This window comes from Pseudoflavonifractor capillosus (assembly GCF_016899775.1).
Classification (GTDB): Bacteria; Bacillota; Clostridia; order Oscillospirales; family Oscillospiraceae; genus Lawsonibacter.
Map to the genome: position 1 here is coordinate 1 of NZ_JACJJE010000008.1, position 85,303 is coordinate 85,303.

Genomic DNA, 85,303 nt, shown 5'->3' on the forward strand with positions numbered 1-85,303 from the left:
AAGGTGAAGGCCCTGAAAATCCAGCGGAAGCTGTTCCGGGACGACCGGCGGGAGCTGACCCGGGAGGAGTACCAGCGCCTGCTGGACGCCGCCCACGGTCTGGGCCGGGAGCGGTTAGCCTTGCTGCTGGAGACCATCTGCGCCACCGGCATCCGGGTAAGCGAGGTGAAGTATATCACCGTGGAGGCCGCCCACGCGGGGCGGGCGGAGATCTCCCTGAAAGGGAAGCTGCGCACCATTTTGCTGCCCGGCAAGCTGTGCCGGAAGCTGAAAAAGTACGCCAGGCAACAAAAAAACGCCTCCGGTGAGATTTTTCTCACCAGAAGCGGAAAAAGTTTGTCCAGACGGCAAATTTGGGCGGAGATGAAGCGGCTTTGCAATGCGGCCGGGGTGGCCCCCAGCAAGGTGTTCCCCCACAACCTGCGCCACCTGTTTGCCCGCACATTTTACCGGGTGTGCCGGGATGTGGTGAAGCTGGCCGACGTGCTGGGGCACAGCTCCATCGAAACCACCCGCATCTACCTCATCTCCACCGGTGCGGAGCACGCGGAAATTTTAAGGAAAATGCGTCTCATTCAGTAAGACAAAATAAGTGTTTTGACATAGTTTTTTATAGAAACACCAAAATGCTACATAGAAGTAAGAGCATTGTAGCACGGGAATTCCAAATTTTCAAGGGCCTCTTCCTGATTTTGGGTGCAAAAATTCAGCCCCATAGACCTGTGTTGTTTATGTGGCTGGATTTTTGCACCCTATTTGCTTCTTCATGGACTCCGGCGGTCGCCGGGCTCTCGGTTTTGCGGAGATCCCCTGCCCATGCTCGCCCCAGGTAAGTCCCAAACACTTATTTTGCATATGAGGGACAGGGGGGGGGGAGCTTGAACGGAATCAAGACGCATGCCGCCGGGCAGAAGCAGGTGGAGCTGACGCTGACGGAGGAGTGCATCGCCTCCTTCTTGGAGGAGCTGGCCCGGAAGGGGCGTACCCCCGGCACGCTGGACACCTATCAGCGAAATATCGGCTCCCTGTACGACGCCCTGCCCGAGGATAAGACCCTGCTGCCCGGGACTCTGGACCGGTGGCAGCAGGACATGCTGGAGGAGGGATATTCCCCCCGGACGGTCAACACCCGCCTGTCGGTGGCCAACCACCTGGTGGCCTTTCTGGGGCGGCGGGAACTGCAGACCCGGGGAACCCTGCAGATCGGGGAGGGCGGCACGCCGGAGCTGACCCGGGGGGAGTACCTGCGGCTGCTGTCCACCGCCCGGATTCTGGGCAAGGAGCGGATCTATCTGCTGGTCAAGCTGTTCGGCAGCACAGAGCTGCCGGTGGGGGACCTGAAGCTGCTGACGGTGGAGGCTTTACGCGGGGAGGCGGAGTGTCCGGTGCGCCTGCCGGAGTTCCTGCGCCGGGAGCTGCTGGACTACGCCGGGCGCAGCGGCGTGGTCCGGGGCCCGCTGTTCCAAACCAGAAGCGGGAGGCCGCTGGGCCGCACCGCCGTCACCGACAGCATGAAGCAGCTGTGCCGGGATGCGCAGGTTGCGGAGGAGAAGGCAAATCCCAGGTGCCTCAAGCACCTGTGGCAGACGACCCAGGACCGCTTCCGGGCCCAGCTGGACCGGATGGTGGAGCAGGCCTGCGACGGCCTGCTGGAGGCCGAACAGCTCTCCATCGGCTGGGATTCCAGGGAGGTGAGGGGCCCCTGAACGTGTGTTCTCCCTCCCGGCGGACGCCGGGAATCCGATCCTAGTATAAAGGAGGAAAACGAGAAATGAAAAAACGATTGTTGTCAGCACTGTTGACCTTCTGTATGGTGCTGACAATGCTGCCGGTGAGCGCGCTGGCGGCGCCAGGGGATGAAGAGACCACCGGCGGTGAAGAGATGACGGTCCAAAGGGCTGACAGCGGTTTGGCACCTGAGGATCGGTACTACACGTTTAGCGATGGCGAATTAGATGCCCCGCAGGACCCTGACATCACCCTGCACAAGCAGGCGACACTGAACGAGGACGGCACCTATAAAGTAGAGCTGTCTGCCACTGCAGAGCAGATTGTCACGGCCAAGCCTACAGAAGTGGTGTTCGTCATTGACGGCTCGAATTCTATGAACTGGTGTGACCAGAAGCCGGATGACGGTGACACCGGCTGGATCGGAAACGAGGGAGAGTGGGAATATAATCGTAAGCAAGATCGGTGGACTACGGATGGTCACTACCATGGTAATGGAGAATATGGGCGAGACGGCGTGTTCTGTACGTTAGTCGAGAAAGATCAAGCCGCCACCCGCTGGGACATTGCTCTTGGTGCCATCGAAACGATGCAAAACAACCTGGGGAATGAAGGCATCAGCTACAAATATGTAGTATATAGAGGAAATAACAGGGGCAATCCTGATGACTCACGGATTACTGCTTATGACACTTTCTCGGAACTTCAACAGAGTTCTCCGCTGGGCGGAACGCATTTGAGCGCCGGCGTTAACACGGCCCTGGGTCAGTTTTCTGATGATGACACCAACAAAGTCATGATCATTGTGGCGGACGGCGACAGTGACGACGGATACCCGGCAGACCACCAAAGAGGTCCTGGCCAGCGCCTTACAGACTTCGGCCAGTTTAAGGAAGACGGCGGCAAGGTCTACACCGTCGGCTTTACCTTCAGCAATTCCGACTTTGATGACATTTCCAGCGGCAATGGCTATTCCTTTACGGCAACGGATGCAGAACAGCTGGAACTTCGCATGGAGCAGATCAGCGAGAACATCAAGGGCCTGATCAGTGATCCGCTGGGCGAAGATGTCGAACTGGTAGATAGGAATGACATCCTGGTAGACGAAAGCGAAGACCAGGATGAAGGTACTCTTTGGGTGACTGGCGATACCATCAACTGGACCAGTGGTGAAGGTCTGAGCGGAACGGTGACCCTGACCTACGACGTCGCGCTGAAAGAGAGCGCGAAGGAGGCCGGCACCTATACCGTCCCGCTGAACGACGGAGCGACGCTGAACTACATCCATGATGACCGCTTCCACTCTATCCCCTTCCCGGAGCCGGAGGCCACGGTCCGCGCCGCGACGCTGGATGTAAAGTATAGGAACGATGATAGGGAGATTTCCTCTCTGGCTGACCACGAGTGGCTGAATCTGGACATCAATCAGGAGTTTACCACAGAGATTCCTGAAGTTGGCGACGAGATTAGCGTCGGCAACAAGACCTACTATGTCCAGTCGGTCAGTGAACTGCCGCCGTCTGACTTGGAGCCTGAAGCCTACACCGTTACCGTGACGCTGACGGACGAGGAACCCAACCCGGAGCCCGAGTACAACGGCACCGCCGTCACGGTCCAGGTATTTGTGGATGGTGAAGAGACTCCTGTCACGAACCCGTTGGATTATGTGTCCTTGGACCGAAACACCAAAGATACCACGCGAGATCTTTGGGAAGAAACGGTCGATCCAAACGGCACTATCACCTGCAAGTTCAATTATAATGCAGACAACGGCTACGACTGCGTGGACATCGACGTCGAAGTAACAGATGACGGCTATGTCCTCCAGGGTATCACCTACTTCCAGTCTTACGGAAGCGGCAGCCCCGAGGACGTCGATGATGAAACCAGCGGCACATATACTATTGACAATGTGACCGCCGTCGGTAATGCCAATGACCCCGACGTGAAGATCTACCTGCGGACCCCGTACTCTGTCAAGTACTTGGTGGACAATGGGGATTCCAGCGTGATGGACAGCAACGTCTACATCACCGGCGAGGACGTCAAGGACAGTGATGTCAACGACAACCAGACCCCTGACGCTGATGACAAATCCGCCTGGATGGACTGGAAGAACGATGACCTCCTGACGGAGATCACCGTGAAGGGCCTGCCGCAGGTTGGCGATGACAAGACCATCGAGGGCTGGTGGCTGAACGACAGTTCTTATGACGGAGATCCCACTTACGGACCGAGTAAGGACAATGAAACCGTCGACGTGGAAGCCGCTGTTCCGAACGATGAAACCAAGGTCATCAAGTTCTACGCAAAGACAGATGACGCAAAGGTACCCGGCCTCACCGTGGAGAAGGAGCTGGCCTCCGTGACCCGCGATGGCGCGACCCTATCCTCGTTTGACGCGGAGACTTACGTCGCGCAGGTGGGCGACACCCTGCACTACACGATCACGGTGACCAACACCGGCAACACCGAGCAGAGTGGCACCATCACCGATACGTTTACGGTCGGCGGTGGGAGCGCGACACTGGAGAAACTGACTGCGGAACCGGCAGGCAGTGTTGATTTTGACGAAACTCCGTGGACCTTCAGCGGACTTGCATCGAAGGGCACCATCACGATCACGGCGGACTACACCGTCCAGCCCGGCGACAAGTCCATCCGCAACAGCGTGGACGTGGACAGCAATGATCCGAACACCCCCGAAGATCCCAACAAGGATGACAACACAGTCGAGACCAAAGTGGCGTCCCTGACGGTGGAAAAGACGGCGGATCGGGAAACAGCCTTTGTGGGCGACACGATCACCTACACCGTCACCGTCACCAACACCGGTGATGTGGACATTACCGACGTGGTCCGTGTGAAAGACTCCATGTGGGGCGAGGGAAAGGTCGAGACCATCCGCGTTGAGGGAGTAGATTATGCTCTCAGCGTTGACGGCGGATACTGGAACGCTGTCATGCCGGATGGGCCATCTGGCTCCGTTGAGAGCCTGAAGCCTGGGGAGAGCTGGACCTGCACCTATACCTACACGGTGACAGCTGCGGACGCGGAAGCTGGCAAAGTCGCCAACGTGGTCACGGCGGATTCCGACCAGACGAAGGACCCCGATCCCGACGATCCTACCGATCCGGGCTCTGACTCCACCGAGACGGAGATCCTGCCCTCTGCGACAGAGGTGACGAAGTATGTAGTGACAAGCTCCGCCGGTATTCCGGGCGAGATCCTTGAGGAACTTGACGGGCTGGACATCACCTATCCTGCTCCCGCCTCCGGGGACGGGAATCCGCAGATCGTCGCCAGCGCGGGCGAGACGATCACCCTGCTGTATGAGATCAGCGTATACGGCGATGAGGGTGCCAGCTTCACAGTAACTGAAGAGTCTGGGGCGAACTTCATCGGCGCCGTCGGCGCGGAAGGCGAGGTTATAATGACCTTGAGCGAACCGCCGCAGTACGCCGGGCAGATTGGCGAAGGCGCTCGTTACGCGACTCTCTACTTCACCAAGACCTTTGAGATCGGGGAAACCACGACCACCTTGACCAACTCCATCACAGCGGTTGTGAACGGGGAAGAAGAGGATGTCACAGAGGAAGTCGATGTGGCCAAGCCCGGCCTGAATGTGGACAAGACGGTCAAGATCAATGGCGAACCTTACAAGGAAGGTATGGTCGCCAACGAGAACGACAAGCTGACCTACACCATCACTGTCAAGAATACCGGCGAGACGGCCATCACTGACACGGTCACTGTGACCGACGACATGTGGGTCAAAGGTAAGGTCACCCAGGTGAATCTGACATTGACGGAAGATGGGAAGACGATCACCCTTCCGGCCAATGTCAGCGAGGACGGTACTCTGACGGTCAACCCCGTGAGCAGCGTGGACACTGTGTTCGAGCCCGGTGAGACCTGGACCTGCACCTACACCTACACCGTGACGGGTGAGGATGTGATCGCCGGCAGTGTCTCCAACACTGTGACGGCCGAAAGCGGCAACGGCGACGAGAGCACGGACGAGGTCACGGTCCCGGCCGGCAGCATTACCATCACCCCGGCTGATATCACCATCTACACCGGCGGCGATGGATATAGTAATGTGCTGGACGAAAATGGAACGCCTATCGCCACTACGGCACAGGGATTCCCTGAGCCGGGCTATCATCTGACCCTTCCGGATGCGGTGAAGGAGTGGTTGCGCACTCACAATGTTGCAACCGATGATGTTGCGACGAATCTGGCTGGTATCTTGAGTTTCCGCTATTACGATGAAAACGGAAATATGATCCGCAATTGGGATCTGGAGGATCAGGGTGTTTACTCCAAAGAGGGAGATGTAATCACCGCTTATGTCTATAGCTTGAGCCCAAACACGACTGCAGCGGAAACTGGCATAAAGGTTCGGCTCCAGATCATCGACCCCGAGAATTCGGATAAAGTTATCACCACTGATGACATCGTGATGGGAGAGAACCTCGTGTCCGATACTTATGAGATGACCATCTACAGTGGTACATTGGACCAGAGCAAGATCCAGGCCGTGTTCTCCGTCAACGGCGAGACACTCACCTGCAACGTTGATATCGGTACCGGCCATCTCTTGATCAAGAGCGTTACGGACGAGAGTACCTCTACCAACGAGATCGTGGACAGCGCCGATACTGTGGACTTCAATCAGATCACTGCCGTTGACGGCGGCGACGTGACCTATTACGTCAACAACAGCGAAGTCGAGGTGGGCTCCGACCGCGTCCAGCTGCTGGTGGACAGCGTCTCCAACAGCACAGAGTTCAACCGGTCTATGGAGCAGGATGCCATCAATAAAGCGGACGCACAGGATGGCGTCTCCCTCTTCGACGCCCAGGCGGAGTCCTTCTATCTGGACCTTGTGGACACGGACAACGGCAACACCGTGGTGACCCTGGGCGACGACGACAAATTGACCATCTACTGGCCCATGCCCAGCGATGCCGATGAGAATGGCGAGTTCTATATCGTCCACTATGATGAGATGGATCGGACGCAAGTGTCGAGTTTGCAGAGTGATCCCGAGATCATCGAAGTCACTCGTGACGGCGATCACCTGGTGTTCCAGGTTGGCAGCTTCTCCCCCTTCGTGCTGGTATATGAGGAGGACGATGGCGGCAGCCACAGCGGCGGCGGTGGCGGCGGCTCCAGCAATGACGACGATGACGATGATAAGCCCGAGCTGAACAAGGAAGATCACATCGCCTATGTGTCCGGCTACCCCGACGGAACCGTGCAGCCCGAGGGCTACATCACCCGCGAGGAGGTTGCCACCATCTTCTTCCGTCTGCTCACCGATTCCTCCCGCGCCGACTTCATTACCGAGTACAACCCCTACCCCGATGTGGAGTATGGGCGCTGGTCCTACTACGCCATTACCACAATGACAAACGGCGACCTGATGCTGGGCCGGCCCGGCGGTGTCTTTGACCCCGGCACCAATATTACCCGCGCTGAGTTCGCTGTGGTGGCCTCGCTGTTCTCCAACGCACAGTACAGCGGACCGGATCAGTTTACCGACATCTCCGAGCACTGGGCCCGGGACTACATCAACCGCGCCGCAGCCGAGGGCTGGGTCGCCGGTTACCCCGACGGCACCTTCGGTCCCGACCGCTTCATCACCCGCGCCGAGGTTATGGCTCTGGTGAATGAGGTGCTGGAGCGGGCTCCCGATGCCGACTACATGCTGGAGGATATGACGGTGTGGCCCGATAACCCTGAGAGCGCCTGGTATTACGAGGACGTTCAGGAGGCCACGAACAGCCACGCTTACGTGTGGCGCAACTCCCAGCACACCAGCGAGGACTGGGAGGACTTCATCCCCATGCGCACCTTCGATGAGTTGGTTCGGGACGCCTTCCTGGCCTCCTGACCCCACTGAGCGAGGTACAAATTTCATACTAAGAGGCGGATGCCTCTGAAAAAACTGGACGGCCCGCCTCCCCACTTGGGGAGGCGGGCCGTCCAGTTTTTTCAGCTCATACAAGGAAACGCCCAGGATTTATAAAGAGACAATCATTACAGCGGCAATCAGAACAAACAGATAAGTTGACAAATCTTTAACCGCCTGCATAAGACTCTGTCCTGCTGCCGCACAGCCCGATGGGGATTGGAATTAGGTCAAGAATCAACACACTGGCCTCCGTTTTTATAAGGCACCCGATCGCAAACAAGATAACTAGTAGCGCAATAACGCAGACACGATAGTTCCCTGGGAATGGGACCACCTTTGCTGTGGGCGGAAATACCGGCAGCCGGGCGGGTCGGATTTTGCTAAAAGCCGTCAGTCATTTAGATAACTGGTGGGAGCAATGGTCCGGTATTCACTTGGCGAAACACCAAGTTGCTTTTTGAACAATTTGTAAAATGCACTGTAGTCCGCAAATCCGCACCGAATCGAAATATCTTTCATGGGATATCCCTGCGCAATCATAGACTGGGCGATTGCAATGCGATATTCAATCACATATTGGTAAAATGACTTTCCCAACTTTTGACGGAAAAGATTTTCCACTGTAGCAGGACTAACAAAAAAACACTCTGCTGTTTGGTCCAGTGAAATCCGATGACTGAAGTTTTCCCAAATATAAGCTATTATTTTTTCCAACAGAGGCCTTTGGTAGCCCATTCTGGCCGATACGATGCTGCTGTCTGAGACAGTACGATTTAACTCTACAAGAAAGTGGGTGCAGAGGCTATGCAAACTTGCGCTGACGCACAGATTTTCCTGTTGTATCTCATACCACATAGAAAGCAGGCAGTGTTCCAACCGCTCTGCGTGGGCCGGTGAGGAGCAGCGGATCAGGAATTCATTGATCTTTCGGCAAAGCTGAATTGCATGCAGAATGTCGGGATCCTCTAAGACCCGTTTTTCCATAAACTCCTGGGAAATGGAGAGTACATAGCGCTTATATTGACCTGCTGTATCAGAAAAAATCGGGTGGTGCATGACGCCTGGAGGAATGATCAAAATATCGCCGTGCTTTAATTTGTAACTGCGGGAACCCACCACGTAAGTTTCCAGATCTCCCTCACAAAAGTAGAAGAATTCATAAAAAGTATGCATGTGAAGTTCCACTACGGGCGGTTTCTCATCAAACACATACCGCAAGTCTAAATCAGGGCGCTTCATTTCCATTTTAGGGTTGTACTGAGACGGCGATAGTCGAGTGCTCACGGTAGTTCCCGCCTTTCCGATGTGTATATTTTAAACTGAAAACGAAACAAAAATTCGGAATATATTATTCATATCATACCACAAAATTATAAGATTTGCAAACAAGAATGTTGTTTTTGAAATTGTAGTTTGCAAATATAAGAGTTAGAATAAGCACAACAAGAAAAGAGATCTATTCTTACAAGATAAGCGTCTTATAAGGCAGTTTTTGATCTTCCGACAGGCCAAAAGCAAGTTTATATGAAAGGAATCTGATTTTATGAGTGAAAAAATACAGGAACAGAACACCCTGACCATAAAGAAGTTAAAATCACCTCAGGAGTTAGGAGACTGTTCTGCTGCAGATGTGGCGGATTGTCTGAAGCGGCTGCTGTGCTCTCAAGAGGAGGTGAATATGATTTTTGCAGCGGCGCCGTCTCAAAATGAATTCTTGGAAGCGCTGAGAAACATGCCGGACATTGAGTGGGAGCGAATCAACGCCTTCCACATGGACGAGTACATCGGCCTGCCCCAGGATGCGCCCCAGCGGTTTGGGACTTATCTGAGGGAGCATATTATGGGCTGCGTTCCGTTTCGGTCGGTACATTATCTGGACGGGTCTGCCCAAAATATCCAGGAGGAATGTCGGCGGTATGCCGCCCTGCTCCGCCGCTTTCCGGTGGACATCGTCTGTCTGGGAATTGGGGAAAATGGACACATCGCCTTTAACGATCCCCATACCGCCCTCTTTCAGGACCCAGAGGCTGTCAAACGTGTAACCTTGGATTTGACCTGCCGCAATCAGCAGGTGCACGACGGGTGCTTTTCCTCCCTGGAAGTGGTGCCGGAACAGGCAGTTACGCTCACTATCCCCAGCTTGTTCGCGGGCCGCTATCTGTTCTGCATGGTCCCCGGCGAGAAAAAGGCCGCGGCTGTGAAGAGAGCGGTGGAGGGAAAGATCGAGGAGGCATGCCCGGCCTCTATCCTCCGGCGGCACCCCAATGCCATCTTGTATGTGGACGAGGCCAGCGGCGCTCTGCTGGGAAAGGATCCTTAATATGAAACGAACCAAAATTGTAAATGGCCAGGTCATTACCCCCTATCGGATCTTGTCAGACGGAGTTGTGGAAATCCAGGAGGGGAAGATCGATTATGTGGGAGAGCGGGGCAGCGGCCTGCCTTGTGAAGAAGAGATCGACGCGCGGGGGAATTTTGTCTCCCCGGGATTTGTAGACATCCACACGCACGGCGGCGGCGGGCACGATTTTATGGACGGCACCCCGGAAGCCATTCTGGGGGCCGCCGAGCTGCACGCCAGATACGGGACCACGTCCATCGTCCCAACGACGCTCACCTGTCCCAATGAGGAATTGAAGGACCTGATGGCGGCGTTCCGGATTGCGAGGCAGACAAATCAGGCGGGTGCAAAATTACTGGGTCTGCACTTAGAGGGACCTTACTTTGCCCACAGACAGGCTGGTGGTCAAGATGTTCGCTATCTCCGGCAGCCTGACCGGGAAGAGTACCTGGAAATTTTAAGCTGGTCGGATGACATCCTGCGCTGGAGTATTGCTCCCGAGCTGGACGGGGCGCTGGAGCTGGGAGATGAGCTGGCCCGGCGGGGAATCCTGGCGGCGATGGGCCACAGCGATGCGGAATATGATACGGTTGTGGAGGCCTGCGAACACGGCTACCGCCATGTGACCCATTTGTATTCCGGAATGGACGGAGTCCACCGGCGCAATGCCTATCGCTTTTTGGGCATGGTTGAAAGTGCTTATTTGATTGACGCGTTGACCGTGGAGATCATTGCAGACGGATGCCATCTGCCGCCGGAGCTGATTCGCCTGATCTATAACATCAAGGGGCCGGGCAAAACGGCGCTGATTACCGATTCGCTGCGCGGAGCTGGAATGCCGGACGGACTGAGCATTTCCGGCAGCCTCAAACACGGCCAGACCGTCATCATCGAGGATGGGGTGGCAAAAATGCCGGACCGCACCGCGTTTGCAGGGAGTGTTGCCACAACGAACCGCCTTGTCTCCACAGTAGTCCACAAGGCGGGGATTCCGCTGCTGGATGCAGTACGGATGGCCTCCCTGACTCCAGCCCAGATTCTGAAACAGGATGGAGCGATCGGCAGCTTGACCCAGGGTAAACAGGCGGATATCCTGATTTTCGATGAAGCAATCCAGATCTTGATGACCATGATAGACGGCAGGATCATCTATCAGTCCGAGGAAGCAGTGCTCAAAAAAACAACCCAAAACGACGAGAAGAAGTAGGCAGAAAGGCACATACAACTATAATAAAAAGGAGAATGAGTATGAAACGGAAACTTGCAATTGCCCTGGCAATGGCCCTCTCCCTCTCTCTGGCCTGTACGGCGTGTTCCGGCTCCGGGGGAGGCAGCGCAGAATCCCAGCCCCAAGGCGGGACCACTTCTTCCACCGCAAAGAGCTTTAACCTGAAGCTGGCCGGCATCAAAACGGAGGACGATCCCGCTACCCTGGCGATGAACCGCTTTGCAGAAATTCTGGCCGAAGACCCGGATCTGAACATCAGTGTGACCACCTATCCCAACAGCGTTCTGGGCAGCAGCAACGACATGCTCAGCGGAATGCCCACAGGATTGACAGATTTATTCTACAATACGCTCTCCTGCTACCCCTGGCTGGAGGGAGCCCAGAAATTTAACGCCGTGACCGCCCCCTTCCTGTGGGACTCCCAGGAGGAGTTCCAGGCTTTCCTGGACTCGGACACAGCCCAGCAGTGGTTTGAGGAGGCTGCGCAGACCACGGGGGTGCGCGTGTTGGCCGCGCGGGGAGAGCTTCCCCCCGGCAGCTGACAGCCAACGTCCCGGTGGAAAATGCCGATGACTTTGCGGGGCTGAAGATCCGCACGGCGGAGTCCGCTTTGGTCCAGGAGACCATGAAGCGTCTGGGCGCCACGCCTGTTGTGGTACCCCTGGGCGACCTGTATATGGCGCTGTCTCAGGGGACTGTGGATGCCCAGGAGAACAACTTTATCACGGTCCGCAACAGCAGCTTGTACGAGGTACAGGACTACTTCATGGAGACCGACTATATCCGCGATGTCAGCGCGATCTTTATCAGTGAAACTGTGTGGCAGCAGATGAGTTCTGAGCAGCAGGCGGCGGTGAAGGAAGCCGCGGAGCAGGCTGTGGAGTATGAGGCGGAGCAGGTGGCTCAGCAGATGGACGAGACGATGGACTTCCTCAATGAACATATGACCTATGTGGAGATCGACGTCCAGTCCATCCAGGACAAGCTGGGAGAAGACTTCTATCAGGAACTGGACACGGCCGGCGACCTCTGGCCCACAGGGACCATGGATGAGATCATGGCCTTTAAGGACAGCTATACACCGGAATGAGAAGGAAAGTCCGCCGGATCTGCAGACAATGCAACGCCGGATTTCCGGTATAAGCGCGGTGTTGAGACCGTTCCGGTAACAGCCCGGGGACGGCCGGCCGGGATCGGCCGGCCTCTCCGGGCAGGCGATACGAAAGGATTCTGTTATGGCGATTGTTATCATTTTTCTGGTGATGTTTCTTCTCATGTTCCTGGGAATGCCCGTTTTCGTCTCCATGGCGGTTTCCGGGGTATGCTATTTGCTGGGAACTGGGAATGGACCCTTGTCCATGATTTCCAACAGCATGGTCAACGGTCTGTCGGATATCTCCCTCATGGCGATTCCATTTTTTATTTTAGTGGGCGAACTGATGAATATCTCCGGGATGACTGAGAGGATGCTGGATTTCTCCATGTATTTTATCGGAAAATTCCGGGGCGGACTGGCCCACGCGTGTATTGTGGTGAACGTGATCTTCTCTCTGGTGTCCGGCTCAGGACCGGCGGACGCGGCGGCCATCTCCCCGGTTTTGCTGCCCAGAATGAAAAAGGAGGGGTATCCGGAGGAGTTTTCCGCCGCGCTGAATGCGGCGGCGGCTGTACTGGGCCCCATCATCCCCCCGGGAATTCCTATGGTGTTTCTGGCCTTGATTACGAACCTGTCCATTGGCCGCCTGTTTTTTGGCGCCTTGATTCCGGGGCTGATCATGGCTGGCTCTATGCACATTATCGTTCTGTTTGCGACCCGCAAGATGAATTTAAAAGTGGACGAGCCGCAGGAGGAGAACAGGGAGCGCTTTGGATCAGTGTTTAAGCGGTCCGTTCTGTCCCTGATTGCCCCTGTGATCATTATCGCAGGTGTGCTGACCGGAATGGCCACGGTGACGGAAATTGCCATTTTGGCCTGCGCCTATGTGTTGGTGATCGGAATATTTGTATACCGGACCATTACCCTGAAATCCATGTTTCAGGTCTTCTGTAAGATGGCTTTGTTCTCCTCCATCATTATGGCCCTGTTCACCGTGGCGGATATTTTCTCCTATATCATCGCAGTGGAGGGCCTGAGCGCTCAGCTGGTAGCGCTGGTGGAGCAGTACAACATCACTCCGGTCATGTTCCTGCTGGGAATCAACATCTTCTTTCTCTTTTTAGGCATGATCATGGATGCCACCCCGGCCATGCTGATTTTTGGTCCCGTGCTTCTACCCATTGCCAATCAGCTCGGCATTGACTCCATCCATTTCGGCATGGTCATGATCTGCAACCTGATGATCGGTCTGGTCACGCCTCCGGTGGGCGCGCTGCTCTTTATCGAGTCGAAGCTCTCCGGCGTCTCCTTTGAGCGGATCACAAAGGCATCGCTCCCCTTTATTGTGGCGCTTTTGGTCTGTCAGCTGATCATTACCTATGTTCCATGGACTGTGACCTGGCTGCCCAATCTGATTTTTGGAATAGGAGGGGGATAAATGATGTTCAAAAAATTGCTGGATGGCCTGGCCGCGATTCAAACCTATATTTCCGGAACACTTTTCCTGGTCATTTTCTCGATCAATACCATGGAGATCATCAGCCGCACGTTTTTCAATCACTCCTTCCTGTGGGTCACCGATATCAGCACGATCTGCATTGTGTGGATGATCATGCTGGGAATGGCGGTAGGAGTCTATCAGAAGGAGCACATTGTCCTGGATCTTCTTATCAGCCGCTTTCCCCATAGGCTTCGCCACGTGGTCACCGTCGTAATCACACTGCTGACCTTTGCGTTTTTTGTCATGCTGTTTGTCACCGGCGTGGAGATGGCGGGAACCAAGCGGATGCTGATTTTTCCCACCATCCGGTGGTCCATGATCTGGGCCTACTCCGCCCTTCCGGTGTTTTCCCTGTCCGCTGCGGTCTTTATGATCCCGGCTCTAATCGAGCTCTTCCGGGGCAAAGAGACCTTCAAGGAGTCGGAAGGAGGGGACGTTCGCTTCCTATGAGTCTTTACACCAAGGAGACGGATTCCCAGCGAGTCGTGTTTGATGAGTACCGATTCATCCCACTTCTGGATCAGGAAAACGGCTGTCAGGCCGGCTGCCGGTGCGGAATTTTGGAGTATACGCAGCTGGATTATCTCCAGGGCGGCACACATGAGGATCAAGAGGTGTTTTTTGTCCTAAGTGGAACCGGCCTCGCGGTAGTCGGCGACCAGGAGATCCCCCTCTCCCCTGGCGTCTGTTTTGTAGCCCCGCCCGGACGGTATCATTCCATTAAGAGGGATCAGACGGTTCCGTGTGTCCGGCTGTTTTTCTTCCATGCGGCCGTGTAACTACTGTTGAACGCCAATATGACAATGAAAGGAACGCGATCATATGAGTCAGGACATGAAATCTTACAAGCAGATCATCACAAGTTTACTGGAGGAAATCTGCGCCGATGAAATGGAATCCATCCAAAGAGCGGCACAGGTAATGGGCGATTCCATTATGCGGGGACAGGTGATTCATGTTATCGGCCCCGGCGGCCATTCCAATATGGCTGTGGAGGAGATGTTTTCCCGCGCAGGTGGATTGGCCTGTATCAACGCAATTTTAGATCCTGGAACTAATTTGAGTCACGGCGGTTTTCGCTCCATGAAAGTAGAGCGAGTTCCAGGCTATGCAAAAGCCGTTTTGGAGTCCTATGGTGTGGGAAAGACCCCTGGGGAGGTCCTTCTGATCATCAACGCATACGGAATCAACAGCATGACCTTTGATTGTGCTTTGGAAGCAAAGCGGCTTGGAGTCACCTCCATCGCCATTACCTCTAGTTCTTTTGCGGAGCGGGTACCCAAGGCCCATCCCTCCCGCCATCCGACCGGGGCAAACTTGTACCAAACTGTCGATATCTACTTAAATAACCACCTCCCCTACGGCGACGCCATTTTTGAAGTAGAGGGATGTGAGCAGAATATTGGCCCCACCTCCACCTTCTGCAACTGCTTCGTGGCAGACTGCCTGGTCCTGGAAACCTGCAAATATCTGGTGTCAAAGGGATATACCCCTCCCGTATTCCGAAGCGGGAACATGCCCGGCGGTGATGAGTATAATCAATCTCTTGTTAATCAGTATCATGGGAAATCCATCCTGCTCTTTTAAACGCAATTTCCTAATACTACATCGTAAGCATTGCTTTTCTCACCACACACATTATATGGAATATGGACAACACTTTGCTTTGAAAGATGGACTCCGGTTTTTACTGGAGTCCATCTTTCAAAGCAAAAACGCCGTTACTTTTCCACCGCTGCGCTCGCTGAACGCCTTGCCATGCAAGGCATTCAGGGCATCCGATTCCACTCGAGGCGGGCTGCCGCCCCCTCGAGTTCCCCCGCCCCAACTTGAGCGGATTCATCTCTACACAGGTTTTTTGACAAGCTGCGGGGACCCGCTTTCCTTCCGGAAAGCGGGTCCCCGTCAATTTGAAACCGTATGCTTCTCTTTGCGTGTCAGCGCCAGTTCTCGGTTCCGTTGGACTTGGTGTAGTCGTGGGCGTTGGTGGCCTCCATGATCTGGTAGTAGCCCCAATATGTCCGGTTCAGGTCGGTGAACTGAACCAGGTCGGCCTGGTGATCGATCACGTAGTCACGGTCCGCCGCGCGGCCCAGCATGTTGTTGACAATGGTGGTCACCTGGGCGCGGGTGATCCGGTCGTTGGGACCGAAGTTCCCGTTGGTGTAGCCGCCGATCCAGCCGTAGCTGGCCGCCTGAGCCACATAGGTGTAGAACCAGTCGCTGCGGGATACGTCGCTGAAGTAGCACACGGCGTTGTCAGGCTCATAGGCGAAGGCCAGAGCGATGACGCAGAACTCCGCCCGGGTGATGGGATCGTTGGGACGGTAGTTGCCGTTGGCGTCGCCGGAGACCATGCCCAGAGAAGCCAGGGTGTTCACCGCGGTGGCGTACCAGGCGTTGGCCGGCACGTCGGGGAAGGTCTTGGTGATGGTCACGTTCTTGTTGTTCAGCAGAGCGTAGAACATCTGAGCCACTTCCGCCCGGGTCATGGAGTTGTCGGGGCCGAAGGCTCCGCCGGGATATCCGGTGAGGTAGGCGATGTGGTCCGTCACGTTCAGCCAGCGGGACACGCCGGTGACGCTGGGATCAGCCAGGGGCACGGTGCGGGTGGCGGTGAACTCCGCCTCATTGGTGCCGGTGCGGATGATGCCCTCCTCGCCGTCGATGACGTAAGTGTAGCCGTCGGCGGTCTCAATGATGACCTCGTACCGGGTGCCCTCGGGCAGGTTGCGGATGACGATCTTGTCGCCGCCTTCCAGGGTGATCTCATCGCCGCTGCCAATGGTGCCGGTGTAGTCGCCGTTGTAGTAGAAGTTGTTCTTCAGGTCGTCCCCGTCCTCATCGGTGAAATAGACGGTGAAGGTGAACTCGTCGTCCCCGCCGTTCACGTCCAGTTCGATGGACAGGTTGCCGGTGGGATCGCTGTCGTTGTCATTGCCGCCGCCACCGGTGTAGTGGTCGTCGTCGTCCTTATCATCGTCGGGATCGGTACCCGGGTCGGTGCCGGGATCCTTCGTCTCATAGACCAGGGCGAAGGGGGAGAAGGAGTCGGTAGAGAATTTAATGTATTGCTGGCCTCCAGTAGTCACGACAGATACCTGCTTGTCGCCGTGTAGTACCTGAACACTATCCAGAGTAGGTAGATCACCTGTATCTACTGTGCTCTCACGGTCCATACCAACGTAATGGACCACCTTGAAGGTTCCTTCTGCGTCGGCATTTTCAGGCATGGGCCAATAGATGTCCATGCTGCCCCGGCCCAGTGTCACCACGGTGTTGCCGTTCTCGGTATCCACCAGGTCCAGATAGGCTGTCTCACAGGCTCCATCGGACATTCCCGCGTGCGTCAGGGACGCATTCTCCATATCCCGGTCGAACTCGTCGCTATCAGATACTTTGTCCACCAGCAGCTGGACGCGGTCCTTGTTATTCGTCACGTCAATGGATACTTCGGAGTCGTTGACTACGTAGGAGGCGTTGTTGCCCACTGCGGCGATCTCATTACCGGTAACACTGGACTCATTCGCCGCAATGACAGAGGTATTATCCTTCTTCTCCACCACGCTGCGGATAGTCAACTTGCCGGTACCGATGAACACATTCAGAGTCTTGCTCTCATCGCCTTTGGTGAGCTTAGCCTGAATCTTATTCTGATCCAGCTCACCGGGATTGATTGTCATGGTATACTCTTCGTGAGCTGCAGTGGCACTCATGTCGATCTTGTCGTCGTCAACAATCGTATCCCCGTCCTTGTACAGAATCCGAACAGGAATCTTCTTGCCGTTGCCATCATCGCTGGGCTCCAGCGTGTACACATACCGGAGCGGATTGCCGCTTGCGTCCCTTGCGTAGACGCCTTCGTACTTCATCACCCAATTACGGGTCCCAGCCGCAGTTCCTTCCTCAACATTATACTCAAAGTGCAGAATAGTGGCCAGGTTTTCAGCCGTGGTCCCATTGCCCAGCCAAGTCTGAATGTTGGCGGGCAGGTCAATGTGGTAGCCGGGCTGGGGCAGGCCGCTGGCTAGGGCTTCATCGCTAACAATATCCCCATCTTCGTTGGTGGTCACACCCAGATAACCCGTGCCGCCGGTGTAGATGGTGATGTCGGCGGGGGTGATGACGACCTCGTTGATATCGGCCACGCCGTCTTCGTCCTCGTCATAGCCCCACACGGCCCACACGGTCACAGGCTGATCTTCGATGGTTACCGTCTCTACGATTTCCGGAATGTCGGCGTCGTTATAGCGGTAAACCTGTTTGTTCTGCGGTTCCGTGGTCCAGCCGGCGAAGATAACTTTTTCACCCGTACTGCTATACACCAAGTCCTCGCTTCTGACATAGCTGCTTAACGTATGTTCACCGGCAACCAGATCCTCTTTGACATAAATTTCCTTACCATATGCCTCTTCGCTTCCAAAAAATCCGCCATTGGCGTTGAAGGTCAAATCATAGGAACCAACCACAGTCGGGTCGCAGGTGACCTCGATGGTGGTGATGTACTGGTCAGGATTGGGGGCGCTCCAATCCCCGTCAATCAGAACCAGGAGGATTTGCTGGGAATTGGAGTCCAAGATCATGTGCTGGGTGGAGTCGGTGTTGTTGATAAACTGCTTCAGATAGGGGATCGGGTCATTGACCTCAAAGTAGCAAGTCCAATCGCCATTTTCATCCTGCTGGAGCGGGCCGATCTTATAGGTCCCCTCCAGCACGGCGTACTCCTCATCCTCCATCTCGTGCTCCCGATTCTCGTTCATGCACTTCACCAGGACAGGCTTCGTGTACAGAACGTCCAGGATCTCGTCAATGGTGGGAAGTTCGGGAGTATCGCTGGCTCCGCACTTTACTTTAAAGGTAATTGAAGTGCCGGGAGCCACTGTCCAACTTCCTTTTCCGTCCTTCTCTGTATAGGAAAGGGTAACCTGCGCTGTGCCGCTGTCATCGGTTTCGTGTTTGTTTTCACCCGTGTAGCCGTTGTCTTCGTTATACTTATCTACGAACACACTGTTGTTCACGGTGAAGGTGTAAGTGCCATCAGCGTTCTTAACCGCATTCGTCACAACAACATCTTTAAAGTCGCTGAGGTTATATGTTGCATCTGCATGCGCCACCTTGGAATTGGTGCACTCCACAACGACCTGGATGTCCTGGGCCAGGAGGTCGTCCTTAGTGGGCGCTTCAGGCTCGGGGGTAGTGGACTCGTTGCAGCTCACCCGCACGACGATGGGCGCGGAGCTGACAGTCCATTCCTCTCCGTCCCAGGTCAAAACAACCAGCACATCGCCACCATACGGGTTGTGGGTATCCTTGCCCGTGTAATACTGGTCAGAGTTGTACTTGGCTGCATAGGCCTCGGCGTTCAAGGAGATGATATAGATTCCGTTTTCTAGGTCTGTGTCGTCATAGACGTTATAGCTGCCGTCCCAAACCCCATAGATCTTGGAGAGATGGCTGCTGTCACTGACACACTGTACTTTGATCTGGTCATCCAGCAAATTCTCCAAGTCTTCGGGCGGAGTCAGGGGCTCTTCGGGGGCTTCAGATTGGGTAAACCAGACCTCGATCTTGCAATCCTTCTCCACAGATTTGATGGTGTAGGTCCCATCATCAGGGATTTGGATCTCATAGCCGTCAAGGGTGGCCTTCTCATACTCGAAGCCCTGGTCGGGAGTAAAGGTGATGGTGATATCCTCACCCTTTCGTGCCAGGATATAGCCCTGGACCTCTGTTCCATTGAAGGTCGCGGTACCGTTGTAGACTTCAACCGCCACCTTACAAGTTTCCACCACCGGAGGCAGAGCCTCGAAGTGTGCCTGGATCACGTAAGTTTCTCCGGCCCTGTAAGTATACAGCTTTTCTCCGTCATCCTTCAAATCAGCGGCCAACGAAATGGGCACGTCATTGCACGTCCACTGGACAAACTCTGCTCCATCCTCCGCGGTGGCAACGCCGATCAGAGCAATGGGCTCGGTCACAGGAGCATGATTTTCGTCGACATCAAGAGTTTCGGTCTGGAGCTCAGGAGTCACTTTGCCGAGCACCGGAGCAGCGGATTCATACCGGATAAATACCTGCCGGTAGTCCGGTGTGCCGTCGCCGGTGTCGTTGCCGTCGTCACCGATGTTGCCCTTCTCGTCTTTAGCGTAGACAACGATGAGCGTCATGTCCTGGCTGACATTCTCAAAAGTGTAGGAGCCATCTGTGCCGATGACCTCAGAGACATCAACATCATCGACTACCGCATAGTCCAGAGCATAGCCGGAATTTGCACTAAGCTGGATTGTAGCGTCTTCTCCGCTATCAACCGGGAATGAAAGTTCTTGTTTGTCGTCTTGCTTGTCGTAAGAAACGGTACCGTTTGTGACTTTGACCGTGATGGTGTGGTCGGTCTCGCCGCCCTCGTTCTCACAGGTGACCTCAAATTCGACAGGAGCGCCGCTGTCTACCTTCCACTGATTGTCTACCAGTTTCAGGGTAATGGTTCTGGTCTGTTCCTCATCAGACAACGTGTGCCCAGGTGTAACGTCATTGTACTTTTTCACATACTCAGAGGGATCAATGTTAGTAACCTTCACATAATAAGCGCCAATTCCCCCTTCGTCGTTGGCCCAGTACACGTCCTCGTCCTTCGGTTCGGTATAGGTTTCAGACAGAAGACCGTAGGTCGCAGGAGCATGCCCAGAGTCCTTAGTGACGCATGTCACTGTGACAGCACCTTTTCCAAGAAGGCCGGTGTCGTTCGGAATATCCGGGTCACCAGTCAGGTCGTCGTCGGTGGGGGCGGAGGGAGGAACATTGATGTGAATCTCAAGATATTCAACTCCAACCTGAGAAATTTGGAAATCGCCCGGTTCCTCACCTCTCGAAATGTTAAGTGTTTCTTCGCTCCCGTTAATGTTCACATACACCGTCATGCTGGTAATCTGTTCATAGGGAACATGTCCTGCTGGCCCAGAATTATCAACATAATAGAAGCCATTTCTCCATCCGTTCAAGGAATATTCAGGATCCGTATTTTCCCCATCGTTACCATTGATCTGAACTCCTATAACAGCTGTTTCAATATTTATATCACTTGTAATCGTGCTGTCCGGATGTTTAGCATTATAGAGTTCAACAATCCGATTGGTCAGATGGTTATCATTGTTCATTACATGAATCTGTACACCACCGATATCAGATGTTGAAACCTTTCTAGCGTAAACTGCCACATCATCTGCAATTTTATCAGAAGACAGGAAGGGAGCACCACCCCGAGGATTATAGTCCCAGTTTGTGAAGACATACTCCGTCCCATTTCCATATATAGGATTTTCGGGCATGTTCTCTTTCCCAACGCTTGCATTCGTGTCTACAAGTTGGACATCATAAAGAGTGTATACTCCACCAGTATAACCATCCTCTTCATTATAGAATGCCACTACCTGCTGATTGGGATTTTTGGCCTCTACACTATATGTATTTGCCTTGATTTCATCAATATTGACATACCGCAACACACTGGCCGGGATGATTGCCGTGTGTTCTCCCGCATCATCTGTATAAACAATTTCTAACTGACGGATATTTCCAGGCTGAGCCTTATCTCCCGCAGCTCCAGTTACTGTCGTATACCAGTTTCTAATGTTATGGCCACCAGGAGCGTTATATCCCCAGTCCTGAGTCATTACGCCGGAATATTTCTCCACGAAGCGCATTTGCACTCCGGTATCAGAGACGTGAGTATCTTCGCTGATTTTTACTCCGACAGCATTAAGAAGTGCTAGTGCCTGGACTTCTGTAAACTGATAATGAATCGTTTCTGCTATACCGTAATCAATCTCTCCGCCCTCAATTTCAGGGGAAACAAACTGGTCGCAGAGTGTAACGGTAATCGTAATTGACGGATCTCCACTTACAGACAAAGGCGTAAATGACCATTTGTCCGCAGTTACTGTTTTAGCAGCACAATCTCCAGTGGAATTGCTTACAGAAATAGATACATCTAAAATATCATACTTTTCCTTTGCATTGGCACCGTCTAATAATTGAATTTCAATTTCATTGTAGCTGCGTGCGCCATTAGCAACATGGATTGTATCCACCACTTCTGAGTTATATTCTGCCTGGACAGTCATCTTCAAGTCTGCACTGCCATTCGTATATCCCATGGAGATAATGTGATTCTCTCCCACAGCCGAATCTGGTCCTTTTGCGCTCGCCGTCGGAATCATCCCGCAGAACAGGCTGAAGATCATGGCGACGGTCAGCAGCCAGCTCAGAGATTTCCGTAGCTTTCGTTTCATGTTTTCTCGCTCCTTTCAAATTCGCATGGGTCCCCCGGCCCGCCGCCGGGGAGGGGCTGCACACACACCTCAGGGGCCCCTCACCCCCCTGCTGGAATTCCAGCCGATGGAGAGCTGTTCGGCTCTCAGCAGACTGCAGCCGATCTGCTCCACCAGGCGATCCAATTGGGCCTGGAGGTCATCCCTCTTGACCTGCCACAGGCGTATAACACGCCGGGGATTGGCGCCCCGGCCCGCCCGACTTTTTCCAGCTGCAGTCTCCATGTGCTCACCACCCTTCGGTCTGCACTTATTTACGAAAAACAAATTTTGTCATAAATTTCTGCAGAACAACCAAACAGCTGCATATAGGTACTAGCATTGTAGCACGGGATATCCAAATTTTCAAGATCTATTTCCTGTATCTGGGTAAAATGTCTGTTTATTCAGTTATTCCGCATTTCCATGTTAATATTTCTCATTTTTCCATATATTATCTAACTTTTTCCATGAAATCACATAAATTTCATAAAACGTCACATCCCTCTTTCGCCATCTTGACGGAAATTTAAATTTCGTCTCTCTTGCTCTATACACCCGCTCCCGCGCTGATCTTTCCCACATACTCCCAGCCTCCAGGCCGTCCGCACGGCTCCGCTTCCGCCGCCTGTGCACGCCCTCCGGCGGCAAATACACGGAACGATACAAAAATTTCATCCATATTTTACAAACAGGCGGTGGCGCAGCACTCTCTTTTTACATTACTATTGTGGTACAGAACCCCGCGCCGGCCGCATTTTTTCCAGCGCGCCGATTTTGACCCGCAGCCGGCCTGCTCCCGGGGCTCAAGGGCGGGACTGCCGCAAAAAAGGATTTCTTTTCAACCGGAGAGAACATGTAAGTTTATTACAAGGCGAGAGGGATGTTGCTATGCGGCACGATATTCAGGTTTTGGACCGGATCCGAAAGACTTACGCGTCCCTGCGGCCATCGGAACAGCGGGTGGCCGACTATGTGCTGAACCATCCGGAGACCTGCACCCAGCAGACCATCTCGGAACTGGCGGACCAGGTCCAGGTGAGCCAGCCCACCGTGGTGCGCTTCGTCCAGGCCCTGGGGTTCGGCGGCTTCCGAAACTTCAAATACTGCCTGCTGCGGGACCGCAGCCAGGGGACGGAGCGGGAGGCCTACTTCGACCACCTGGGGGGCTTTGACTTAAAACCCTGGGATCAGCTGGAGGACCTGCCGCTGAAAGAGGTGCGGGTGTCCGGCGGCCTGTTGGAGGAGACGCTGAAGTCTCTCTCCCCCCAGGAGCTGGACCGGGCGGTGCGGATGCTCGCCACGGCCCGAACCATTGATATCTATGGCGTGGAGAACTCCTGCACCCCGGCCGGCGACCTCCTGACCAAGCTGACCTACCTGGGGCTCTGCTGCCGGATGAACACCGACGCCTACCTGCAGCAGATCGGGGCGGCCCACCTGGGGGTGGCGGATGTGGCGGTGGCGTTCTCCCACTCGGGCTGCTCCATGGATACGGTGAAGGCGCTCAAGCTGGCCCGGAAGGCGGGGGCGGGCACCATCGCCATCACCAGCCGGAAAAATCCCCTCCTGGCCCGGTACGCCGACGTGTGCCTCTGCACCGGGGGCGAGGAAGCGGTGATCTACGGCACCGCCATCTTCTCCCGCATCCCCGACCTGGCGGTGGTGGACCTGCTGTACATGGGGATCATTCAGAGCGACTACGAGCGCTTCTCCCGCAGTCTGGACAAGAGCGGCGCGGTCATCGCCGACCGGGGCTATCCGGAGGAGTGAGGGGCTCCGGCGGGGGCTTTTCTTGTAAGAAAATTACAAGAAAAGCCCCCGCTTTTTGATGCCTTTTTACGCTTCTCTAACGGAAACTTAAACCTTTTGCGCTTGTTTCCCGGGGCTGGAATTTGCTAGGATTACACCGTCGCCGGACGTGCGGCGGCTCCCACATAAACTTTTGAAACCGAGAAAGGAGCGGTTTTTCATGCTGGAACTGGAGCACCTTCAAAAGTCCTTTGACGGAGTGCCCGTACTCAAGGACATCTCCCTCCAGGTGGAGGACGGGGAGATCGTCTCCATCCTGGGCCCCTCTGGCTGCGGCAAGACCACGCTGCTGAACATGATCCTGGGGATCGTGGACGCCGACCAGGGCGCCATCCGCTACAACGGGGAGGACCTGACCCGCACCCCCATGGAGAAGCGGGGCTTCAACATCGTCTTTCAGGACTATGCCCTCTTCCCCAATTTAAACGTGCAGCAGAACATCACCTACGGCCTGCGGAACAAGCCGGGCATCTCCTCCCAGGAGGAGGTGGATGAGCTCATCGACCTGCTGGGCCTGCGGGAGCACCTGAACAAGCGCATCGACCAGCTCTCCGGCGGTCAGAAGCAGCGGGTGGCCCTGGCCCGCACCCTGGTGATGAAGCCCCGGATTCTCCTGCTGGACGAGCCCCTGTCCGCCCTGGACGGGGTCATCAAGGAGTCCATCAAGGACCGCATCAAGACCATCGCCCGGGAGTACCACCTGACCACCATCATCGTCACCCACGACCCGGAGGAGGCCCTCACCCTGTCCGACCGGGTGCTCATCATCGACCAGGGAACCATCTCCCAGTACGCCAAGCCGGACGAGATCATCCACCAGCCCAAGAACGACTTTGTGCGCAAGTTCATTCTCCGCCAGCTGGAGATCAAGCGGGGCAACATCTACGCCCTGTTCGGCGACCGCCCTCAGCTGGCCGGTGAGGCCGTGTGAGGAGAGGCGCCATGAGACGGAAAAATTGGGAGCTGAAGGGGATCTTCTGGATCATCACCCTTCTGTTCGTGGGCTTTCTGGCCGCCCCCATCCTCCTGCTGCTGGGCAAGTCCCTGCTGGGGGACGGGGGGCTCACCGGGGAGTTCTATGTCTCGGTGGTGACCCGGGACGGGTTTCTCACAGCCCTGGGGAACAGCTTCGCGGTGGCGGCCGCGTCGGCCGTGGCGGCCACGGTCATCGCCTTCCTGATGGCCTACGCGGTCCACTACACCGAGCTGCCCAAGTGGGCTAAGCGGCTCATCACCGCCATCGCCACCCTGCCCATGTTCCTGCCCACCATCACCTACGGCTTCGCCATCATCTACTCCTTCGGCCGCCAGGGATTGCTCACCCGCCTGCTGGGGCGGCAGTTCTTTGACATCTACGGCTTCGGCGGGCTGCTGGTGGGCTATGTGATCTACACCATCCCGGTGGCCTTCCTGCTGATCCACAACACCATGGGCTTTGTGGACAAAAAGACCATCATCGTCTCCAAGGTCATGGGGGACCGGGACCTGGCCACCTTCTGGATTGCCATTCTCCGCCCCCTGCTGGGCACTCTGGCGGGCGCCTTCATCCAGGCCTTCTTCCTGTGCTTCACCGACTTCGGCATCCCCGCCTCGGTGGGCGGGGGGTATGAGGTCATCGCCACCCTCCTCTACAACCAGATGCTGGGGGGCATCCCCGACTTCAACCGGGGGGCGGTCATCGCCATGATCATGCTCATCCCCTCCATCGGCAGCATCTGCATCCTCCAGCTGCTGGAGCGGTTCAACATCCGCTACACCCGCATCTCCCAGGCGGACCTGCGGAAGAACTCCCTGCGGGACACGGGCTGGGGCATCTCCAGCACAGTGATCTCGGTGGCCATCCTGTCCATCTTCGCGGTGATCTTTGTGGTCCCCCTGGTGGAGGAGTGGCCCTATCAGACCGGCTTCTCCCTGGAGCACTTTGCCGCCGTCTTTACAGACAATGAGCTGATCACCGTCTACTGGCACTCTCTGGTAATGGCCCTGCTCACCGCCTTCCTGGGCACCCTGGCGGCCTACGGTGCCGCCCTCATCACCGCCCGGAGCACCCTGTCCCCGCGGTACAAGCGGGTCATCGAGAGCATCGCCCTAGTGACCAACGCCATCCCCGGCATGGTGCTGGGCGTGGCCTACATGTTCCTCTTCTCCGGCACAGGGCTGCAGAACACCCTGCTGCTGATGATCCTGTGCAACATCGTCCACTACTTCTCCACTCCCTATCTGATGATGAAGAACTCCCTGTCCAAGATGAACGCCGGCTGGGAGACCACCGCCATGCTCATGGGGGACAGCTGGCTCCAGACCATCCTCCGGGTGGTCACCCCCAACGCCCTGTCCAGCCTCATCGAGGTGTTCAGCTACTACTTCATCAACTCCATGGTCACTATCAGCGCCCTCATCTTCATCGCCGGGGCCCGGACCATGGTCCTCACCACCATGATCAAGCAGCTGCAGTACGTGAACCGCTTCAACGAGGTGTTCGTCCTCTCCCTGCTGATCCTGGCCACCAACCTGATCGCCAAGGGGCTCTTCTCCTGCCTGGCCAGCTATAAGGCAACCCACCCGGTGAAAGAGCGCCGTCCCATCCAACTTTTTGCCAAAAGAAAGGAAGCTGTCCAATGAACATCCGTAAGTATCTCGCCCTGGGCACCGCCCTGACCCTGTCCCTGTCCCTCCTGGCCGGCTGCGGCGGCGGCTCCGGCTCCGGAGATGACCAGATCGTCATCTACTCCAACGCCGACGAGGAGGCCATCACCGCCATGGAGAACGCCCTGAACGCGGGCGGCTATGAGGGCAAGTATATCGTGCAGACCTACGGCACCTCCGAGCTGGGGGGCAAGCTGCTGGCCGAGGGCACCAACCTGGAGGCCGACCTGGTGACCATGAGCACCTTCTATCTCCAGAGCGCCCAGGAGCAGAACAATATGTTCCTGCCCCTGGACTTTGAGGTGAACACCCTGGAGGCGGTGCCCGACTACACCGCCCCCATCACCTCCCAGGAGGGGGCCATCATCCTGAACACCGAGCTGATGGCCACGGAGAATCTGCCCACCCCCACCTGCCTGAAGGACCTGGTCGATCCGGTGTACGCCGGACAGGTGGCCGTCACCGACATCCAGTCCTCCTCCACCGCCTGGCTACTGATCCAGGCTCTGGTGGACGCCTACGGTGAGGACGGGGCCGAGGAGACTCTGGCCGCCATCTATGACAACTGCGGCGCCCACATCGAGACCTCCGGCTCCGGCCCCCTGAAGCTGTGCCGGGCCGGCGAGGTGGCCATCGGCTTCGGCCTGCGCCACCAGGCGGTGGCCGACAAGGCCGACGGCCTGCCCATCGACTACGTGGACCCCACTGAGGGCAACTTCTCCCTCACCGAGTCGGTGGCCGTCCTGGACAAGGGGGAGGACACCAACCCCCTGGCCATGGAGATGGCCCAGTGCATCATTGAAAACGGCCGCGCCGAGCTGATCCAGACCTACCCCAACCCCCTCTATGAGGGCGAGACCGCCGACCCCGCCAACCAGTCCGCCTACCCCAGCGTCTTTGACGAGCCTCTGACCTTCGAGCTGTTCACCGCCCACCAGGAGCTGTCCGAGCGGGCCAAGGGCTGAACCGGCTGTCTGTGAGAAAAGGAGGAACCGACCATGAATACCTATAAACTGCTGACCCCCGGTCCCCTGACCACCACCGACACGGTGAAGGAGGAGATGCTGGTGGACCGGTGCACCTGGGATGACGACTACAAGGCCGTCACCCAGAAGATCCGCTGCCAGCTGCTCCAGCTGGGACACGTGTCCGAGGACGACTACACCGTTGTTCTGATGCAGGGCAGCGGCACCTTCGGGGTGGAGAGCGTCCTCTCCAGCGTGGTGGGGGACGAGGACAAGGTCCTCATCTGCTCCAACGGGGCCTACGGGGTGCGCATGACCCAGATCTGCGACCGCAACCGCATCCCCTATGTCCACTACGCGGAGCACTATGACCGCATCCCCGACCCCGCCCGCGTCGCCCAGCTGCTCGCCCAGGACCCGGCCATCACCCACGTGGCCATGGTCCACAGCGAGACCACCAGCGGCATCCTCAACGACATCCAGTCCGTGGGCAAGGTGGTCCGGGACGCTGGACGGACCTTTATCGTGGACGCCATGTCCTCCTTCGGCGGGGTGGACATCCCCGTCTCCGACTGGGGCATCGACTTCCTGGTGTCCAGCGCCAACAAGTGCATCCAGGGGGTGCCCGGCTTCTCCTTCATCCTGTGCCGCCGGGACAAGCTGCTGGAGAGCGAGGGCAAGGCCCGCTCCCTGTCCCTGGACCTGCTGGACCAGTGGAAGGGGATGGAGAAGGACGGCAAGTGGCGCTTCACCTCCCCCACCCACGTGGTGCTGGCCTTCTCCAAGGCCCTGGACGAGCTGGAGGAGGAGGGAGGGATCCCCGCCCGGCACCGCCGCTACGCCGAGAACAACCGCCTGCTCATTGAGAAGATGCGCGCCATGGGCTTCACCCCCTACATCGACGGGAGCCACCAGGGGCCTATCATCACCACCTTCTTCTACCCCGCCGGGGTGTCCTTCCAGTTCTCCCAGTTTTACACCTACATCAAGGAGCGGGGCTACGTCCTCTACCCGGGCAAGCTCACCGACGCGGACACCTTCCGGGTGGGCAACATCGGGGAGATCTACCCGGAGGACATGGAGAAGCTCACCGCCATCATCGCCGGCTTCCTGGCCGCCCATAAGGAGGAGATCGCATGATCCAGGCCGTCATCTTTGACTGGGCGGGCACCACCGTGGACTACGGCTGCTTCGCCCCCGTCCAGGCCTTTCAGGAGGCCTTCGCCCACCACGGCGTGCCGGTCACCCTGGAGGAGACCCGCAAGCCCATGGGCATGCTGAAGCGGGACCACATCCGCACCATGCTCCGGATGGAGCGCATCGCCCGGGCCTGGGAGGAGACCCACGGCCGCCCCGCCGGGGAGGAGGACGTGGAGGCGGTGTACGCCCAGTTTGAGCCCAAGCTCTTCTCCATCCTGGACCAGTTTTCCACACCCAAGCCGTTTGCGGTGGAGACGGCGGCCGCCCTGCGGGAGATGGGGCTGAAGATCGGCTCCACCACCGGCTATACCGACTCCATGATGCACATTGTTGTCCCCAAGGCCGCCCAGCTGGGCTACGCCCCCGACTTCTGGATCAGCCCCGACGGGGTGGGCGGCAAGGGCCGCCCCTATCCCTACATGATTTTTGAAAACCTGAAGGCGCTGGAGGTCTCCAGCGTGAAAAACGCCGTGAAGGTGGGGGACACCGTCTCCGACATCCAGGAGGGAGTCAGCGCCGGGGTGTGGTCGGTGGGGGTAGTCGAGGGCAGCTCCGTCCTGGGCCTGAGCCAGGGGGAGTATGAGGCCCTCCCCCCGGAGGAGCGCCGGGCCGCCTGCCGTCGGGCGGAGGAGACCTTCCGCGCTGCCGGTGCCCATTTTGTGCTGAACAACCTGTCCCAGCTGCCGGAGCTTCTCCATATGCTGGGATGACCGCCGCCCGCCGGACAGGCGCCGGTCCACTTTCCTAGGCAAAAAACGCTGGAATCCTCGGATTCCAGCGTTTTTGTTTTTCGAGCTCCTGTTTTCTGTGGCGCTAGAGCGCCTCGCCATTGGTCCGGATGACATTCTGAAACCAGAAAAAGGAGTCCTTCCGGTACCGCTTCCCGCTCCCGCTGCCGTCGTCATTCCGATCCACGTAGAGAAAGCCATACCGCTTTTTGAGCTCCCCTGTGGTGAAGGAGACCAGGTCGATGCACCCCCAGGGCGTATACCCCATCAGGTCCACCCCGTCCTCTTCCACCGCCTTTTTCATCTGGGCGATGTGCGATCTCAGATAGTCGATCCGGTAGGGGTCGTGGCATGTCCCGTCCGGCGACAGCTTGTCTATGGCCCCGAACCCATTTTCCACAATGAACAGGGGGACCTCGTACCGCTCATACAGGGTGACCAGGGCGTACCGCAGGCCCGTCGGATCGATCTGCCAGCCCCAGTCGCTCTTGTCCACATAGGGGTTGTCCACAGAATTGGGGAATCCGCCGTCCAAGCGGGCTGCGGAGCCCCCCTGCCCCTGGGCCCTGACCGTATTGGACATATAGTAGCTGAAGCCAAGGTAGTCGGCCCGCCCCTCCGCCAGGATTGTTTCATCCCCCGGTTCCATGGCGATCCGGCAGCCCTCCCGCTCCCACTGCCGCCGGGCAAAGGCCGGATAGTGCCCCCGGACTTGAACGTCCGAGAAATAAAACCGCTCGTGCATGCACTCCACGGCCGCCATCACATCGTCCGGATGACAGGAGTAGGGATACACGGGCACAAAGGCGCACATGCATCCGATTTGGAATTCCGGATTGATCTCATGGCCCGCCCTGACCGCGGCGGCGCCGGCCACAAACTGGTGGTGGACCGCCTGGTACATGGCCTCCCTGGGGCGCTCCAGCTGCGAAAAGCAGATTCCGGAGCAGGTCCAGCCGAACAGGTCCAGGCCGGTGTTACTCTGGTTGTTGATCTCATTGAAGGTCATCCAGTACCGGACCTTGTGCTTGTACCGCTCCATCACCGTGGTAGCATAGCGGACAAAGCACTCCAGCGTGTACCGGCTCAGCCAGCCGCCGTGGTTCCGGGCCAGGTGATAGGGCATCTCAAAGTGGGAGAGGGTGACCACCGGCTCAATGTGATATTTGAGCAGCTCGTCAAAGAGCGCGTCATAAAACCGCAGGCCCGCCTCATTGGGCTGGGGGTCGTCGCCGTTTGGAAAAATGCGGGTCCAGGCGATGGAGGTGCGGAAGCACTTGAGGCCGAGCTCCGCCAGAAGGGCAATGTCCTCCCGAAAGGTGTGGTAGAAATCGATCCCCTCGTGGTTGGGGTACCGCTCTCCCGGCAGCACGCCGTCTGTGATGCGGCGCAGCACGCCGGAACTGCCGCCGGTGAGGACGTCGGTCACGCTGACGCCCTTTCCGTCCTCATCCCAGGCCCCCTCCAGCTGTCCGGCGCTCACCGCGCCGCCCCATAAAAAATGTTCCGGAAAACTCATGTCGTCCCCTCCAAATCGCCGTCCTGTTCATTTCTCACCCGCAGAAGCGGCTCCCCCGCCTCCACAGAGCCGCCGCTTCTCCACAACTCGACCGCCGCAAACTCCTCGGCGTTGGTCACCAAAACCGGTGTGATGGGATCGTATTTCCGGCGGATCTCCTCCAGGTCGAACTCCACGAGCAGGTCGCCGGTCCGAATCCGGTCCCCCTCCTTGACCCTGGCGGTGTAGCCCGCCCCGCCCAGCTCCACCGTATCCAGCCCGATGTGGAGGAGCAGCTCCATCTGGTTGGGGCCCAGCAGGTGGATGGCGTGCCTGCTGTCCGCAATGCTGAGCACCGTACCGTCAAAGGGGGCGTACAGCTTCCCCTCTCTGGGCTGGACCGCGGCCCCCTCCCCCAGGATTCCCTGGGCAAAGGTGGGGTCCTTCACCTGGGACAGGGGAACCACCGTTCCGCTCAGGGGGGAGCACACCGTGACCTCCCCCGCCTCCTGTGGAGCAGGGGCGCGGGCCGGGCCGGAAGGCGCCGCGTCTGCCGCATCCCCGGAGCCCGGGCTCTCCCCGCAGCCCACGACCTGTACCAGCGCGATGGTGACCACGATGGTGGCCAGGGTCCCCAGCAGCATGCCGGGGAAGGACATGGGGTTCTGGGCGCTGATGGCGTTGACGGTGGTGAGAAGCCCGGGCAGACCGGCGTAGACGTAGTACATGGTATCAAACAGGCTCAGGACGATCGCACCCACCGCCCCTCCGACGCAGCCGCAGATAAACGGCTTTTTCAGCGGCAGCGTCACGCCGTATATGGCTGGCTCCGTGATGCCGAATATGCCGGTCAGGCCGGCGGAGAAGGCCACCCGCCTCATCTCGCGCCGTCTGGTCTTCAGCACCACGCCGAAGCAGGCGGCCGCCTGGGCCACCACGGCGCAGGTCTGAAAGGCCTGAAAGGTATCGCGGCCGTTGGCGTTGAAATTGGCGATGTTCATGGGCGTGACGCCCCAGTGGACCCCGAAGATGACGAAGATCTCCCAGATTCCTCCCACAAGGGCCCCGGCCACCATGGGAACGGTGCGGGCCAGCTGATTATACGCCACCGCGATGCCGTTCGCCGCGGCGTCGGAGAGGGGGCCGATCACCAAAATGGTGAGGGGGACCATAATGACGGCGCAGAGAAAGGGGGTCCCGATGGCCTTCACCACATCGGGCAGGCGCCGGTCCAGAAACCGCTCCAGATAGGACAGCACCAGCACCAGGAACAGCGGAGGCAGCACCGTGGAGGTATACGTGGTCTGCGCCATGGGAAAGACCAGGAATCGGATGGTCTCTCCGCCGGCGATCCGGGCCGCCAGCGCGCCCCAGTCGGCGTTGACCAGGGCCAGACAGCACCACATCGCAATGAAGGTGTTGCATTTGAAGTGCTTGGAGGCCGTCACCGCGATCATTGCGGGCAGGAAGGTGAAAGGGGTCCAGGAGATAAAGCTTAGCACGGCGTAGGTCCCGGTGTCCGGAAAGGTTGGAATCCACTGCGTCAGGAGGATCAGCGCCCCCTGCACCAGTCCGGCGGCCGCCAGAATATAGACAAAGGGGGCAAAGACCGCGGACATGGTGGCGATCACCCGGGCCAGGATTCCCTGCTTCTGCGCGAGCTGAGCCGACTCGTCCAGGCGCAGGAGTTTCACCAGCTCCTCATATACGTCTTTGGCGTGGACGCCGATGACGATTTGATACTGTCCCCCTCTCTCCAGCACCTGAATCACCGCGGGCAGTTCGGAGATGCGTTTGGTCACCTCGGCGGGGGGAGACTCCTTCAGAACCAGGCGGAGCCTGGTGGCGCAGTGGGCTGCGCTGACAATATTCTGTTCGCCCACCTGATCCCGGATCTCGGCGGCGAGCTTGGCGTAATCACGGATGTTGGCTGACATCCCATTCCCTCCCTTTGAGCCGCCCGCCGCAGGCGCGGCAGGCCTCCGCCCCGCCAGACGGCAGAGGCGGATATGAAATACCTCCGTAGTATTTCCCTGGAGGGCGCAAATTTTACAAAGCACGGAACAATTCCGCCGCGGGACCGGTATTTTTCAGCGGCAAGGCCGGCCTTGTTTGGCCCCTGGCGAAAAAAATCCGCTGGAATCGTCTGATTCCAGCGGATTTCTCCATGGTTTGGGATACAGCTTTTGTGCCTCCACCCGGGCGATGGAGCTATTCCGCCGGCCGGGCCAGGGCATACCCGTTTCCGGGGAGCTTTACATAGAGGGTTCCATCCGGCCCCTCCCACAGCATGCACCCGGCGTACTCCCGGCGGGTGGTGTACAGCTGGTCCTGGCTGTCCTCCCCCTCCAGGAAGAGCACGCCCAGCTGGCGGCTGCCCTCCGGCAGGGCGGAGGCCATCTCGCCGGTGAGGGTATACTCCCCCGCGGGGGTGCGCAGCACATCCTGGGCCGCGCCCCCCTCCTGTGAGGAGGCGCCGCCGGAGCTCTCGTCTCCAGCGGAGGGCTCCCCGGGCAGCGCCGCGCCGCTCCCCGAGCCGGAGCCGCTGTCCTGAGCGGTTCCGGCCGAATGATCTGTCTGGGATTCCTGGGCAGCGGACGAACTCCCCGCCGCGCCGGAGGTGGTGTTGTCTCCGCCGCCGCTCATGCCGAAGGGCAGATAGAGCACTGCGGCCAGCACCAGACAGGCTGCCAGCCCGCCGGCCAGGGGCCTCCAGTGGGTGAAGCGGTGTCTGCCCACGGGGAGACGGCAGTCCTCCGCCTCCTGGATCAGGTCGTCGTCCACCCGGCCGATGGCCTCCAGCAGTTCTTCCCGAGTCATACCGCCACCCCCTCCCGCAGCAGGACTTCCTTCAGACGCAGGCGGGTGCGGTGAAGCCTGGATTTGACCGTGTTCTCATTCATGGAAAACCGCTCCGCCAGGGCCGCGACGGAGTCCAGATACCAGTACCGCCGCAGAAACAGCACCCGGTCCAGCTGGGGCTGCTCCCGGAGGAACCGGGAGATGAGATCGGCGGTCTCCCGCTCCTCCAGGTGGTCCTCCGGCCGGCCGGGGGCGGGGAGACACTCCCCCAGTTCCTCCAGGGCCGTCTCCACCTGGGGGCCGCCCCGCTTGGCCGCCCGGTTGTACCGCCACCGGTCCAGGGACAGATTCCGGGTGAGCTTTCCAAAGAAGGCGGACAGAATGCCCGGCCGCTGGGGCGGCATGGCGTTCCAGGCCCGCAGCCAGGTGTCGTTGACGCACTCCTCCGCGTCCTGCTCCTGAGCCAGAATGTTCCGGGCGATGGAGAGGCAGAAGGCCCCGTACTTCGTCTCGCTCTCCCGGATGGCCTGCTCGGACCGGGCCCAGTACAGCTCGATGATCTGCTGATCCTCCATGGTACGCTCCCCCTCCGGCCGCCGGAGACGCTCCGGCGGCTCTTTTCTCTATTATAAAAGACGACGCACCCTGGGAAAAGTTGCACGAGGTGAGAAAATTTTTAAGTTTTCATTAAATTTGTGCAACCTGGGCCGTTTTGTTTCGTCTAAAAGTATGATAGGATACCAGTAGAAGACAGCCCGGACACACCAATGAAACGGAGGGATTATGATGAAACGCACCGCAACCCTGGTTCTGGCCGCCGCGCTGGCGGCCTCCCTGGTCCTGCCCGCCGCGGCGGCGGATGAGAGCACGCAGGACGCCCGCCTGGCCCAGGTCACCCAGGCGGTGAAGGACACCCTGGACCTGGACACCTCGGAGTACAGCTCCTTCTACGGGGAGTGCTACGACCAGACGCTGGTGAGCCAGTGGTCCCTGTACTGGGAGGGGAGTACCGGCACCCTGTCCATCGACGCCCTGGAGGACGGGACCATCACCGGGTACTACCTGTCCCAGGAGGAGGCGGGCTCCGCCGGCCTGCCCTCCTACCCCAGCGGCGACCCCGCCCAGGCCAAAGAGACCGCCCAGGCCTTTCTGGACAAAGTGCTCTCCCCCGGCCTGGAGTCCGTCCAGCTGGAGGAGCCCTCCGGCTCTGACCGACTGGGCCGGAACCAGTACCGCTTCTCCGGCAATATTCTCTTTCACGGCCTGCCCTCCCCCCTGAACTGCTCCATCACCGTGGACGGCGGGAGCGGCCAGGTGACCAATTTCCACCGGGATGTGTCCAACGGGACCTACCTGGGAACCGTGCCCAGTCCAGCTCCCGCCGTGACCGCCCAGGCGGCCGCCCAGAGCCTGAAAAGCTCCCTGTCCCTGAAGCTGGAGTACGTCCTGCCTGAGAACGGGGGCACCCAGGCGGTGCTGCGCTATGTGCCCGACAGCCGGGACGAGTACTACGTGGACGCCCAGACCGGCGCGCTGGTGAACCTGACCGAGCTGGAAGCAAGCATGGGCGGCATGGGCATGGGCGGCGGCAGCTCCAGCGGAGACAGCGCCGCCGGAACTCCTGAGAACGGCCTGTCCCAGGCCGAGCAGGAGGGCATCCAGAAGCTGGAGGGGGTTCTGTCCAAGGAGGCCCTGGACGGACAGCTCCGGGCGGTGTCCCAGTACGGCCTGGGGGACTACACCCTCTCCTCCGCCTCCTACCGTCTGATCGAGGCGGCCGAGGCCCGGGAGGAGCAGGTGCTGTGCACCCTGCGCTACCTGCTGCCCGGAGAAAATGGGACCGCCTCCCGCACCTTCACGGTGGACGCCAAGACCGGTCAGGTGGAGGACCTGTGGTCCTACCTCCCCTGGGATGAGGACCAGAAGCCCAGCCTGACCCAGGCGGAGGCCCAGGAGAAGACGTCCGCTTTCCTCCAGAGCTTCTGCCCCGACCGCTCCCCCAAGCTGGCCCTGTATCAGGGACCCCAGGGGGAGGTCCAAAGCACCTACTCCTTCACCTTCGCCCGGCAGGAGAACGGGTACTTCTTCCCGGATCACTTCTACGGGGTGGAGGTATCGGCGGAGGACGGCTCTATCTGCGGGCTCTCCTACTCCTATGACGACGGGGTGACCTTCGACAGCCCGGACGGCATCGTCTCGGCCCAGACCGCCCTGGACGCCTGGATGGGTACCTACACCGTGACCCTGGGCTATCTCCAGGTGCCGGAGAAGCTCTCCGCCGGCGACCCCGAGGCCGCCCCCTACCTCCAGCTGGGGCTGACCGCCTTCTACCGGCTGAAGCTGGGCTACGGCCTGGACCGGGAGGGCTCCTGCCTGGGGGTGGACGCCAAGACCGGCCAACCTGTCCAGCGGGAGACCGCCGCCGCATCCGGACTGACCTACTCCGACCTGTCCGGCCACTGGGCCCGGGGGGCCATTGAGGCCCTGGCCCGGTACAACGTGGGCTACGACGGCGGGACCTTTGCCCCCGGGCAGGCCATGACCCAGTGGGACATGGTGGCCCTGCTCTTCAGCGTGGAGAACTACCCCCTGGCCCCCGCCGCCGCCACCCGGCAGGAGCGGGACATGGCCTACGCCGCCGCCTACCGCACAGGGGCCCTCACCCGCGCCCAGCGCCAGGACGACGCCCCCCTCACCCGGAGCCAGGCGGTAAAGCTGCTCCTCAACGCCGAAGGCCTCACGGCCGCCGCCCAGCTGACGGGCATCTACACCTGCTCCTACACGGACAAGGCCGCCATCCCCTCGGAGGATCTGGGCTACGCCGCCCTGGCCCAGGGCATCGGCATGGTCCAGGGCGCCTGGGCGGGAGACCGGACCGCCACCCGGGCGGAGGGGGCCGTGATGCTCCACAAGCTGTTGGCGTGGTGAGCTGCCCGGCCCGCGCCCCGGAACTGAGATAGAATCGGCCATAATTCCGCTTTTCTCACAAGAAAAGCGGAATTTTTATGGAAAAATGCGGCGGATTTTTTCCGTTCTCCCCTGTTCAAACCGGATGGAATATGGTAAGATGGACGCTGTACGCATTCGCGTCGCTTTACTACTCTGTTTTTGGATTGAATTGAAAAAAGGAGTTTACCATGATCACGGTCACCGATCTGAGCTTGAACTACAGCGGCACCCCGCTCTTCTCCCACGTGGACCTGCAGTTTTTGCGGGGCAACTGCTACGGCATCATCGGCGCCAACGGCGCCGGCAAGTCCACCTTTCTGAAGATCCTCTCCGGGGAACTGGAGCCCAGCACCGGCGAGGTGTCCATCCTGCCCAACGTGCGCATGTCGGTTCTGAAGCAGGACCAGAACGCCTACGACGCCTACAACGTCATGGACACGGTCATCATGGGCAACCAGCGCCTGTATGACATCGGCAAGGAGAAGGAGGCCATCTACGCCAAGGAGGAGATGACCGACGAGGACGGCATGCGGGCCTGCGAGCTGGAGGAGGAGTACGCCGAGCTGGGCGGCTGGGAGGCCGAGAGCGACGCCAGCCGCATCCTCCAGGGCCTGGGCATCGGCACCGAGCTCCACTATAACGACATGGCCACCCTGGACGCCCGGCTGAAGGTGAAGGTCCTGCTGGCCCAGGCGCTGTTCGGCAATCCCGACCTGCTGATGATGGACGAGCCCACCAACAACCTGGACATCGACGCGGTGAACTGGCTGGAGGACTTTTTGCTGGACTTCGAGGGCACCGTCATCGTGGTGTCCCACGACCGGCACTTCCTGAACACCGTGTGCACCCACATCGTGGACATTGACTACAACAAGATCAAGATGTACGTGGGCAACTACGACTTCTGGTACGAGTCCTCCCAGCTGGTGCAGCAGCTTATCAAGAACCAGAACAAGCGCAACGAGGAGAAGATCAAGGAGCTCCAGGACTTCATCTCCCGCTTCTCCGCCAACAAGTCCAAGTCCAAGCAGGCCACCGCCCGGAGAAAACTGCTGGACAAGCTCACCGTGGAGGAGATGCCCGCCTCCTCCCGCCGCTACCCCTGGGTGGCCTTCTCCCCCGACCGGGAGGTGGGCAAGGACATCCTCTTTGTCACCGACGTGAGCAAGACCATCGACGGGGTGAAGGTGCTGGACAAGGTGTCCTTCATCGTGGGCCACGGGGACAAGATCGCCTTTGTGGGCGACAACGAGAACGCCCACACCGCCCTGTTCAAGATCCTGGCCGGGGAGATGGAGCCCGACGAGGGCACCGTGAAGTGGGGCCAGACGGCCACCTTCTCCTACTTCCCCAAGGACAACACCCCCTACTTCCAGGACAACGACGACAACCTGGTGCAGTGGCTGCGCCAGTATTCCAGCGACCCCCAGGAGCAGTATCTCCGCGGCTTTTTAGGCCGGATGCTCTTCTCCGGGGACGAGGTATATAAGCCGGTCAAGGTTCTCTCCGGCGGCGAGAAGGTCCGGTGCATGCTCTCCCGGATGATGCTCTCCGGGGCCAACGTGCTCATGCTGGACCAGCCCACCAACCACCTGGACCTGGAGTCCATCGCCGCCCTGAACAAGGGCCTGGAGGCGGTGAAGTGCAACGTGCTGGTGGCCTCCCACGACCACCAGCTGATCCAGACCGTGTGTAACCGGATCTTTGACTTTACCCCGGACGGGAAGCTCATCGACCGGATGATGACCTACGACGAATATTTGGAGAGCCAGAAGGCGGAGTAAACCCGCCGGTTTGAAAAGGAGCTCCGCTGTCCCCGCTGGGACGGCGGAGCTTTTTTGCCCTACCGGCTTGTGGAAAATTCTGACGATCCCCCTTGCGCATTTTCCGCCTGGGGCGTACAATACGGAACGGGCCCGCAGAGCCCTGGAGGCTGCCTCCAGGCGGCGGACGCGGGCCGAGGCATACATGAGGAGTTTGTACCATGGATATTTGGAAGGAATTAGCGGACGAGGGCGTGGACAAGGGCCTGCTGGAGGAGATGCAGGCCTTCCGGGCCTCCCACCCGGTGCCGGAGGAGGCCCGGGGGCGGGTCCCCACCCCCCGCTTTTTATACTACGGAAAAGAGATCTGGGAGGGGGCGGCCGCCGCCCTCCTGTGCGGACAGCACCTGCTGCTGGCCGGCCCCAAGGCCACGGGCAAGAACGTGCTGGCCGAGAACCTGGCCGCCGCCTTCGGCCGGCCCAGCTGGGACGTGTCCATGTACGTAAATGTGGACGCGGCCTCCCTGGTGGGGGCGGACACCCTGAAGGACGGGGAGGTGGTGTTCCGGGAGGGCCCCATCTCCAAGTGCGCCCGGCTGGGGGGCTTCGGGGTGCTGGACGAGGTGAACATGGCCAAGAACGAGGCCCTGGCCGTCCTCCACGCCACCCTGGACTTCCGTCGGGTCATCGACGTGCCCGGGTATGACCGGATCGTGCTGGACGACGCCGCCCGCTTCATCGGCACCATGAACTACGGCTACGCCGGCACCCGGGAGCTGAACGAGGCCCTGGTGTCCCGGTTCGTGGTCATGGACATGCCGGTGATCTCCCCGGAGAACCTGGAAAAGCTGCTGCTGCGGGGCTTCCCCCAGATGAAGCACACCTGGGTGGAGCAGTTCTCTGCCCTCTTTGGGGATTTGCGGCAGAAGTGCGACAGCTCGGAGATCTCCACCAAGGCCCTGGACCTGCGGGGGCTGCTGTCCGCCCTGCACCTGATGGAAAAGGGTATCCCCTCCGGCCAGGCCCTGGAGCTGGGCATCATCAACAAGGCCTTCGACCCCTTCGAGCGTCAGCTGGTGGCCGACGCGGTGTGGGCCCGCATCCCCCGGGACGCGGACCGCTCCAAGCTGTTCGAGGGCTGATATGGACCGGGAAGACATTGAGAGCCGCCGGGCGGAAAACCAGTTCTGGAACGGGGCGGAGAACTACCAGCTTCGGTCCGACTTTCAGATGTACCGTCCGGACGGCGAGGCGGACCTGTACTTCAACACCATCATCGGCCTGGTGTACCGCCTCTATGACTACGAGCGGCTCAGGCCCCTGTTCAACACCTTCCAGAGCCAGACCAGCGGGGCCTTCTACACCGACCTGTTTTGGCTGGGCCTGGAGGGGGTGGTCTTCCGGCGGGCGGCGGCGGACCGGCCGGTGCTGGAGGACCTGCGGCGGCAGTACGCCCTCCAGGTGACGGCCCAGCCCCGGAAGTCCGCCGAGCGGGAGGGCATCCACAACCTGCGCTGGCTGTGGTTCCGGCGGGCCCTGGGGGACCCTGCCCAGGAGGATTCCTGGGAGAAGGGGGTGCTGGACGACCTGACCTTCCCCGTGGGCTGTAGCGAGGAGGAGCTCACCGGCCGGATGGAGGCCCTCCTGCACAAGTGGTTCCACCGGGCCCGGCGGAGCGTCACCGACCGGCAGTGGGCCGCCTTTGCCGGCCGGGACATCTTCCACAAGGGCAAGAAGCGAAGCGGCCTGGTGAGCGGCAATGCCCTGCGCCGCCTGGGGGAGCCCGGCGGCGGGCCGGTGGAGGAGGAGGGCCGGAAGCGCTTCTGGCAGAAAAATTTCCTTCTCCGCCTGGGCCAGGGTCAGACCCGGGAGCAGGTTTTGCGGGAATATGTGGAGAACTGCTTCGGGGTGTCCATGTTTCCCCCCTCGGAAACGGCGGCGGCGGAGAAGGCCCTGTGCACCGGAAACCACAAAAACTGCCGCCTCCACTTTACCAAAGGCGTGCTGCCCGCCCGAAGCGTGAGCAAGGAGACCGCCTGGGAGCGGGACATGTTCCAGCGCCAGCGAGAGAAGAACCGGGCATACTACCAGGCGCGCCTGGTGCAGAACCAGCACATCCTCTCCCAGCTGGCCCAGCAGCTGCAAAATACCATCCTGCTCCAGTCGGACGTCACCGACAGCCGCACCCGGGCCGGCAGCCTTCAGCCCCGCCTGGCCTGGCGGGCGGGCGCCCTTCAGGACGGCCGGGTGTTTGTCCAGCGGCAGCAGAGCGAGCTGGGGGACCTGTCGGTGGACATCCTGCTGGACGCCTCCGCCTCCCAGAACCAGCAGCAGGAGAAGCTGTCCACCCAGGCCTATTTAATTGCCGCCGCCCTCACCCGGTGTCAGATCCCGGTGCGGGTGTCCTCCTTCTGCTCGGTGAGCGGCTGCACCGTGATCCGCATTTTCCGGGACTATCAGGAGGCGGGGAAGAACGGCGCTATCTTCGACTATGTGTCCGCCGGGTGGAACCGGGACGGCCTGGCGCTGCGGGCCATGGACTGGCTCATGGAGCGGGAGCAGAGCGACCACCGGCTCCTCATTCTCCTGTCCGACGCCAACCCCAACGACGACCAGAAGATCCCCAACCCGGGCATGCTCCCCGGGGGCCGGGACTACGGGGGCAAGCTGGGGGTCCAGGACGCCGCCGACGAGGCGGGAAAGCTGCGCAAGCACGGCCTCTCCCCCGTGTGCATCTTCACCGGCAGCGACCGGGAGCTGCCCAACGCCCGGCAGATCTACGGCAAGGAGCTCTTGCGCATCCCCTCCATCGGCTGGTTTGCCGACGCGGTGGGCAAGCTCATTCAGGGCCGCATCCAGGCCATGTAGAAACAAAAAACAGCTTGACGGACCGGCGTCCGCCAAGCTGTTTTTGTTTGTTTTTGTTATGTCTCCGCCTCTGCCGTCCGGACCTCCAGGGCCTGCCCCTCGTCCAGGAGGGGGGTGAGCAGACCGGTCACCGCCACATCCGCCTGGTCCTGGGCCTGGGTGAGGAGGCCGGCCTGGAGGGCCTTCTCCTCCATCTCCCCCTGCTGATCGGCCTGAAAGCCGCTGTAGTCCTCAATGGTGATGGGGTTGAAGATGCTGCGGGTCTCGTCGAAGACCTCCAGGCTGTCCGGGTCAATCTCATGGGAGAGGATCTGGGCTGCGGGGAGGGTGACGGTCACCTGCTCACCGGTTACCTCCACCTGGGCCTGGCTCAGGTCCACCCCGGCGGTGATGACCCCGCTGTAGGACACGATAAACCGGCTGGTGGTGAAGGGGATCCGAACGCCGTAAAAGTCGCTTCCCCGCTCAAACTGCCCCATATTGGTATAGGCGTACTGGGTGGTGGCCAGCCGGCTGATCTGCTGGAGCTGGTGCTCCACGGTGACAGACGACAGCTGGGGCGCCTCCTCCTGGGAGCGGCCGCCGGTGAAGAAGCCCGCGCCGAAGCACACCGCCGCCAGCGCCACGCCGGCCAGGATCAGAGACACGCCGCTTTTCAGCGAGCGCAGGGGGTGGATTCCGGTATTGTCCGCCATATAGGCGCCTCCTTTTCTCTCGTCTCAGGGGAAAGGGCCGTCAAAAGACCAGCTGCACCAGCAGCATGTAGCACACGGTGCCCCCGGCGATGGACAGCAGCATCTGACGCTTCCACAGGTGGAGGGCCACAACCAGGACAATGGAGATGGCCTCGGGCAGGCCTCGGCTGCCGGAGAACAGGTCCACCGACCGCAGGCAGTAGACCACCAGCAGACCGAACACCGCCGCCGGCAGCACCTTGCCCACATACTGGATGTACTTGGGGGTCTCCTTCCCCGCGGGGAAGATCAGAAAGGGAAGAAAGCGGGTGATCATGGTTCCCAGCACCACCATGGCGATGGTGATGATCTGCTGTGTCAGGGTCATGCCAGCGCCCCCTTTCGCTCCAGGGTCCCCCGCAGCAGAGTGAGGACCCCCAGAATGGCCAGCATGGCCGGGATGATAAAGTCGTCCGGTCCGAAAAACACCAGACAGGCCGCCGAGGCGGCCAGCCCCACCAGGGCGCTGGTGTGGTCTTTGTCTTTGAGCCACTGCTCCAGAAAGATGACCACGAACATGGCGGTCATCACAAAGTCCAGCCCCTCGGTGTTGAACTGGATGAGCCCCCCAAAGATCCCCCCCAGGGTGGAGCCGGAGAACCAGTAGAAGTGGTTCAATAGGGTGACGAAGAACATGAACCACCCCCGGTCCACATCGGGGGGAATCTGGGCGGTGTAGTTGATGGAGAAGCTCTCGTCGCACATGCCGAAGATTAAGTAGACCTTCTTCCAGCCCAGCCCCCGGAACTTGTCCAGCATGGACAGGCCATAAAACAGGTGCCGGGCGTTGACCATCAGGGTGAGAAACAGGGCCTGGAGGGGGTTGAAGGCCCCCAGCAGCAGGTTCACCGTGATAAACTCCACCGACCCGGCGAAGATGGTGAGGCTCATAAGCATGGGGTAGAGGAAGGAGAAGCCGGACACGTTCATGTAGATGCCGTAGGTCAGGCCCAGGAACCAGAAGCCGGCAAAAATGGGGATGGTATAGGGAAACGCGGCCCGGAGGGCCCGGAGCTGCGTCTCATAGCGGTTCATGGGGGTCATCACCTCATAAGGATAGTTATTCTTCTGCGCCGTGGATTTTACCCTGTGGAGTGGGTTTCGGACCGGGGTTTTGTACGCAGGGGAGTTTCGCCGCCTGCGGGCGGCGAGTGACTTTGCCCACGGCGGCAAAGTCACCAAAACGCCACCGGGGACGGCTCCGATGAGCACTTCGTGCTCATAGTCGCCTTTCCCCGGACCCCATTACGGGGGACGCGTACCTGTCACATTTTGCAATGTTTCCGGCGCGCAAAATCAGGAGTGCTTGGGTGCGGTTCCGTCCGGCCCCACTGGGGGCCTGAGCGAAAGAAAAATTGTGACCGGTGCGATTCCGCTTCTGCGCCTGGGTGGTCCGAATCAACGTACCCGGTTCGTTTCCCTCCGTAGGGGCGGGTGTCCTCACCCGCCCGCCCCAGGAGATTTCTCCCTCTCTGTAGGGGCGGCCCCGTTTGGCCGCCCGCTGTTCGAGGCTCCCCCGCCTAGGGGAGGAACTTATTGGAGAATTGCGTAGGGGAGGGGCTTGCCCCTCCCGCCGCATCTCAAAAATTTATCCGTTAACCGGCGATATGCTGTTGCAGACGCGAGAAGGTGAGTTGCCCCGCAGGGCGGACCCCTGCCTCTACGCCGCCGGGGCGGCGGAACTCCCAGTGAATCAGGACAGCGTCAGCAGATGGGTGGCAAAGAAGAAGTAGATAAGCAGGGACAGGGCGTCCACGATGGTGGTGATGAAGGGAGAGGCCATCACCGCCGGGTCTATGCCGATTTTCTCCGCCGCCATGGGGAGAGTGCAGCCCACCACCTTGGCGCACAGCACGGTGAACACCAGGGTGAGGCACACCACCAGGGCCACCACGGGGGTGACGGCCGGGTTGTTCATCAGCCACCGGTCCACGATCATCATCTTCACAAAGTTGGCACAGGCCAGGCATACCCCGCACAGTATGGCCACCCGGCTCTCCTTCCACACCACGGCGATGAGGTCCGAGAAGTCGATCTCGTCCAGGGACAGGGCGCGGATGACCGCCACCGAGGACTGGGAACCCGAGTTGCCGCCGGTGCCCGAGAGCATGGGGATGAAGGAGGTGAGCACCACGCAGGCAGCCAGGGCGCTCTCAAATTTTGTGATAATAATGCCGGTGAAGGTGGCCGACAGCATCAGCAGCATCAGCCAGGGGATGCGGGAACGCCAGGTCTCAAATACGCCGGTCTTCAGGTAGGGCTTATCCGAGGGGAGGATAGCGGCCATCTTCTCGAAGTCCTCGGTGGTCTCCTCCTCGATAACGTCCATGGCGTCGTCGAAGGTGACGATACCCACCAGGCGGTTATCCCCGTCCACCACGGGGATGGCGGACAGGTCGTACTTGTTGAGCATCTGGGCCACGTCTTCCTTGTCGTCGTGGGTGTTGACGGACAGGACGTTGGTCTCCATGATGTCCCGGATGCGGGTCTCATAGGCGGACAGGAGCAGCCGTCTCACCGTGACCACACCCAGCAGCACCCGGTTCTGGGTGACGTAACAGGTGTAAATGGTCTCTTTGTCCATGCCCTCCTTGCGGATGCGGGCGAAGGACTCCTCCACCGTGGCGTCCGGGTGGAGGAACACGTACTCCGTGGTCATAATGGAGCCGGCGGAGTCCTTGGGGTAGTTGAGCAGCTGGTTGATTTGGCTGCGGGACGCAGGGTCGCTGTTGCGCAGGATACGGGAGACCACGTTGGCGGGCATGTCCTCGATCACGTCCACCGTGTCGTCCAGGTACAGCTCGTCCAGCACCTCCCGCAGCTCCTTGTCGTTCAGGGCGTTGATGAGCCGCTCCTGGTCGTCGGAGTCCTCCAGCTCGGCAAACACCTCGGCGGCCTGCTCCTTGGGCAGCAGGCGGAACACCAGAATGGTCTCCTCCGGTCCCAGCTCATCCAGGAACTCGGCCACGTCCACCTCATTCATCTCCATGAGAATGGAGCGCAGCTTGCGGAACTGTTTGGTCTGGACCAGCTCCATCAGCTGTTCCAGCTCATATTTCTCTTGCATCAGGCTCTCCCCTTTTCAAATTGATCTGAACGGTTGGGTGAAAGCGGGACACAAAAAAACCACAGGGCGCCTCGCGCCTGTGGCTGTTACAAACGGGAAAAGCGCACCACGGGACCGGGGCCGGACCGCTCCGGCCAGGCCGCTCCCCTGGTGGGTCGTCAGGCGGCGGGAGCAGGAGCCTCTGGGCTCGGCTCCGCCGCATTCCGTTCGTGACAGCAATCTTTTTGCTCCCGATGGCGACTTCGGCCTTCCATGGAGGCTCCACATCCTTTCTGCGCCATATTTCTTCCTCCCGCCGCAGCGGGAAGAAGCGCGGACTTTCACGGTGCTAGTATAGCACAGCCCCGGCGGGCAATTCAAGAAAAATCTATGAAAAGAATCCGGGCGGGCCGCCTCTTTCGCGGCCCGCCCGGGCTGGATTTTCATGGGAAGGAATCGGATTTTTTCCCGCTCCCCTTAAAACTGGAAGACCACGCCGATGACGGCGGCGGACAGGATGAAACAGATGGGGTGGAGCTTCTTCAGGGGCGACCACTTCATGGCCGCGAATACCGCCGCAGCCAGGACAACCGCCTTCCACTCCACGCCGGTGATGCCGGTGAAGGAGACGCTGGGCAGCCCGAAGAAGACGGAGAACGCTACGCTCAGTCCGGCCACCACGATCAGCGCGGTGGAGGCGGGACGCAGCCCCTGGAAGGCAGCCTCCACCGTCCTGCTGTGGCGGAACTTCTGGAGGAAGCGGGCGATGATGAGAATGACAATGATGGAGGGGGCCACCAGGCCCAAGGTGGCGATCACCGCCCCGAGGATTCCTCCGGCGGGTCCCAGCACCGTGTTGCAGCCCATGTGGTAGCCCACATAGGTGGCCATATTCACCCCCATGGGGCCGGGGGTGGACTCGGACACGGCGATCATGGTAGTAAGCTCCTGGTTGGTAAACCAGCCGGTGGCCTCTCCCATGTCCTGGAGGAAGGGGATGGTGGCCAGTCCTCCGCCGATGGAGAACAGTCCGGTTTTGAAAAACTCAAAAAACAGGCGCAGGAAGATCACTTCTCCTCACCCCCTCTCTTCTGTTTTCCGGAGAGGCGGGCCAGCAGCAGCCCTGTGATTCCGGCCAGCACCACCAGCACAGCCGGGGAGGACAGGAGGTCCAGCGCCTGGCCCAGGGGTGTGGAGACGTCCACGCCCAGCAGCCCGCCCAGCTCGGACAGAACCAGCACCGCCAGGAAAATGCACACAGACGGGGCGTCCTTCACGGTGCTCTTGCCCAGCTTGAGGACGCTCACCGCGATCATGGCCACCACGGCGGCGTTGATGCCGGCCAGGGCGTGCTGGACCACCGGGATCTCCGCGAAGTTGGTGAGGAAGGCGGCGATGATGGTGATGATCACCAGGCTGGGAAACACCACGCCCAGAGTGGCAATAGTTCCCCCCAGGTTGCCCCGGTATTTCTGCCCGATGAAGGTGGCGGTATTGACGGCGATGACGCCGGGGGTGCATTGGCCGATGGCGAAGTAGTCGGTGAGCTCCTCCTCGGTGGCCCAGCCTTTTTTCTCCACCACCTCCCGCTGGAGGATGGGGAGCATGGCATAGCCTCCGCCGAAGGTGCACACGCCCACCTTGGCAAAGGTCAGAAACAGATCGAAATAGAGATTCAATGGTATGACATCCTTTTTCATTGAGTAAGAATACCCAGGTTTCTTATTTGCTTTTTTAAGAGAGGGGGGATTTCACCGCCTGCGGGCGGCGACCTTCTTTTTCCATGGCGAAAAAGAAGGCAAAACGCCACCGGGGACGCATCCTATGGGCTACGGCTCTGCTTCGCTCCGCCTAGGCCCATAGGCCGCTTTCCCCGGACCCCGTTACGGAGGACGCCCTCCTGATAGGTTGTGCGGCATTTCCGGCGCGCAAAATCTGAGTGACGCTCTAAATTCCCGCCGGGCCACTGGGCCCTGGGTTTGTAAAAATTAGAACTGGTGCGGTTCAAGGAGTACGCCTGGCTTTACCGAGCCAACGCTCCCGGTCTGATTTCTGCCGTAGGGGCGGCCCCATGTGGCCGCCCGCCACAACGGGAATTCGCCCCTGTAGGGCGCGGCCTCCCGGACGCGCCGCTTTCCCTTCTTCAATATGGCGGGCCGGCCAGTGTCCGGCCCCTACGAAAGGACGGGGCGCTTCTGCATATACCGTAGGGACGGCACACCGGGCCGCCCGGCATTTCCAGACCGCACAACTTGAGCCCCACCGCAACAAAGGCTCTTTCAACAAAGGGAGTTTCTGACTCTCACATACCGCCCCGTGAGCGGCAGCGAAAGACGAGGAACAGGCATTCAGCTGAACATCCCGCGCCTTTGCGACGAGGAACAAACCCGCCTAATTGGCGCCCCCCGTAAAACGGGGGTCTGGGGGAATTCAACATGGCGAACGAAGTTCGCCCCTGTGAATTTCCCCAGCGTCTTTTGGTTCCTTTTCCACGTGGAAAAGGAACCCGCCGCCGGGGCGGCGGAACCCTCTTCCCCGCCCCGCAGGGCAAAATCCCCTGTTAATTCAAACTTTCCAGTTCCTCCATCCACAGGGCGGCTACCGCGTCGGACGGCATTCTCCAGTCGCCCCACGAAACGCTCCGCGTTCCGTGGGGACCCGGATATTTGAAATCCTCGGGCGGAGTGAATCCGCCCTGCGGCAAGGTTTTCGCCCATGGCGAAAACGCTTGGACGCGCCTTCGGCGCGGGCCCGCTTCGCGGGCCGGGGCGACTGGGGGAAACGTTACTGCAATTCTTCCAGCTCTGCCATCCACAGGGCGGCCACTGCGTCCGACGGCATTCTCCAGTCGCCCCGGGGGGACAGGGTGACAGAACCCACCTTGGGGCCGTCGGGCAGGCAGGAGCGCTTGAACTGCTGGGTAAAGAACCGGCGGTAGAAGTTGTTCAGCCACTTCAAAATCGTGGCCCGGTCATACCGGTCGCCCAGGGCGTACTCCGCCAGACGGAACACCTTTTTGGGGGAGAAGCCCCACCGGATGGCGTAGTACAGGAAGAAGTCGTGGAGCTCATAGGGCCCCACCAGGTCCTCGGTCCTCTGGCTGATTTTGCCCCCCACGGCAGGCAGCAGCTCGGGGGAGACGGGGGTGTCCAGAATGTCGTCCAGCACGGCGGACAGCTTGGGGTCTTCGCTGCCCTTGTCGTCGGAGACGAAGGACACCAGGTGGCGCACCAAGGTCTTGGGGATGCCGGCGTTCACCGCGTACATGGACATGTGGTCCCCGTTGTAGGTGGCCCAGCCCAGGGCCAGCTCGGACAGGTCGCCGGTGCCGATGACCATGCCGCCCGTCTGGTTGGCGATGTCCATGAGCACCTGGGTGCGCTCCCGGGCCTGGCCGTTCTCAAAGGTGACGGAGTGGTCCTCCATGGACTGGCCGATGTCCTTGAAGTGGACCTTCACCGCCTCGCCGATGTCGATGCGCTTCAGGGTGGCCCCCAGGCGCTCTGCCAGCTCCATGGCGTTGTCCCGGGTGCGGTCGGTGGTGCCGAAGCAGGGCATGGTCACCGCGATGATGTCGCTGGCCGGCCGGTCCAGCAGCTTCATGGCCACTGCGGTAATCAGAATGGCCAGGGTGGAGTCCAGGCCGCCGGACAGGCCCACCACGGCGGTCTTGGCCCGGGTGTGCTCCAGGCGCTTGGTCAGGCCCAGAGCGGCGATTTTCAGAATCTCGTTGCACCGCTCCGCCCGGTCCCCCGCGTCCTCAGGCACGAAGGGGTTGGGGGAAACATACCGGGTGAGCTTGGTCTTGCCCAGCTCCAGCTCGAAATAGTTGGAGTAGGCATACTCTCCCCCGGCGGGGAAGGTGGTCATGCGCCGGCGCTCATAAGCCAGCCGGTCCACATCGATCTCGCTGACGGTGAGGCCGGTGGCAAACCGCCGCTCCGCCAGCAGGGAGCCGTTTTCGGCAATCAGGTTGTGGCCGCCGAACACCAGGTCGGTGGAGGACTCCCCCTCCCCCGCGTCGGCGTACACATAGCCGCACGCCAGCCGGGCGGACTGGCCCGTCACCAGCTGCCGCCGGTAGTCGGCCTTGCCCACCACCTCGTCGCTGGCGGACAAATTCAGAATCAGCGTGGCCCCCTGGGCGCATAGGCGTGTGGAAGGGGGATCGGCGACCCAAAGATCCTCACAGATCTCCACCCCAAGGACCAGATTGGGCATGTTGCAGCTGAAGATCTGGTAGGGGGAAAGCCCCACGACCTCCTGGCCCGCGAATTCCATGGTGCAGTCGAGGAAGCTGCTGTCCGCGGCGGAGGCGAACCACCGTCTCTCATAGAACTCCCCGTAGTTGGGGATGTGGGTCTTGGGCACCAGGCCCAGAATCTGTCCCTTGTGGATGACGGCGGCGCAGTTGTAGAGCTTGTTGTTGGCCCGCACCGGCAGGCCCACGGCGGCCACCATATCCAGGTTCCGGGTGGCCTCCAGAATGGTCTTCAGGCCCTCCTCGGCCCCCCGGAGCAGGGTGTCCTGGAGAAACAGGTCCCCGCAGGTGTAGCCGGTGAGGCACAGCTCGGGCAGGCACAGCACCCGCACCCCCTGCTTATCTGCCTCCCGCATGAGGGTAAATATCTGTTCCGCGTTATAGCGGCAGTCGGCCACCCGGATCTTGGGGGTGCCGGCCGCTACCTTTACAAATCCGTCCCGCATCTTGAAAAACCTCCCTTGCGGTCTCGCTTTCACAACTTGTATCATACCCCAACCCAAGTGGAAAAGCAACCTGCCTATTTCCGCTTGAGCAGCCGGATGTCGTCCCCGAAAAAGTGGAGGATGTAGAACTCCCCCAGCAGGCGGGAGGAGATCTGGGGCGTATACCGGCGCACCACGTCCTCAGGGGTCAGGTTGGAGGAGATCACCGTCCGCCGGTCGCTCACCAGCCGGGTGTTGATGAGCTCGTACAGGGCGGACTGGGTGAACTGGGTGGTGAGCTCGCTGCCCAGGTCGTCCAGGATCAGCAGGTCGCAGTTGAGGTACCGCCGGGTCTCGTCCCGGGCGGTCTGCACCCCCTCCGCGTCCCGCTGGAACTTCCGGTTCTCAAACTGGGCGAAGATGTTTCCGGCGGTGTCGTACACCACAGAGAACCCCTGCTCCGACACGCTGCGGGCGATGCAGGCGGACAGGAAGGTCTTGCCCAGACCGGGGGCCCCGGTGAGAAACAGGTTTTTAAAGTGGAAGCGGCCAAACTTCTGGGCGTAGTTCAGGCACACCTCGTATACCAGGTCCATGTTGGTCCTGGGGGAGGAGGCCCGGCCGGGCCACAGCTGGTCGCTGTAGTAGTCCAGGCGGAAGGCGTCGAAGGACTGCTCCCCCAGGTCCAGCAGCTTGGACAGCTCCTGGATCTGCTCCTGGGCGCATAGCTCCTTCAGGCACTCGCACATCTGGGCCCCCCGCCAGCCGGTGTCCCCGCACTTGGGGCAGGCGGGCTTGTCGTCCAGGGCGTCCTCGGGCAGGCCCAGGGCTCCCAGCAGCACCGCCCGCTCCTGCTGGATCTCCAGGTTTTTGTCCCGGACGGCCTGGAGGGTCTGTCGCATGTCCCCCCCCTGGCGCAGGGAGGCGGAGGCCAGCTCGGCCATGGTCCTCTGGAGCTGCCGGTCCAGCTGGGCCAGCCGGGGCTCCCTGGCGTAGGCCTTCCGCCGGAGCTCCTCCCGCCGGTCCTCCCGCTGGCGCTTCTGCTCCTCCAGCCGGGCGGCGGCCCGGCGCAGGATGTTGGGATCGTATGCCATCTGCTCACTCCTCCTGCTTCATCTGTTCCATCAGGCGGCGGATGCGCTCCATGTCCTCCCGGGCCCGCTGGTCCTCCCGGCTGGCGGCCGCCTGGCTCTGGGGGGTGACGGGGGCCGCCTGGACCGGCCGGGGGTCCCGGTCCCCCGCCTGGATGGCCGCCAGGGTGTGGAGCCCCTTCTCGTGCCACCGGCGGAGAATGCCGTTCATATAGCTCCAGTCCAGGGACTGCTTCTTCATAATGGTCCGCTCATAGGCCGCCCGCAGGGCCTCGTCGTCAAAGCCCATCTCATCCCAGGCGGCGATGTACTTCTTCTCCCGCTCCACCAGGGGCCGGGGCGGGATGTCCAGCAGCCGGAGCACCTGAACGCCCCGGCCCCGCAGGCGGGCCAGCTTCTGGAGATACTGCTCCGCCGCGTCCACCGTGTCGATGCCCTTCCGGGCCCAGACGAATCCCTCCCGGCGGATCTGGGAGAGGAAGGGCTTTCTTCCCGGCCCGTACTTGCGCTCCATCTCCTCAATGCACCAGTTCACCAGCAGGCAGATGACCTCGGCGGGGAGGGCCAGATGGTCATATAAGGTATAGAGCACCTTCAGGTCGTTGGCGGTGAGCTTCTTGCCCAGCCGCCGCTCCACCTCGTCGGCCAGGGCGGGGAAGGCGGAGCTCCGGTCCCCCAGGGCGGCGTTGATGTCCTCCAGGGCGTACTCCGGGAGCGGGGCCTCCGGGGGCTCCTCCGGCGCCGCCGGGGCGGCGGTGAGGGAGAGGGAGGCCAGCCCCTGGTCCTGGAGCTGTTTCAGGGCGGCGCGCTTCCGCTCCTCCGGCCATCGCAGCCCCTCCGGGCTCCCCCGGCGCAGCAGGTGCAGGTACAGCAGGGCCGCGTCCCCGCTGTCCAGTTTGATCAGGCGGTCGGCCGCCTGGTCGGTCATAGCGAGAATGCTCCCCGGGGTCAGCAGCTGTGCCATGGTTTTCTCCTCCTCTCCCCGTCTGCATGCTCCCCCATTTTACCGCAAAATCCGCCGGGAGTAAACAGGAAACCGCACCGGATGCGGGGGGCAAAATTTTTCTCCGTTTTCCTTGCGCGCGCATGGACTTTTTCCCGGTTCCGGTATACAATACCTCTTACCTTAAAACCGGCTCCGGTCCGCCGGAGGCGGAGAACCTGAGAAAAGGAGAGAGGATATGGTTCAAAATCTGACGGAGGGACGGCCCCTGAAGCTGCTGTTTTTCTTTGCCCTGCCCATGGTGGCGGGCAATTTGTTCCAGCAGCTGTACAACATGGTGGACACCATGGTGGTGGGAAAGTTCGTGGGGGAGGACGCGGTGGCGGCCGTAGGCTCCTCCTTTCCCATTGTGTTTTTGTCGGTGGCGGTGGCCTCGGGGCTGTCCATGGGCAGCAACGTGGTGGTCTCCCAGCTCTTCGGGGCGGGGCGCATCCATGAGATGAAGTCCACCATCTCCACCGCCATTATCTCCCTGAGCGTGCTGGGTCTCATCATCATGGCCCTGGGCACCGTGCTGGCCGGCCCCCTGCTGCAGCTGCTGGGCACCGACCCGGACATCATGGACGACTCCCGGCTGTACTTACAGATCTACTTCGGCGGGGCGGTGTTCCTGTTTCTCTACAACACCCTTAACGGCATCTACAACGCCCAGGGGGACAGCCGCACCCCCCTGCTCTTTCTGATGATCTCCAGCCTGACCAACATCGTGCTGGACCTGGTCTTTGTGATCCAGTTCCACATGGGGGTGGCCGGCGTGGCCTGGGCCACCCTCATCGCCCAGGGGATGTGCGCGGTGTGCTCCCTGCTGGTGCTCATCCGGCGGCTGAAGCGCATGCCCTGCGAGCCGGGGCGGCAGGGGGAGAAGATCCCCCTGTTCCACCTGCTGGCGGTGAAGCGCATCGCCCGGATCGGCCTGCCCTCCATGCTCCAGCAGTCCCTGGTCTCCCTGTCCATGATGATGATGCAGGGGCTGGTGAACTCCTACGGCAAGGTGCTGGTGGCCGGGTACACCGCCGCCACCAAAATCGACACGCTGGCCATGCTGCCCAACATGAACTTCTCCAACGCCATGTCCAGCTACACCGCCCAGAACATCGGGGCCGGCAAGTACGAGCGGGTGAAGGAGGGGCTGAAGGCCTCCCTCTTTATGGTGGTGATGTTCTCCCTGACCATCACCGTGCTGATCTTCCTGTTCGGCAACCAGCTGCTGGGGCTGTTCCTGGACCCGGGGGACACCTCGGGAGCGCTGGGCTACGGCCTGGCCTACATGCACACGGTGTCGGTGTTCTACATCCTCATGGGCCTGCTGTTCGTCCCCAACGGGATGCTCCGGGGGGCGGGAGACATGGGGGCCTTCACCTTCAGCTCCATGGCCAACCTGTTCTCCCGGGTGGCCATCGCCTACGCCCTGGCCTACCTCACCCCCCTGGGCGCCAACGCCATCTGGTGGTCCATCCCCGCCGGCTGGGCCATCGGCGCGGCGGTCTCCCTGTCCCGGGTGAAGAGCGGACGGTGGATGCGCAAAGCGGTGGCCGACCAGTGAGGACGCCCCTGTACAGCCGCTTCTGAGCCAATTAAAGCAGATCCAAAAACAGCCGCCTTCGGGCGGCTGTTTTTCTGCGGGCGGGGCCGGAATCATTTCAGAAAACTTTAAAAAATGCTCGCTTTTTGGGGAAACACCCCATCTTTTCCCCTCAGTTTTCAATTTCCTGCAGAAAAATTAAAAAAAGCCCCCAAGTTTCTTCATGCTTTTTTCATATTTCTCCCGTATACTGTGACTTGTCAAACGGGAAAACCCCACAGCTTCACACGGAGGAGTGATTGATCATGGCAGACAATGAATTCAATTTTTATAATAGTGAGAACGACGGATACCGCGGCGGCTTCGGCGACTACGCCGACCCCTCTCCGGCTCCCGTCCCGGGCCCTGTCGGTCCCGGACCCGAGTCGCCCAGGAAGCGTCCCGGCCGGTTCACCAAGCGGGCCATCGCCCTGCTGCTGGCCTGTGTGGTGGTGGGCGGGGCCGCCGGCGCAGGCGGCGCGGCGGCCTATCAGCAGATCACCAAGCCGGACACCGTAGTCTATCAGGGCGAGCGGCCCACGGTGGACGTGGACACGGTAGCCAACAGCAACGGCGGCCAGCCCATGACCCCGGAGCAGCTGTACGCGGCCAACCTGGCCTCCTGCGTAGGCATTACAGTGAACACCACCGTGAACATCTTTGGACAGACCACCACCTCGGCGGCCAGCGGCTCCGGCTTTGTCCTCACCCAGGACGGCTATATCGTCACCAATTACCACGTCATTGAAGAGGCGGTGAATAACGACTCGGTGGACATTGAGGTGTCCTTTGCCAATGGAGACAAGTACAGCGCCACTCTGGTGGGCGGCGAGCAGGACAACGACATCGCCGTTTTGAAGATCGACGCCACCGGCCTGCAGCCTGTCACCCTGGGCGACAGCGACCAGCTGGTGGTGGGCGAGAGCGTATACACCATCGGCAACCCCCTGGGTGAGCTGACCTACTCCCTGTCTGACGGCCTGGTGTCCGCCCTGGACCGGCTGATCACCACCAGCGGCACCAACCCGGTCACCAACCAAAAGGAGACCATCACCCTGAACGTGCTGCAGACTAACTGTGCCATCAATCCCGGCAACTCCGGCGGCCCGCTGTTTGACAGCTATGGCAATGTGGTGGGTGTGGTGAACGCCAAGTACACCGAGACCAGCTCCGGCGTCTCCGCCGAAGGTCTTGGCTTCGCCCTCCCCATCAACGATTTGAAGGACATTATCGAGGAAATCATCGAATATGGCTATGTGACCGGAAAGCCCTATCTGGGGATCCAGGTGAATGTAGTGGATGAACAGATGCAGGCCTATGGCATCCCCGCTGGCGCAGTTGTAGAATATGTGGCTGACGGCTCCTGCGCCCAGAAGGGCGGTCTGCAGGTCAATGATATTATCACCGCCATTGACGACACGGCGGTGGACTCACCCTCGGCCCTGACGGCGGCCCTGTCCAGCAATTATAAGGCTGGGGATACCATCACGTTGACCGTGGTACGCAACCTGGAGGAGATCAAGCTGACCATCACTCTGGACGAGCAGAACGAGCAGACCGAGGCGGCCAACCAGATTCAGGAGCAGTCCAGCCAAAACCAGCAGAACAACTCCCAGAGCGGCGGCTCCTACTACAACAACTGGCCCTTCGGCGGGTTCTTCTGGTAAGCCTCCCCTTTGATCCATTCCATCCCACTTTCGGTTTTCTCTCTCCCTCTTTTATCTGCCCGCCCCGGCGCCTTCCGGTCCCAATGGGACTGGGGAGCGCCGGGGCGGGCCGTTTCTTTGCCCGGGCCGCTCACAGCCCGGTCAGCACGTCCTCCACCCGGCGGCAGCGGAGGGGGAACCGGGCCCGCAGCTCCTCCGCCGCGCTCTCCATCAGATAGGGGCGGCCCGCCAGCTCCAGCATGGGCAGGTCGTTGTAATTGTCCCCGAAGGCCATCACCCGTTCCAGGGGGACCCCCAGGACGGCGCACAGCCGCCTCAGCCCCACCCCCTTGTCCGCCAGGGTGAAGTCCAGCCACTTCTCCCCCGCCACGGCGGCGCGGAAATGCCCGCTCCAGCGGGGGGCCAGCTCGGGCTCCACCCCTCTGGCCCCGTCCCGGCAGTAGGCGGACACCTTTACAAAGGGCTCGGGCATGTCCTCCGGCCGGGGGAGGAGGGCCACATTGTTGCCCACAAAGTCCCGGATGAGGGAGACGATATCCCCCTCCTTGGGGCACAGGTAGCTGGTGTTGGCCCCGGAGATGAGCACCTCGCACCGGGGATGGGCCAGAATCTCCCGGCACAGCTCCAGGGACAGGTCCCAGTCCATCTCTGTGCGGCTGAGGATGGGCCCCGGCGCCCCCGGGCCATAGACCACCGCCCCGTTTTCGCACAGGTAGTAGAGCTGGTCCGCCACCGGGGCAAACAGCTTCCGCAGGCTGGTGTACTGCCGCCCGCTGGCGGGGCAGAAACGGATGCCCCGCTCCCTCAGGCGGGCGATCTGTTCAAAAATAGCCGGCGGGATGGCATTCGCCCCATCCTGCAGCAGGGTTCCGTCGATGTCGCTGACCACCAGCTGGATCATGGATCATTCCTCCCTTTCTCCGGTCCGGCCGCGGGTCCCGGCTCTCCCAGGCGCCCGCTCCGGTAAAATCCACGCTCCCGGACGTGTCCGGGTACGTATTTTTGTTTGAACCATGGAAAATTGTTTGAACTATGTTAAATATAAGTAAAATTCATTGACGATGCCCTGGGCGCCCCCCTATAATAAAGAATGTGTTAAGAAAGAAATGCGGTGTGCAGAGAGGGAACAATGCCATGGGAGCATCGGGACCCGGGCCGGAGGGAACCGGCCTGCTACAACTTCATCGGACAATACTGGCATAACCTGCGGAGCCGGCGGAGCGCCGGGCCCGTGGGCTGTGCCTTTTTATATTTTTACCGCAAACCCGAAACAATAGCAATAGATAGTTCCCTGGAACGAGAGAGAAAGAGGAGGATTCCAACCTTATGCAGATGACAGACTTTTTAAGCCTGTTGGGGGGCCTGGCCCTGTTTCTGTACGGCATGCAGATGATGAGCTCCGGCCTGGAGGCCGCGGCCGGCAGCCGGATGAAGCAGATTTTGGAGCGGCTCACCGCCAACCGGTTTTTAGGGGTACTGGTGGGGGCGGCCATCACCGCCGTCATCCAGTCCTCGTCCGCCACCACCGTCATGGTGGTGGGCTTCGTCAACGCGGGCATGATGACCCTGAACCAGGCGGTTTGGATCATCATGGGCGCCAACATCGGCACCACCGTCACCGGCCTGCTCATCGCCCTGGACGTGGGCGAGCTGGCCCCGCTCATCGCCTTTGTGGGCGTGGTGCTGGCCGTCTTTGTGAAAAAGCCCCAGCTGCAGCACGTGGGCCAGATCTTCGCCGGTCTGGGTGTGCTGTTCATCGGCATGGATATGATGAGCGCCGCCATGTCCCCCCTGCGGGAGTCGGAGGCCTTTGTGGGCATCATGTCCAACTTCTCCAACCCGGTGCTGGGCATCCTGGCAGGCATGATCTTCACCGCCATCATCCAGTCCTCGTCCGCCTCGGTGGGCATCCTGCAGGCCCTGGCCAACAGCGGCGTCATCGCCTACGCCAACTCGGTGTTCGTCCTGTTCGGACAGAACATCGGCACCTGCATCACCGCGGTGCTGGCCTCCATCGGCACCACCCGCAACGCCAAGCGCACCACCATCATCCATCTGATGTTCAACATCATCGGCACCGTCATTTTCACCGCGCTCTTTATTCTCTTCCCCATCGCCAGCGTGATTGACGGCTCCCTGGTGCTGCCCGGCGCCCTCGGCAGCTTCCTGAGCGGCGTGCTGCCCGCCACCCCCGCCGGCCAGATCGCCATTACCCACACCAGCTTCAACATCATCACCACTCTGCTCCTCCTGCCCCTGGGCAACTACCTGGCCAAGGCCGCCGTGAAGATTCTGCCCGACCGCCCCGAGGACAAGGACGAGCGCATGCACCTGGAGTACCTCACCCCCATCCAGACGGGCAGCAAGGAGAGCGGCCTGGGCGTGTCCGCCATCCAGGTGGACCAGCTCCAGCATGAGCTCCACCGGATGATGCTCATGGCCCAGGAGAACGTGGAGGCCAGCTTCCGCTCGGTGCTGGACCGGAACGAGGACGAGCTCTCCCAGGTGGAGGAGACCGAGGAGTATATTGACTTTTTGAACCGGGAGATCTCTCTCCACATCTCCCACGTGATCGCCTATGAGACCAACCAGCAGGCCTCCGCCGTGGTGAGCAGCTTCCTCACCATCTCCGGCAACATCGAGCGCATCGGCGACCACGCGGACAACCTGGCCGGTTACACCCGCATGCTCAACCGGCGGGACATCGCCTTCTCCCAGACCGCCCAGCAGGAAATCGTCTCCATGCAGGACATCTGCCTGAACGGCATCCAGCAGCTCCTGTCCGACCAGGCCGGGAGCGTGGAGTGGCTCACCCAGGTGTCGGCCCTGGAGCAGCGCATCGACGACATGACCCGGGACTACCGCCGCAGCCACCTGGCCCGGATGCAGAGCGGGGAATGCTCCGCCGAGGGCGGCATCCTCTACTCCGAGCTTCTCACCGACTTTGAGCGCATCGGCGACCACATTCTGAACATCGCCCAGGAGCTCTCCAAGGTCCACCAGCACATCTAAAATACACCAGGCCCCTCTCTGCCGCCGGGCAGAGAGGGGCTTTTTTGTCAATTCAGAAGTAAAACAGGTCCTCAAATTTCTTGTCCAGGGCGATGCATAGGATCAGGGCCAGCTTGGCGGTGGGGTTGAACTGCCCCGTCTCAATAGAGCTGATGGTCTGCCTGGACACTCCCACCAGCTGAGCCAGGTCCCCTTGGGACAGGCCCTTCTCCGCCCGGGCCACCTTCAAACGGTTTTTTAAAACCAGCTGTTCATCCAAACCCTCGCCCCCTCTCACCAGGTCCGCAGCACATAGCAGAGCAGGAAGCACAGGGAGGCGATGGCTCCGCACACGACCACCCAGAGGTACTTGCCCTCCCGCCGCGCCTGGTACTTACCCAAGCCCTCGGCGGCCAGGTACCCCCAGAACAGGGCCAGGGGCAGGTAGCTGTCCAGGCCCTTGACTAAGTTATACAGGATCACCGCCGAATTCAGCAGGCAGAAGGCGATCATCCCATACCGCCGCCCCGCGTTTTCCGCGTAGGTGACCCCCTCGTCCGTCTTCTCCCGACGGCTTTTTTCCAGAATATCCTGTTTTTCCATGCCATTTTCCTCCTTACCCCTGCAGCGCGGGCAGGGTGTCCATCACATAGCTTGCCAGGGAGAACAGGGAGCCCAGCGCCCCCAGGCACCCGACGACCAGCAGGTGCTTCTCCCGCCTGGCCCGGTACCGGCCCAGAGCCTCACAGGCCACATACCCCAAAAAGAATGCCAGCGGCAGGCTGTTGTCCAGCCCCAGTGCCAGGTGATAGACCTGTACCGCCGCACACAGGGCCAAAAATCCAACCACACCCCACTGGCGGCCCTTCTCCTGAGCGCGCAGAATTCCTTCGTCACAGAGCTGATTTTCCTTCCGGCTCTTCTCCAGAATCTCCTGTTTTTCCATTCTGCTTCCCTCCTTACGGCAGCGTGTGTTTGATATAAACCGCCAAATTAAGCACACAGGCCAGGGCCGCCACAATTCCCAGACCCAGATAGCTCTTTTTCCTCCGGAATCCATACTCGCCCAGGGCCTCACAGGAGATATAGCCCATGAAGAAGGCCTGGGGCAGATTGGTGTCCAGTCCCAGTACCAACTGGTAGATCTGCACCGCTATAAGCAGGCTTAAAAATCCAACCACGCCCCACTTCCGCCCCTTCTCCTGGGCGTGCAGGATGCCCTCGTCACGGAGCTGATTTTCCTTCCGGCTCTTCTCCAAGATTTCATTCTTATCCATATAAGCTCCTTTCCAGCTCGGGCCCCCTCCCGGCCCCGGCGCCTTGGGGCGGAGGCGGGATCATCCTCTGCTGTGAGCTTATCCTATCACGCCGCTCCCGTTTCGTCAAGTACACTTGGCAAAAAAATAATGAAACTTGGCATCCTGTCAAGAAAACTGGTTTTTTCGCTCCGTCCCGTCCTTCCAGGCTTGCGCCTTTGGGGCGGATGGATTACAATAGGAAAAAAGGCGCCCGGGTGGGCGCCGGAAGCGAGGTGCTGCAAGCATGACGGATATCCTTGTGGCGGGGGGCGGCCCGGCGGGGCTCACCGCCGCTCTGTACGCCGCCCGGGCGGGTAAGTCGGTGGTGGTGCTGGAGGGGAACGCCCCCGGCGGACAGATCAACTTCTCCCCCCTGGTGGAGAACTACCCCGGCCTGCCCTCCATCCCCGGCAGTCAGTTTTCCGAGGACCTGCTGCGCCAGGCGGAGGAGCTGGGGGTGGAGCTGGAGTATGAGGCGGTGACCAGCTTCCGCACCCACGGGAACGGTTTTCAGGTGACCACCGACTGCGCCCTGCGGGAGTGCCGGGCCCTGGTGCTGGCCACCGGGGTGCAGCACCGCACCCTGGGCCTGCCCGGGGAGGAGGAGCTGTTGGGCCAGGGCGTCTCCTACTGCGCCGTGTGCGACGGCCCCTTCTACGCTGGAAAGCCGGCGGCGGTGGTGGGGGGCGGGGACACCGCCCTCCAGGACGCCCTGTTCCTGTCCGGAATCTGCTCCCAGGTCACCCTGATCCACCGGCGGGAGGAGTTCCGGGGGGCCCGGCGGCTGGTGGAGCAGGTGCTGGCCCGGGACAACATCGCCTGTGAGATGGACAGCACGGTGGAGGAGCTGCTGACCCGGGAGGGCGGCCTCTTCGGCGTGACCGTCCGGAACCGGATCACCGGCCAGGCCAGGCAGCTGGAGGTGGACGGCCTGTTCATCGCCGTGGGCCAGCAGCCCCAGAACGGGCCCTTCTCCGCTCTGATCGCCGTGGACGAGGACGGCTACCTGTTGGCCGGGGAGGACTGCAAGACCAGTCTGCCCGGGGTGTTCGCCGCCGGGGACTGCCGCTCCAAGGGGGTGCGTCAGCTGACCACCGCCGTGGGGGACGGGGCGGTGGCCGGGCTGGCCGCCTGCCGCTGGGTGGACGAGCACCCCAACTGACCTCCCCCGCCTTCAAAACCTTGGATAGACAGGAGACAGACCTTTGAACTACTACTTTGCCCCTCTGGAGGGGGTGACCGGCTCGGAGTTCCGCCGGGCCCACCACCGCTGGTTCCCCGGCGTGGACGCCTACTACATGCCTTTCCTCTCCCCCACCCAGGACCACGTGTTCACCCAGCGGGAGCTGCGCAACGTCCTCCCGGAGCACAACCAGGGGTTCCGGGCGGTCCCACAGCTGCTGACCAAAAATCCGGAGGACTTCCTCTGGTGCGCCGGAGAGCTCGCCGCCATGGGGTACGGCGAGGTGAACCTGAACCTGGGCTGCCCCTCGGGCACAGTGACGGCCAAGGGAAAGGGGGCCGGGATGCTGGCCCGGCCGGAGGAGCTGGACTGTTTTCTAGATACGGTCTTTTCCCAGGCTCCCCCCATGAAAATCTCCCTGAAAACCCGGCTGGGGCTGGAGGGCCCGGAGGAGTTCCCCCGCCTGCTGGAGATCTTTGCAAAATACCCGGTCTCCCTGCTCATTCTCCACCCCCGGGTGCGCGCCGACTTTTACAAGCGCCCGGTGCGCATGGAGTGGTTCCGCTATGCCCTGGACCACTACAAGGGACCCCTGTGCTTCAACGGCGGCCTGGTGACCGCCGGGGACTGCGCCCTCTTCGCCCGGGACTTCCCCGGCGTGGACCAGGTGATGATCGGCCAGGGTCTGCTGGCCAACCCCGCCCTGGTGCGCCAGGCCAGGGGCGGCCCCGGGCCGGACAAGGATACCCTCCGGGCCTTCCACGACGAGCTGTACCACACCTATCTGGAGTGCTTCGCCAGCCAGCGGAACACGGTCTTCCACATGAAGGAGCTGTGGAGCTACCTGTCCCGGCTGTTTGTGGGGGCGGAAGGAAAACCCCTCAAGCGCATCCGCAAGGCGGCCGATTCCCCCGCCTATGAGGCGGCGGTGGACCAGATGTTCTCCCTCCCCCTGCGGGAGGAGGCGGAATGGGGGACGGGCGCACCCCTCTGATTGGGAGCGACGCCCGCACTCCCGCTCCGGGCACGCCTCCATATCATAATGAAAAACGGCCGCCAGTTCTGCTGGCGGCCGTTCCTCTTTGCAGAAAGGGGAAAAACCCTCCCCGTTTTCCCCAAAATGCGGACAGGCCCTTCCGTATAATGGAAGAAAACGGAAGGAGTGTGATGGTATGAACCGCTGGCACAGCGAGACGGTGGCCCAGCTTCTCCAGGAGCTGGACGCCAGACCCGGGGGGCTCTCCCCCCATCAGGCGGAGGAGCGCCTGCGGCGGTACGGTCCCAATGAGCTGGAGCCCCCCAGGCAGGAGGGGCTGCTGGGACGGATTCTGGGACAGCTGAAGGACCCCATGATTCTGGTGCTGCTGGGGGCGGCGGGGGTGTCCCTGGCCGCCAGCGGCGGGGAGGACTGGCTGGACGCGGTCATCATTCTGGTCATCGTGGTGGTGAACGGGATCATCTCCATCTCCCAGGAGGACCGGGCCCAGCAGGCCCTGGAGGAGCTGCGGAAGTTATCCTCCCCCCAGGCCGCCGCCCTCCGGGGAGGAAAGGTGACGAAAATCCCCGCCGCCCAGCTGGTGCCCGGGGACGTAATCCTGTTGGAGGCGGGGGATCTGGTCCCCGCCGACGCCCGGATTCTGGAGTGCAGCCGCCTCCAGGCGGACGAGTCCCCCATGACCGGGGAGTCGGTGCCGGTGGAGAAGGCCCCGTCGGAGTCTCTGCCCGCCGACGCCCCCCTGGGGGACTGGACCAATATGGTCATCTCGGGCACCCTCATCACCGCCGGCCGGGGGACCGCCCTGGTATGCGCCACCGGGATGGATACCCAGATGGGCCATATCGCCGGGCTGCTCCTGGACAGTGAGGGGACGGACACCCCCCTCCAGCGGCGGATGGGGGAAATTTCGAAAACCCTGTCCTTCCTGTGCCTGTGCGTGTGCGCGGTGATGTTCGGGGTGGGGCTCATCCAGGGGAAGGACCTGCTGGACATGTTCCTCACCGCCGTCTCCCTGGCGGTGGCCGCCATCCCCGAGGGGCTGCCCGCCATCGTCACCATCGTCCTGGCCCTGGGGGTGGGGCGGATGGCCCGGCGGGGGGCCATTGTGAAGAAGCTCCCGGCTGTGGAGACCCTGGGGTGCGCCGGGGTGATCTGCTCGGACAAGACGGGCACCCTCACCCAGAACAGGATGACCGTCCAGCAGGTGTGGATTCCCGCCGGGGGCCGCCGGCGGGAGGCCCTGCTGGCGGGATGTCTGTGCAGCGACGCCCGCCTGGAGTGGCGGGCGGGGGCCCCCGCCGCCCAGGGGGACCCCACCGAGGGGGCCCTGGTGGTGGCCGCCGCCAGGGAGGGGCTGGACAAGAACAAGCTGGAGGAGGAGCAGCCCCGGCGGGCCGACCTGCCCTTCGACTCCACCCGAAAGCTCATGTCCACCGTCCACCCCAAGGCGGACGGCGGATTCCGGGTGTATGTGAAGGGGGCTCCGGACGTGCTGCTGGACCGGTGCACCGCCGGCCCCCGCGGCCCCCTCACCGCCCCCCAGAGAAGCCGCATCCTCCGGGCCAACGAGGAGATGGCGGGACAGGCCCTGCGGGTGCTGGCGGTAGCAGAGCGGGACCTGGCCTTCCTGCCCCCCAGCCTGGACTCCCAGACCCTGGAGAGCGGACTCACCTTCCTGGGCCTGTTCGGCCTCATGGACCCGCCCAGGCCGGAGGCCCGGGAGGCGGTAGCACTGTGCCATAAAGCGGGGGTGCGGCCGGTGATGATCACCGGGGACCACAAGGCCACCGCTGCCGCCGTGGCCCGGGAATTGGACATCCTCCGGCCGGGGGACCGGACCCTCACCGGAGCGGAGCTGGACTTCCTGCCCCAGGAGCTGCTGGAGGAGGACATCGAGCAGTTCTCTGTCTTTGCCCGGGTGTCCCCGGAGCACAAGATGCGCATCGTCAACGCCTGGCAGAAAAAGGGAAAGGTGGTGGCCATGACGGGAGACGGGGTAAACGACGCCCCCGCCCTGAAGGCCGCCGACATCGGCTGCGCCATGGGCCGCTCCGGCACCGACGTGGCCAAGGGGGCGGCGGCCATGATCCTCACCGACGACAACTTCTCCACCATCGTGGAGGCCATCGAGGAGGGCCGAGGCATCTACGCCAACATCCGCAAGGCCATCCACTACCTGCTCTCCTGCAACATCGGGGAGATTTTGACCATCTTTGTAGCCACCCTGCTGAATTTCGGACAGATGCCCCTGGTGCCGGTGCAGCTGCTGTGGCTCAACCTGGTCACCGACTCCCTCCCCGCCCTGGCCCTGGGGGTGGAGCCGGTGGAGGCCGGGGTGATGGAGCAGCCCCCCCGCCCGGCGGACCAGGGGCTGTTCGACCAGAAGTTCTCCCTCCGCCTGGCCTGGCAGGGGCTGATGGTGGGCGGGCTCACTCTGGCGGCCTACTTTCTGGGCTTCACCCGCCTGGCCGCCCCCGGGATGGAGGGGGCCGTCGCCAACACCATGGCCTTCTCCACCCTCACCCTGAGCCAGCTGTTCCACGCCTTCAACGTGCGCAGCGAGGACCGCTCCATCTTCTCCCAGGGGGTGCTGTCCAACCCGGCTATGAACCGGGCCTTTCTGGCGGGGCTGGCCCTCCAGCTGTCGGTGCTGCTGATCCCGCCCCTCCAGGGGGTGTTCTCCGTGGTCCCTATGGACCCGGCCCAGTGGCTCACCGTGCTGGTGCTGGCCGCCGCCCCGGTGCCCATCTGCGAGTGCGCCAAGGCCCTCTCCCGGCGGCGCTCCACCCCCGAGCAAGAGGATGAGCCGGCCTTTGTCACCGCCCGCCCCCAGCAGAGGGCCGGGCGGAAGTAGGTGGGAGTGCCCAGTGCGCCCCCCAAAAAAGGCGCGCTCCTTTCGCCCATAAGGCAGCAGAAAAACAGCCGCTGCGGAGTTTCGGCTCCGCAGCGGCAAATGTTTTTTCATTGCACCTCGGGAATTTCAGCTTGTCCATCAGCCAATGGCAATGGTCGTGCTCTTAGGCAGCTCCTTCTTCTCCTGCTTGGGCAGGGAGATCTTCAGGATGCCGTCCTCGTACTTGGCCGAGATCTGCTCGGGCTGGATATCGCCCACGTAGAAGCTCCGGCTCATGGCGCCGGCGTAGCGCTCCTGGCGGATATACTTGCCCTCCTTGTCCTTCTGGTCCTTGTCCAGGCCCTTGGATGCGCTGATGGTCAGGTAGCCGTCCTTCAGGTCCACGTCGATCTCATCCTTCTTGAAGCCGGGCAGGTCGATGTCCACCTCATAGGTGTTCTCGGTCTCCCGCACGTCGGTCTTCATCAGGTTCTTGGCGTGCTTGCCATACAGAGGATTGCGGCCGCCCCACACGGGGAAGCGCATAAAGTCATCGTCAAAGAAATCATCAAACAAACTTTCACCAAACATGCTGGGCAACATAAGTCATTCCTCCATTCTTCGCACTTATTTCTTGCCCTGCGGGGGGAGCCGCATCTTCTCATCCGGCCCCTCTCTCTTGGAACAATTATGTTATAGCACGTCGGATTAGCACTGTCAAGCCGAGAGTGCTAAAATTCACAAAAGAAGCAAAGTTTGTTCACAAATTATGCGATTTCTTCAACTATGCCTTATATCTTTCCCATTCTTTCACATTCTATCCCACGCCGCAGCGGCCAGCGCCGCGTCCTGCCGTTCCTTCGCGTCCTCCAGATCCTGAAAGTCCCCCAAGGCCCGCAGGTCCACATGGGAGGCGACCACCCCGGCGTCCGGGTGCTCCGCCTGCTGGGCCAGGGTGGAGGGGAAGGTCCCCTCCAGCTGCCCCCGGGCGCTTTCGGAGCGCAGGCGGCACACCTCCAGCAAAGCGTCCACCGCCAGCAGGTGGTCCTCATAGGAGCAGAAGGCGGTGGGGTCGGCCTCCACATAGGGGGCGATAAGGGCCTGCGCCTCCCGGACCACTGCCTCACACCGGCCGCTCTCCAGGTACTCCGCCAGAAACTGGTCGAAATAGGCATGGTACCGGGCAAAAAATTCGTCGTTCTTCATCAGGTTGTGGTAGAGGGGCCGCTCCAGCATGGTCTCCCCCCGGGCGGGGGTGTTGATAGGCCAGTTAAGGAGCACGTCGGGGTCCCGGATGGGGTCGGTCATCCCCAGGGCGTAGGTGCCGAAGGCCAGGTTGTAGTCCCAGGGCAGGATGGAGAGCACCCCTTCCTCCTCATAGAGGAAGTAGTTGTGCCCCGTGTGCCCCAGATAGCTGTCCCAGTTCATCACGAACACCTGGACTACAAAGTAGCGCAGCACCTCGTCCACGTTCACGGCATTCTCCAGATTCTCCCCGGAGGCCAGGGTTTTCAGGGCCTGAATGAGCCGGGTCTGGTCCGCCCCGCCCACATCGAACTTGGCGTTGTCGAAAATATTGGGGTAGCGCTCCGGGCCGTCGCCCACATAGCGCAGGGCCACGTCGGCGTTCTCGGCGTTCAGGGAGGTGTAGTCCGGCTTGTAGAGCTGTCCGTGGTCCGCCCCGAAATTCCGCCGGGCGAAGGCCTCCTCCGGCTCCTCGATGGCCAGGAACAGCCCCCAGGGGGAGCCGTTCACCGTCACCCACACGAAGCTCCGCAGGGGGGCGGGCACCCCCATGAACTCCATCATGTCGTAGACCAGATAAGTCTTTAAATAGCTGTTGTCCTGGAAGGAGGCGTCCAGGGAGAATTTGTCCAGGCCGTGGTAACTCCCCCCGTCCACATAGTGGTCGAACTCCAGCTTCAGGCTGTACCGGGCGAGGCCGTATTCCTCCGTCAGCCGCCGGGAGTTGTTCCCCTTGGCCCGCAGGCCCACCTGGCGGAACTCCTCCCCGTCCACGGACACCGTACAGGGGATATACTCCTCCTCCGGCGCCTCCGCGATAAACTGCGCCCAGTCCTCCACCTGAATGTCCACGGTGTGGACCCGGCTGTCATCGAACAGGCGGCAGGAATATTCCGGGGCGGCGGAGGCGGGCTGGAGCCCCAGGGCCTCCCCGAAGAAAAGCAGGCCGGTGAGGGCCAGGGCCAGCGCCATGGCCAGGGCGCAGAGCCGGTCGATCTGTCTGTGGCGGATCATGGCCTCAGCCCATATAGTCCCCGTTGTAGGAGACCAGGACCACGTGGTCCACCCCCGACATGGCCCCCAGCTCGTTGACAAAGCCGGTGTCCGCCTCCCGCAGGCGCACCTCGAAGTTCAGCTCGATCTCTCCCGGGGAGACCGCCTTGCTCTTCAGGTTCAGGCGGCGCACCCGGGCCTCCACCAGGGCGCGGACCTGCTCCTCCTCCCCGGGGGACGCGCAGCGCACCACTAGGATATAGGGGGACTCCCCGTTCTTCTGCCGGGAGAACACCAGCAGCACCGCCCCCACAAAGAGGCTCCCCAGCACCGCCAGGGGGATGAGTCCCGCCGCCAGCACGATGCCCGCCGCGATGGACCAGAACAGGAAGGCGATGTCCATGGGCTCCTTGATGGCGGTGCGGAACCGGACAATGGACAGAGCGCCCACCATGCCCAGGGAGAGGACGATGTTGCTGGTCACCGCCAGAATGAGCAGGGTGGTGATGAGGGTCAGGGCGATGAGGGTCACCCCAAAGCTGGGGGAGTACATGACCCCGCTGTAGCTGCGCTTGTACACCAGGAAGATGAACAGGCCCAGAAGAAAGGCCAGCACAAGGGCCAGGGCGGTGTCCAGCAGGGAGACGCTGTCCAGGCGCTCCAGAAAACTGGATTTGAAGATGTCCTGAAAGGTGGTCATAGAAAGGCCGCTCCTTATCTTAATTTAGTCGTACCGGCGGCACAGGGCGTACTTGGAGCAGGCGGCCGCCCTGCGGTTGGGGATCTGGACGGCCATCCGCACCAGATCGGGGAGAAAGGCGTCGTACTTGACCTCCAGCACTGTGAGGCCGGAGAGGGGTTTGAGGGAAAAGCGCTCCGGACGAAAAAAATCCAGCGGGCTCAGCCCGGTGCGGACATCCCGGTCCAGAGTGATGCGCACGTTTCCGGGGGCGTACAGGAAGGCCTCCCGGTCGTAGCACACCGCTGTCCGGGGGGCCAGGAGGCTCCCCCGCAGCTTGTGGTACAGCTCGGCCAGCAGGGGCTCCTCCCGCTCCAGAAGGAAGTCCAGCTCTTCCGCCAGCAGCCGCTCCCCCTCCTCCCGGGAGAGGCGGGCGGAGCGCTTGCCGCACAGGCCGTTCACCTTGAACTTCTTCTCCAGCTTCAGCCAGGCGGGATCATCCCCGTAGTACCGCAGGCGGAACTTCTCCCGGCGATCCACCCCGTCCAGCTTCTCCCGGAGGGCGGCGTCATAGGGGGTGTCGAAGTACAGGCTGGTCACCCGGTAGGAGCCGTCCGCTCCCGCGTGGCGGTCGTGGGGGAACAGGCGGCGCAGCCGCCCGGAGAGCACCAGATCCTCCGGGGGAGAGATCTGGTGCTTGAGCTCGTGGCGCATTGGGGCGGGCTCAGTCGTCCCAGTCGTCGTCATCGTCGTCCCAATCGTCGTCGTCATCATCGTCCCAGTCATCGCTGTCGCCGGGGTAGTCGGAGCCGGTGGGGTCCCCGTACCAGTCGTCGTCATCGTAATCGGTGACGCCGTCCGCGTTGGGACCGTAATCGGTGTCGTCGTAGTCGGTGACCCCATCCGCGTTGGGACCGTAGTCCGTGTCGTCGTAGTCGGTGACCCCGTCGGCGTTAGGGCCGTAGTCCGTGTCGTCATAGTCGGTGACCCCGTCGGCGTTGGGGCCGTAGTCCGTGTCGTCGTAGTCGGTGACCCCGTCGGCGTTGGGGCCGTAGTCCGTGTCGTCGTAGTCGGTGATGCCGTCGGCATTGGGGCCGTAGTCGGTGTCGTCATAGTCCTGGTATTCGGCGTCCATCTCGGTGACCTTGCCGGTGACGGCGTTCACCTCGTACTCGTACTCCACGCCGTCCATGACAAACTCCACCTCGTACTCCCCGTCGTCCAGGTCGTACTCCTTCTCCACGAACTGGATGTCGTCCCGGCCCAGCTGGGTGGACAGGATGTTCTGGGCGGCGGCGGCGTTGATGTAGCCCCTGTCCCCGTAGGTATCGTCGTAGTCGTCCCCGTCCAGGGCCACGGTCTGGGAGCCGATCTGGTCGGCCTCCACCACCAGGCGGACGGCCTCGGCCAGCTCGTTCAGGAACTGGTCATTGGGGTAGGCGGAACCCCGCTCCAGCTTGAGCACGATGTTCTTCTCGTGCCCGTCGATGGTGGCGTCAAAGTAGCCCCCCGCGTTGATCTCATCCACCAGCTCCCCCACCACGGTGGTGCAGGGCTTTCCTTCATAGCCGGTGTAGGAGGCCAGGACCGCTTTTCCGTCCTCGTTGAGGCCGGTGAGGGTCACCACATTGCCCACCTCGTCGTAGTCCATCTCGATCTCCGGGTTGACGCTGAGCAGCACAGTGCCCACGCTGCCGCCGTCCCCGCTCTGGAGGGCGGAGCCGGAGGCGGTTCCAGAGGCGGTTGTCGCTGCTCCGCCGTTCCCACAGGCGGTCAGAGCGGTCAGGGTCAGGGCGGTCACCAGGGTCAGTCCAAACAGCTTGGCGGTGAAGTTCGTTTTCATAACATTCATCTCCTTAAAAATGTCAGGTCTGTATGAGCTGCCGGTTCCGGGCCAGAGATGGCTCCGCACGCGGCTCGCCGGGAATTTCCCGTCTCTCTTTGTCTTACATCCGAAGAATACGAGGCTGGGCAGCAGAAAACCGGGGTCGCAGGAAAAAACTTTTTTATTTTTTCCGGTCAGTCGTCGTCATCCTCGCCGTCTCTGTCGTCGTCTCCGTCATCGTCTCCGTCGTCGTCTCTGTCGTCATCCCTGTCGCTGTCATCGTCATCCCCGCCGTCGTCCTCCCGGTCCTCATAGTCGGTCACCCCGTCATAGTAGGGGCCGGAGGACGGGTCTGTGTAATCGGTCACCCCGTCGGAATTGGGACCGTAGTCCGTGTCCGCGTAGTCGGTCACCCCGTCGGCATTGGGGCCGTAGTCTGTATCCGCGTAGTCGGTCACCCCGTCGGCATTGGGGCCGTAGTCTGTATCCGCGTAGTCGGTCACCCCGTCGGAATTGGGACCGTAGTCTGTATCCGCGTAGTCGGTCACCCCATCCGCGCCGGGGCCGTAGTCTGTGTCCTCCTGCCCGCCGGCCCCGGCGGCGGGGTCCGCTGCCGTCCCCGTGGTTTGTTCAGGGCTCTGAGGCGTTACCGGTACCACCACCTCCGCCGGCTCCTCCGGAGCTGCGGCGGACTGTGACTGATCTGCCGCCCCATCTCCCAGCTGAATGACGATGGTCGCGCCGTACCGCTCCTCCAGCTGGGCCTGGATCTGGGCCTCCTCCCGGGCCTGCCAGTCCGCGTCGTCGCTGCGCACCGTGACAGAGATGGTGTCGCCGTCGGACAGGTAGCCCATGTCGATGGCCCGCTCCACCAGCTCGCCGGCGGCGGTCTCCCGGTTCTTGCCCCGATAGTCGTACCCCTCGATCAGATCCTCGCCGTCGGCGTTGAGCCCCTCCAGGTCCAGCACCCGGTCGGTGCGGCTCACCGTCATCTCCACATCCGGGTTGATCTGGATGCGCAGAGTTCCGTAGGCGGTGTAGTTGGGCTGGTAGTAGCCAAAGAACACCAGGCAGAGGCAGGCGGCCGCGGCGGCCAGTCCAGACAGGGGCTTCCACAGGGCGGGGGATCTGGGCTTCGCCTGCCGGAGCTCCACGATGGTCTGGACGGTATCCCCCACCTGGTAGTGCAGGTTGGCCGCCTTGAGGAACCGGCCCTCCTCGTCCAGCACCACCGCGTAGGCGGGGTGGGTCTCCATAACTAAATATTTCATCCCCTCGTCCCCCCTCTCTCAGAGCCGATTTGGCACAGGTGCCCCCGGATGATCTCATAGCCGTTGGTGAAGGCCAGCAAAATGGCCACCAGGTACTTCCGGTGCCGCTCCAGGGTCTTCCGCTCCGTGCCCGAGCCAAGGGCCAGCTCGTTCATGGGCAGCTTTCCGGTCTCCGCCACCTTTTCCAGCAGCGCTGGGTTTGCCCGGGCGTAGTCCAGCACCCGGCGGCAGGCGGCCAGCGTCCGGTCCTGGCGTGGGCAGTTGTCCGCCACATCGGAGAAGGAGAGCCCGAACCGGGCCAGCTGGGCGCCGAACTCCTGGATCTCCGCCTGGCTGGCCGAGCGCAGCTCATACGCCCCGATCTCATCCCGGGCGTCCGGCAGCGTATCCATCAGCGCGCTGTCCTCCTCTCCCCCGCCCGGGGCATGGAGGGAGAGCACATCCCTGTGCCGCCTTTCCGTCCGGTAGTGGTCGATGAGCCGGTTCCGGATGGCCCTGGCCGCAAATGGGAGAAAGGCCCCCCGGCTTTTCTCGTACCCCAGAACGGCCTCATAAAAGGCCAGCATGGCGATGCTCAGCTCGTCCTCGTGGCCGTCCTCCGGGGCCGCGTGGACAAACTTCACCGTCTCACTGCGAATAAATCCCATGTACTGCCCGATCAGGGCGTCCGCCGCCTCCGGGTCTGTCTTCGCCGCATATACCTGGCCCACGATGCTGTGCTCTGTCCCCACCATGTCGATCCCTCCGCCCCCTCCAGCAGAAGAATACGGAGCCGCCGCTGGATATTCGGGGTGACGCCCTGAAATTTTTTCAGGGCGCAAAAATCTATTATGACAGTATAGCAGAGCGGGGGCGGATCTGCGCTCCGCTCCCCGTCAAATTTTTGTAAAATATATGTAAAAATGGATATTGACAGGGGGCGGCGGGCCGCCCCCTCGAGCTCCCCGCCCCAACGTGAGCGGAATCCTCTCTACACAGGTTTTTTGACAAGCTGAAGCGCCGGACGGAAAGATCAATCTTTCCGTCCGGCGCTCAATCCGTTCCGGCCCTCCCCAGAGGGAGTCCTCAAATATATCTTTCTCCGCAGGCCCGGACTGGGTTAAATGGCCTCTGCAAAGCCCTTGAAACCCAGTCCCAGCACCTCCGTCGTCTCATTGACCATGACAAAGGCGTTGGGATCGCACTGGCCGATGATGCGCTTCAGCCGGACAAATTCCGACTTGCGCACCGTGCACAGCACCACATTGGTGGGGCTCCCGCTGTACGCCCCTCTGGCCGGGAGCACGGTGGTCGTCCGCTCCAGCTCCTGAATCACCCGCTGGGAGATCTCCTGGGGATACTGGGTGATAATGACCGCCTGGCTGCCCGCGTCGCTGCCGTAGAGGATCATGTCGATGACCTTGGTCTGCACGTAAACGCTGATCAGGCCAAACAGGCCGGCGTCCACGTCCTGAAAGACAAAAATGGACATCAGGAGAATGATCCCTTCAATAATCATCAGGGCGTGTCCAATGGAGTAGTGGGGGAATTTCTTTTGGAGCAGATACCCGGCGATGTCGGTGCCGCCGGTGGTGAAGCCGGCCTGAAAGATCAGGGCCATGCCGATGCCCACCACGATGCCGCCGTACACGCTGCTCAGCAGCCGGTCCCCGCCGTACATGGGACAGATGGGGGTGACCAAAAAGTCCAGGACCACGCTCACCAGCACCGTGGCGGCCGCCGTGCGGACCGTGAACCGGTGGCTGAGGTAAAACCAGGCCAGCACCAGCAGGGGCAGATTGATCAGCAGGGTCAGCGTACCGATGGGCAGGCTGGTCAGGTGATTGATCATCAGGGCGATACCTACGGCTCCGCCGGGGGCGATCTGCGCCGGGACGATAAAGTACTGGGTTCCAACACTGTACACAAATGCGCCCGCCAACAGCAGCAGCACATTTTTGACCGATTCTTGTTTCATGGCAGCTCTCCTAACCGGTGCAACCCTCCGGCAAGCCTCACGCGCCAGGCCCTGTTTTAAAATTGGAAATGTGTCCAACGGCAAGGAATTTTTTCGCCAGACAAGGCGATTTGACGCGGCAATACTTTGTGTATTGCAAGGAAAACCAACGCAGTATGGCGGAAAAAGGCCCGCCGTTTGGGCATATTGACATTTTTCAAACATGGCCTAGGAGCTCCGGCGGCCTCCGGACCGCAGGCCGTATTCCTGAATCCTCCGGCAGAGCGTCTGTCTCGGAATTTCCAGGAGCTGGGCGGCCCGGGAGACGTTCCCGCCCGCGGCCTCCAGCGCCCTTTGAATCAGCCCGCGCTCATATTCCCGCACCGCCTGGCGCAGGGGTCGGAGGGGAGGCGGAGACTCCGGCCCCTCCCCCTTCTCCGTCAGGGGGAGGGGCGGCTGGGCGCCGGACGTGGGAAGCTCCTCCAGATCCTCCAGGCCCAGCACCTGGGAGGAGGGCTCCACCCGGCTCATGGCCGATACGATCCGGTGCTCCAGCTCCCGCACGTTTCCGGGCCAGTCGTATGCCTCCATCCACTCCGCCAGCTCCCTGGAGATATACTGAATGTGCTTGTGGAAGGTTGCGTTATGCTTGTTGACATATAGATTGATGAAGGGACGAATATCCGCCTTGCGCTCCCGCAGGGGAGGGATGCGGATGGACATCACGCTCAGGCGGTAGTAGATGTCCTGGCGCAGCTGTCCGCTGCGGATGGCCTGGAGGGGATCCACATTGATGGCGGCGATGACCTTCACGTCCACGCACTTGGTCCTCCGCCCGCCCAGGCTGCGGAAACGGCCGTCCTGAAGGACCCGGAGCAGCTTGGACTGAAGCTGGACCGGCATGGCGTTGATTTCGTCCAAAAAGAGGGTCCCGCCGTCCGCCAGCTCAAAGAGCCCCTTGTTTTCCTCCGCGCCGGTGAACGCCCCCTTGGCCGTGCCGAAGAGGATGCTCTCCAGCAGGGTCTCCGGCAGGGCGGCGCAGTTCTGGGCAATGAAGGGCTTGGCGCTGCGGCGGCTGGCATTGTGAATGGCCTGCGCCACCACTTCCTTTCCGGTGCCGGTCTCCCCGTAAATCATAACCGGAAGGTCGCAGGACGCCGCCACCGGAATATAGTCCCGCACCCGCTTCATGGCCGCGTCCTCCGCAACCAGGTCGTCCAGTGTGAATACGGCGGCGTCCCGCATGGCCATTTTTCGGGTGTCCCCGTGAAAATAGCCGGAGACGTCCACCTGGAGCAGCCCCTCCGGGGCCTCCGGGCAGACGCCCGGCTCCTGGGTGGACAGGTCGATGGCCCCCACAATCCGCCCCCCGCATTTGATGGGGATGGACAGGGAGGTGATGGTGATTCCGTCCCGCCCCCTGGTCTTTAAAAACTGGTTTTCCACATAGGCCGGGGTTCCCCGCTCCATCGCCTTGATGGTGGTGCTGGTCTGAGGGGTCAGATTCTCATAGACGTCCAGGAAATTCTTCCCCACCAGCTCCTCCGAGCCCTGGTCCTGGCCCAGCTTGTTGTTGAACTTGGCGGTGAACAGAATCTCCCCCTCCAGGTTGATGATGGTGATTCCGTCAATATAGCCCTTTCCGTGAAACAGCTCCTGCAAAAACTTCATTGCCGCCCGCCGCCTTTCTGATGGACCGGTTTTCTCCTATCATATCAGACGGGGCGCGGAATCACAAGATCACTTCAGCTCCCCCTCCGCCGGGCGGTTCAGGGGCAGCTTGATCCACCACCACTTGAAGATCAGGTTGACGACAATACAGGCCGCGAAAATCACCAGGTAAAGCCCGATGAACTGCCAGTGCTGCCCGTGGAGCAGCATGCCGGGGGCCATGGACCAGGCAAACATCTCAAAGGGGGTGGTGAGGGGGCCGGTCAGGGCCGTGTCGTTGAGGGTCTTGGACTTGTTCTCCGGGTCCACAATGCGCAGCAGGATAAAGCCGATGGCAAACACCCCGGTGGAGTAGCCCCACACAAAGAGGGAGCGCTCAAACCAGCTGCCCTTGTTCATGGCCGGGCCAAAGTACATCAGGGTGAGCACCACCAGCACCATGCCGAACAGCAGCAGCATCAGCAGGGGGACGGCGTACTCCACAATCACGGAGATCTTGATGGAGGCGATGCCGAAAAACACCAGGTAGTCGGTGGCTGTGCCGGAAATACGGCTGATCACCGTATTGTCGATATAATGCCCCACTCCCGTCTTTTGAAAACACAGGAACATGACAATGGCGATGATAAAGGCCAGCAGATAGCTGGGCAGATCCAGCCCCGTGGCGTTTTTGATCCAGCCGTTGGCCAAAAATCCGGCGCCGGAGGCCACCAGCAGCAGGGCCAGGTGCCAGGCCAGGGGGTCCAGCACCACAGAGGCCACCGTCTCCCTGCCCATGGAGCCGCGCTTGTCCTCATCCCGGATCAGGCCGGTCTTCAGGTCGCCGGAGATGTACTGGAAGCTCTCAATATACTTGGTCCAGCCCCGCTTTGTGCCGATCTTGATGAAGAACAGCCCGCCAAAGATCCCCGAGAGGATTCCCACCGTGGCGCAGGTCATGCCGATGTCGGTGGCGTCGGTGAAGCCCAGCTCCGCCATTTTAGAGCCCACCGCGGCGGCGGTGCCGTGGCCGCCGGAGAAGCCGGAGGCCAGCAGGAATCCGAAGCCGTAGTTGATCTCCGGGAACAGCTGGGAGATCACCAGCACGCCGAACAGGGGCGCAAAGGCGAACTGGATCGCCTGGGCCAGCACTTTATAGGAGAAGTAGGAGCCCACCCGGTCCAGCTCCGACTTAAACTCCTTCTTGGAGAAGGAGAAGCCGTTCATGCCCACGGCGGCAAAGATCAGGATGATCAGCGCGCCGGGGTAGTCCCCGATGGAGCCGGAGAAGGGCAGGACGTTCAGCCCCTGGTTGCCCAGGGCCAGGGCGATAAAGCCGGCAATCATGCTGGCGGGGACAAAGAACTTCTGAACCAGGCCCACCTTGGCCCGGATCAGCTGTCCCACCATAATAAAGAGAGAGGCAATGGCAAAATCGAGCAGAAAATCGTTGACAGTCACTTGAGTTCCTCCTAGATTTCCCCCGCCCCCCTCCGGCGGAGAGCCCGCCGGAGGGGCACAGGATCAGAGTTGGATAAAATTGCTGGACTTGGTGCCGGTGGCGGCGGGAGCCGGGTCCAGCTTCTCTCCGGCGATTCCCAGAATGTCCTCCGGACGAATCCAGGGCCGGTTCTGGATGGCACTGGTCTCCTCGTGGGTCAGATAGCCCCGGTAGGCGGTGAGGCTGCGGCGGAGGAAGCCGTCCTTGGCACAGGCGGCGGCCACCCCGTCGTTGAGGATGGAGCGGAAATGGGGCAGCATGGAGGCCGCGTAGGCGATGGAGGTGGACTGGGCAATGGCGCCGGGGATGTTGCTGACACAGTAGTGGACCACACCCTCCTCGATGTAGCGGGGGTCGTCATGGGTGGTCTCATGGAAGGTCTCAATGGCCCCCACGTCGTTGCTGATGTCCACAATGACGGAGCCCTTCTCCATGGAGCGGACCATCTCCCGGTCGATCATAAACTCGGTGGCGTCCTTGGGCCAGCGCACGCAGTTATAGACCACGTCGATCTCCGGCAACAGCTTTTTCAGGTTGTAGCGGTTAGAGATCTGGGTGTTGACCTCCTCGTTGAACTGCTTGCCGATGTCCCGTAGCGTGCCGATGTTGATATCCATGACCGTCACCCAGGCCCCCAGGGCATGGAGCACAGACACACAGGCCCGGCCCACGGTGCCGCCGCCGATGACCAGGGCCTTGATGCCGGGGGCTCCGCCCAGGCCGTTGACGAATTTTCCCTTTCCCCCGTGGATGGACAGCAGGGAGTCCAGACCCATCAGCGCCCCCAGCTTGCCGGCCGCCTCACAGTTGGGGGAGCCGTACCGGTGGGCGTCCTCGGCGGTAAACGCGATGCACTTGCTGTCCAGCAGCGCCTGCACCTCCTGGGGATGGGCGGCGGGGTGGATGCAGGTGAGCACAATCTGGTTCTCCCGCAGCAGGGGGAATTCACAGGGCTCCAGCTCCTTCACCTTGGTGACAAAATCGCAGGTCCCATAGATCTCCTCCATGGTGTCCACCAGCTTGGCGCCCTCCTGGGCGTACTGCTCGTCCGCAAAGCCGGCGCCCGCGCCCGCGCCCCGCTGCACATAGACCTCATGGCCGTCGCGTACAATGGCCTCCACTTCCGCGGGAGTCACGATGGTTCGGTACTCGCCGGGCTTAATATCCTTCAACAGTCCAAATTTCATAGAGAACCCCTCCATTTTCTTCACCGCAGCCGGACACAGGCCGGTCTTTCCGGGTGACCCGCTTTGGTGTTCTGCCTTCCATAGAGTGCAAATTTTGTGCCAACTTCAGAGCCGCTATTTTCCTCGATCCAGAGGTAACCTGGGTTTGTAATCCCAACAAAATTCCCCCAAGCGGCAGAAAGCCGCCCATAATCGGGCCTCATAAAAGACCGATTATGGGTATATGCTCAATTTTGGTCATTCGAGACAGACGCCGCACACGGAGGGCTTGGAAAGCACAGGCCTCCCGTCCTCCAGTTCCATCCGGGCAGGCAAAGCGTTTGGCCCGCCGCAGAGGGCAGCCAAACGCTTTGCCGCGGTCAACCGACCGCACCTTCTTTCTTTGTTTCCCGGGACATTCCCCGCCCCTTCAGCGCCTCTGAGCGCTCCTCTCTGTCCTCGGCGATCCGCCGGGTACTCCGGCCGGGCGTGCTGCCCTGAAATCAGAAGCAACTCTATGTCAAACAATTGCTTTCCGATTTTACCATACCTTTCGCAAAAATACAAATCCCAATCCAGGGCTTTCTCACAGCGGCAAGGCACGCAGCCCCATCCGGGCAGGCGGTGTCTTTCCGGCTGACCCCGCGCCATCGGCGGCCGCCTGAAACAGCCGGAATGCCTGTGTCGGTCAGAGATTCATGACATTCTGGTCGTAGCGGACCAGCATGGCCTGCAGGGCGCGCTTATGCTCCGCCATCTGATTGTAGGTATCGCCGCCCGCCAAACCGGCATCCTGAAGCTGTCTCATCATGCCGTTGACATTGGCCAGCATCTCTTTGGCGTGGGGGACGTATTTCGCCTGAACCTGCTGGTCGGCCGAGTCCCCGCTGTACAGGATCTTGCCCAGCGCCTCGATCTCCGGTCCCATCTGGGAGGCGCGGGTTTCCGCAGATGTCTTTCTGTTGCCCACGATATTTTCTCCCGTGGCCTTCCAGTATGCATCCGCGCCCGCCTGGGCGGTCTCTGTGGCCGGCCCTTTGTACTTTGTATCATAGGCCCGGCCTGTGGCGGTCGCCCCCAGCTGGAGGGCCGTATCGTCCGGACGCAGGAGGCGATTCATGAAGCTCTCCAGAGGGGACCCCCCATACGAAGTGGAGCCCGTCTCTTTCATCCGAACATTCATGGCGAGGAACTGCGCCACGGCATCCCGCGCCAGGGCGCCCCCCTGCGTGTTGTCAATAATCTGGTTTGTGTCGGTCAGCTGGCCGCCCGCCGCATCTTCGCCGATGAATTTATCGCCTTTCCCGTGACGGCCCCAGAGCGGATTGTGGTCCTGCTTGGTGTAGTCCGGGCTGGTAATAATGGGCGTGGCTTTGTCGGCCACAGCCATGCCGTCGTCGCTGAGGTCCGTGGCTGAAATATGACCCGAGCCCAAATAGAGGTTGTCCGCCCGCGTGGCATGGGACCCGGCAAAGCTGTCCTCAATCATGTGGGAAGCCGAACCCAGCGCCACCATTCCGGCGTCCAGATCCTGGTTCCCGCCCGTAAAGAAGTTCCCCACTGTTCCCCGGGCATACTGAGAGCGATTTTTTTCTCTCTTCGCTCTTTCTTTTTCAATCTTCTTTTGAATATATTTTTCCCGGCCGCGGGAAAAAAAGCGGCCTAGCTTTCCCTTTTGGTCATACTTATCCCCGGCTGCCTTCCGGACCTGCTGTTCGTCCTCTGCGCTGAAGGTGACCTCTTTCTTCATCTTCCTTACCCGGGCTTCTCTCCGCGTTTCCGGAGATTCATTCCCATGCCTTTTATCCCATTTCGCCATTTTCTGCTCCACAACTTTCAGTGCAGCCGGCGTGAGCATGGTGGACATCATCATTTCCTGGAAGGGGTCGCCCTCCCCGTCTTGTGAGAGCACATAGTCCAGCATATTCTGGTCCTGAAAATTTTTCCCGTCCTTTCTGCGGTTTTGGTACACGTCAGAAGCAAACTGGGCATACCGCTTCATTTTATCCACATTGGCCTGGAGATCTCCGCCGCTGGTATCCATGGCGTGAAGGAACTGCATATCGCCTTCATGGGTCTGATTGATAAAGGGGTCGTGCTTTGTAACCGTTAAGCTGCCTCCCATTCCCACCGCGCTGTGTGTGCCCACGTCGTTGAACCGGGCGCCGTAAATCAGGCTCTTCCGGCTTTTCTCGCTGGCCAGTGGATTTGGCGTTCTTTGCCCGGCTGTCCTGCTTCGGTTCAGAAACCCAAGGGCTTTTTTTCTGCCTTCATCGGTGAGCGTCTCATGTTCCCCTCTTTTGTTGAAAATTCCTACCCCCCATCCCTGGACCGGCGCGGAGGAAAAGGAGGCGGTCGGCATGGGGGAGAGCCCGGCGGTCTCCACTCCGCCGGCAGGCGCCATAGAGGCGATAGCATCACCCTGCATGTCAGCCCGGTCCTCCATGGAGCGGTCCACATTCAGTTCGCCGCCGTCCCCCAGCCCTCCTTTGGCCTGCTGGAGGATATGGGCCACCTCATGGCCGATCATCTTGCGGCCCAGGGCAGTGTCCGGGTGAAACTGGCCGGGCGCGAAGTGGATCTCATCGCCCCGGGCGTAGGCTTTGGCGCCGATGGATTCCACGTCGCTGGATTCCCGGAAGCGCAGGTTGTCAATGGAATGGCCAAAGTGCTGTTCGATGGTACTCTGCACCTGGTCGGGCAAGGTCAGGGCCCGGCCGGACCCCCGTGAGAGCCGGGAGGCATCCGGAAAATGGGAAGTCATGCGCGCCTGCATCTGCTGCTCCAGACCGCCGGAGGGGCTGTCGGACAGGTCTGCATAACTACTGTTGGGAGGCGCGGCTTCCGAAACGGGCTGAACGGCCGAAGCTCCCCCCCGTCCAGGCACGGGCCGCCTTGTTTTCTCCTGATACATCATAACGCTGCCTCCTTTATCCATTGAAGCTTGTTTCAATCCTACCGGTCCCCACTGGAGTACCGCAGTCCATTTCATGGCAGGCACAGTATATCAGGCGCCATCTCCCTCCGCAATAAAACAGGCTTGAATTGTCCGCAAACGGGCTATACTGCACTCCCGCAGGATCCCGCATTCTAAAATTTTCCCGTCTTTGGCGCGTCTCGTCCTATCCCCCGGCTCTCCTGAGCCGCAGCAAAAAGTACAGCTTCGCGACCGCGCGTCCGTTTCGCCGGGCGGCCAGAAGGCCTTCACTCACGGCCCAGAATCTGCGGCGTGATCAGCAACATATGCAGCTACTGCTTCGCAATGCAGAAAATGCCAGTTAAGGCAATCATTTTTTGTTTAGCAAGGAGTTTAGCAAGCCGCTCAAAATGGCGGCCTTGCTAAAGAAAGAAAAAAATAAAAAACCCTCAAGCCGTTGAGGCTCAAGGGTTTTTAATGGAGCTGCTACCCAGATTCGAACTGGGGACCTCATCCTTACCAACTGATTGGGAGGATGAGGTTTTCTGCTTTCCAGGCCTATTGTGCCCTTTCCAGTCCGGAGTGTCATCCTTTCCAGCACTCTTGTATCCGTTATCTCCGTTGCTTCGTTTCCCCGTGTGGGTCACGGTGTGGGTCAAAGGTCACTGATCTCCTTCAGGAACTCCGGCAGCACATCGAAAATGATGGCGCAGATCACGATCCAGTTGGTGTCCTCGTAGTGGTGGACCAGCCGGTGCCTCAGGCCGGCAATTTTAATCCACGGGATTTCTGGATGTGATTTCTTAAAATCGTCCGACAGGTTGTAGACATGCTCCCCAATGTTGTCAGCGGCGTCGTGACCGTCCACTGGATCGTCTCCTCATTGCAGACCTTCTCTGGAGTGATTTGTCCTCTCTGCACATAAGTCAAAAGTTTTTCTGTGGTTTCCCGGATCTTCTCGATTCTCTGCTGATCACTGTACTTCATGCGATCTGCACCCCCTCGGCTAAAATCGCATCATAGAAAGCCGACTGTGGATTGATCTCCCGCAGTTCATAGACATCCACAGCTTTCCCCAGAGCGCAGTGCAGTTCCTCCGCGATGCACAGCACATCCGTCAGGTCAAAATCTTTTCCCCCGACAACAATCAGATCGATGTCAGAGGCGGCGTTGGCCTCCTGCCTGGCATAAGATCCAAATAAAATTGCCTTTTCCGCATGATATTTTTTCAGCATCGGCAACACAGCAGCACAAATCTCGTCCTGGGAATAGATATGCTCAGACATGGGACACACCTCCTCCGTATTTAATATACCATACTCAAACAGGGATTAAAAGTCCTTTCCTAGCCTCTTTCCCGCTCCTCTATGGGGTACTTGGAGCAAGGCATTTACGATGGTGTTAACAAAGAAACTGCCTTCCAAGAGCAAGCATTTCATTCTCAGCAGAAGTTTCAATCAGATCCAGATATTTAGGTAATAAGCATTTATACAATGACTATTTTGTTATTGTTCGAGATATCGCTTCCCCAACGGTGTGATCCGGCAGCCGCCTCGTCCACGGCATACCGTAATGAATCCCGCTTGTTCCAACCTTCTTAGTTCCTGGCGCAGCCACACATCGCTAACCTGGTTGAATCCCTGGGCCCGCAGCTGTTCCAGCAGGGCGGTGCGGCCAATCCCGTGTCCGGGAGCCGAGTGCTTCTGGATCAGCGGGAGGGGATCTGGACAACTGGACAGGGCTGTACGCTCCGTTCCCTCAAAGAAGCTGTCTATGCGGTGGGTAGTCTTGTAGTAGGCGGCAAAGTTCTGCAGCTGGCGGACATTCCCGGGCCAGGGGTACTGTTCCAAAAATTTCCTTTGTTCCGCTGTGAATGCCGCATACTCCGCCCCTAGAAAGTGTTCCAGCAACAAGGGAACATCCGCCCTTCTCTGGCGTAGCGGAGGCAGACGGACAGGCAGAACACTCAGTCGGTAAAATAGGTCGGCTCGGAATTTCTTCTCCCGCACCTGGTCGGCCAATGGACGGTTGGAAGCGGCGATGATCCTCACATCTACCGGAATCATCTGGTCTCCGCCAAGCCTCATGATCTGTTTTTCCTGCAGGACCCGCAGAAGCATCGCCTGGAGGGAGGGGGGCATGTCCTCGATCTCGTCCAAGAAAATGGTACCTCCGTCCGCCTGCTGAAACAGGCCGGTCCGGCCTTGCCGCCGGGCTCCGGTAAAGGCACCGCCTTCATATCCAAAGAGCTCGCTCTCCAGCAGAGACTCGGGCATAGCTGCGCAGTTGATGGCCACAAACGGCTGCCCATGCCGAGGTGAGTAGTTATGGATCGCTTGAGCCAACAGTTCTTTCCCTGTTCCGCTCTCCCCTTCAATTAAAACAGAATAATCGGTGGCGGCGGCCTGCTTAGCCAGGTGGATGCATTGGATCATGGCCTCAGAGCGGCATAGGATGTCGGAGAAGGTAGTCCGCGCGGTTAACCCCCGGCGAATAGCCTCTAGGGAAGCCTCCGCTTGTTCCCCCCGGAGGTTATTTCCCTCTCGGAACGTGATACAGTAACCGGTGAGGACACCGGAGATGATAATAGGGCTCTTGGTTACGGCGCACTGCACCCCGCAGACTTCCAGGCGGTCATAGGTGAAATTCTCTTCCAGCACCGAAGCCAGGGGACCAGTGAGTTGGCGGGCCAGAGCCTCCTGGTCTGCATCCCCCCGGCAATTCAGAAGGCGCTGTGCGGCAGCGTTGGCATAGAGCAGGTGATACTCAGTATCACACAGAAGCAGCCCCTCCTCCAGCACATGGACATAGTACTTCAGAATCAGCCCCTTCAGATAATTGTCAAAGTATGTGGAGGTAATGCTGGACTCCGGCTCTGCCAGCTTGCGGGAGTAGAGCAGCAGGCGGCTGTTTATGATGTCGTTGTTCAGTCCCAGCTTACCGGCAATGCGCACCATGGAGTAGGTGTCGATAAACCGGTCCCCTATATCGAAGCTCTGGCGGATGAAGGGCGGGACATATTCCTCCTCACCGGGATGGACGGCGACTTCAATGCCCTGATAGCTGCTTTGGTCTGCCTCTGGATCATAGGGAATCCAGTTGATGTAGTTGAGCCCAATTTCATAGAGGGAGTTGGTCAGCTCCCGGGTCAGCTCCGGGGATGCATTAACCACCAGAACGCTGCTTCCCTTCGAAAACTGAGTCAGCAGGGAAAGAGATGTCCGTTGGACAGCTCGAGAAATGATCATCAGACGGTTCAGTTCAGAAATAATAGACTCGTAATAAAAAATATAGTTGGAAATGGGGAGCAGAATCAAATCCCCCACGACCATTTCACCAGAGGATAAATCGCAGCTGTATGTCACGGAAATCTCCGCCGCGCCCTCGAACACCTCAACCAGGTTCTGTGCTAAGACGTTGGCAGTATGTTGAAAGCGATAGTCCGGAAATAACAAAACCATTTTCTTCTGTTGCATTAAGTCCCCTCCAAGCCGCCGTCTTAATTGTCATTATAGGATTTAATCGGATTTAATGCAAGATGTTTCAGAAGAAATACGTGTCACCTGAACTGATTTGCCTGAATGCAGCTTTGATTTTAACAACTCATTTCGGCAGTATAAATAATTTTGTAATAGTGAATTTATTCAACACGCCAATTTCACGTCAGTTTCGCTAGAAATCACTATGTTGGCACAACAAATGCTGAATTATAGGAGTGAACTGGCGCGGCGGAAATGTTCCATTCTGCCGCCGACAAAAGCAATTCAGCAGGAGGGAGAATAATATGTACCGAATTTTAGTTGTAGGACCGGAAGGACCCTGGCGGGACGCCAATGGAATCGCTCCGTATTCTATTGCCCCCAGCGAGGTGACTGCAGACTTTTTCACCTCTGATCAGGCAGAGTGTTTCATCTCCGTGAACCCCGCCGATGTAGAACGATGTGATGGTGTGGCGGTGCCAGGCGGAATTCCCGACGTAGATCCAGCTTCTTACGGCGAGGAGAACCAGGGAAGCGCTCCTGTGGACACCGCTTTGGACGGACTGCAGTTTCCCATGATCAAACGCGCTCTGGAGCTGGGTAAGCCCATGATTGGTTTTTGCCGGGGCGTCCAGATGATCAATGTGGCCATGGGCGGTACTCTGATCCAGGACATCGCCTGTAAAGAGACCCATCATTTCCCGTCTTTCCACATGGCCCGCAATATTCCCGGCACCTTTGCTTATGTGTGATAAAGAAGCAATAGAAGTGCAAAAAATTTTGCCGTTCCTATCCGACACTTGGCCATTGTGTCGGATAGGTCGGGCGGTTATTCGGGCAAGTCAATCTTGCCGACAAAGCTGTAATAAATCTCAATGTCCTGCCTGCGGGTGCCGTTCTCATCATAGCTGCACTCATGCACCACAATTTTCTCGATCATTTCCCGCAAGAGAGTGGGGGTCAGTTCTTCAAAGGCAAGGTGCTTGCGGACAATGCCCATAAATTTCTCGGCGTTGACGGTAGCTGCCTGTGACTTGTCCAGTTCGGCTTGCAGGGCGGCGGCTCTCTTTTTCAGCTCCGCTTGCTCGGCTTCGTAGTCAGCCGACAGTTCCATGAAACGCTCATCGCTGATTTTGCCGTTTACATTGTCCTCATACAGCCGCTTGATAATGCGGCTGATTTCAGAAATGCGTTCCTGCGCCTGTTCAAGCTGCTTGATGGCTGCGGCGGTCTTTCGCTTGCCGCCGATCTCGTTCTGCTGGACAAGTAGTTTCACAAACCGGCTCTCATGCTTGGCTGCGTATTCGGTCACTTGCCGGAGATTTGCCAGGACACCAGCGGTCAACAGATCGGTGCGGATAAAGTGCGCCGTACAGTTGCGGGTGCGCTTCTTGTAGCTGCCGCAGATGTAGCAGTCCTGTTTGCGGTCTTTGTTCTGATACCGCTGCTGATACAGCACATGGCCGCAGTCGGCGCAGAACAAAATCCCGGAGAACAGCCCCACTTCATCGTAGCGGTTCGGGCGTTTGCGCTGTTTGCGTAACTCCTGCACCCGTTCCCATGTTTCCTTGTCGATGATCGGCTCATGGTGGTTCTCGAAAATGGCCTGCTTCTCGACGGGGTTCTCTATGCTGTGCTTGACCTTATAAGAAGGCTTTTCCGTTTTGAAGTTCACCAGACATCCGGTGTACTCTCGGTTTTCGAGGATATGAACGACGGTGTTGGTCGCCCATTTGCACTCATAGCCTGGGTGATAACGGCGGGTGCTGCCTGTCCGCTGATATTCCAGCGTCCCCGGCGTGGGGATTTGCTGCTCCGTCAGCATACGGGCAATCTTGGTCGGGCCGTTCCCGGCAAGGCAAAGCTGGTAAATCTGCTGCACCACCGGGGCGGCTTCCTCGTCTATAATAAAATTCTCGTCCTCGTCCATCACATAGCCGTAAACCGGCTTGCTGGTAACAGGCTTGCCGCTCATGCCTTTTGACTTTTTCACTGCCTTGATTTTCTTGCTCGTATCTCTCACCAGCCATTCATTGAACAGATTTCGCAGCGGGGTAAAATCGTTGTCCATGCCCTCGCTGGCACTGTCCACATTATCGTTGACAGCGATAAAACGCACACCCTTTTGAGGGAACAGCATTTCCGTGTAAAACCCTACCTGCAAGTAGTTTCGCCCTAACCGGCTCATGTCCTTGAC

General features: G+C 60.3%; 66 protein-coding genes. 28 read left to right on the top strand and 38 right to left on the bottom strand.

Annotated elements, in window-relative coordinates; all coding sequences use genetic code 11:
* The 3 genes from H6B31_RS03915 to H6B31_RS03925 all read left to right on the top strand — a co-directional run.
* Positions 1–582, top strand: a 582-nt coding sequence (locus tag H6B31_RS03915) for a tyrosine-type recombinase/integrase (RefSeq protein ID WP_204897301.1), incomplete at its 5' end; no start/stop codon positions are given.
* Positions 583–878: 296 nt separating this feature from the next.
* Entirely contained in the window at positions 879–1,706 is an 828-nt protein-coding gene (locus H6B31_RS03920) for a site-specific integrase (RefSeq protein ID WP_204897302.1), read from the top strand.
* 65 nt (positions 1,707–1,771) lie between these two features.
* On the top strand, positions 1,772–7,630 hold the full coding sequence (locus tag H6B31_RS03925; RefSeq protein WP_204897303.1) for a CLIPPER-2 domain-containing protein: 5,859 nt from the start codon (positions 1,772–1,774) through the stop codon (positions 7,628–7,630).
* A 411-nt stretch (positions 7,631–8,041) separates the two neighbouring features.
* On the opposite strand, the gene H6B31_RS03930 is transcribed toward H6B31_RS03925, so the two are convergent.
* Positions 8,042–8,935 carry a helix-turn-helix domain-containing protein gene (locus H6B31_RS03930; RefSeq protein ID WP_204897304.1) on the bottom strand — a complete coding sequence of 298 codons (894 nt, stop codon included), beginning with the start codon at positions 8,933–8,935 and terminating at the stop codon, positions 8,042–8,044.
* A gap of 259 nt (positions 8,936–9,194) precedes the next feature.
* Between H6B31_RS03930 and H6B31_RS03935 the strand changes: the two genes are divergently transcribed.
* From H6B31_RS03935 to H6B31_RS03970, 8 genes are all read left to right on the top strand, one after another.
* On the top strand, positions 9,195–9,971 hold the full coding sequence (locus H6B31_RS03935) for a glucosamine-6-phosphate deaminase (RefSeq protein ID WP_204897305.1): 777 nt from the start codon (positions 9,195–9,197) through the stop codon (positions 9,969–9,971).
* Position 9,972: 1 nt separating this feature from the next.
* Positions 9,973–11,199 (top strand): N-acetylglucosamine-6-phosphate deacetylase, encoded by a 1,227-nt coding sequence (nagA, locus tag H6B31_RS03940; RefSeq protein ID WP_204897306.1) that lies wholly within the window; start codon positions 9,973–9,975, stop codon positions 11,197–11,199.
* 41 nt (positions 11,200–11,240) lie between these two features.
* On the top strand, positions 11,241–11,762 hold the full coding sequence (locus H6B31_RS17465; RefSeq protein ID WP_204897307.1) for a type 2 periplasmic-binding domain-containing protein: 522 nt from the start codon (positions 11,241–11,243) through the stop codon (positions 11,760–11,762).
* Positions 11,763–11,776: 14 nt separating this feature from the next.
* Positions 11,777–12,310: a TRAP transporter substrate-binding protein DctP gene (gene dctP, locus H6B31_RS17470; protein ID WP_204897308.1), complete on the top strand. Its 534-nt coding sequence runs from the start codon at positions 11,777–11,779 to the stop codon at positions 12,308–12,310.
* Between the two features lie 145 nt (positions 12,311–12,455).
* Positions 12,456–13,754, top strand: a complete 1,299-nt coding sequence (locus H6B31_RS03955) for a TRAP transporter large permease (protein ID WP_204897309.1) — start codon at positions 12,456–12,458, stop codon at positions 13,752–13,754.
* On the top strand, positions 13,755–14,267 hold the full coding sequence (locus tag H6B31_RS03960) for a TRAP transporter small permease (protein ID WP_204897310.1): 513 nt from the start codon (positions 13,755–13,757) through the stop codon (positions 14,265–14,267).
* Positions 14,264–14,596: a cupin domain-containing protein gene (locus H6B31_RS03965; RefSeq protein ID WP_204897311.1), complete on the top strand. Its 333-nt coding sequence runs from the start codon at positions 14,264–14,266 to the stop codon at positions 14,594–14,596. The genes H6B31_RS03960 and H6B31_RS03965 overlap by 4 nt, the downstream gene beginning before the upstream one ends.
* 43 nt (positions 14,597–14,639) lie before the next feature.
* A complete protein-coding gene (locus H6B31_RS03970) occupies positions 14,640–15,404 on the top strand; it encodes a sugar isomerase domain-containing protein (RefSeq protein WP_204897312.1) in 765 nt (254 codons plus the stop codon).
* Positions 15,405–15,754: 350 nt separating this feature from the next.
* On the opposite strand, the gene H6B31_RS03975 is transcribed toward H6B31_RS03970, so the two are convergent.
* Both H6B31_RS03975 and H6B31_RS03980 read right to left on the bottom strand, forming a co-directional pair.
* Complete coding sequence (locus H6B31_RS03975) at positions 15,755–20,734, bottom strand: S-layer homology domain-containing protein (RefSeq protein WP_204897313.1); 4,980 nt, start codon at positions 20,732–20,734, stop codon at positions 15,755–15,757.
* A gap of 1,440 nt (positions 20,735–22,174) precedes the next feature.
* Positions 22,175–22,369, bottom strand: coding sequence for a hypothetical protein (locus H6B31_RS03980; RefSeq protein WP_204897314.1), 195 nt, complete (start codon positions 22,367–22,369; stop codon positions 22,175–22,177).
* Between the two features lie 645 nt (positions 22,370–23,014).
* Here H6B31_RS03980 and H6B31_RS03985 point away from each other — a divergent pair.
* The 6 genes from H6B31_RS03985 (at position 23,015) to phnX (ending at position 29,456) form a co-directional block, all read left to right on the top strand.
* A complete protein-coding gene (locus H6B31_RS03985; RefSeq protein WP_204897315.1) occupies positions 23,015–23,896 on the top strand; it encodes a MurR/RpiR family transcriptional regulator in 882 nt (293 codons plus the stop codon).
* 199 nt (positions 23,897–24,095) lie between these two features.
* Positions 24,096–24,866, top strand: coding sequence for an ABC transporter ATP-binding protein (locus tag H6B31_RS03990; RefSeq protein WP_204897316.1), 771 nt, complete (start codon positions 24,096–24,098; stop codon positions 24,864–24,866).
* 11 nt (positions 24,867–24,877) lie between these two features.
* The gene (locus H6B31_RS03995; RefSeq protein WP_204897317.1) at positions 24,878–26,557 is read left to right on the top strand and encodes an ABC transporter permease subunit; all 1,680 of its coding nucleotides are present in this window, start codon (positions 24,878–24,880) and stop codon (positions 26,555–26,557) included.
* Positions 26,554–27,546 (top strand): extracellular solute-binding protein, encoded by a 993-nt coding sequence (locus H6B31_RS04000; RefSeq protein ID WP_204897318.1) that lies wholly within the window; start codon positions 26,554–26,556, stop codon positions 27,544–27,546. The genes H6B31_RS03995 and H6B31_RS04000 overlap by 4 nt, the downstream gene beginning before the upstream one ends.
* Positions 27,547–27,579: 33 nt before the next feature.
* Positions 27,580–28,686 (top strand): 2-aminoethylphosphonate--pyruvate transaminase, encoded by a 1,107-nt coding sequence (locus H6B31_RS04005; RefSeq protein WP_204897319.1) that lies wholly within the window; start codon positions 27,580–27,582, stop codon positions 28,684–28,686.
* Positions 28,683–29,456, top strand: coding sequence for a phosphonoacetaldehyde hydrolase (gene phnX, locus H6B31_RS04010; protein ID WP_204897320.1), 774 nt, complete (start codon positions 28,683–28,685; stop codon positions 29,454–29,456). The genes H6B31_RS04005 and phnX overlap by 4 nt, the downstream gene beginning before the upstream one ends.
* A 103-nt stretch (positions 29,457–29,559) precedes the next feature.
* On the opposite strand, the gene H6B31_RS04015 is transcribed toward phnX, so the two are convergent.
* From H6B31_RS04015 to H6B31_RS04030, 4 genes are all read right to left on the bottom strand, one after another.
* Entirely contained in the window at positions 29,560–30,993 is a 1,434-nt protein-coding gene (locus H6B31_RS04015; RefSeq protein ID WP_204897321.1) for a 6-phospho-beta-glucosidase, read from the bottom strand.
* Positions 30,990–32,909 (bottom strand): glucose PTS transporter subunit IIA, encoded by a 1,920-nt coding sequence (locus H6B31_RS04020; protein ID WP_204897322.1) that lies wholly within the window; start codon positions 32,907–32,909, stop codon positions 30,990–30,992. The genes H6B31_RS04015 and H6B31_RS04020 overlap by 4 nt, the downstream gene beginning before the upstream one ends.
* 274 nt (positions 32,910–33,183) lie before the next feature.
* The gene (locus H6B31_RS04025; protein ID WP_204897323.1) at positions 33,184–33,792 is read right to left on the bottom strand and encodes a hypothetical protein; all 609 of its coding nucleotides are present in this window, start codon (positions 33,790–33,792) and stop codon (positions 33,184–33,186) included.
* Entirely contained in the window at positions 33,789–34,349 is a 561-nt protein-coding gene (locus tag H6B31_RS04030; protein ID WP_204897324.1) for an RNA polymerase sigma factor, read from the bottom strand. Before H6B31_RS04030 ends, H6B31_RS04025 begins: the two co-directional genes overlap by 4 nt.
* 211 nt (positions 34,350–34,560) lie before the next feature.
* Between H6B31_RS04030 and H6B31_RS04035 the strand changes: the two genes are divergently transcribed.
* The 4 genes from H6B31_RS04035 to H6B31_RS04050 all read left to right on the top strand — a co-directional run bounded on the left by H6B31_RS04035 (position 34,561) and on the right by H6B31_RS04050 (position 41,354).
* Entirely contained in the window at positions 34,561–36,702 is a 2,142-nt protein-coding gene (locus tag H6B31_RS04035; protein ID WP_204897325.1) for an S-layer homology domain-containing protein, read from the top strand.
* 209 nt (positions 36,703–36,911) lie between these two features.
* Positions 36,912–38,507: an ABC-F family ATP-binding cassette domain-containing protein gene (locus tag H6B31_RS04040; RefSeq protein ID WP_204897326.1), complete on the top strand. Its 1,596-nt coding sequence runs from the start codon at positions 36,912–36,914 to the stop codon at positions 38,505–38,507.
* Between the two features lie 200 nt (positions 38,508–38,707).
* On the top strand, positions 38,708–39,628 hold the full coding sequence (locus H6B31_RS04045) for an AAA family ATPase (protein ID WP_204897327.1): 921 nt from the start codon (positions 38,708–38,710) through the stop codon (positions 39,626–39,628).
* A 1-nt stretch (position 39,629) separates the two neighbouring features.
* Positions 39,630–41,354: a vWA domain-containing protein gene (locus tag H6B31_RS04050; protein WP_204897328.1), complete on the top strand. Its 1,725-nt coding sequence runs from the start codon at positions 39,630–39,632 to the stop codon at positions 41,352–41,354.
* A gap of 56 nt (positions 41,355–41,410) precedes the next feature.
* On the opposite strand, the gene H6B31_RS04055 is transcribed toward H6B31_RS04050, so the two are convergent.
* From H6B31_RS04055 to H6B31_RS04095, 9 genes are all read right to left on the bottom strand, one after another.
* Complete coding sequence (locus H6B31_RS04055) at positions 41,411–42,049, bottom strand: DUF4230 domain-containing protein (RefSeq protein WP_204897329.1); 639 nt, start codon at positions 42,047–42,049, stop codon at positions 41,411–41,413.
* Positions 42,050–42,089: 40 nt separating this feature from the next.
* On the bottom strand, positions 42,090–42,416 hold the full coding sequence (locus H6B31_RS04060; RefSeq protein ID WP_204897330.1) for a branched-chain amino acid transport AzlD family protein: 327 nt from the start codon (positions 42,414–42,416) through the stop codon (positions 42,090–42,092).
* Positions 42,413–43,123, bottom strand: coding sequence for an azaleucine resistance protein AzlC (gene azlC, locus H6B31_RS04065; protein WP_204897331.1), 711 nt, complete (start codon positions 43,121–43,123; stop codon positions 42,413–42,415). Before azlC ends, H6B31_RS04060 begins: the two co-directional genes overlap by 4 nt.
* A 658-nt stretch (positions 43,124–43,781) precedes the next feature.
* On the bottom strand, positions 43,782–45,155 hold the full coding sequence (gene mgtE, locus H6B31_RS04070; RefSeq protein ID WP_204897332.1) for a magnesium transporter: 1,374 nt from the start codon (positions 45,153–45,155) through the stop codon (positions 43,782–43,784).
* A 456-nt stretch (positions 45,156–45,611) separates the two neighbouring features.
* A complete protein-coding gene (locus H6B31_RS04075) occupies positions 45,612–46,205 on the bottom strand; it encodes a chromate transporter (RefSeq protein ID WP_087289420.1) in 594 nt (197 codons plus the stop codon).
* A complete protein-coding gene (locus tag H6B31_RS04080) occupies positions 46,202–46,834 on the bottom strand; it encodes a chromate transporter (protein WP_346014032.1) in 633 nt (210 codons plus the stop codon). The genes H6B31_RS04075 and H6B31_RS04080 overlap by 4 nt, the downstream gene beginning before the upstream one ends.
* Positions 46,835–47,918: 1,084 nt before the next feature.
* The gene (locus H6B31_RS04085; protein WP_204897333.1) at positions 47,919–49,841 is read right to left on the bottom strand and encodes an NAD(+) synthase; all 1,923 of its coding nucleotides are present in this window, start codon (positions 49,839–49,841) and stop codon (positions 47,919–47,921) included.
* 74 nt (positions 49,842–49,915) lie between these two features.
* Positions 49,916–50,914 (bottom strand): ATP-binding protein, encoded by a 999-nt coding sequence (locus tag H6B31_RS04090; protein ID WP_204897334.1) that lies wholly within the window; start codon positions 50,912–50,914, stop codon positions 49,916–49,918.
* A gap of 4 nt (positions 50,915–50,918) precedes the next feature.
* Positions 50,919–51,875, bottom strand: a complete 957-nt coding sequence (locus tag H6B31_RS04095; RefSeq protein ID WP_204897335.1) for a DnaD domain protein — start codon at positions 51,873–51,875, stop codon at positions 50,919–50,921.
* Positions 51,876–52,092: 217 nt separating this feature from the next.
* Here H6B31_RS04095 and H6B31_RS04100 point away from each other — a divergent pair, with 217 nt between their 5' ends.
* Entirely contained in the window at positions 52,093–53,457 is a 1,365-nt protein-coding gene (locus H6B31_RS04100) for an MATE family efflux transporter (RefSeq protein WP_204897336.1), read from the top strand.
* A 284-nt stretch (positions 53,458–53,741) separates the two neighbouring features.
* The gene (locus tag H6B31_RS04105; protein ID WP_204897337.1) at positions 53,742–55,142 is read left to right on the top strand and encodes a S1C family serine protease; all 1,401 of its coding nucleotides are present in this window, start codon (positions 53,742–53,744) and stop codon (positions 55,140–55,142) included.
* A 130-nt stretch (positions 55,143–55,272) separates the two neighbouring features.
* Here H6B31_RS04105 and H6B31_RS04110 read toward each other — a convergent pair whose 3' ends face one another.
* Complete coding sequence (locus tag H6B31_RS04110; protein ID WP_204897338.1) at positions 55,273–56,043, bottom strand: HAD family hydrolase; 771 nt, start codon at positions 56,041–56,043, stop codon at positions 55,273–55,275.
* A gap of 425 nt (positions 56,044–56,468) precedes the next feature.
* Here H6B31_RS04110 and H6B31_RS04115 point away from each other — a divergent pair, with 425 nt between their 5' ends.
* Entirely contained in the window at positions 56,469–58,154 is a 1,686-nt protein-coding gene (locus tag H6B31_RS04115) for a Na/Pi cotransporter family protein (protein ID WP_204897339.1), read from the top strand.
* Between the two features lie 52 nt (positions 58,155–58,206).
* Here H6B31_RS04115 and H6B31_RS04120 read toward each other — a convergent pair whose 3' ends face one another.
* The 4 genes from H6B31_RS04120 to H6B31_RS04135 are packed head-to-tail and all read right to left on the bottom strand — an operon-like array spanning position 58,207 to position 59,410.
* On the bottom strand, positions 58,207–58,413 hold the full coding sequence (locus tag H6B31_RS04120; RefSeq protein ID WP_087291479.1) for a helix-turn-helix transcriptional regulator: 207 nt from the start codon (positions 58,411–58,413) through the stop codon (positions 58,207–58,209).
* Between the two features lie 14 nt (positions 58,414–58,427).
* A complete protein-coding gene (locus H6B31_RS04125; protein ID WP_204897340.1) occupies positions 58,428–58,736 on the bottom strand; it encodes a DUF6442 family protein in 309 nt (102 codons plus the stop codon).
* A gap of 13 nt (positions 58,737–58,749) precedes the next feature.
* The gene (locus H6B31_RS04130) at positions 58,750–59,079 is read right to left on the bottom strand and encodes a DUF6442 family protein (RefSeq protein WP_204897341.1); all 330 of its coding nucleotides are present in this window, start codon (positions 59,077–59,079) and stop codon (positions 58,750–58,752) included.
* 13 nt (positions 59,080–59,092) lie between these two features.
* Entirely contained in the window at positions 59,093–59,410 is a 318-nt protein-coding gene (locus H6B31_RS04135; protein ID WP_204897342.1) for a DUF6442 family protein, read from the bottom strand.
* Positions 59,411–59,675: 265 nt separating this feature from the next.
* Here H6B31_RS04135 and H6B31_RS04140 point away from each other — a divergent pair, with 265 nt between their 5' ends.
* The 3 genes from H6B31_RS04140 (at position 59,676) to H6B31_RS04150 (ending at position 64,465) form a co-directional block, all read left to right on the top strand.
* Positions 59,676–60,593: an NAD(P)/FAD-dependent oxidoreductase gene (locus H6B31_RS04140; RefSeq protein WP_204897343.1), complete on the top strand. Its 918-nt coding sequence runs from the start codon at positions 59,676–59,678 to the stop codon at positions 60,591–60,593.
* 43 nt (positions 60,594–60,636) lie between these two features.
* Positions 60,637–61,608 carry a tRNA dihydrouridine synthase gene (locus tag H6B31_RS04145; protein ID WP_243418831.1) on the top strand — a complete coding sequence of 324 codons (972 nt, stop codon included), beginning with the start codon at positions 60,637–60,639 and terminating at the stop codon, positions 61,606–61,608.
* Between the two features lie 178 nt (positions 61,609–61,786).
* Positions 61,787–64,465, top strand: a complete 2,679-nt coding sequence (locus H6B31_RS04150) for a cation-translocating P-type ATPase (protein WP_204897344.1) — start codon at positions 61,787–61,789, stop codon at positions 64,463–64,465.
* Positions 64,466–64,603: 138 nt separating this feature from the next.
* On the opposite strand, the gene H6B31_RS04155 is transcribed toward H6B31_RS04150, so the two are convergent.
* The 16 genes from H6B31_RS04155 to H6B31_RS17475 form a co-directional block, all read right to left on the bottom strand.
* A complete protein-coding gene (locus tag H6B31_RS04155; protein WP_087290076.1) occupies positions 64,604–65,047 on the bottom strand; it encodes an Hsp20/alpha crystallin family protein in 444 nt (147 codons plus the stop codon).
* Between the two features lie 207 nt (positions 65,048–65,254).
* Positions 65,255–66,703 carry a CotH kinase family protein gene (locus H6B31_RS04160; protein WP_204897345.1) on the bottom strand — a complete coding sequence of 483 codons (1,449 nt, stop codon included), beginning with the start codon at positions 66,701–66,703 and terminating at the stop codon, positions 65,255–65,257.
* Between the two features lie 4 nt (positions 66,704–66,707).
* On the bottom strand, positions 66,708–67,382 hold the full coding sequence (locus H6B31_RS04165) for a DUF4956 domain-containing protein (RefSeq protein ID WP_204897346.1): 675 nt from the start codon (positions 67,380–67,382) through the stop codon (positions 66,708–66,710).
* A gap of 24 nt (positions 67,383–67,406) precedes the next feature.
* The gene (locus H6B31_RS04170) at positions 67,407–68,132 is read right to left on the bottom strand and encodes a polyphosphate polymerase domain-containing protein (RefSeq protein WP_243418832.1); all 726 of its coding nucleotides are present in this window, start codon (positions 68,130–68,132) and stop codon (positions 67,407–67,409) included.
* A complete protein-coding gene (locus H6B31_RS04175; protein ID WP_204897347.1) occupies positions 68,086–69,204 on the bottom strand; it encodes a PepSY domain-containing protein in 1,119 nt (372 codons plus the stop codon). Before H6B31_RS04175 ends, H6B31_RS04170 begins: the two co-directional genes overlap by 47 nt.
* Before the next feature lie 176 nt (positions 69,205–69,380).
* The gene (locus tag H6B31_RS04180) at positions 69,381–70,457 is read right to left on the bottom strand and encodes an anti-sigma-I factor RsgI family protein (protein WP_204897348.1); all 1,077 of its coding nucleotides are present in this window, start codon (positions 70,455–70,457) and stop codon (positions 69,381–69,383) included.
* Entirely contained in the window at positions 70,454–71,191 is a 738-nt protein-coding gene (locus H6B31_RS04185; RefSeq protein WP_207752250.1) for a sigma factor, read from the bottom strand. Before H6B31_RS04185 ends, H6B31_RS04180 begins: the two co-directional genes overlap by 4 nt.
* Before the next feature lie 365 nt (positions 71,192–71,556).
* On the bottom strand, positions 71,557–72,414 hold the full coding sequence (locus H6B31_RS04190; RefSeq protein ID WP_204897349.1) for a YitT family protein: 858 nt from the start codon (positions 72,412–72,414) through the stop codon (positions 71,557–71,559).
* Positions 72,415–72,621: 207 nt separating this feature from the next.
* Positions 72,622–74,064, bottom strand: a complete 1,443-nt coding sequence (locus H6B31_RS04195; RefSeq protein ID WP_204897350.1) for a sigma-54 interaction domain-containing protein — start codon at positions 74,062–74,064, stop codon at positions 72,622–72,624.
* Between the two features lie 69 nt (positions 74,065–74,133).
* Positions 74,134–75,504 carry a sodium/glutamate symporter gene (locus H6B31_RS04200; RefSeq protein ID WP_204897351.1) on the bottom strand — a complete coding sequence of 457 codons (1,371 nt, stop codon included), beginning with the start codon at positions 75,502–75,504 and terminating at the stop codon, positions 74,134–74,136.
* Positions 75,505–75,567: 63 nt separating this feature from the next.
* Positions 75,568–76,731, bottom strand: coding sequence for an alanine dehydrogenase (locus H6B31_RS04205; RefSeq protein ID WP_204897352.1), 1,164 nt, complete (start codon positions 76,729–76,731; stop codon positions 75,568–75,570).
* A complete protein-coding gene (locus H6B31_RS04210) occupies positions 76,703–76,921 on the bottom strand; it encodes a hypothetical protein (protein WP_204897353.1) in 219 nt (72 codons plus the stop codon). The genes H6B31_RS04205 and H6B31_RS04210 overlap by 29 nt, the downstream gene beginning before the upstream one ends.
* Positions 76,922–77,398: 477 nt before the next feature.
* On the bottom strand, positions 77,399–79,627 hold the full coding sequence (locus H6B31_RS04215; RefSeq protein ID WP_204897354.1) for an eCIS core domain-containing protein: 2,229 nt from the start codon (positions 79,625–79,627) through the stop codon (positions 77,399–77,401).
* A gap of 655 nt (positions 79,628–80,282) precedes the next feature.
* Positions 80,283–80,495: a HepT-like ribonuclease domain-containing protein gene (locus H6B31_RS17665; RefSeq protein ID WP_346014033.1), complete on the bottom strand. Its 213-nt coding sequence runs from the start codon at positions 80,493–80,495 to the stop codon at positions 80,283–80,285.
* A gap of 115 nt (positions 80,496–80,610) precedes the next feature.
* Positions 80,611–80,913 (bottom strand): nucleotidyltransferase family protein, encoded by a 303-nt coding sequence (locus H6B31_RS04225; protein ID WP_204897355.1) that lies wholly within the window; start codon positions 80,911–80,913, stop codon positions 80,611–80,613.
* Positions 80,914–81,132: 219 nt separating this feature from the next.
* Positions 81,133–83,103 (bottom strand): sigma-54 interaction domain-containing protein, encoded by a 1,971-nt coding sequence (locus H6B31_RS17475; protein ID WP_204897356.1) that lies wholly within the window; start codon positions 83,101–83,103, stop codon positions 81,133–81,135.
* A 308-nt stretch (positions 83,104–83,411) separates the two neighbouring features.
* On the opposite strand from H6B31_RS17475, the gene H6B31_RS04235 reads away from it, so the two are divergent.
* On the top strand, positions 83,412–83,858 hold the full coding sequence (locus H6B31_RS04235) for a gamma-glutamyl-gamma-aminobutyrate hydrolase family protein (protein WP_204897357.1): 447 nt from the start codon (positions 83,412–83,414) through the stop codon (positions 83,856–83,858).
* A 77-nt stretch (positions 83,859–83,935) separates the two neighbouring features.
* Here the strand turns inward: H6B31_RS04235 and H6B31_RS04240 are convergent.
* Positions 83,936–85,303, bottom strand: a 1,368-nt coding sequence (locus H6B31_RS04240) for a recombinase family protein (RefSeq protein ID WP_204897358.1), incomplete at its 5' end; no start/stop codon positions are given.

Bases quoted from the DNA above. Each gene is read 5' to 3' on its own strand.
- H6B31_RS03925 (WP_204897303.1), top strand. From the start codon at position 1,772: ATGAAAAAACGATTGTTGTCAGCACTGTTGACCTTCTGTATGGTGCTG.
- H6B31_RS03935 (WP_204897305.1), top strand. From the start codon at position 9,195: ATGAGTGAAAAAATACAGGAACAGAACACCCTGACCATAAAGAAGTTA.
- nagA (WP_204897306.1), top strand. From the start codon at position 9,973: ATGAAACGAACCAAAATTGTAAATGGCCAGGTCATTACCCCCTATCGG.
- H6B31_RS17465 (WP_204897307.1), top strand. From the start codon at position 11,241: ATGAAACGGAAACTTGCAATTGCCCTGGCAATGGCCCTCTCCCTCTCT.
- H6B31_RS03955 (WP_204897309.1), top strand. From the start codon at position 12,456: ATGGCGATTGTTATCATTTTTCTGGTGATGTTTCTTCTCATGTTCCTG.
- H6B31_RS03960 (WP_204897310.1), top strand. From the start codon at position 13,755: ATGATGTTCAAAAAATTGCTGGATGGCCTGGCCGCGATTCAAACCTAT.
- H6B31_RS03965 (WP_204897311.1), top strand. From the start codon at position 14,264: ATGAGTCTTTACACCAAGGAGACGGATTCCCAGCGAGTCGTGTTTGAT.
- H6B31_RS03970 (WP_204897312.1), top strand. From the start codon at position 14,640: ATGAGTCAGGACATGAAATCTTACAAGCAGATCATCACAAGTTTACTG.
- H6B31_RS03975 (WP_204897313.1), bottom strand. From the start codon at position 20,734: ATGACGGTGTATGTGAACATTAACGGGAGCGAAGAAACACTTAACATT.
- H6B31_RS03980 (WP_204897314.1), bottom strand. From the start codon at position 22,369: ATGGAGACTGCAGCTGGAAAAAGTCGGGCGGGCCGGGGCGCCAATCCC.
- H6B31_RS03985 (WP_204897315.1), top strand. From the start codon at position 23,015: ATGCGGCACGATATTCAGGTTTTGGACCGGATCCGAAAGACTTACGCG.
- H6B31_RS03990 (WP_204897316.1), top strand. From the start codon at position 24,096: ATGCTGGAACTGGAGCACCTTCAAAAGTCCTTTGACGGAGTGCCCGTA.
- H6B31_RS03995 (WP_204897317.1), top strand. From the start codon at position 24,878: ATGAGACGGAAAAATTGGGAGCTGAAGGGGATCTTCTGGATCATCACC.
- H6B31_RS04000 (WP_204897318.1), top strand. From the start codon at position 26,554: ATGAACATCCGTAAGTATCTCGCCCTGGGCACCGCCCTGACCCTGTCC.
- H6B31_RS04005 (WP_204897319.1), top strand. From the start codon at position 27,580: ATGAATACCTATAAACTGCTGACCCCCGGTCCCCTGACCACCACCGAC.
- phnX (WP_204897320.1), top strand. From the start codon at position 28,683: ATGATCCAGGCCGTCATCTTTGACTGGGCGGGCACCACCGTGGACTAC.
- H6B31_RS04015 (WP_204897321.1), bottom strand. From the start codon at position 30,993: ATGAGTTTTCCGGAACATTTTTTATGGGGCGGCGCGGTGAGCGCCGGA.
- H6B31_RS04020 (WP_204897322.1), bottom strand. From the start codon at position 32,909: ATGTCAGCCAACATCCGTGATTACGCCAAGCTCGCCGCCGAGATCCGG.
- H6B31_RS04025 (WP_204897323.1), bottom strand. From the start codon at position 33,792: ATGACTCGGGAAGAACTGCTGGAGGCCATCGGCCGGGTGGACGACGAC.
- H6B31_RS04030 (WP_204897324.1), bottom strand. From the start codon at position 34,349: ATGGAGGATCAGCAGATCATCGAGCTGTACTGGGCCCGGTCCGAGCAG.
- H6B31_RS04035 (WP_204897325.1), top strand. From the start codon at position 34,561: ATGAAACGCACCGCAACCCTGGTTCTGGCCGCCGCGCTGGCGGCCTCC.
- H6B31_RS04040 (WP_204897326.1), top strand. From the start codon at position 36,912: ATGATCACGGTCACCGATCTGAGCTTGAACTACAGCGGCACCCCGCTC.
- H6B31_RS04045 (WP_204897327.1), top strand. From the start codon at position 38,708: ATGGATATTTGGAAGGAATTAGCGGACGAGGGCGTGGACAAGGGCCTG.
- H6B31_RS04050 (WP_204897328.1), top strand. From the start codon at position 39,630: ATGGACCGGGAAGACATTGAGAGCCGCCGGGCGGAAAACCAGTTCTGG.
- H6B31_RS04055 (WP_204897329.1), bottom strand. From the start codon at position 42,049: ATGGCGGACAATACCGGAATCCACCCCCTGCGCTCGCTGAAAAGCGGC.
- H6B31_RS04060 (WP_204897330.1), bottom strand. From the start codon at position 42,416: ATGACCCTGACACAGCAGATCATCACCATCGCCATGGTGGTGCTGGGA.
- azlC (WP_204897331.1), bottom strand. From the start codon at position 43,123: ATGAACCGCTATGAGACGCAGCTCCGGGCCCTCCGGGCCGCGTTTCCC.
- mgtE (WP_204897332.1), bottom strand. From the start codon at position 45,155: ATGCAAGAGAAATATGAGCTGGAACAGCTGATGGAGCTGGTCCAGACC.
- H6B31_RS04080 (WP_346014032.1), bottom strand. From the start codon at position 46,834: ATGAAAAAGGATGTCATACCATTGAATCTCTATTTCGATCTGTTTCTG.
- H6B31_RS04085 (WP_204897333.1), bottom strand. From the start codon at position 49,841: ATGCGGGACGGATTTGTAAAGGTAGCGGCCGGCACCCCCAAGATCCGG.
- H6B31_RS04090 (WP_204897334.1), bottom strand. From the start codon at position 50,914: ATGGCATACGATCCCAACATCCTGCGCCGGGCCGCCGCCCGGCTGGAG.
- H6B31_RS04095 (WP_204897335.1), bottom strand. From the start codon at position 51,875: ATGGCACAGCTGCTGACCCCGGGGAGCATTCTCGCTATGACCGACCAG.
- H6B31_RS04100 (WP_204897336.1), top strand. From the start codon at position 52,093: ATGGTTCAAAATCTGACGGAGGGACGGCCCCTGAAGCTGCTGTTTTTC.
- H6B31_RS04105 (WP_204897337.1), top strand. From the start codon at position 53,742: ATGGCAGACAATGAATTCAATTTTTATAATAGTGAGAACGACGGATAC.
- H6B31_RS04110 (WP_204897338.1), bottom strand. From the start codon at position 56,043: ATGATCCAGCTGGTGGTCAGCGACATCGACGGAACCCTGCTGCAGGAT.
- H6B31_RS04115 (WP_204897339.1), top strand. From the start codon at position 56,469: ATGCAGATGACAGACTTTTTAAGCCTGTTGGGGGGCCTGGCCCTGTTT.
- H6B31_RS04125 (WP_204897340.1), bottom strand. From the start codon at position 58,736: ATGGAAAAACAGGATATTCTGGAAAAAAGCCGTCGGGAGAAGACGGAC.
- H6B31_RS04130 (WP_204897341.1), bottom strand. From the start codon at position 59,079: ATGGAAAAACAGGAGATTCTGGAGAAGAGCCGGAAGGAAAATCAGCTC.
- H6B31_RS04135 (WP_204897342.1), bottom strand. From the start codon at position 59,410: ATGGATAAGAATGAAATCTTGGAGAAGAGCCGGAAGGAAAATCAGCTC.
- H6B31_RS04140 (WP_204897343.1), top strand. From the start codon at position 59,676: ATGACGGATATCCTTGTGGCGGGGGGCGGCCCGGCGGGGCTCACCGCC.
- H6B31_RS04150 (WP_204897344.1), top strand. From the start codon at position 61,787: ATGAACCGCTGGCACAGCGAGACGGTGGCCCAGCTTCTCCAGGAGCTG.
- H6B31_RS04155 (WP_087290076.1), bottom strand. From the start codon at position 65,047: ATGTTGCCCAGCATGTTTGGTGAAAGTTTGTTTGATGATTTCTTTGAC.
- H6B31_RS04160 (WP_204897345.1), bottom strand. From the start codon at position 66,703: ATGATCCGCCACAGACAGATCGACCGGCTCTGCGCCCTGGCCATGGCG.
- H6B31_RS04165 (WP_204897346.1), bottom strand. From the start codon at position 67,382: ATGACCACCTTTCAGGACATCTTCAAATCCAGTTTTCTGGAGCGCCTG.
- H6B31_RS04170 (WP_243418832.1), bottom strand. From the start codon at position 68,132: ATGACGACGACGATTGGGACGACGATGACGACGACTGGGACGACTGAG.
- H6B31_RS04175 (WP_204897347.1), bottom strand. From the start codon at position 69,204: ATGAAAACGAACTTCACCGCCAAGCTGTTTGGACTGACCCTGGTGACC.
- H6B31_RS04180 (WP_204897348.1), bottom strand. From the start codon at position 70,457: ATGAAATATTTAGTTATGGAGACCCACCCCGCCTACGCGGTGGTGCTG.
- H6B31_RS04185 (WP_207752250.1), bottom strand. From the start codon at position 71,191: ATGGTGGGGACAGAGCACAGCATCGTGGGCCAGGTATATGCGGCGAAG.
- H6B31_RS04190 (WP_204897349.1), bottom strand. From the start codon at position 72,414: ATGAAACAAGAATCGGTCAAAAATGTGCTGCTGCTGTTGGCGGGCGCA.
- H6B31_RS04195 (WP_204897350.1), bottom strand. From the start codon at position 74,064: ATGAAGTTTTTGCAGGAGCTGTTTCACGGAAAGGGCTATATTGACGGA.
- H6B31_RS04205 (WP_204897352.1), bottom strand. From the start codon at position 76,731: ATGAAATTTGGACTGTTGAAGGATATTAAGCCCGGCGAGTACCGAACC.
- H6B31_RS04210 (WP_204897353.1), bottom strand. From the start codon at position 76,921: ATGGGCGGCTTTCTGCCGCTTGGGGGAATTTTGTTGGGATTACAAACC.
- H6B31_RS04215 (WP_204897354.1), bottom strand. From the start codon at position 79,627: ATGATGTATCAGGAGAAAACAAGGCGGCCCGTGCCTGGACGGGGGGGA.
- H6B31_RS04225 (WP_204897355.1), bottom strand. From the start codon at position 80,913: ATGTCTGAGCATATCTATTCCCAGGACGAGATTTGTGCTGCTGTGTTG.
- H6B31_RS17475 (WP_204897356.1), bottom strand. From the start codon at position 83,103: ATGCAACAGAAGAAAATGGTTTTGTTATTTCCGGACTATCGCTTTCAA.
- H6B31_RS04235 (WP_204897357.1), top strand. From the start codon at position 83,412: ATGTACCGAATTTTAGTTGTAGGACCGGAAGGACCCTGGCGGGACGCC.